Genomic DNA, 108,911 nt, shown 5'->3' with positions numbered 1-108,911 from the left:
GCCTTGATGCCGACCGTGCCCGCTTTGAGCGATATCTTGGACTGCGGCAGGTCGCGCAGCGCAGAAATCGCAAAATCCAGTGTGAGAGGCCAGCTGTCCGGTACCGGGTAATCCGCCGTCTCCAGAAGGTCGGCCACGGTATCGACGCCGGGCAGATCGTCCAGACGCTCCAGCAGGCGGGCGCGGTCGGTCGAGGCCGGGACCAGCCCGATCAGCGACAGGTCATCGTCGTTACGCAGAAGCTCGATCGAGAAAAGCGGCGGCGTCATCGCTTCGGAGGCGCGCACGCGCATCTTGTCGATGACCCGCGACGCGTCGACAATGGTCCCGGCGGCGGTGATTGCCTCAAAGCGTTTCGCCTCGCTCGGGGCGGTTCCGGTCAGGACCACCTGCAGGCCGTTTGCGGTCACATCGGCCCAGGCCATGTCCCGCTCCTCCAGCGTGATCTTGACGCCGTCGGCCGATATCCTTTCCACGGCTGTGGCTGCAAAGGTGGCGACGGTCAGGGCCAGCGCCGCGGCCACCACAAACGTGGCCGGAAGGATGAGGAAGGCAGGCAGTCGCATCAGGGTGACGGTCTTTCGTTGCGTGCGGGACGGTTTAGGCCCAGATGGGCGCCGGTGCAATCAAACCAAAAGTGATATGGCGAAAAACGGCAGAGGCAGAAGGCCCGCGTTGCGATTGGCGCGGAAGAGCGTGAGACTGAGGCTGTTGTCGTCGATGTCGAGGCGGCGCAGCTGCCAGGCGAGGTGCCAGCCAAAGGCCCAGGGCCCGGCCAGCGCCAGGATCAGGGCCAGCGGGTTCTGGCGGTCGATGGCGGCGCCGATCACGGCCAGGCCCATGAGCGAGACAGAGATCACGAGGAAGCGCAGCAGCCATTTCGGCGTTTCCTGCTGAAACAGGCGGGCGGTGGATTTGACGCCGATCAGCGCGTCGTCCTCCTTGTCCTGATGGGCATAGATCGTGTCGTAGAAAAGCGTCCAGGCGATGCCCGCCACGTAGAGGACCACGGGCGGCCAGGAGAGGCCGCCGGTATGGGCGGCCCATGTCAGCAGCGCGCCCCAGTTGAAGGCGAGGCCCAGGAAGACCTGCGGCCACCAGGTGAAGCGTTTTGCGAAAGGGTAGATCGCGACGGGCAGCAGCGACAGGATGCCAAGCATTATCGCGGGCAGGGGGAATGTCAGCAGGATGGCAAAGGCGGTCAGTGCCTGTGCCACCATCCAGATGACCGCGCCCTTCACCGTGACCTGACCGGAGGGGATGGGGCGGGAGCGTGTCCGCTCAACCGCGCCGTCGAATTTGCGGTCGGTGATATCGTTCCAGGTGCAGCCCGCGCCCCGCATCAGCCAGGCCCCCGCGCCGCAGCCCAGGGCCACCCAGGCATCCATCCAGGACGCCGTGCCGGTCGACAGCATGGCGAGCAGCAGGCTCCACCAGCAGGGCAGCAGCAGCAGCCATGTGCCGATGGGCCGGTCGGCGCGGGACAGGCGGAGGTAGGGACGGGTCGCAGCGGGCGCCCAGCGGTCGACCCAGTTGCCCTTGTAGGCGTCGAAGACCTGTCCCTCTGGCGTCGGTCGGGCGGTGGACATATGTAGGCCTCATGGAACGTGCAAAAGTCAGGCTCTATGTAGATCAGGCTCTGGGGGAGGGGCAAACCGTTCCTGTGGAGCGGGATCACGCCAATTACCTGTTCAACGTGATGCGCATGGGTGCGGGCGATGCCGTGGCCCTGTTCAACGGGCGGGATGGTGAGTGGCGGGCGGAGGTCGTGCAGGCCAATAAGCGCGGCGGCGTGCTGGTCTGCAAAGGGCAGAGCGCGCCGCAGATGGACCCGCCGGACCTCTGGCTGCTTTTCGCGCCGATCAAGAAGGCGCGCACGGATTTCATCGTGGAAAAGGCGGCAGAGATGGGCGCGGCGCGCATTCTGCCCGTACAGACCGAATTCACCAATTCCGAGCGCATCCGGCAGGACCGGCTGCAGGCCCATGCGGTCGAGGCGGCAGAGCAATGCGGTGGCACCTTCGTGCCGGAGGTCGGTGATCTGGAGAAGCTGGACGCGGTATTGTCCGGGTGGCCCTCCGGGCGGCAGCTGATGTTCTGTGACGAGGCGCTGGCGGGGGAGGTGGCCTCCCTCGACGGCGCGCAGGGCGGGGCCTGGGCGATTCTCATCGGACCCGAGGGCGGGTTTTCGGAGGCCGAACGCACCCGGCTGCGCGGGCTGCCCTTTGCGCGGGCGGTGTCGCTGGGGCCGCGGGTGCTGCGTGCCGATACGGCGGCGGTGGCTGCGCTGACGCTCTGGCAGGACCGGCTGGGGGACTGGCAATGAGTTTTATCCGGCCCGAGCTGCAGGCCGCGCTCTGGCGCTGGCGGGAGGTGCTGGTGGCGCTGGCGGTGGCGGCTCTCGGGCTCTACTGGGCGCTGTCGACTTTTGGTTTGCTCTCATGGATCGGCTGGGCGCTGGTGCTGACCGGCCTGGGCTTTGGCGCGGCGGGCGTGCAGCGCGCCCGGTTCCGGAGCGAGGGGCAGGGGCCCGGCGTGGTCACGGTGGACGAGGGGCAGATCGCCTATTTCGGGCCGCTGACCGGCGGGGCGGTTGCGGTGAGCGAGCTCAGCCGGCTGTCCCTTGACGGGCACCACATCCCGCCCTGCTGGGCGCTGGCGCAGCCCGGGCAGGAAGAGCTGCTGGTGCCGGTCAATGCGGCGGGGGCGGAGGACCTTTTCGATATCTTCGCCACCTTGCCGGGCATCCGGACTGACCGGATGCTGGAGGAGCTGCGCCGCGCCAAGGGCCCTCACCGTGTCGTGATCTGGGAGAAACCGCAGGCACGTCCGCGCTTGCATTGACAGCCCCCCGATTTCCGCCCATCCCTGTCCGGGCAGTGAGAAAAGGCGATATCCCATGTCCATTCCCCAGTCCGGCGGCGGCCCGATCGAGCGGCACGAACAACTTGCCGAATACCTCGCAAGTGGTTGTAAACCCAAGGAAGACTGGCGCATCGGGACGGAGCATGAGAAGTTCGGCTATTGCCGCGACAGCCTGCTGCCCATTCCCTATGAGGGCGAGCGGTCCATCCTGCACGTGCTGGAAGGGCTGCGCGACGGCAAGGGCTGGGCGCCACTGGAAGAGGGTGGCAAGCTGATTGGCCTGACCAAGGACGGCGCCAATATCTCGCTGGAGCCGGGCGGGCAGCTGGAACTGTCGGGCGCACCGCTGGAGACGATCCACCAGACCTGCGACGAGGTGAACGAACACCTCGCCGATGTGAAGGACATTGCCGACAAGGTCGGTGTGGGCTTCATCGGGCTGGGTGCCGCGCCCCAGTGGACGCATGAACAGATGCCGCTGATGCCCAAGGGCCGGTACAAGCTGATGGACAGCTATATGGGCCGCGTCGGCACGGCAGGCCGGATCATGATGCGGCGGACCTGCACGGTGCAGGTGAACCTCGATTTCTCGACCGAGGCGGACATGGTGCAGAAGATGCGCGTGGCCGTGGCGCTGCAGCCGGTCGCCACCGCGCTGTTTGCCAATTCGCCCTTCTTCGAGGGCCAGCCCATCGGAATGAAGAGCAAGCGCGCCTGGGTCTGGCGCAATCTCGACGATGCGCGCACCGGGATGGTGCCGTTTATCTTTGACGAAGGGTTCGGGTTCGAGGGCTGGGTGCAATATGCGCTCGATGTGCCGATGTATTTTGTCTACCGCGACGGCAAGTATATCGACGCGCTCGGTCAGTCGTTTCGGGATTTTCTGAAAGGTGAGCTGCCCGCTCTGCCCGGAGAGAAACCGACCCTGTCCGACTGGGCCGACCATCTGACGACCCTCTTCCCCGAGGCGCGGCTGAAGAAGTTCATCGAGATGCGCGGCGCGGATGGCGGCCCGTGGCGGCGGCTCTGCGCGCTGCCGGCGTTCTGGGTTGGCCTGATGTATGACCAGACCGCGCTGGATGCGGCCTGGGACCTGGTCAAGGGCTGGACATCGGCGCAACGCGATGCGCTGCGGATCGCGGCGGCGGATCAGGGGCTGCAGGCGAATGTCGACGGGATTTCCATGCATGAGCTGGCACGGGAAGTCGTGGCAATTGCGGAGGCCGGGCTGAAGGCACGCGCACGCCCGGGGGCGGGCGGTCTGGTGCCGGATGAGACGCATTTCCTGAACGCGGTGAAAGAGTCTATCGATACGGGCAAAGTCCCTGCGGATGAGCTGCTGGAGCGGTATCACGGGGACTGGAATGGCGATCTGAGCCGTATCTATCCAGAGTTCAGCTACTGACACCCGCCAAGGTCGCGGTCATTCCGAAACCGCGACCTTTTTCTTTTTCTTCTTGGCTTTCGGCAGGGCCGGTTCCTGTCCGTCGGAGCCTTTTGACGGTCCGGTGACGTCGGACAGAAACGCGCCGAGGCGGGTTCCCAGACGCAGCAACGTCATCTGCGTGCCGCGTGGCAGGGCCGAAATATCCGAATAGAAATCGTCCAGAAGCTGCATCGTTTCGTAGGTTTCGGCGATGCGGGCGCGGACCTCGGGCGGGGTCTCATCGGTTTCGGCCCGGCCCTGAATGTCGCGCAAGGCGACCAGCGTCGGGATGACCTCGCGTTCGCGGCGCGCGGCGGCAACGGCTTCGGCCTGTTCCATGATGTCCGGCGGGGTGGTGAAATAGTCTCGTCGGTCGCCCAGCTGCCGCGACGTGCGGATCAGGCGCCAGGCCGACAATTCTTTCAGTCCTGTCGATACATTCGAACGCGCGAGATTGAGTGTCTCCGAGATCTCTTCTGCTGTCAGCGGGTTCGGAGAAATATGAAGGAGACCAAGCATTTGCGCAACGGAACGGTTCAACCCCCATCGGGAGCCCATTTCCCCCCAATGCAGAACGAAGTCTTTCATTGCTGGCGTGAGCTGCATGGCCGCATCTCCTTTCAGACGGTCGAGAAATAGCAGATCGACCCGCGTCGAACAAACATAAAGATTAATTATGTGGGTATCTTTTGGAGTTGCTCAGATGTTTGCAAGTGCTGCTAAGGCTTGCGGGACGCGCCGATCCGCGGTTCCTCGTTCCGCAGCAGCCGGGCGATATTCGCGCGATGCCGGATCAATATGAGGGCTGCCAGCAGGATGGTGAGGGCCACCGCCTGGGGCAGGCCGAGGATCAGCGCCCAGACCGGCGACAGCACGGCCGCGACCAGTGCCGACAGCGAGGAGATGCGCAGGATCGCCGCCGTCGCCGCCCATGTGGCACAGGCGGCCAGGCCCAGAGGGAAGGCATAGGCCAGGAGCAGCCCGAGGAAGGTTGCCACGCCTTTGCCGCCCCGGAACCGGAGCCAGACGGGAAAGCAATGGCCAACAAAGGCAAAGAGGCCGGCGATCTGCACCGCATCCTCTGCGGCAAGACTGCGGGCGATCAGCACGGCGACAGCGCCCTTCGCCCCATCGAGGATCAGGGTCAGCAGGGCGGCGGTCTTGTTGCCGGTTCGCAGCACATTGGTGGCCCCGATATTGCCGGAGCCGATGTTGCGCAGGTTGCCGAGCCCGAAGGCATGGGCCAGCAGCACGCCAAAAGGAATGGAGCCCAGCAGGTAGCCGGCCAGCGCCCAGATCGCGAGCGCGGGGGCCGGGGTAATGAGATCGGGGATCACAGTGCCTCTCCGTAGACCTGGCGCCCGCCGACCCAGGTGGCGCGGACGCGGCCCTGCATGCGGGCTTCGTCAAAGGGGGTGTTCTTGGATTTCGACTTCAGTTTGAACCGGTCGAGGACAAAGGGCGCATCCGGGTCGAAGAGCACGAGGTCGGCAGGCGCGCCCACCTCCAGACGGCCCGAGGGCAGACCCAGACGTTTCGCCGGGTTCAGCGACAGGGCCCGCCAGAGCTGCGGCAGGCTCAGATCGCCGGAATGGTAAAGCCGCATGGCGGCAGGCAGCAGCGTCTCAAGCGCGACGGCACCGCTGGCGGCGGCCTCAAACGGAAGGCGTTTGGATTCCTCGTCCTGCGGCGTGTGCATCGAACAGATGATGTCGATCAGGCCGGAGGCGACGGCGTCGACAACGGCCTGCCGGTCATCCTCGCTGCGCAGGGGCGGCTTGACCTTGAAGAAGGTGCGGTAGTCCGACACGTCAAGCTCGTTCAGTGTCAGGTGGTGGATCGACACGCCGGCGGTCAGGTTCAGCCCGTTGGCCTTGGCGCGTTCCAGCGGGGGCAGGGCGCGGGCGGTGGTGATCTGGTCGATGTGGTAGGCGGCGCCCGTCATCTCGACCAGAGCGATCTCCCGGTCGATCCCCATCCGCTCGGCCATCGGGGAGACGGCGGGCAGACCCCGGAGGGAGGCGAACTTGCCAGAGGTCGCGGCGGCGCCCGAGGACAGCACCGGCTCCTGAATATGGCCGATGACCAGCGCGCCGCGGGCGGTGGCATAGGTCAGGGCGCGCAGGGCGACCTTGGTGTCGGTCAGCACATGGTCGCCATCGGTGAAGGCGACGGCGCCCGCATCCATCAGGAACCCGATCTCTGTCATCTCGCGACCGTCGCGGCCCTTGGTCAGGGTGGCCATGGGCAGGACGCGGACCGGCGCGGCCTCCCGCGCGCGGCGGGCGACGAATTCCAGAACCTCGGGCGTGTCGATTGCGGGGACGGTATCGGGGCGGGTGACAATGGTCGTGACCCCCCCGGCCGCCGCGGCCTGACCGGCGGAGCCGAAGCTTTCCTTGTGCCGCTCGCCCGGCTCGCAAACCTTCACGCCGATATCGACGATGCCCGGCGCCAGGCAGAGGCCGCCGCAGTCGATGCCCTTGCCGGTGCCCTCGTGCAGGGCGGCGATGATCCCGTCCTCCAGTGTCAGCCCGCCCGGGCGGTCTTCGCCAGAGACGGGGTCGATCAGGCGGGCATTGGTCAGGGTAAGGGTCGTCACAGCATCATTCCGACTATCACGCCCAGCAGGATCAGGGCGGCAAGGGCCAGCATCACCCAGGTCAGCGCGCGGCTGCGCGGGGCCGGGGCAATTTCGGGCGGGGCGGGGGGCAGGTTGCCATTGGCCGCCTGACTGCGCAGCGGCTCCATCGTGGTGGGCGCGGGTGTCAGGTGCCAGGTGCCGACATGGGCCAGCGGCGGCACCGGCCGGACAGCGACATCGGCCCCGTCAAAGGCGGCGCCCCGAACGATCACCACGGGACCGTCGAGACCGTCGAGAACGGTTCGGTCCGTGCTGCTCAGGCCCGATGCGTCCACGCCGACGCCCTCGGTCATGAACCCGGCCAGGCCAATCCCGTCGAGGTCGGCGGTCATGGCGCCTTCGATCATATGTTCGTCCAGAACCTCGACATTCAGCGCGTCCTTCAGGCCCCATTCCCCGGTTTCCGGATCAGGTGTCAGAAAGGCCCAGAACGCATCCTCGGGCATCTGTACGGAAAAGACATGGACCGCGTCCCGATCCAGCGACTTTAACGTGCCATCCGTCATGCCCGCGCTCCTCTCCTGCCGATCATATTGCGACTTCCCCGGTCAGGTGGTCTGAGCCGGAGCGGCAACGGTTGATCTGTATTGCGAGTTTCTTTGGCATCTCAAGGTGATGGATCTGGTGTTCCTCGCCCGTCACGCATCGCAGCCTGACGGAGGTCGGGCCGACCTCCACCCGTTCCACATCGTGCAGCGGGATCTCCACGCGGCGGCCGATCATCAGGCGCTGATCCGTCAGGCAAAAACGGCGGAGGTAGAGCAGGACACTCTGCAGCGCGGCGGCAAGGATCAGGAACAGAGCGAAGAAAAGGATCATTTCCCGCGCTGTCACCTCTCCGGTCAGAAGCTCCATGCCACCGATGTAGAAGAGCCCCCCGACGCCGAGGCCCAGCCCGAGGTTTCGCAGGGCTGCCATCGGACGGGTGCGGCGACGGGCGATCACGGTTTCATTAGGTCGCAGTCTGGTCATGCAGCGGCCCCGGCACGGCGCGCCTTGAGGTTGCGGGCGAGGAGGTCCATGGCCGCCATCCGCACGGCCACGCCCATTTCCACCTGATCCTGGATGACAGAGCGGTTGATGTCGTCTGCCAGCGTGCCGTCGATCTCCACCCCGCGGTTCATCGGGCCGGGATGCATGACGATGGCGTCGGGCTTGGCATGGGCGAGCTTTTCGGCGTCCAGACCGTAGAGATGGTAATATTCGCGTTCGGAGGGGATGAAACCGCCGTCCATCCGTTCCTTCTGAAGGCGCAGCATCATGACGACGTCGACGTCCTTGAGCCCTTCGGCCATGTCGTCGTAGACCTCGCAGCCGAGCTCCGCCATGCCCGAGGGCATGAGCGTGGGCGGGCCGACCAGACGCAGGCGGTTCTCCATCTTGCCCAGCAGGATCAGGTTCGACCGGGCGACGCGGGAATGGGCGATGTCGCCGCAGATGGCAATCGACAGGCGGTGCAGCCGGCCCTTCTTGCGGCGGATCGTCAGCGCGTCGAGCAGGGCTTGCGTGGGGTGCTCATGCCGCCCGTCCCCGGCGTTCAGAACGGCGCAGTTGACCTTCTGGGCCAGCAGGTCGACGGCGCCGGAATGGGGGTGGCGGACGACCAGCAGGTCGGGCTGCATGGCGTTCAGCGTCATGGCCGTGTCGATCAGCGTCTCGCCCTTCTTCACCGAAGAGGTGGAGACGCCCATGTTCATCACATCCGCGCCGAGCCTTTTGCCCGCCAGTTCGAAACTGGCCTGGGTGCGGGTGGAATTCTCGAAGAACATATTGATCTGGGTAAGACCCTTGAGCGCGTCCGAATGCTTGGTCTCGCTACGGGAAAGGTCGGCATATTGATCGGCGAGATCGAGAACGGCGGTGATTTCGTCCGGGGCGAGGGCTTCGATCCCCAGCAGGTGATCCTGACGAAAGCTCATGTGACGACTCCGCTTGCTCCGGGCGGTTATAGGAATGTGGGTCTGGGACAGCAAGGGCGGGGCGGGGGGAAATGGGGGTGGTTCGGCACAGTCCCGCGTGGTCGCCGGACCGGTTCCATGATCCGAGGGCTGCTGCCTTTGTTGCCTGCCCTTGGCCGCTTAAGCCCAGGGCGGCGGCACATCCTGACCGTCCGCCTGAACCCGGCCTGCCGCCGCGTGCAGCGTCACCGGATTGTCGAAGAAGCGCAGGGTCGGCCGGACCCCGAACCGTCCCTCCATCCAGTCGGCCCAGCCGTCGTGAAACCAGGCCTCGGCCAGCTCTCGGGTTTCGAACACGTAGATGCCGCCGCCGCCCGTCTCGGAATTGAGGAAATACTTGGTGATCAGCCCCGGCACCTCGTGGAAGATCTTCGTGGCCTCCAGCGACTGTGCCCGCACAACATCATGGTCGCGCTTGGGGCCGGGCAGGGGGATTTCCACGAGGGCGATGATCATCGGGGGCCTTTCAGGGGGCGCGGAAAACGCCTTCGTAGATCGGCTCCATCGTCGACGTCTCGAACAGCGAGGAGACGGAGGTGCCGTTCCAGATGTTCAGGATCGCCTGGGCAAAAAGCGGGGCGGTCGGCAGGATGCGGATATTGGGGCAGTTTTTGACCGGATCGGGCGCGGCAATCGTGTCGGTGATGACCATGGTCTTGAGGACGGAATTGGTGATCCGGTCGACGGCGGGGCCCGACAGCACGCCATGGGTCACATAGGCATGGACCTCCTTCGCGCCGTAGTCGAGCAGCAGCTCGGCAGCCTTGCAGAGCGTCCCTGCAGTGTCGCACATGTCGTCGATCATGATCGCGATCTTGTCTTTCACATCGCCGATGACCGTCATCTCCGCCACTTCGCCGGGCTTTTCACGACGTTTGTCGACGATGGAGAGCGGCGCATTGATCCGCTTGGCCAGTTCCCGGGCACGGGCCACACCGCCTACGTCGGGAGAGACGACCATGATCTCATCCATCCGATCCTTGAACTTCTCGCGGATATCCAGCGCGAAGATCGGGGAGGCATAGAGGTTGTCGACCGGAATGTCGAAGAAGCCCTGTATCTGCGCGGCATGCAGATCCATCGTCAGCACGCGGGAGATGCCCGACTCGACCAGCATGTTCGCCACCAGTTTCGCGGTGATCGGCGTGCGGGGCTTGGTGCGGCGGTCCTGGCGGGCATAGCCGAAATAGGGGATGACAGCCGTGACCCGCTGGGCGGAGGACCGGCGCAGCGCATCCGCCATGATCAGCAGCTCCATCAGGTTGTCGTTGGCCGGGTTCGAGGTCGACTGGATGATGAACATGTCCTCGCCGCGCACGTTTTCGAAGACCTCGACAAAGATCTCGCCGTCGTTGAAGCGTTCGGCCCTCGCATCGACCAGATCGAGGTGCACGCCCCGGTGGATCGACATGCGGCGGGCGACGGCATTGGCCAGCGGCAGGTTGGCATTACCGGCAATCAGCTTCGGCTCGACGATGTGCGGCATGTGGGGCTCCGGGGTCTGCGTCAGGGAAGAGGCGAGGTTACAGATTCGTGACGTTGAACCCCGATTAGCACCCCGATAAGGTCTTGCCAAATCAACGGAGAGGGCAGGATGCCGCATATCGACTATTACTTCGTGGCAATTTCCCCCTGGACCTATCTCGCGGGCGCGCGGCTGGAGGAGATCGCGGGCCGTCATGGCGCCACGATTACCTATAAGCCCTGCGACATGGCCCGGGTGTTTCGTGCGACCGGGGGGCAGTCGCTGGCCGAACGCCCGCAGGCCCGCAAGGATTACCGCATGCAGGAACTGAAGCGCGCCCGGATCAAGACCGGCCTGCCGCTGACCCTGCAGCCCGCGCATTTCCCGACCAACCCGGCGCCCGCAAGCTATGCGATCATTGCGGCGCAGCAGGCGGGGGGCGGCGATATCGGCAAGCTGGTGCAATCCGTTCTGTCGGCCTGCTGGGCGGAGGAAAAGGACATTGCGGAGGATGCGGTGATCAAGGGCTGTCTGGAGGCGGCGGGTTTCGATCCTTCGCTGGCCGACAGCGGGCTGCTGACCGGCGCCATGGCCTATGAGAAGAACGGCGACGAGGCGATTGCCGCGGGGGCCTTTGGCGCGCCCTTCTACATCGTCGATGGGGAAGAAAAATTCTGGGGGCAGGACCGGCTGGACGATCTGGACCTGTTCCTGCAGGGGAAACTGTCTTGACGGTCGTCCTTGGCGGTCATGAGACCGCGACGCGGCACTGGGATGGCGGGCCGGGACGGGCGCTGCTGGTACATTGTTCGCTTGGTCATTCCGGTGGCTGGAAAGGCGTGGCCTCCGTCCTGAGCGAGACGCATGAATGCCGGGCGTTTGACCTGCCCGGGCATGGCCGCAGCGCGGAGTGGGATGGCAAGGGCGTCTATCAGGACACGGTCTGTACCCAGATCCGGGAGATGATCGGCGACTGGACTGCGCCTGTCGATCTGGTCGGGCATAGTTTCGGCGCGACCGCCGCACTACGGGTCGCGGCCACCACGCCCGCGCTTGTCCGCCGGCTGGTGCTGATCGAGCCGGTGTTCTTTGGCGCCGCCTATGCGGTGGAGCCGGAATTTCGGGACCGCAATATGCGGTTGAATGGCTTCGTGGATGCCATGGAAGCGGGCGATCTGGGCGGTGCTGCGAAGATCTTCATGGAAAGCTGGGGCGATGGCCGTCCATGGGAGGACCTGCCCGAGGAGCAGCGCGCGACCTTCACCCGGCAGATGCGTCTGATCGAGGCTGTGCAGGAAACCAACAACGGCGATCCGGAGCGTATTCTGGCGGATGGAAAGGTCGCGGCCCTGCCCATGCCGGTACTGGTGATCACGGGCGGCGACAGCCCCGAAGGCAGCCACAAGATCGCCGCGGCGCTGGAGAGCATGATCCCGGATGTGCGGACCGTCATGATCGAAGGCGCGGGGCATATGGTGCCCATCACCCATGCCGCGATCGTCGGGCCGCTGGTGCTGGATTTTCTGGCAGAGGCGGCCGTGCGGGCCTGAGGCTTAACGGGCCTGAACCCTACCGGGCAAGGTCCGCGGTGATCTGCGCCGCCAGCTGGCGGAGCGCCCGGCCGGAGGCCTCTGCAATCGCGGGGGCCTTGGTGTCGGTCAGCGGGACAGAGATGGCGAAGCGCTGGATCCGTTCCCGTACGATCCTGTCGTAGGAGGAAATCGCATACTGGCCCTTGAGGTCGAAGGTACCGGTGGCGCGGGCGACCATCTCTGTCACACGCACCTCTACGGCGGCCTGGGCCGGCGTTTCCAGCGGCCAGGGTTCGGCAGCGGCGGTGGCGGTGCTGATCCGATCGATCTCGTCCGAGAGCAGCAATGTGGCGGCGCGGGTCGGCTCATCGGCCCACGTGGCGCCCTTGACCGGGTTCAGCGCGCCTTTGCCATCCTCCAGCATGATCGCCGAATCCTCCACATAGGCCGGCATCGAAACCTCTTTCACCTCCAGCGTGGCGACCCGGACGCGGGTCACCTTCGCCGTGGCGGCGGGCAGCTCCGGCTCCATCGCGTAGCGCGGATCGGTGCCGCAGGCGGCAAGAAGGAGGAAGGGCAGGGGCAGCAGCAGCTTCATGTCATCGTCCGAAGAGCAGGGAGTTTGGATTGCGCTCGATCGAGCGGGCGAGCTTGTTGATGGCTTCCGCCGCTTCGCGCACCTCGCGCAGGGCAGACACGGTTTCGCGATTGAAGGTAGACTGACTTCCGTAACCGGCCACCACGCTTTCCGCCTGCGCGATCAGACGTTGCAGGCGGGACGAGAGGTCGGGCAGGCTGTTGGCTGCCTCTTCGACAGCCGCCGCCGCATCGCGGGCGGAGGCGAGCGTGGCGTTGGCGTTTTCGACGATGCCGCCCTCGCGCAGCTGGGCGATGGCCTGACGCGCTTCGTCCAGTGCGCGGGTCAGGCTTTCGGGCAGGGCGCGGGTGGTGGGCTGGTCGATCAGCCGGTCGGCGGAATCGAGGAAATTGCCCGCGATCTCAAGGAATTGCTCCACTTCCAGCGAATTGGCCTTGGCGGTCAGGTTGCGCAGGTCCTGCACCAGCGCGGGCAGTTCGGAGGTGGCGCCGCTGACGTCGGAGGCGACGCCAGTCACCGTATCGGCGGCCTCAGACGCGCTGTCGAGCGCGGAGACGAGCTTGCCCACGGCATCGGCGGTGCGCAGGTCTTCAACCACGCCGCGCAGCTCGGCCAGGGTGTCCTGCAACTCGCCCGGGATCGCCTGTGTCTCCTCGCTGGTGATCAGGCCGCGGGCGTCGTTCATGAGCGAGGTGAAGGCCTCAGGTGCCGATCGCAGGCGCTCGTCGCCCGCAAAGCTTTCGACGGCGGCGAGGGTGGAGATCGCCTGATCCAGCAGCTCCTCCACCGGCAGGTTGTCGACGCGGGTCAGCAGGCCCTCGGCCGTGGCGGTCAGGTCGGGCAGGTCGGAGGGGACGGAGGGGATGAGTGGTGCAGTATCGGCAAAAACGCCGAGGGAGGCGGGGCTTGCGTCCTCGATCTCTGCCAACTCCACGACCAGCGACTGGCTGAAGAGGCTGGGCGCGGCGAGGCGGGCGCGCAGGCCCTTTTCCACGGCGCCAGCAAAGAAGGCGATGGTTTCGGCGGGCGGCGCATCGGGGTCGAGGCCCAGCCGGTTCGGATCGATGGAGATCGTGGCGCGCAGTTTCACCACCTGACCGGTCGGGCTGTCCTCCACAAAGGCGCCGAGGGTGGAGACGGTGCCGATCCGGACGCCGCGATACATGACCTGCGATCCGGCGGAGAGGCCGCTGACCGACTCGTCGAATTCCACCGACAGATCGACCGCATTGTCGACGGTTTCGTTGAAGACACTGCCGCGGGCGCTGTCCTCATCCTCGAAAAGGTCAAAGACCGCGTCGTCGCGCACCGGATCGCCACCGGAAAAGACCGTGTCGAAAGCGATGCCACCGCGGATGATGCTCGACAGCGACCCGATGTTCAGGTTCAGCCCGCTGGGCCCGAAGCTGACGGATATGCCGGAGGTCTGCCAGAACCGCGTGGCGGAGGTGATGCGCTGGTCATAGGGCGCGTTGATGAAGGCATCGACCAGCACGCCATTGCCGGTGTCGGGCAGGCGGGGCGTCTCGATCTTGCCGACCTCGATCCCCTTGTGGATGATCGGGGCGCCGGCGGTCAGCTGGTCGCCCGAGGACGAGCGCAGCGTGACGCGGGTGCCCTTGGTGCCGGGCATGACGAGCGGCGTTTCCTCCAGCCCGTCGAACCGGGTGGCGCCGCCGTCCTGGCGGGGCGTGAAGGCGGCTTGGATATAGACGCCGGACAGCACGGTCGAGAGGCCGGAGATGCCGGAGGTGGAGACCTCGGGCCGGACCACCCAGAACTGCGCATCTTCGGGCAGGTTTCCGGCCACGGTCTTGTCGAGGCGGGCGTGCACAACGACGGAGGACAGGTCAGGCTCGAACGCCACGCTTTCCACCGTGCCCACAACGACATCGCGGTACCGCAGCGTGGTCTCTCCGGCGGCCACCCCGGCGGCGTTTTCCCAATGGATCTCGATCAGGGCGCCGCGGTCGGCATAGCTCTGCCAGGCGATGGCCAGCGTCACGGCAAGTGCGATCACCGGCACCAGCCAGACGACGGAAAGGTTCCGCCAGAAGGATTTGCGAGGCGGTTTGACCACCATGTCAGAGGGCTGCCTGTCCGTCATTCTTCTTCCCTGAGCGGTACGTCCGCTTCTGCATCCCAGATCAATCTTTCATCAAAACTGAGGGCCGAGAGCATTGTGAAGGCCACAGATAGCGCGAAGCTGATCGCTGCGATACCGGGGTTGATCGTCGCCGCGAACTCCACCTGCACGAGTGCCGAGAGGATGGCCACCACAAAAACGTCGATCATGGACCAGCGGCCAATGAATTCAACGACTTCGAACAGCAGGTGGCGGCGGTGGATGGGCATGCGGAAATTCCGTTTCACCGACAGGGCGAGGTAGCCGATAGCGAGGAATTTCGCAAAAGGGATCACGATGGAGGCGAAGAAAACGATGAAGGCCACGCCATAATCGCCATGATGCGACAGCTCCACCACGCCGCCGATGATCGTGCTGTCGGAGGTCTTGCCAAAGGTCGTGGTCCGCAGCATCGGATAAACGTTGGCGGGGATGTAGACGACCATCCCGGCAAAGAGCCAGGCCCAGACCGGTTGCAGGCTCTGCGCCGTACGCGGCGAGAGATGCGCGCCGCAGCGGGTGCAGCGTTCCGTCCCCGCGGGATGGACGCGGGCGCAATGGGTGCATCCGATCAGACCGGCCTCGCGGGCGGTCAGGACGGGCGCCGCTGTTCCAGCGTTTTCCATACCGTCACCCGGCTCATGAGGTTGTCTTTCAGCACGGTCACGATGACCAGTGCCACGAAGGCCCAGAAGGCCGGGCCGAGGGAGATGCGCGCAAGCCCCGCGACCTTGACCAGCGCCACGGCGACGCCGACGATGAACACCTCTGCCATGGCCCAGGGGCGCAGGGTTTCGGCCAGGCGGAAGGCGCGGTTGGCATAGCGGGCGGGGTGCCAGCCGAGGGCCATCGGCCCCAGCACGTAGATCAGTGTCACGAAGCGCGTGACCGGCAGGATGACGATCAGCGCGGCCATGGCGATGGTCAGCGGCTCTGTCAGCCCGCCGGAAAAGGCCATGACCGTATCGAGGAGAGAGCTGCGGCGGGTGATCCCGGCGGCGCCCATTTCGAGGAAGGGAAAGAAGATCGCCCCGATCATCAGGATCAGCGCCGCGGCGGCCAGCATGATGATGCGCGTCATGGCCAGCGGCCGCGGCGCCTCGATCACGCGGTGGCAGCGCGGGCAGGAGGCGGTTTCACCGGGCGCAACATCGCTGTCGCGCATCAGCGCGTCACAGGCCGGGCAGGCCAGCAGCTCTTCTGGATTGGCCGGCAGGGCAGCTACCGGAGGTTGTGCAGTCATCGCGCTCAGTTTACTCAACCGGCCCCGGGATGGAAGCCGGTTGAGAAGGTAGGGCGGTCAAAGGCTTGTCCAGTGGCGCGGAAGTCGCGTCATCCCTTGGCGAGCGTGACGAACTGGTCGATCGCCTCGCCCGGCAGGGCCCAGTCGGCGACGAAACGCACGACGAGGCGGTCCTCGGGGGCGTTGGTGCCGGGATCGGTCCAGCTGCTGAATACCGCGCCTGCCGCCCTGAGCCGGTCCGCCGTGGCGCGGGAGAGTTCCACAAAGGCCATATTGGCCTGCGGGTCATGCTGGAAGCTCATGTCCGGCACACCCGCCAACCCGTCGGCCAGCCTGCGCATATTGGCATTGGCCTTGGCGGCGAGGTCGCGCCAGAGGTTGTCCTGCAGATAGGCGGCCATCTGGGCCGAGAGGTAGCGATGCTTGGAGAAGAGATGCGCGCCGCGCTTGCGCCGCAGCTCGAATTCCCGCGCCCTGGCCGGATCGAAGAGGATCACCGCCTCTACCCCCATGCAGCCGTTCTTGGTGCCGCCGAAGGAGAGCACGTCAACTCCCAGCCGCCAGGTCATCTCCGCAGGTGTGGCATTGGTGGCGGCCAGGGCATTGGCAAAACGCGCGCCGTCCATATGGACGGGCAGGTCGTAGTCCCGGGCCACCGCCGTCAGCTCTGCCAGTTCGGACAGGGAATAGACGCGGCCGCGTTCCGTGACCTGAGTAATGGAAACGGGGCCGCGCAGGGGGCCATGCGGAAAGCGGACCTCTTCACCGGCGATGGTCGCGCGCAGGCTGGCCGGGGTCATCTTGTCCTCGGTGCCGACCAGCGTGAGCTTGGCGCCGGAGGTGAAGAATTCCGGCGCGTTGCATTCATCCTGCTGGATATGGGCATCCGGCGAACAAAAGGCGGTGGCATAGGGCGGGGTAAGGCAGGCGAGGCCAAGGCAATTGGCCGCCGTGCCGGTGGCAACGAGGTAGACCGCCGCTTCCGGCGCCTCGAAGATGTCGCGGATTTGGGTGCGGACCTCCTCCATCAGCGTGTCATTGCCGTAGGGGGTGGCGTAGCCCTCGTTCGCGGCGGCGACGGCTGCCATGATCTGAGGGTGAACAGGGCCGGTATTGTCAGAGCCAAGGTACATCAGGTGGGTTCCTCGATTATGTAGTCCTCCCAGTCGTCATCCGCGATCTCGTATTCCGACTGGGTTCTGTTGCGCATGGAAACGCCCGCGCGGTGCACCGTCTCAAGATCGCCGCTGATCAGGGGATGCCAGTCGTAGAGAGGACGCCCTTCGTAGAGCAACCGATAGGCACAGGTCTGGGGCAGCCAGTACATGTGTTTCTCGATCGTGCGGGCGTCGAGCGTGATACATTCCGGCACGTATTGATGCCGGGTCGCGTATTTGGAACAGAGGCAGGTGCCGTTATCCAACAGGCGACACGCGACGGAGGTCAGCGCGACCTCGCCCGTCTCCTCATCCTCCAGCTTGTTCAGGCAGCATTTGCCGCAGCCGTCGCAGAGCGCCTCCCATTCCCGGCGGGTCATCTTTGACAGAGGCTTGGTTTCCCAGAACCGGGGGGGCAGGTCGGTGCGGTCGATCGGATCGTCCGTCATTCCGCCTCCAGTATCTCGCGGGCGCGGGTGCAGTCGGCATCCATCTGGGCGATCAGCGCGTCCAGACTGTCGAATTTCGCCTCCGGGCGGAGGTAGTCGACCAGCGCGACCGACAGGGTTTCGCCGTAGAGGTCGCCCTTGAAGTCGAAGATGAAGGTTTCGAGGTTCGGCACCTCGCCATCGAACTGCGGCCGCACGCCCATGGAGGCGGCGCCCTTGTACTTACCCTTGTGCGGGCCGGTCAGCACGTCGATCAGCACGGCATAGACGCCGAATTTCGGCTGGTGCAACCCCTGGATCGACATGTTCGCGGTCGGATAGCCAAGGTCCCGGCCACGCTGGTCACCGCGGACCACGGGACCTTCGATCCGGTGCCAGTGACCCAGCATGGCGGCGGCATCGCGCGGGCGGCCTTCGGTCAGGGCGTTGCGGATGGCGGTGGAAGAGATCTGCATGCCGTCCTCCGAGACGAGATCCGCAATCGTGACGCCGAAGTTGTATTCAGCGCCGAAGGCTTTCAGAGTCTCGACATTTCCGGCGCGCTTTGTTCCAAAATGGAAATCCGCGCCCACGACGATATGGCGCAGGCCCAGCCCGTCGCGGATCACGCGGGTCGCGAATTCCTCGGGTGTGAGAGCGGCCAGGGCGCGGTTGAAGTTCAGCTCGTAAAGTATGTCCACGCCGATTTTTTCCAGCCGATGCGCCCTTGCCTGCGGTCCGGTCAGACGGAAGGGGGCGGCGTCGGGCGCAAACAGCTGCCGGGGATGCGGCTCGAACGTCATGACGCCAAGCGGGGCGTTCAGGCGCGCGGCCTCTCGCCGGGCGATATCTATGACGGCCCGGTGGCCGATATGCACGCCGTCAAAATTGCCGATGGCGACGGCGGCGCCCCGGTCCTCTGCGTCGGTGAACTGATAGTCGCGCACGATCCTCATGGGCGAAGGGGTATCGCCGGGGCGGGGCAGGTGCAAGAGGCTCGGGCGGGCGGTGTTGCCCGGCCCGCGCGGTCAGTCGAACTTGCGCGACGGGGCGAGCACCGTCGCCTCCCCGATCATGACCTTCTTGCCGTCGACCATGCAGCGGCAGTCGAGCTGAACGCGGCGCTTGGCGTGGTCGATGCCGATGACCTCGACCTCGGCCATGACCATGTCGCCGGGGCGCACGGGGGCGAGGAATTTCAGCGTCTGGCCCATGTAGACCGTGCCGTGACCGGGGAGTTGTTCGCCAATCACGGCAGAGATCAGACCGGCCGTCAGCATGCCATGGGCGATGCGGCCCTCAAAGATCGTGTCCTGGGCATAGGCGTCGTCCAGATGCACCGGGTTCCGGTCGGTGGAGACCTGGGCGAACATCTCGATATCCTCGTCGGTCACGACTTTGCGCAGGTGGCGCGTCATGCCCATCTCGATATCCTCGATGCAGATCGTGCCGCGCGGGAAATTGTCCAACATACTCACTCCGCCCTTTGTGGCTCGGTAATAAAACGTAGGCCATGCGACCTTTCAGGGCAACTTTATTACTTTGCGAGCGCAGAAAAGCAAGCGTGAATTTGCTTAGCGGAGGAATCCGATCGCATAGGTCGGATTGGAATTTTCTACGGCCAGATAAGCGTTTAGCGCTGCTGCATCCGGGTCCTGACCGGTTTTCGTTTCAGAGGCGGCAAGGCCCCCGGTAATGAAAAGGCTGTCGATATCCTCTCCCATGGCGCCGCGCACGTCGGTGGCGATTCCATCGCCGATGGCCAGAATGCGGCCTGCCTCGACCTTGTGGTCGATAGCATGCAGGCGGCGGCGGGCGAGGTCGTAGATCGGCGGATGCGGCTTGCCGAAATAGAGGCTCTGGCCGCCCATCTCCGTATAGAGTTTCGCAACCGCGCCGGCGCACCATTCGCGGCTTTCGCCCCGGTCGACGACGATATCGGGATTGGCACAGAGCAGCTTCAGCCCCCGTGTCTTGGCCAGCAGCAGGTCGGGCCGCCAGGTGTCGGGATCAGCAAAGGGGTCAACGGGGCCGGTGCAGACGATGCCCTCTGCCTCATCCAGCGGGACGATCTCCAGCTCTGCCGGATTTTCGAGGATCTTCGGCGCGGTCAGGAAGCTGTCCTTTTCCTCTGGCGAGCCGATGAAATGGACCTTGGTGCCAACCGCGCCGGTGAAGGCGGCAGTGCGGGCGCTGTCGCCGGAGGTGGCGATGCTGTCCCAGGCCTCGCGCGGGACGTGGAAACCGTCCAGCTGCCGTTCGACAGAGGCGCGGGGGCGGGGCGAATTGGTGACGAGGATCACGATGCCGCCGCGCTGGCGATAGGCGATCAGCGCCTCGCAGGCGGCCGGATAGGCGGTGACGCCGTTGTGGACGCAGCCCCAGAGGTCGACAAAAAGCGCGTCATAAGCATCGGAGATCTCGGCCAGAGAGCGGACGATACGGGTCATTGGCCATCCTTTCGGCGCGGGGGGTTCCGGGGATCTATGCCCGAAACCGCGCCGGGGATGAAGGGAAAAGCCCTGCTTGTGGCCGGGATGTGTACGGCGTCGCAGGGCGCGGAGCGGCTGTCATAGGCCACCCCGGATGAACGGGGCCAGCCGGTTGGCATTTTGACGAGAGGAAGAGGCGCGCCGCAGTTTCACGCGAAGAAGTCAGGGGAGGGAGAAAACGCCAGCGGTGAGCGGCGCGGTGGCGGGCGAATCGCCAACGTCGCGGACAGGGTAATGTGCGATGCGGCGCAGCCCGTCCGGCAGGTGACGGCGGCCAATATCGCCGATCAGGACCTCGGCCCCGGTGTCGCGCAGGGATCGGAGAAGGGGCAACAGCAGGGCGGCCATGTCCGCATCGTAAAAGATGTCTCCGGCCAGCACGAGGTCGATCTGCGGTAAGTTGGTGGAGGAAGTCGCGCCGGTCGTTTTAAGGGTGACCTCGTTCGAGACGGCATTCATCGCCGCAACGCTCTGCGCCATGTCGGAGGGATCGCTGGCCAAGGCGGAGGTGGCCCCCTGTTTCAGCGCCATGATCCCGGCCAGACCGGAGCCCGCCCCGAGGTCGAGCACGCGCCTGCCCGCGACCGTGTTCGGGCAGGCCGTCAGGTGGTGCAGCAGGGCCGCGCCGCCGGGCCAGAGATAGGCCCAGTAGGGCGCCTCGTCATAATCGAGAAGGGAGAGGCCGCTGGCCGGGTGCGGCGCCCAGTGCCGCAGCTCGGGAAAGCCCGGCACCGGCACGAGGTGCAGCCGGTCGCGGATGAAGGTGATGCGCTGCTGGGCGTCCATATCCGCGACCCGAGAGGGGCAGGGGCGCCTGAGCGCGCCCCGCCCGGATCAGACTGCGAGGTTCGGGATGATCTGCTTTTTGCGGGACATGATGCCCGGCAGGACAACCGTGTCGCCGGAGACGGTGGCGCCAAAGCTCTTTTCCGCAACGGTCTTGACCAGATCGTTGGGGATGAACATCGTCGCTTCCTCGTTCAGGATGTCGACCACGAAGAGCAGGACCTCGTCCACGCCATCCTCGGCGGCGACGGTCTTGAAGCTCTCCATCAGGCTGTCCTTGCGGTCCAGCACGATCTTGGGCGCGGTGGTTTCCAGAACGGAGACACGGAACTTGGTGCCGCCGACTTCATATTCCTTGCTGTCCATGCGGATCAGTTCGGCGTCGGAGAAGGCGGAGACGTCCGATTTCGCTTCGAACATCTCGGAGGCATAGGCAGAGAGGTCCACGCCCAGGTCAGAGGCAAGCTCTTCGGCCAGTTTCTTGTCCTGCTCTGTCGTGGTGGGCGACCGGAATTCCAGCGTGTCGGACAGGATGCAGGACAGCATCGCACCCTTGATATTGTCGGGCATCTTGTCGGCGTTGGGGCCCATCAGGTTGTGCATGATGGTCGCGGTGCAGGCCAGCGGCTTGATCGTGATGTCGATCGGGCCTTTGGTTTCCAGACCGCCGGTCAGCTTGTGGTGGTCGATGATCTGGATGATATCGGCGTCGTTGATCGCCTCGGGCAGTTCGGCGGGGTTGTTGGTGTCGACGATGACAACCTTGTCGCCGGCAGAGACACTGGAGATGATCTCGGGCTTGTCGAAGCCCCATTTCTTCAGGACGAAGGCGGCTTCGGTATTGGGCTCGCCCAGCAGGGCGGGAGTGGCGGGGGTGCCGCGAACCTCGGACAGGTACCAGGCCCAGATGATCGGGGAGCCGGTCGAGTCGGTGTCGGGGGATTTATGGCCGAAGACTTTGATCGTCATTATGGATAGGTCCTGTCAGGAATGCATTTCGGCGCCCTTATAGGGACGGGCGCGGAGGTTGTCACCCGCGACGTGCCGCATTGCGGCGAAACGGAGCGGCCTGTGGCGGGGCACCCCCGGCGCGGATCAGTGCAGGCGATATTCGCGGAACAGGACGCCGCCCGGATGATGGTGCTCGGCGATCGGGTCGCCTTCGGGCAGATCGCTTCCGTCCGCCTCCCCCCAGAGCGGAACGCCACCGCCCAGCCAGACCGGGTCGACGGTGAGGCGCAGCCGGTCGATCAGGTGCCGCCGTCGCAGCCAGCCGGCCAGTGTGCCGCCGCCTGACAGGAAGATCGGGCCGCCGGTTCCGAGCTTGAGTTCAACGACCTGGGAGGCCGAAATCCGGTCGACTGCGGCATTGCGGGGCAGGGCAAGTGTGGTCGAAACGATGTGACAATCGGTGAAGGGGAACGGGTTTTCACCGATTGGCAGACCATCTCCGGCGACGTCCCGATAGGCGGACCGGCCCATGATCGTAGTCCGGTAGGCGGGAAGGCGGTCGAGAAATGCCGACACATGCGGGCCCCGGCAGGCGAAGGGTCCGGTGTCGGCTCCGGGCGGGGCGATAAACCCGTCTGAAGACATGGTCACGTCGTAGATGATCTCTCTCATCGCGGTTGTCCTCCTCCTCTGGTTCGCGCCCTGCTAGGACGGTCCGCGAGGGCATGCTGGCAAGGGGCCGTCACCGCAGGCAGGCCAGCCGCAGGTGGCAGAGTCTGACGCTAGAGCCGCTGAAACGACCGGTGCAAGCCGCGCCGCAGCAATGCAGACCGGGACGGCGGGGCCTTGCCGATGCAGAGCCGGCATGCCTGGCCTATAGAGCTGGCCTTGTGCCAGGTGCCGGGGTGGCGCAGAATTCGGTCATGAGCAGAAGTCTGGAAACCGATCTCTATGCGCCGGTGAAGCGCTTTCTTGAGGGGCAGGGATATGAGGTCAAGGCCGAGGTGGCCGGTGCCGATGTTGTCGGGCTGCGCCCGGACGACCCGGATCCGGTTATCGTCGAACTCAAGTTGGGCATGAACCTGACCCTTGTGCAGCAGGGTGTGCGCCGGCAGTCGATAACCGACTGGGTCTATCTCGCCGTGCCGACGCAGCGGGGGCGCAAGGCGCTGGCTGCCCATATCGGCCTGTGCCGGCGTCTGGGGCTGGGCCTGCTGACAGTGCGGCTGAGGGACGGCCATGTCGAGGCGCATTGCGATCCGGGGCCCTATGCGCCCCGTCCGTCGAAAGAGCGGCGCGGGCGACTGCTGAAAGAATTTGCGGCCCGGGAGGGGGATCCGAATATCGGCGGGACCAACCGAGTGAAGCTGGTGACCGCCTACCGGCAGGACGCGTTGCGCTGCGCGGCGCATCTGCGCGGCGCGGGCCCCAGTCGCGGGGCCGAGGTGGCACGCGCCACGGGCGTGCCGCGGGCGACGGCGATCATGCGGGACGATTATTACGGGTGGTTCGAAAAGGTGTCGCGCGGGGTCTACGGGCTGAGCCCGCGCGGGGAGAGCGAGGTGCCGCTGTCCGGGGCGGAGGGCCAGGTGGCGGTTTCCGAATAGCGCGGCTGCGCCGCATATGATGGTTTGCGCCTGCCTCCGGCAGACGCGGCGCCGGAGGGCGCTGCCCTCCGGACCTCCCGGGATATTTCGGGCAAGAAAAAGGGGGGGTGTTGAGCGTGCCGGGTCAGGCGTGGTCGGGCAGGGGGGATTGCTGGTGCTGGATGATACGCCAGCCCTCTGCGGTGCGTGTCCATGTGGAGCTGCAGAGCGCGTCATAGGGCGCGTCGCCGTCGCGCAGGGCATGGGCGCGGTAGGCCAGAACGCGGAGATCGTCGGTCTCGGCCATCTGGCGACCTGTCATATCGACCCGGGTCCAGCGCGGCGCGGCGGCCAGGGCATCGAGGATGTCGGTGCCACGCAGGATGCCGGGGCCCGGGAAGGCCATCATGCAGAGGGGCGCCATACGGGCGCGATAGGCATCGGTGCCGCCGGTCCAGAGCAGTTCTTCGACGGTCCAGACATCATCTGGTTCGGTCATGGCGCGGGCTCCTTGCATGGTGTTGCGCATCCTGTCAGGTAGACGCAGATCGGGCGGGTTCGGTTCCGTGGTGCCGGTCTGCGCGGGCGGAGAGGCGCCCACAGAGGGGGGAGCCCGGGACAGGCGATCCGCTAAATTTCCGAGGATTGCATTCTTGACAGGGCGGTCGGGCCTCCTTACCTGTGCCGCGTTAGCACTCGCCGGGTGTGAGTGATAACGCCTCTGCGGCGCTTCCAACAGGAGGGTCGGGGGGCAGGGAGAAACTTTGAGCCAAGGAGCCTCAGAGATGGCATTCAAACCGCTTCATGACCGTGTTCTGGTCAAGCGCGTCGAGAGCGAAGAAAAAACCGCAGGCGGGCTGATCATCCCCGACAGCGCCAAGGAAAAGCCGGCGGAAGGCGAAGTTGTTTCGGTGGGCGAAGGCGCCCGCAAGGACAGCGGCGAGCTGATCGAGATGTCCGTGAAAGCGGGCGACAAGATCCTGTTCGGCAAATGGTCCGGCACCGAGATCACGCTGGACGGCAAAGAACTGCTGATCATGAAAGAGAGCGATATCCTCGGCATTATCGCCTGAGGACGATGGGTGCCAGGCACCCATCCTACGCATTTCTAAACTTACCGACTTAGTCAGGAGAGACAATCATGGCTGCAAAGGACGTCAAGTTCGACACCGATGCCCGCAACAAGATGCTCAAGGGCGTCAATATCCTCGCCGATGCGGTGAAGGTGACCCTGGGCCCCAAAGGCCGCAACGTGGTGCTGGAGAAATCCTTCGGCGCGCCGCGCATCACCAAGGACGGCGTGTCCGTCGCCAAAGAGATCGAGCTGGAAGACAAGTTCGAGAACATGGGCGCGCAGATGGTGAAGGAAGTTGCTTCCCGCACCAATGACGAAGCCGGCGACGGCACCACCACCGCGACCGTTCTGGCCCAGGCCATCGTGCGCGAAGGCATGAAATCGGTTGCCGCCGGCATGAACCCGATGGATCTGAAGCGCGGCATCGACCTGGCAACTGCCAAGGTCGTCGAAGCGATCAAATCCGCTGCCCGCGACGTGACCGACAGCGATGAAGTTGCCCAGGTTGGCACCATCTCTGCCAACGGCGAGGCCAATATCGGCCGCATGATCGCCGACGCGATGCAGAAGGTCGGCAACGAGGGTGTCATTACCGTCGAAGAAAACAAGGGCATGGAAACCGAAGTGGATGTCGTCGAAGGCATGCAGTTCGACCGTGGCTACCTGTCCCCCTACTTCGTCACCAACCCCGACAAAATGGTCGCGGAGCTGGAAGACTGCATGATCCTGCTGCACGAGAAGAAACTCTCCTCGCTGCAGCCGATGGTTCCGCTGCTCGAGTCGGTGATCCAGTCCCAGAAGCCGCTGCTGATCATCGCCGAAGACGTGGAGGGCGAAGCCCTGGCGACGCTCGTCGTGAACAAGCTGCGTGGCGGTCTGAAAATCGCGGCCGTCAAGGCTCCGGGTTTTGGCGATCGCCGCAAGGCCATGCTGCAGGACATCGCCATCCTGACCGGCGGTCAGGTGATCTCCGAAGACCTGGGCATGAAGCTCGAGTCGGTGACGATGGACATGCTCGGCACCGCCAAGAAAGTCACCCTGACCAAGGACGAGACCACCATCGTCGACGGCGCAGGCGACAAGGCGGAAATCGAGGCCCGCGTTTCCCAGATCAACACCCAGATCAAGGAAACCACCTCTGATTACGACCGTGAGAAGCTGCAGGAACGTGTGGCCAAGCTGGCGGGCGGCGTTGCCGTCATCCGCGTCGGCGGCATGACCGAAGTTGAAGTGAAAGAGCGTAAGGACCGTGTGGACGATGCGCTGAACGCGACCCGCGCAGCTGTGCAGGAAGGCGTGATCGTTGGCGGCGGCGTTGCTCTGGTTCAGGCCGGCAAGGCGCTGGAAGGCGTGACCGGCGAAAACTCTGACCAGGATGCCGGCATCAAGATCGTGCGCCACGCGCTGGAAGCGCCGCTGCGTCAGATCGCCGAAAACGCCGGTGTCGACGGTGCCGTGGTTGCGGGCAAGGTTCGCGAGTCGACCGACCTGACCTTTGGCTTCAACGCGCAGACCGAAGAATATGGTGACATGTTCAAATTCGGCGTGATCGACCCGGCCAAAGTGACCCGCACCGCGCTGGAAGACGCTGCTTCCATCGCCGGCCTGCTGATCACCACCGAAGCTATGGTTGCCGACAAGCCCGCCAAGGAAGGCGCAGCTGCCGGCGGCGGCATGCCCGACATGGGCGGCATGGGCGGCATGATGTAATCATCCGCCGGTGCGCGGCCCCTCGGGCCGCAATCGGAACAGAGAGAGGCTCCCTTTGGGGGGCCTCTTTTCGTCTGGCCCCTCTTTTTGCCCATCTGACAGGCAGTTAGCGGTCACAGTTGACGGGGCGCCGGTTTTTGGGCGGGCATTCCGTCAAATTGCCTCTAGGCTGATGGCCAGACTGACAATTCGGACGGCACGACATGGAACTGCGCGAAATCGGACCAGAGGATATGCTGCGTGTTTCCGTTTTGCTGCACACGGCCTTTGGCGGTGCCTATGAGGCCAGGCTGGTCGAGGCGCTGCGCGAGTCGAATGATATGGCGCTGGAACTGGTGGCCGAGGACGGCGAGCGCCTGCTGGGGTATATCGCGTTCTCCAGCCTTGTTCTGCCGGAAAACTGGTGGGCTATGGCGCCGGTTGCGGTGTCGCCTGCGCGCCAGCGCAAGGGCGTCGGGTCGGAGCTGATCCGTTACGGTCTGGATCATGCGCGCCGGGCCGGGGCGAAGGCTGTCGTCGTGCTGGGGGATACGTCTTATTACCGGCGTTTCGGGTTTACTCTGAAGGCGGCAGAAAATCTGACGACCAAAATTTCGGATAACAATACGATGGTCTATCCGATTGCCGCGAATACGGCAGGGACGCGGTCGCCGCTGACCTATCCGAAACCTTTCTTTGCCTGATCTGCGGCTTTCTTCGGGGCCGGACCGGGCGTAGACCTCGGTCATGAAACAGATTCGGATCGTTTGGCGGGCTATGCCGTGCCGGGGGCAGAGATGACGGCGTTGCGCATCAGTGGCGCGACGGTCCTGATGGATGACGCCGTGGTGCAGGCCGGAATTGGCATTGAAAACGGGGTGTTTGTCGACCCGTCGCGCGGCGGGACGGAGATCCAGCTGCCGGGCTGGCAGGTGTTTCCGGGCATCGTGGATGCCCATGGCGACGGGTTTGAACGGCACGTCGCGCCCAGGCGCGGGGTGCTGCGCGACATGGCCTCCGGGATCATGACTGTTGAGACGGAACTGGCGGCCAATGGCATCACGACCGCATTTCTGGCTCAGTTCTGGTCCTGGGAAGGCGGGATGCGGGGGGCGGAATTTGCCAATGGCGTGCTGGCCGCCGTTGACAGTGTACAGGGTCGCGTGGCGACGGACCTGCGGGTCCAGCTGCGCGTCGAGACGCATCTGATCGATGATTTCCCGGAGATCGCGCAGGTCATCCGGCGGCATCGGATCGGCTATGTGGTGTTCAACGATCACCTGCCGCATGCGGCGCTGGAGAAGGGCAAGAGGCCGCCGCGGCTGACGGGACAGGCGCTTAAATCGGCCCGCAACCCGGAAACACATCTTGCCATCATGCAGGCGCTGCACAACCGGAGCGCGGAGGTCCCGGCGGCAGTCGCTGCGCTGGCCGGGCAGCTGACGGGGCAGGGGGTGCTGACCGGCAGCCATGACGACGGGACACAGCAGGCGCGGCAAGAGGCGCGGCGTCTGGGGCTTCGGGTGGCGGAGTTTCCCGAAACCGAAGCGGCGGCGGCCGAGGCCCTGCGCGCGGGAGAGCCCGTTGTTCTGGGCGCCCCCAATGTGGTCCGCGGCGCGTCGCATGCCGGCAATGTTTCGGCCGAGGCGCTGGTGCGGGCCGGGCTCTGCACTGCGCTGGCCTCCGACTATCATTACCCGGCGCCCTGGCAGGCGGCGCTGAAGCTGGCGGATAGTATCGGCATCGTGGCGGCCTGGCGGCTTTTGTCGGAGGGGCCGGCGCAGATGCTGGGGCTTACGGACCGGGGCCGGATCGCGCCGGGGCTGCGGGCCGATCTGGTGGCATTCAATCCGGCAACGGGCCGGCCCGGTCTGACCATTGCCGGCGGGCGGATCACCTATGCTGACATGCAGGGGGCGGCGGCGCTGCTGGCCGCCCGGTGAGGAAAACGCCATGCCGGGCTGCGCGGGGCGGTGCCCCGGCTTGACTTCCGGGCGCTGACCATGTGTATCGCCTCTGCCGGATAAGGAAGGAAACGCCCCATGCACGCCTATCGCAGCCATACCTGCGCCGCGCTGACCGCCGCCCAAGTCGGAGAGACCGTCCGCCTGTCGGGCTGGGTTCATCGGGTCCGCGATCATGGCGGGGTTCTTTTCATCGATCTGCGCGATCATTACGGCATCACCCAGGTGCTGTGTGACAGCGACAGCCCGGTCTTTGCCGAGGTTGAGAAGGTGCGCTCCGAATGGTGCATCCGGATCGACGGGACGGTGAAGGCACGCGATGCCAGCCTCGTGAACCCCAAGCTGCCGACCGGGGAGATTGAGGTCTATATCCGGGACATGGAGGTTCTGGGCGCGGCCAAGGAGCTGCCGCTGATGGTCTTCGGCGATCAGGAATATCCGGAGGAGACGCGGCTGCGGTACCGCTACCTCGACCTGCGCCGCGAGGTGATGCAGAAGAATATGACGCTGCGGTCCGACGTCGTGGCCTCGATGCGCCGCCGCATGTGGGATCAGAAGTTCCGCGAATACCAGACGCCGATCATCACGGCGTCGTCGCCCGAAGGCGCGCGCGATTTCCTCGTGCCGTCGCGGCTGCATCCGGGCAAATTTTACGCGCTGCCGCAGGCGCCGCAGCAGTTCAAGCAGCTGTTGATGGTGTCGGGCTTTGACAAGTACTTCCAGATCGCGCCCTGTTTCCGCGACGAAGACCCGCGCGCCGACCGCTCGCCCACGGATTTCTACCAGCTCGACCTGGAGATGTCCTTTGTGCAGCAGGAAGACGTCTTTGCCACGATCCAGCCGGTGATCCAGGGGATTTTTGAGGAATTCGGCGGCGGTAAGCCTGTCGATGCCGACTGGCCGCTGATCTCCTATGCCGACTCGGCGCTCTGGTACGGCACCGACAAGCCGGACCTTCGTAACCCGATCAAGATGCAGGTCGTGTCGGAGCATTTCGCGGGCTCCGGCTTTGCGATCTTCGCCAAACTGCTGGAGCAGGAGGGGACGGAGATCCGCGCCATCCCCGCCCCCAAGGGCGGGTCGCGCAAGTTCTGCGACCGGATGAACAGCTTTGCCCAGCAGCAGGGCCTGCCGGGGATGGGGTATATCTTCTGGCGTGACGGAGCGGACGGCATGGAAGCCGCCGGCCCGCTGGCCAAGAACATCGGCCCCGAACGGACGGAGGCGATCCGCCAGCAGCTGGGCCTCGGCGTCGGCGACGCGGCCTTCTTCCTGGGCGGCAAGCCGTCGGCCTTTGAGGCCGTCGCGGGCCGGGCCCGGACCGTCATCGGCGAAGAGCTGGGCCTGACCGACACGAACCGCTTCGCCTTTGCCTGGATCGTCGATTTCCCGATGTATGAGGCGGATGAGGAGACGGGCGATATCGACTTCTCCCACAACCCCTTCTCCATGCCGCAGGGCGGGCTGGAGGCTCTGCAGGGTGATCCGCTGAAGGTGCTGGGCTATCAGTATGACCTGGCCTGTAATGGCTATGAGCTGATCTCCGGCGCGATCCGGAACCATAAGCTCGACATCATGATCAAGGCGTTTGAGCTCGCGGGTTATGGCGAGGACGAGGTGCGCAAGCGCTTTGGCGGCATGGTCAACGCCTTCCAGTATGGCGCGCCTCCGCACGGCGGCTGCGCCGTGGGCATCGACCGGGTCGTCATGCTGCTGGCGGAAGAGCAGAACATCCGCGAGGTGATCCTCTTCCCGATGAACCAGCGGGCGGAGGATCTGATGATGGGTGCGCCGTCCGAGCCGACCTCGGACCAGCTGATGGAGCTGTCGCTGCGGGTCATTCCGCAGGAGTAGGATGGGTTATCAACCCATCCCTGACCCGCCCGCCGGACGCTACGCAGGGGGCAGACATAAAAACGGCGCCTCTCGGGGCGCCGTTCGCGTGTCTATGGATGGGAATGTCAGGTGGTTCCGGGCAGGATGAACCCGTTGATCGGGTAGACGCTGCCGTACTGGCCCGGATTGCTCTCGACCTTCACGCGGCTCCAGTCGTTTTTATCCGACACGTCGATGACGCTCATGCCAAGGGAGATCTGGTTGCGGTGCCAGTTGGCATGGTCGATCAGGATTTCGCGATCCGATCTGACCTCTGACACCACGGCCACATGGCCCATGGGCATGCCGCGGGTGGCCGCAAAGGCCATCACGGCGCCGACCTCAGGCTTTTTCGACCGGTCAAAGGCACCGGCGGCCTGACCCCACCAGGTATTGGCATTGCCCCGGATTTCCACGCCGCTGACGTTGCGGGCAAAGGGCACGCACCAGACGCGGGCGCCACGGGCGCGCAGGCTTCTTGCCTCCGAGATCGCGAACGACATGCGGTCCGGATCGATGGTGGTCAGCCCCTCGGGGGTGGATGAAGAGATGTTGCTGCAGGCTGCAGCAAGACAGAGTAGGGCGGTTGCAAGTCCAGCCTTGCCGATCCGCTGGGAAGCGCGTTTTACGCTCATTGTTGCCTCAGGCCATTGTTGTCCCATGCTGCCGGCGTGAATTGTTCACATTCTCGGCAAGCGCCGTGACCATTGCCCGATCACGCATTTGAAACAAGTCTGTCACAAATCGATTGGCGGATTTTCGCCAATGCCCGGGATTCATGGAACAAAACCCGCCGGACCGAAATCCGGCGGGTCGAGATGTCGCAGATCTGGCCGGGCTTAGCCGACCGGCTGGCCGTCCTGGCGCCAGACCTGGATGATGGAGGAGCGCGGCAGCCCCTCGCCATCGGGCCAGCTGCCACCCGGGTGCTGAATGCCGACAAAGGCCACTTTGCCGTCCGGCGACCAGCACAGGCCCGTGACCTCGGCGCCATTGGGGGCGGTCAGAAAGCGGGCGATCGCGCCGGTATCGGGATTGCCGACCAGCATCTGGTTGTTGCCCTGACCAGCAAATTCGCCCTCGTTGCTGTCATCGCCATCGGTCTGGATCCAGAGCATGCCCTGGGTGTCAAAGGCCATCCCGTCGGGCGAATTGAACATGTTCCCTTCGGTGACATTTTCCGACCCGGCATAGGTATTGTCGTAAACGGTCGGGTTGCCCGCCATCACATACAGGTCCCAGACGAAGGTATCTGCCCCGTGGTCGCCGCCCTCGGGTTTCCAGCGGACGATCTGGCCGAAGTTGTTGGTCTCGCGCGGGTTGGGGCCGCCAACCGGGGTCTCGTCGCCGCCGGCATTCGGTTTCACGCCGCGGTTCTTGTTGTTGGTCAGGGCGCAGTAGACCTCGGCCCGGCCGGGGTGGGCTGCGACCCATTCCGGGCGGTCCATCGTCGTCGCGCCAACCTTGGAGCCCGCCATGCGGGAGAAGACAAGCACCTCTTCCAGGCTCATACCGGTCGAGTCAGCCGTCAGCGGCAGCCATTCGCCGGACATGTCGTCGTTGAACTTCGCGACGTAGAGCGTGCCGTCCGACAGCAGGCCTGCGGTGGAGCCGCCCTCGGCCCATGTGCCGTTGGAGACATAGCGGTAGATGAACTCGCCCCGCTCGTCATCGCCCATGTAGACAACGATGCGGCCGTCTTCGGCCTGCACCATTTCGGCATTCTCGTGCTTGAAGCGGCCAAGGGCGGTGTGTTTGACCGGGGTGCTCTCGGGATCGGTGGGGTCGATTTCCGTGACCCAGCCGTGGCGGTGCGGCTCGTTCGGTTCCTTGGTGATGTCAAAGCGATCATGGTGCTTTTCATAGGCATAGCGGCTCTCGCCGCCGATACCGTAGCGGATCTCGCCTGCGCTCGGTTCCTTCTCGGCGGTGGCGCCGAAATAGCCGTTGAAGTTCTCTTCACAGGTCAGATAGGTGCCCCAGAGCGTCTTGCCGGAGCCGCAGTTGTTCATCGTGCCCTTGGGCGACATGCCTTCGGGGTCGGCATTGGTCTTGACCAGATCGGCGCCGGCGGCAGGGCCGTCCATGGTCATCTGGGTTTCATGGGTGATGCGGCGATTGTAGGGGCTGTCCTTGACCAGCGTATAGCTGTCGCCATCCATGGCGACCTCCATAACGGTCACGCCCTGGATATTCATCAGCAGCTGCACCTCATCGGCGTCGCGCGGGGTGCCTTCGGCCTCTTTCGGCAGGTTGATCTTGGGGTTGGCGTATTCAGAGTTGACGGTGATCAGCGTATGTCCGTCGACCTCAAAGGTTTCCATCCCATCGGTATTTTCGCCAAACACCTTGTCGGACATGGCAAGCGGCACTGCCGTTTCGGCGGAATAGGCGCCGTCGGCCTCGGAGAAAAGCGCATCACCGAAACGGACCAGCGGTTTCCAGTCATAGCCTGCGGGAACCTGGATCGCATGATCCGTGCCGATGCCCACCGGGGTGAAGGCGAATTCAGCCGCGCGGACGGGGGCGGCCGAGCTCAGCAGCCCGGTGCCGAAAACAGCGGCGCCGGAGCCGAAGGCGAGCGTGCCGCCCAGAAAACCACGGCGGGAAATCGCGCGATCGACAACGGCATCAAAGGCGTTGGCGTCGGCGCGCGGGTCGCGCATTTCGTCAAATTCGTCCCAGGAGAGGTCGGCTGTTTTCTTGTCAGACATGGCTAAGCCTTTCAGGTTGGATTCGGCCAAGTCTTAGGCCGGGCTTGTAACAGTCCGGGGACACCTGCCGGGGCTCTGCGCCATTGTGGAGCTGTCCGTTAACCTTTCTTGACGTTATCCGCGGATCGCCGCATTTCCGCCATATTTCGCGCCGAGCCTTGGCGCATGAGCCGTATCTATCACCTCGACGACCATTTTGCCCGCGCGCACCGGCGCAGCCGCGCGCTGCGTCCGCCGCGTCTGTCGCGCCGGCTGTTGGTTTTGCCGGTTGTTGTGGCGCTGGCGCTTGTCGTCACGGCTGTCACAGAGCCCGAGCAATTTCCGCCCCGCGGTGCCCGGGCCCCGTCCGATATCCTGTCGGGCCGGGTCAGCCACGTCCGGGACGGCGACACGATCGAGGTGGTCGGGCAGCCGGTGCGCATCGCCAATCTGGATTGCGCAGAGATGGAGACCGCCGCCGGTCGCCGCGCCCGCGCGCGCATGGTGGAACTGACCGCCCGCGGCCATATGCTCTGCGCGCTGGAGGGACGCCGCTCCTGGGACAGAGAGATCGCCACCTGTGCGCTGCCGGACGGGCGCGACCTGGGCGACATCATGATCGGCGAAGGTCTCTGTTCGCGCTGGAAATAGCCCGGCTTGTCATTGTCTTCGGGACCTGCCAGTGTCTGTCGCCGGCAGAGGAGGGACCATGTTCGAACGGCTCAGGGACCGCGGATTCGACATTATGGTCCGCAACCACGCAGAGGCCATCCTCTCGGTGGATTTTCCGGCCCAGACGGCAGAGCTGGTCGATGCGCTGCTGCGGGTCTCCATCCCGGCGGAAGAGCTGATCGCCTCCGGCGGGGGCGAGGCCAAGTCGACGCAGCGTCTGCGGCGGGAGCTCGATCAGGCCGGGTGGCGCAAACACAATTTCCGGATCGAGACGACCGTGGACGGCATTCCGCTGGGCGACGGCACCAGTCATGAGATCGACCATATCCGCCGCGCGCCCGCCGGCACGCTGGCGCTAGAGATCGAATGGAACAACAAGGACCCGTTCTTTGACCGCGATCTGGAAAACTTCCAGCGTCTGCACGGGCAACGCATCATTTCTGCCGGGATTATCGTGACCCGTGGCGCGGCGCTGCAGTCGACCATGACGCTGCGGATCGAACAGGTGCTGCGCGGCGCCGGTATTGCGGACGAGGCTCCGCTGCGCGCGATGGGGATGAAGGACCGCACCACCCGCCAGCGCGACTATGTGCGCCGCGCGATGGAGGCGGGGGCAGATTTCCCCACGGCCTTTGCCCGCATGTTCACCGCCGATAAATTCGGGCCAGCCACAACCCACTGGATCAAGCTGGAGGATCGGATCAAGCGCGGTGTGGGGTCGCCCTGTCCACTTCTGCTGATCGGCCTGCCGCCTTCGGCGATAGCGGGGCCGGAGGTTGCGCCGCCAGACACGGACCCCTCGCTCTTCTCGTGACCCCGCGGTTTTTCTTGCCAAAAATATCCATTCAGGACGGCCGAGACATGCTGTCGCATGTCACCCTGGCCCGCGCGAAGGGCAGCGCCCCTTGTTGCCGATAGGCTTATTCCGCCGCGACGGAGGAATTGTAGGAATAGGTCTTCCAGCTGGGCTTGTAATCGGCATCCGCCTGATTGCCCCAGACCGTCCAGCCTTCGCGTACGCCACGGCCGAACATTTCCAGATAAGGCCCCCAGGAGCAGCTTTCGATCAGGTCGTATTGCTCGTCCGGCTTGCGGGAATGTTCCCGCTTGCGGGTCTGGACCATGTTCACCTGGCGGCGGCCAGCGTCCAGCGTGCGCGCATTCTTGCCGCGCGTGCCGAACAGAAGCAGTTCGGTGACATTGCGGAAGTAAAATCCCACGCCGCGCCCGTCCGATCCGCCATCTTTGCGAATCTTGTGCCAGACGATGTTGGACTTGTACTCGAACCCCCAGGCGCGCAGCACTTCAAGCCCGTCGGGGAGCAGGGCGTTGGGCACCCAGAGGTAGCAATGCGCGCGGTCTTCCAGATGGTCGGCCACAGGCAGGGCGCAGATATCCTCAAGCGTCATCGTGGGATAGCGCGACAGGCGCTTGTGTTCGGGCGCCACCTTGCCCGTGCGGTTGGTAAACCGCCAGGGCGGGTCGGCCATCACGGTGCCAAAGCGGTCACCGTTCAGGAAACGGACCAAATCTTGGGAAGGAGAGCTGCTCATGTCCAACATCTTGCATCATTCCGGCGTATGGGTCATCGGGAACATTAGTAGAACATGATTGTTGAAGCAATGGTGAAGAGGCAAAAGGCGTTGCGCTCTCGACCGTCCGGCGCCGGCCCGGTACATCTGTCCCGGACACAGGAGGTTCGCTTGCCCCAAATCCGCTCTTTTTGCCTCATGATTGTATCGCTCGGGATGCTGGCACTCGCCGCCTGTGCTCCGGCACCTCAGGATGGCGTGGCCTCTTCGCAATCCCGGGTCACGGCGCTTGCGCAGGCGATCGCGGAGCTTGGTCCCGATGTGGACCCAGACGAGGCCGCGCGGGCGGCGGAAATTGCGATCACCTATCCGTTGCAGCTGCGTCAGGACTATGGCGTGACGGACCCGCCGCTGGTGCATAATACCAAGGTCAATATGGGGCTGCGACCGCGCGGCCTGTGCTGGCACTGGGCCGAGGATATGGAAAACCGGCTTGCGGCCGAGGGGTTCCGCACGCTCGACCTGCACCGCGCCATTGCCAATGCCACGACCTTTCTGATCGACCATTCCACCGTCGTGATTTCCGCGCGGGGAGATACGATGGAGCAGGGGATCGTGCTGGACCCCTGGCGCAACAGTGGCACTCTGTTCTGGTCGCGCGTGCCGGAGGACCCGCGCTATGTCTGGGAGCGCCGTGAAGCGGTATTTGCCCGAAAATTGAGCGAGCAATCCAGCTGATCCGGTACCGGGCGGGCGCCCGGTCCGGGGTCTTTTCATAACTTTGCCGGCAGCAGGGCCTGCGCTGACGCGGGCTGTGGCCTCAATCCTCCAGCGCATCCTCGCGTTTTTCTTCGATCAGCCCCTGCTCCTGTTTTTTCCGCTTCAGGAATGCCGCGCCGTAGCTGTCGTTTTCTTCGGCTCCGATCACCTTTTTGGCGCGGGTAAAGACCTCTTGCTCCTCTTCTTCCATGTGATGTTCGTAGTCGTGCTTGAGCGTCTTGAACCGGGTCAGCCAGCCCGGGGAGGACATGTCCATCTCGCGCAGTTCCTCCAGGATCTCGTCCATCTCGGCATGTTCATGGACCGAATGGCGGGCGGCGTCCTGGCCCCAGGTTTCCTTCATCATTTTGGAATAAAAGGTTTCCTCTTCAGCGGCGGAGTGGCTTTTGATGTCGCGGTAGAATTCGTCCCAGGCTTTGCGCCGCTCCGGGCTGTCGCCTTCGGTTCCTGCAATCGTGTCCAGCAGTTCGCGGTGGCGGGCGTGGTCTTTCTCAATAGCGTCATAGATCGAGGTCATCGCGGGGCTCCCTTCAGGTCAGATATGCACGGCCAACGCCCGGACGGATGCGGCGGTTCCTCGCCAATGTGTGACCGGTGGGCCGCTTACCGGACTTTGTGCCGCTCCGTGCCGGTGCTACATTTGCCCTGCGCCAAACCATGGGAGTGCGCCATGCCATTCGATCCGATCATCGCGGAAGTACGGTTTGGATGCGGGTTGTCACCGGGGCAGGCGCCGGCCGGGTCCGTCTCTGACATGCTGGCGCGGCTTGAGGGGCCCGATGCGGCGGCGGAGGCCTGGCCGGTGGAGGCGTTTGCCCAGTTTCAGGAGCGGACCGCGCAGGCGTTTGAGCTGAGGCGGATGCGGGCAAAGAACCGCGGAACGGCGATCGCCAAAGACGCAGTGAAACAGTGGCGGCAGGTGAAAAAGGCGGCCCGGCTGGGGCAGGACCGCTGGATGGCCCAGAGCCTGATGCGGCGGGCCAGCACTGCCGACGGATTTCGCGAGAGGCTTGCCGGTTTCTGGGCGGATCATTTTACCGCGATCGGCAAGGCCGGAGTGCTCAAATTCGGCGCGGCCCCTTATGTCGAGACATCCGTCAGGCCGTATATGACCGGACATTTCGCCGCGATGCTGCGGGCCTGTGTCACGGCGCCGCTGATGATCCATTACCTCGATCAGGAGCGGAGCATGGGGCCGGGCTCTATCCGCGCGATCAAACGCGGCGGAAAGGCGGGGCTGAACGAAAACCTCGCACGGGAGGTGCTGGAGCTTCACACGCTTGGGGTCGGGGCGGCCTATTCCCAGGCCGATGTGCGCGAATTTGCGGAACTTCTGGCCGGGGTCAGCTATCGGCCAGATCAGGGGTTCCGGTTCCGCGCAGACTATGCCGAACCGGGGGCGGAGACGGTGCTGGGCGTGTCATATGGCGGTCCCGGAAAGGCGCGGCTGGAGGATGTCTTTGCGGCACTGGATGACCTGTCCGTCCATCCGGCCACCGCGCGGCATATTTCCTCCAAGCTGGCGGTGCATTTTGTTGGTGACAGGCCGTCAGAGGCGCTGATCGCACAGATGACGGCCACCTATCAGGCGACCGATGGCCTGCTGTCGGAGGTCTATCGCACGATGCTGGAGCATCCGGATGCCTGGGCGATGCCTGGTAATGTCAAACCGCCGATCGATTTTGTCGGATCGGCCCTGCGGGCGCTGGCGGTTCCTGCGCTGCCTGTGCGGCAGGTCCGTGAACTGCGACTTATGCTGCGTCAGCCGATGGCGCTGATGGGACAGGACTGGGAAAGGCCGGACGGGCCGGACGGATGGCCGGAAGAGGATGGCGACTGGATCACGCCGCAGCGTCTTGCCGCCCGTCTGCAATGGGCGCTGAACGTCCCGCCAGTGCTGGCCGATCCGCTGCCCGATCCCCGGGACTTTGTGACGGCAGCCCTGGGGCGGGAGCCGCCGGAGGCGCTGCGCTTTGCCGCGCGTGCCGCCGAAACGCGGGCCGAGGGGATCGCGCTGATCCTGGCCTCGCCCAGTTTTCAGAGGACATGAGCCGATGAGTGACCAAAGCCTCTCGCGCCGGAGCTTTCTGACCCGCAGCCTGGCCCTGGGCTGTTCCGCCGCGGCCTCGCCCTGGCTTGCGCCCGTCACCATGGCCTCTGCGCCTTGGGACACCCGTCTTGTGGTGATCATCCTGCGGGGGGCGATGGACGGGCTGGGTGTGCTGCAGCCCTGGGGCGACCGGAATTTCGCCGCCCTGCGCCCGGATGTTCCGACAATCGGTGCCCCCAATGGCGGCGTTGATCTGGATGGGTATCACGGGCTGCATCCGGCGATGGCGCCGCTGCTGCCGATGTGGCGGGCCGGAGAGCTGGGTTTCGTGAATGCGGTCTCGACGCCCTATCGCGACAAGCGCAGTCATTTCGACGGGCAGGACATTCTCGAAGCTGGTATCGCCGACATGAACCAGCCCATCCGGGACGGATGGCTGAACCGTCTGCTGCAGGCCGTGCCCGGGGTCGAGGCAGACACCGCCTATACGATCGGCTCGTCCGGTATGCTGCTGACGAAGGGGCGCGCGCCGGTTGCGGAATGGTCGCCCCAGTCGGTTCTGGCCATGTCGCCGCAGGCGCAACGGCTGATGGAACATGTGATGCATGACGATCCGCTGTTCCGCGGGGCGCTGGCAGAGGCGCTTGATCTGTCCGAGGGGCAGGAGGCATCGGCGATGATGTCGGGCGATGATGGGTCAATGATGTCCGGCATGGCTGCCGTCCGTCAGGGGGCGCAGGTGGCGCGCGACAATGCCGGTCCGATCCATGTCGCAAAATTTGCCGCCGAACGGCTGAGAGAGGACGCGAGGATCGCGGCTTTTTCGATCAACGGCTGGGATACGCATAACAATCAGCAGGCGGCGATTGCCCGGCCTCTGGGAGCGCTGGTGGAAACGCTGACGACGCTTCGGCAGGATCTCGGCCCGGTCTGGCAGCGCACCGGCGTGATCGCCATGACGGAATTCGGGCGGACGGCGCGGCTGAACGGCACCCGCGGGACGGATCACGGCACCGGCGGCACGTTGATCTTCGCGGGTGGGGCGCTGCGCGGCGGGCAGGTGCACGGGCGTTGGCCGGGGCTGACAGAGGCCGACCTCTACGAGCGGCGCGACCTTATGCCGACCTCGGATGTGCGGGCGCAGGCGGGGCTGGTGATGCAGGGGCTCTTCGGCCTCGACCGGTCGGTCATTGAACAGGTGGTTTTTCCGGGTGTGCAGATGGAGGGGGCGGCGCGGCTGGTGCTCTGAGCCCGGCTGATCCTCTCTTGGCTCTTGCCCGGCGCCTTTCTATGGTCGCCGGAGATCTGACCGGAAGGACCAAGAGCATGCCCGATCCCCGCCCGCGCGGCCCTCTTGTCGAGGGCTGGACGCCGCCGCCCGTGCCGCCCGTGGATCTGGTGCTCAAGGGCCGTCATGTCGTGCTGGAGCCGCTGCGCGCCGACACCCATGCCGCGCTCCTTTTCCGGGAGCTGGAGGGCGAGGACTGGCTCTGGGATTATATGCCCGAAGGCCCCTTCGCCAGCGCCTCCCAGTTCCACCGATTCTGCCGGGAAAAGGAGGTCAGCCGCGATCCGCATTTCCTCGCCATCCGTCTGACGGAGGACAACCGCATCGTCGGTTTCGCCTCCTTCCTGCGGATCACCCCCGTCGCCGGGTCGATCGAAGTGGGCTTTATCATGATGTCGCCAACCCTGCAGAAGACCCCCGCTGCGACGGAGGCGATGTTCCTTATGATGCAATGGGCCTTCGACGCGGGCTACCGGCGGTACGAATGGAAATGCGACGCGCTGAACAAGCCGTCGCGCAGCGCCGCGCAGCGCTACGGCTTCAGCTACGAAGGCATCTTCCGGCAGGCCGTGGTGGTGAAGGGGCGCAACCGCGACACGGCATGGTTCGCCGTGATCGACAAGGACTGGCCGGCGCTGAAGGAGGCCTTCGCGGTCTGGCTCTCGCCCGCCAACTTCTCCGAAAGCGGGCGCCAGAAGGAAAGCCTGTCTGACCTGACGCGGCTGGTGCGCGTCGCCTCCGACCCCTCGCTCTAAAGACGCGCGGCGGTCGCGGCCCAGTCCCAGTACATCTCCCGCGCGCGGCGGGTGAGGGGGCCGATCTGGTACTGCCGGTCCTCGAACCCTTTCACCGGGGTGACCTTGCTCATATTGCCCGACAGGAACACCTCGTCGGCTTCCGCAAAATCGTCGAAGCTCAGCACGGTCTCATGCACGGTCACGCCATCGGCGCGGAAATTGGCGATATGGCGCGACCGGGTGATCCCGGCCAGAAATGTGCCGTTGGCCACGGGGGTAAACAGTTCCCCGTCCCTGGCCATGAAGACATTGGCGGTCGCGGTCTCGGCCACATTGCCAAGCGCATCGGCGACCAAGGCATTGCCAAAACCGCGGGTTTGCACCTCCATCAGCATGCGGGCGTTGTTTGGGTAGAGACACCCGGCCTTGGCATTCACGACCGCATCCTCCATCACCGGACGGCGGAACCGGGTCCGGCCCAGCGTCGTGGCGGCATCGGGGGCGGCCATGGGAATCTCCTCAAGGCTCACGCAGAAGCCTGTCGCGCCGGGGCGGGGCGCCACGCCCAGATCGCCGCCCTCCAGCGCCCAGTACATGGGCCGGATATAAACGGCGGCACCCGGCGCATAGGCCGACAGCCCCTCGCGCACGATCTCCTCGATCCGTTCGGGTGTGACGGTGGGCGTGATCATCAGCGCCTCGGCCGAGCGGTTCACGCGGGCGCAATGCGCCTCGATATCCGGGATCAGCCCGTCGACCATGCGGGCGCCGTCAAAGACGGTCGTGCCCAGCCAGGAGCCATGGTCCGCCGCCTTCATCACAGGCAGATCGCCGTCGTGCCAGGTGCCGTCGAAATAGGTGCGGATATTGGTACCGGTGGGCATCGGTCTCTCCTTTTCTTTGCGCTCTTATGACAGGCGGCGGTTTGAAAATGAATACCCCCGGCACAAGGCCGGGGGTCCGTCATGAAAACAATGCTTGGGGGCAATTGGGCAGAGCGTCACACACACTCGGGGACTGGGTAGCCGCAGATTGCAACAGTCCCGCAACGAATTGCGCACAGTCCCATGACAGGAGGCAGGAAAACCGCCCCGGTCAGCGCGGCGCGGCCTCTGCCAGCAAACGATCCAAATCGAGTGCCGAGTTGACCATGTCGAGGCTCCCGTCCGGCTTGCGGGGCCAGTCCTCGGGAGCACGGTCGCGATAAAGCTCAACACCATTGCCATCCGGATCGCTCAGGTAGATCGCCTCCGACACGCCATGATCCGCCGCGCCGTCGATGGGAATGCCCGCCTCCAACACCCGACGCAGCGCATCGCCCAGGCTTGCCCGGTCGGGGTAGAGAAAGGCCGTATGATAAAGCCCGGTATGTCCCGGCGGCGGCGGGGTGCCGCCCCGGCTCTCCCAGGTGTTAAGCCCGATGTGATGATGATAGCCGCCCGCCGACAGAAAGGCCGCCTGGCGACCGTATCTCTGGGTGATCTCAAAGCCCAGCACACCGGAATAGAATCCGATGGCCCGGTCAAGATCCGCGACCTTGAGGTGGACGTGGCCGATACGGGTTTCAGGATGAACAGGTCTGGACATGGCAATCTCCTAACACGGCAGAATGTATCCGTTCCGCCCGGTCGGACAATCTCCATGACCGCAGAGCCGCTGCGCATTTCCGCGCAGCCCGGGGCTCTTCATCTTTCCAGAAATACTTCGGGGGTGAATTGCGCCGGAAGGCGCAAGAGGGGGCAGCGCCCCCTCCCGTCGCGACGGCAAAGCCGGCGCAACTTACCGGATCATGCCAACGATCTCATAGGTCTTTTTGAGGATCGGCGCGGCGATCTCGCGCGCGCGGTCCGCGCCCCCCCGCAGGATCGCGTCGATTTCGTCGGGCGTCTGCATCAGCCGGGCCATTTCCGTCGAGATGGGGGACAGTTTTTCCACGGCCAGATCGGCCAGCATCGGCTTGAATTCCGAAAACTGTTTGCCGCCCACATCGGACAGCACCTGGTCGACGGTCTGGTCGTTCAGCGCGGCATAGATATTCACGAGGTTGCGCGCCTCGGGACGCTCGGCCAGGCCGCCTGCCTCCGACGGCAGAGCGTCCGGGTCGGTCCGGGCCTTGCGGATTTTCTGGGCGATGGCATCGGCATCGTCGGTCATATTGATGCGCGATGCGTCCGAGGGGTCGGATTTCGACATCTTCTTCGACCCGTCGCGCAGGGACATGACGCGGGTGGCCGCGCCCTCGATCACCGGCTCCGTCATCGGGAAAAACTCGACACCGAAGTCATGGTTGAACTTGGCCGCGATGTCGCGGGTCAGCTCCACATGCTGTTTCTGGTCCTCGCCCACGGGCACATGCGTGGCGTGATAGATGAGGATATCGGCCGCCATCAGCGCCGGATAGGCAAATAGGCCAAGCGAGGCGTTCTGGCTATTCTTGCCCGCCTTGTCCTTCCACTGCGTCATCCGCTGCATCCAGCCCATCCGGGCGACGCAGTTGAAGATCCAGGCCAGCTGGGCGTGTTCTGCCACCTGGCTCTGGTTGAAGAGGATGGATTGCGCCGGGTCGAGGCCCGCGGCGATATAGCCTGCGGCCAGTTCGCGCGTATTGCGGGTCAGTTTGGCGGGGTCCTGCCAGACCGTGATCGCATGCATGTCGACCATGCAGTAAATCTTTTCTATGCCGCTGTTTTCAGGGGCATTCTGCATGTCGACGAAACGGCGGATCGCGCCCAGATAATTGCCCAGCGTCAGCCCGCCGGAGGGCTGGATCCCGGAAAAGACGCGGGGGGTGAAGCCGGACGGGGCGGCAGGGCTCTGGTCGGTCATCATGTCCTCGCGTGAACTTGGTCTGGATCTGGCTGCGGCGCTGGCTTACCCATGGCCCCGGTCCGCGTCAAGGCGAGGCGGGCCGGTCGCCCCGGAAAGGACCCCCATGGACCCGCGCCCCGAAAGCCCGCTGAACCCTATCCCGCCGCTGATCCTGGCGCTTTTCGTCGTGATGATGGGGATAGAGCTGGTGTTTCAACTTGGCGCACGCGGCATCATCGGCGGGCCGCAGGCCATCGGCTGGCGCCAGGTGGCGGTGATGGACTACGGATTCCAGGGGGTATTCCCGTCGCATATGATCGAGACGCGGCAGATCCGGCCCGAATTTCTGATGCGGTTCATCTCTTATCCCTTCATCAACGGGTCGTTTTCCGGCGCCCTGATCGCGGGGGTCATGCTGCTTGCCCTGGGCAAATTCGTCGGCGATGTAATGGCGCCGGTGGCCGTGTTTTTCGTCTGGCTTGTCGCGACCATCGGAGGGGCGCTGGCAATGTGGGGTCTGGCAGACGAAGGGGCGTGGCTCTATGGCGGCTTTCCCCCGGTCTACGGGCTGATCGGGGCGTTTACCTATCTTCTCTGGGTGCGGCTCGGATCGGTCGGGGCGTCTCAGCTTCAGGCGTTCAGGCTGATCGCCGTGCTGGTTGGAATTCAGGTCGTCTTTGGCGTGGTATTTGGATTTGCGCCGGACTGGCCTGCCGATCTGGGCGGCTTCGTCGCGGGGCTGATCGCCGCCCCGGTCGCGGCCCCCGGCGGGGTCGCTGCCCTGATCGCGAAACTGCGGCAGCGGGGCTGACGCGTCAGAACATGGCCGCCGGCATGATCGGAAGATATCGCGCGAAGCGGCGGTTGCGGCCTTCGGGGTAGGGCAGAAGGGTCGTGTACCGGGCCTCTGGCGGTTGCGATGCCGCTTGGTGCGCGGCCTCTGCCCAGGTCCGGGCATATGCCGGGTCCCCGGGCGCCCCGCCCAGCCATTTCTGAGCCAGACGAAGCCGCAGGTCGCGCACCGCGTCGGGCCGCTCGAAGCGCAGCGATGCCTCCGTATCCCAGAGCAGTGAGCGCCCGTTGAGATTGGCGGAGCCCACGATGCCGATCCGGTCGTCCACAAGCGTGACCTTGGAGTGCAGGTAGATGATGCCGGACCCGGCCACTGGCATCGGCGTGCCATCGGGGGCCGGGGCTGCCTGTGCCGGCGATACGACCGCCATCCTGTCGCCAAAAGCGCTGCGCAGGATATCAAGGCACCGGATTTGCAGCGCCTGGGCGTGGCGGGCATCCATCCCGTTGTCGCGGCCGAAAATGATACGCTCGGGTTCGGTCGGGACAACGAGGATCAATTGCAGCTCCGGCACCTGTGTCGCGCGTTTTGCCAGAGCGCGGGCAAGCGGCAGGTGGCGCAGAAACTGTGTTTCAATGTAGACGACCTTCTGGGCCTGCGCGAAGAGATCGAGATGCGCGGTCTCATGATCCCGGCGCTCGATCGCCGGACCGAAGCTGACGGGATGGTGCCGATGTGCCGACACCGTGCGGATCAGGGACATGTCCGGCCGTGTGTCGGCGCCGGTCGGGGGAGAAGATACCTGACTGTCGCGCGACAGCGGCGTGGCGCCAGCGCTGAACACCGTTCCGCAGCCCGACCGGGCGCGGTCCCAACATTCGGCAAAATGATCGCGAATGTCGCGGACAACCGGGCCGGAGACCTCGACCGAGACATCGTGCCAGGTTTCTTCGGGACGCCGGTCATGGTCCGGTGTGTCCCAGCGGCGGTCGTCGACATCGATGCCGCCGATAATGGCGTGGTCTGCGTCGATCACCGCGAATTTCTGATGCAGCGTGACCGGGCGCAGCCGGTAGTCCCCGTTGAGCGCCCGCAGCTGAAGCGGTGTCAGCCGGTCGCCGGGCCAGGTCCTCAGCTGCGCTTTGCGGGCCCGGATCTGGCCCGCAAGTGCCAGATGCCACACCGGGGCAGGGGCACAGTCATGCAGGGCGCAGATCAGTTCCGCATTGTCATATTCGCGCAGCCGGCTGGCAAAACGCGCGGCGCTGTCCCAGGCCGAGCGGTGCAGATCGGCGGTAAAGACGGGGTCGAAATCTGACATCAGCAGGCGGATGGTCAAGCCACGCTCGGCCACATGGTGCAGAAGATCGGCAAAGGTTTCGAGGCCGGCCTGGTGCGATTCCGGCGCATGCAGGCGGGTGCGGGGGTCGAAAATGCGAAATGCCAGAAGAACTTCGGTCCGGGCAGACAGGATCATCCGTTCCAGGGCGGGGAACATCTCGGATGCCGTGATCAGGGGTTTCGGGTCTGGAACATGAGCGACGTCTGCCTCTGCCACGATGGTCGTCTGGTCAGAGATGTTGTTCATCTGGTTCATTCCGTCCCGTCCGCGCCTGATCGGTTTCGCGGGTCTCACGGCCCACGGCTACCTTGAGGCAACACCTGGCCACGGGCGAGGGTTCCCGGTCGGGATCAGAGTTTTCCGCGATTTGTGGCGCTGCGCAGGTCGCTGAGGCGGAAAGCGCCAAGCAGGTGGCTGATCACGAAATAGACACCCGTCCCCCAGAGGATCAGAAGCGCCAGCGACCCCGGTCGCGACCAGCCTGTGAACAGTGGGTCCAGCGCCGCGCGTCCCGCCAGAAGTGCAACCGCAAGCCCGGCACTGGAGATCACAATCCGGGGGATGCGGCGCCGCAGCCGATCATCCAGCCTTGCTGCGTCGCCCATGTCGCGCGACCCCCGCCAGAGCTGCCACATCATGACCCAACCGGCCAGAGTCGTCGCAAGCGCGGCGGCGAGATAGCCGATAACAAAGGCAAGGCCGATGGCCAGCACGACATTCACCACCATGGCGACGACGGCGTAATTGAACGGGCGCCGGGTATCCTCGCGCGCGTAATACAGTGGTTGCAGCACTTTCTGCATCACAAAGGCGGGCAGGCCCAGCCCGTAGAGGGCAACGGCCATCGCGGTGGCCTCTGCATCTGCGGCGGTGAACCGTCCGCGCTGAAAAAGGGTGGCGATCAGCGTTTCAGGGATCACCAGAAGGGCCACCGCCGAGGGGACGGTCAGAAACAGCGCGAATTCCGTTGCCCTGTTGAAGGCGTAGCGTCCGCCGGTGTCATCGGCATTCCGCAGGCGGCGCGACAGTTCGGGAAGAAGAACAACGCCAATTGCAATCGCGACTACCCCGAGTGGCAGCTGATACAGACGGTCGGCGAGGTTGAGATACTGGATCGACCCTTCGAAAAAGCTGGCAACCTGACGCCCGACCAGCAGATTGACCTGAACCACGCCGCCGGCAAGGGCGGCAGGCGCCGCGATCCGCATGAGGCGTTTCATTTCGGGCGAGACGCGGGGCAGGCGCGGGCGCAGGGCAAAACCGGCGCGGGCCGCAGCGACCCAGAGCATCCCCGCCTGCAGAGCGCCGGCAACCGGCACGCCCCAGACCAGCGCATCGCCGACGTCGTAGCCCGCCCGCCAGGCGCCATACATGGCCGCCGACAGAACGACGTTCAGCAGCACCGGCGCGGCGGCGGCGGCGGCGAATTTTCCGGTCGAATTCAGGACGCCGGACAGAAGGGCCGCGATGGAGATGAAGAAGATATAGGGAAAGGCCACGCGTCCGTAATCAACGGCCAGGTCGAACCGTTCGTCCCCCGCAAAACCCGAGGCCATCGCATAGACCAGAAGCGGCATGCAGGCCATGCTGACCAGAGTGAACACCGCAAGAACGGCCATGAGAAGCGATAGCGCCTGTTCGGCAAATTCCTTCGGGTTCTCGCCGCCTTCGAGCTTTTTGGAAAACAGCGGGATAAACGCCATGTTGAAGGCGCCTTCGGCAAAGAACCGGCGGAACATATTGGGCAGGGAAAAGGCCACGACAAAGGCCTCTGCCACCGGGCCGGCGCCCAGAAAGGCGGCCAGAAGGATGTCGCGCACAAAGCCCAGGACGCGGCTGGCCAATGTCCAGCCGCCCACCGTCATGAAGCTGCGGATCATCCGCACGGGTTTCACGACCGGGCCCTTTCCTGGCCTTCCGAAATGGCGGTGCGCAGCCGCGCTTCAAGCGATTTCTGCTTGGCCTCGCTGAACAGCTTCAGTCCGAACATGTCCTTGACATAGAAGGTGTCGACCACCTGCTCGCCGTATGTGGCGATGACGGCCGAGAAGATCTGGATATTGGCCGCCGCCAGCGTGCGGGTCAGGTCGAACAGAAGCGCGGGGCGATCGCGTGTATCGACCTCGATGATCGTGAAAATTTCGGACCCGTCATTGTCGAAGCTGATCGCGGTATTCACGTTGAAGGCACGCTCGCGCTTCTTGATCTTGTCCTTGTCCTTGATCGCCTCGCGCGCGATGACCTCGCCCTTCAGCGTCTTGGTGATCATCTGGCGCAGCCGGGTCAGGCGGGACTGTTCGTAGGGATGGCCGTCGGCATCCTGGACCCAGAAGGCTGCCGTCGCATAGCCATCCTTGGTGGTGTAGGTGCGGGCATCCACGACGTTTGCGCCAACCAGCGCCAGCGCGCCGGCGAGGCGGGAAAAGATGCCGGGGTGATCCTCCATCGCGAAGAGGGCGCGGGTGGCATCGCGATCCTCGTCCAGGTGCAGGTCGATGCGGATCTCGTCCGGGCGGCAATCGCGCAGCATCTCGGCCAGCTTGGCATGGGCTGTGACGTGCAGACCCTGCCAGTAGGTTTCGTAATGGCGGCGGATTTCACGGTCGAGATCGCCCTTCGACCAGTCCGGCAGCGCCTCCCGCAGGTTGCGCTTGGCTTCCTGACCGCGGAATTCACGATTGAGGTCTTCCAGCCCCGTCTCAAGGGCGCGGCGGGTCTGACGGTAGAGCGCGCGCAGCAGCGCGGCTTTCCAGTTGTTCCAGACGCCGGGCCCGACGCCGCGAATATCGCAGACCGTCAGGACGCAAAGCAGATCGAGCCGTTCCTTCGTCCGCACCGCCTTGGCAAAGTCGCGCACGGTGCGGGGGTCCGCGATATCGCGCTTCTGGGCCATGTCGGACATCAGCAGGTGGTAGCGGACCAGCCATTCGACAGTTTCCACCTCTTTCGGCTTCAGGCCGAGGCGCGGCCCGACCGTGCGGGCAATACGGGCGCCGACAATCGAATGATCCTCGTCCCGCCCCTTGCCGATGTCATGTAGCATGAGTGCGAGGTAGAGCACCTTGCGGTTGACGCCGTCGTTCAGAATGGTCGAGGCAACCGGCAATTCTTCTGTCAGCTCGCCCGCCTCGATCAGGGCAAGGTGCTTGAGGCATTGGATCGTATGTTCGTCCACGGTGTAGTGGTGATACATATTGAATTGCATCATCGCGACGATCGGTTCGAATTCCGGGATGAAGGCGGCCAGCATCCCCAGCTCGTTCATGCGACGGAGCGCGCGTTCGGGATTGCCGTGATTGAGCAGGGTGGCCATGAAAATGCGTGCGGCTTCGGGATCGTTGCGCATGTCGTCGTCGATCCGGTCCAGGTTCGCCGTGACCATGCGCATCGCATCGGGATGGATCAGCATGCCGGTGCGCAAGCCCTCGTCGAACAGGCGCAGCAGGTTGAGCCTGTCCTTGAGAAACTCTTCCTCGTTTTCGACGGCCAGCCGGTTGTTGATCACCATATAGCCCTTGCCGACGCGGGGGCGCCTGCGGAACACACGGTCGAGAAGCGGCTCATTCTTGACATGGGCCGCTTCCATCTTGGTGAGGAAGATGCGGGTCAGTTCGCCGACCTCGGTCGCCTCGCGGAAGTAGTCCTGCATAAAGACCTCTACGGCGCGGCGGCCGGCGCGGTCCTTGTAGTTCATACGCTCCGCCACCGCGACCTGCATATCGAAGGTGAGCTGATCCATGGCGCGACCGGCGATCAGATGCAGATGGCAGCGGACCGCCCAGAGGAAATTGTCAGCCTGCCGGAAGCGGTTGTATTCCTCCCGCGTGAACACGCCAAGTGCCACCAGCTGCGATGTGTCACTGACGCCATGGACATATTTCGCGATCCAGTAGAGCCCCTGCAGGTCTCTCAGGCCGCCTTTGCCTTCCTTGACGTTGGGCTCCACCATGTAGCGCTGCCCGCCCTGTTTGCGGTGGCGCGTCTGACGTTCGGCCAGTTTCGCCTCAACAAAATCGGTTTCCGATCCGCGGAAGAGATCGGACCAGAGCGTGTCGGCCAGCTTTCGGGCCAGCGACCGGTCGCCGGCGACATAGCGGTTTTCCAGCAATCCGGTGCGGATCGTATAATCTTCGCCTCCCAGCCGGATGCATTCGCGGATCGTGCGCGTCGCATGCCCAACTTTCATATGCTGATCCCAGAGCAGGTAGAGGATCGTCTCGAACAGAGCCGACAGCGGCTCCGTCACCCGCTTGGGGGCGAGAAACAGCAGATCGACATCCGAATAGGGCGCCATTTCGCCACGGCCATAACCGCCAACGGCGCAGATCGCGAAATTGTCGCTGCGGCTGGCTTGCGGGTTCAGATGATGCTGCGCGACATGCAGGGTCGCGATGATAAGCTGATCCGTCAGCCAGCAATAGGCGCGTGTGGTGGGGCGGGCCGCGGCCGGGCTTTTGGCGAAAGCGGCGGCAATGGCGGCGCGTCCGGCTTCCTGTGCGTCCTGAAGGATGCGCACGGCAGTTTCGCGATAAGCCTTGTCCGAAGCCTCCTCCGCCCGGGCGCTGTCCAGAGTGGCGATCAGGGTGTCGGGGGACAGAATCTGATCGGCGGGGCAAATCAGATCATCGGGCAGGGCGGTGTCATATTTCATGGCGCTCAGATGGATGTAGCGCCCCCGGTTTGCCAAGAGGTAAATATGGTCCGGGGCCGCTTTTGGGCCCCGAAATGTGGTTTCTCAGCCGCGTGTCGTTCCGGGGCGGACGGCAGTTTCAGAAACCGAAACCGCCGAAGCTGCGCGGCGCCGGGTCCAGAACAACAACCTGACGGTTGCGGATCGTCGCGATCGCGAGGCCCCGTTCAACCACGCCGTTTCGCTGGAACCGGAAAACCCCGTTCACGCCGTTGAAACCGGCGCTCTGGGTCAGGGCGGCGGCGCTCAGCGCGTCGGACCGGCCCTGTTTCACCAGCGCACCGATCGCGGCGATCCCGTCATAGGCCAGTCCGGCCAGCGGGTGGGGGGGCTGACCATAGGCCGCGGAGTAGCGGCTGTCGAACTGAGCCGTCAGGTTGGGGTCCGGCATGGTGAACCAGCCCCCTTGCAGGCCGGGCAGATCCGCCGTCTGTGGCGGGATGTCCCAGCGGGTCAGGCCGAGGTACTGGGTGACCGTCGGGTCAACGCCTCGTTCCGGCAGGAGCTGCGCAAAGAATGGCAGGGCTGCATTGGCATTCGAGGCCAGGAACACCGCGTCGGCCGACGTGGACTGAACGGCGTTTGCGACTTCATTGGCGGCGGTGGACACGCCCTGCTGGGAATAGCCGTAGGTGACCTCTGCGACGACGGTTGCACCGGAGGCCGCGGCCGCCGAGGCAATCGCCGCGCGCCCGACCTGACCGGCCGAATTGTCAGCTGCGACCGAGACGATGCGGCGTTTGCCGCGGCTCACCGCGTAGCGGGTCAGCCGGTTTGCCGAATTTTCAAAGGTCTGGCCCAGAACAAAGACGTTGCCGCCCGCCAGCCCGGCGTTATTGGTAAAGGCGAGGACGTTGACGCCGGACGATGCCGCTTGCAGGCCCGCTGCATTGGCATTGCCGCCATAGAGGGGGCCAAGGATGATCTTGGCACCGTCCGACAGGGCCTGTCGGGTCACGGCGGCCGCCTGCGCCTCATTCCCGGCGGTGTCATAGACGGCAAGATTGATCTTGGCGCCATCGAGATCGGCAATCGCAAGCCGGGCCGCGTTTTCGAGATTCGCCGCCACAAGCGCGTCGCCGCTCGATCCGGTTTTCGGCACGAGCAGGGCGACGGTCACCGGCTGGCCGGCGACAACCGATCCGCCGGAGCCGCCGACAATATTGCCCAGGCTAACGGGCTGGCAGGCGGTCAGGGCGAAGGCAGCGGCGCAAAGCGCGATTCGGGCACTGGCCTTGCGAGTCCGGCGCAAAAGGGCAAACATAAGAAACTCCTTGGTGGCAGGCCGGGCGCCGTTGGGCCACAGGTTGATCGGACGACCCCCGGGATGTCAGTACCAGAGGATCATAGCCGCCAATGTCCGAGGATCCAGATATGAATGCGTCAAATTCCAAAGGCGGGGTGCCGGAGCTCGGATCCCGGCCTGCGCAGGGTCGCGGGGCGGCCGGCCCGGCAGGAGCGACGGCAGGAGCCGAGCCTGCGGCGGCGCCAGTGACGGGCCTCCCGGCGGGCGCGCGTCCGGCAGATCCCGGGCTGACGCTCATCGCGGTGCCGATTGGGGCTGCGCGCGACATCACGCTGCATGCGCTGGATGTCCTGATCTCGGCTGATGTGCTGGCGGCAGAGGACACACGGTCGCTGCGGAAACTTATGGAAATTCACGGGATCGCTCTGCGCGGACGGCACATTGTGGCCTATCACGACCACAATGGCGACCGCGCCCGGCCCGGGCTGCTGGCCGCCATGGCGGAAGGCAAATCGGTGGCCTATGCGTCCGAGGCCGGCACCCCGCTGATTGCCGACCCCGGCTTTGATCTGGCAAGGGCTGCGCGTGCCGCCGGATATCACGTGACCACCGCGCCGGGCGTCTCCGCCGTGGTAACGGCGCTGAGCCTGGCCGGGCTTCCGACGGATCGCTTCTATTTCGGCGGATTTCTTCCTAGCCAGGCCAAGGCCCGGCAAACCGCGCTGAAATCGCTTGTCGGGATCGAGGCGACCCTGGTTTTTTACGAGTCGCCAAACCGGCTGGTTCAGATGCTGGACGCCGCAGCAGAGGCGCTGGGGGCCGAGCGGACTGCGGCTGTCTGCCGGGAGCTGACAAAGAAATTCGAAGAAGTTCGGACCGGAACCTTGTCTGAGTTGTCCCGGAGTTTTCAACAGAGCGGCGCGAAAGGCGAGATCGTCGTCGTGATCGATCGTGGAGAGCCGCTTGTCCTTGGTCAGGAAGAGGTTTCCGGCATGCTTCGCGATCGTTTGCAGCATGGCGACAGCGTGAAAGATGCCGTGCGGCTGGTGATGAAAGATACAGGATGGGCGCGAAGGGATGTCTATCAGCTGGCGCTGGAGGTCACGAAAACGGAAAGCTGAACGTTATTTGGCCGGACGGGTGTTAGGGAAAAATTTGGTTTTTTGTGGGATGGTTCGGACACCGGTTTGAACCGTGTGACTGATTTTGCCTTCGGTCACCTCGCTTTGTCGGGGTGTCTCTCGATTTCAACTGGGGATGTCGAAACGCAGTTAAAATAAATCTGGCGGGAAAATCGGTGCGAGCAAGATGTTGGAGTAGACCATCGGTGAGATGTTTTGCCGAGGCAGGGCCAGTTGTCGCGAAAGAGCCGCGGCTTGCTACTGGTTTTGGCAATAATTTGGAAGTGCGGCCGCTGCGCAGCTCTTCCTCGATTTTGGCCGCGCGATCGGGGATTTCTTTGTAACGCGTCACCGGCCGGTCTGCGGCGGTTCAGTGTCAGGAGGAAGAAGGATGTTAGAAATGACAGGATTGCGGGCTGATCCGGGTGACGCCAATTGCAAGTCGATGGCGCGATGCGACCTCGAACCCATCCGTCCTTCCGAAGGACGCAGGCACAGGGGGCGGGTCAACGATTTGGCTGGCAGGGCCGGGGAAGACGCCGCGCTGAGGGCTTACGCGGATCTCGGCTACAGACCGGTGACCCGCAGGTGGCGCGGGCCGGCCGGCGAGATTGATCTGATCTTTAAGACAGAGAGCGGCGCTGTGCTGTTTGTGGAGGTGAAATCAGGCGCAACACATGATCGGGCTGCGGAACGGATTTCGACCCGGCAGGTGCGGCGCATATTCCGATCGGCAGAAGCCTATGTCGCAAAAGAGCCGAAAGGCAGCCTTACGCCGTTCCGGATCGACGCCTGCCTTGTGGATGCGACGGGCGTCGTCAAGATCATGGAGAATGCATTTGCGGGATTTTTCTGAACGGCCAGGTCCAGCCATTGCGCCCCGCGCAGGATTGCGCCATCAATCGCGTCGCGAAGTGACGGAGAACCGTGGTGAAAATCGCCTTTCAGATGGACCCGATCGAAACGGTCAATATTGATGCTGACAGTACATTCCGGCTGGCGGAAGAGGCGCAGGCGCGCGGTCATGAGCTGTTTTACTACCTTCCTGAAAGATTGAGCTACCAGGAGGGGCGTGTGATGGCGCGCGGACAGGATCTGCGCGTGCAGCGAGAGCAAGGACATCATGCCCAGCTTGGCGATCTGAGAGAGGTCGATCTGGCCGATTTCGATGTTGTCTGGTTGCGACAGGACCCGCCATTCGACATGTTCTACATCACGACCACGCATTTGCTGGACCGTCTTGCGGGCACGACACTGGTTGTCAACAACCCGTTCTGGGTCCGGAATTATCCCGAGAAGCTGCTTGTCCTCGATTTTCCCGACCTGACGCCACCAACGGCCATCGCCCGTGATCTTGAGACGATACGCAGTTTTCGGGCCACCCATGGCGACGTCATCGTCAAACCTCTGTACGGCAATGGCGGTGCGGGCGTGTTCCGGATCACGCCCGAAGACCGGAACCTTGCCTCGCTGCATGAAATGTTCACCGGGTTTTCCAGAGAGCCGCTGATCGTGCAGAAATTTCTTCCTGCCGTCTCGAAGGGCGACAAACGCATCATTCTCGTTAATGGAGAGCCGGTTGGTGCGATCAATCGCGTTCCGGCGGAGGGTGAAACGCGATCCAATATGCATGTGGGGGGGCGGCCGGAGAAAGTGGGGCTGACCCCGCGCGATCTGGAGATCTGTGCCACGATCGGGCCGAGGCTGCGTGAAAAGGGACAGATTTTTGTGGGGATCGATGTGATCGGTGACTGGCTCACCGAGATCAACGTGACCTCGCCCACGGGCATCCAGGAACTGGAGCGGTTCGATGGCGTGAATATCGCCGAGAAAATCTGGCTCGCGATTGAGGCGCGGCGCGGATAGAGCTGTCGCGTCTCAGGCGCTGCCAATCGCCAGCCTGTATCCCAGTGCCTCGGCAATGTGGTGGGCCCTGACCTGCGGGTCGGCTTCGAGATCGGCGATGGTGCGGGCCACGCGCAGGATGCGGTGATAGCCGCGGGCGGTGAAGTTGAACTTTTCCGCCCCTTTGCGAAGCAGATCGCGACCCTCGGCATCGGGCGTTGCAATCTCTTCCAGCAGTCGCCCTTCGGCATCTGCGTTCAGCCTCGCATTTGGGTGGTCACGGAACCTTTGCCGTTGCAGGTCACGTGCTTGGGCGACCCGTTTCGCGACGGTGGCGGAGGTGTCGCCCGTGGCAGGCAGGTCGAGATCGGTAAAGTGGATCGGCGGCGTTTCCAGCCGAAGATCGATCCGGTCCATCAGCGGCCCCGAAATTTTGTTGAGGTAGTCCTGCCCGCAGGCCGGGACCCGGGCGCAGGCGCGGGACGGATCGGGCAGGTAGCCGCATTTGCAGGGGTTGGCGGCGGCGATCAAAAGAAACTTGCTGGGGTAGCGGATATGGGCATTCGCGCGGGACACCAGAATCTCTCCGGTTTCGATGGGCTGGCGCAGGGTTTCGAGCAGGCTGCGCGGAAATTCCGGCATTTCATCAAGGAAGAGCACGCCGTTATGGGCAAGGCTTATTTCACCCGGGCGGGAGCCGCGTCCGCCGCCTGTCACGGCGGCCATGGAGGCCGTGTGATGGGGTGTGCGGAACGGGCTGCGGCGTGATATGCCGCCATCGCGCAGCAGTCCGGCCAGGGAATGCACCATGGATGTCTCAAGCGCTTCTTCGGCTGTGAGGTCAGGCAGGATTGTCGGCAGGCGCGCGGCCAGCATGGATTTTCCCGAGCCGGGCGTGCCGCAGAGCAGCATGTGGTGGCGCCCGGCAGCGGCGATTTCAAGCGCACGTTTGGCACGTTCCTGACCTTTGACATCGCGCAGGTCGCGGGTCTGGTCCGGGGTGAAGGCCTCGCCCGGGCGGGCGGCGGCGATGGGGGCCTGTCCGGTCAGATGCTGAACCAGCGCCGTCAGGCTTGGGGCGGCAATGACCTCCGTCCTGTCAATCCAGGCAGCTTCCGCGCCGCAGGCTTCGGGGCAGAACAGGCTGCGGTTGTCCTGAGCTGCGGTCACCGCGGCAGGCAGGCATCCCAGGACGGGAATCAACGTGCCGTCGAGAGACAGCTCGCCCAGGGCGACGGCGCCGGCCACGGTATCATGGGGCAGGACGTCGATCGCGGCGAGCAGGGCCAGCGCGATGGGCAGGTCGAAATGGCTGCCTTCCTTGGGCAGATCGGCCGGGGACAGGTTGATTGTGACGCGGGAGGAGGGCAGGGCAACCTGCATGCTGTTCAATGCCGTGCGGACCCGATCACGGGCTTCGGACACGGCCTTGTCGGGCAGGCCCACGATGGAAAACGCGGGCAGGCCGGGCGTCACGGCGCATTGGACCTCGACCACGGTCGCGTCAATTCCCTCGAATGCGACGGTATAGGACTTGGTGATCATCAGGTCTCCGGCCAGGTGCAGTGACAGCTAGCCGGAGAACAGGTTGACAGATGGTTAACGGCTTAGCCCAGCAGAGCCATGAATTTGGGAAATGCCTCGGGATCGCGGACTGTCTTGTCGCGGCAGACAGGGTTGCAGAACCCGAAGACGCGGCCGTCAATTTCCAGAAGATCGGTTACGGGACGTCCCGAATAGGGGCAGGCGGTGTTTTCCGGTTCGCCGGACTGAACCGCTTTGGCCGGCCGTGGCGCGGGCCCGGGCCAGGGCTGCGTCGGAAGGTCACGCGCATAGGGGACCGGATCGTAGTCGACCGTCAGTCCTTCGGCCCGCCAGCGACGGAAGGCCGGATCGGCCAGTGTGGTGTCTACATAGGCTTGCGCGACGGGGCCGACGGGCAGGCCATAGCCGGCGATCCTGGCGCAGACCGGCGCGTAGAAGGCGTCGGCAAGGCTGTAGTCGCCAAAAAGCCAGGGGCCCTGCGCTCCCAATGTTTCGCGCGCCCGGGACCAGAGCGTTTCGATCCGGGCGAGATCGGCCAGCACTGCGGGCGCGGGCTGGTAGCCTTCGTAGCGATGCAGCAGTTGCATGGGGCAGTCCGATCTGAGCGCGGTAAATCCGGCATGCATTTCCGCGCTGATCCAGCGGGCAAAGGCGCGGGCGGCCGGGTCGGACGGCCAGAGACCCGCCTGGGGGTTCTCTTCGGCCAGCGTCTCTGCCATGGCGAGCGTTTCGCCTATGACGGTGCCGGCGGGCGTCTTCAGAACCGGGACGAGGCGGGCGGGAAAAAGCGGTTCAAGATCGGCGGCCATTGTTCCGGAGTACAGCCCGACGAGCCGGGTCCGGAACGGGAGCCCGAATTTTTCCAGCATCAGCCAGCCTCTGAGCGACCAGCTGGAGAATGCCCTGTCTCCGATAAACAGCTCGTATTGCATGTCTTTTCTGTCCCCTGTCGGTGTCATTTCAAGTTTCGCCAAGTCTGGCGCGCCGTCCGCGCCTGGCAAAATGAAACTTTGTTCCGTTCGGGATCAGAAACGGTGATTGACCCGTTCCACCGACCAGCCCCTGTCATCCAGCGCGAGGCTGGTCACCGAAAGGTTGTCGATCTTCTGCCCCAGGGCCGTTTCGGGGGGCACGTCCAATGCGCGGCGGAGCTGAGTCAGGATCATGCCGAAATGGCCGACCACGACGATGTCGGCACCGCGATACTGGGCATGAAGTCCGTCAATGGCCGATGTGACGCGTGCCTCGGCCGCGTGCCAGCTTTCGCCGCCGGGGGCTGCAACGGAGCCGGGGCTTTCCCAGTACCGCCGGCTGAGCTCCGGATGCGTTTCGGCGGCCTGTGAGAAATGCAGCCCGTCCCAGTCGCCGAAATCGAATTCGCGAAGGGCCGGATCATGGGGCAGGCGCCGGCGGCCGTCCGCAATGGCGTCGGCTGTTTTGACAGCGCGGGTCAGGTCGGAGGAGATCACAATCGCGTGGCCAGGCAAACCCGCGCTCAGCCTGCCAAGCGCCGGGGTGTCGGAGAGATCGGCCGGAACGTCGCGCCAGCCCACCAGTGTTTTCTGGTGCGTCGGGCCGTGGCGAACAAGGTGAAAGCGGGTCAGGGCATCTTTCCTTTCAGCAGGTTCGGCAGGCCGGCGACGACATGAACAACCGTCTCTGCCCGGGCGGCGAGCCGGATGTTCAACCGGCCCTGCGCTTCGCGGAAACGGCGGGCCAGGGCATTGTCGGGAACGATGCCCTGACCGACCTCGTTCGACACGATCACCACCGGGGCAGGGCAGGATGCCAGGGCGCCGAACAGCGCTTCCTCTTCGGCGGCCAGGTCTCGGTCCTCCAGCATCAGGTTCGTCAGCCAGAGGGTCGCGCAGTCGATCAAAACGGTGTGATCGGGGCTGGCGTGATCCAGCGCGCGGGCCAGATCGAAAGGTTCTTCGATTGTTGTCCAGCGGTTGCCGCGTGCCGCCACATGGGCCGCAATTTTCTGAGCCATTTCAGTATCAAAGCGCTGAGCCGTGGCAATGTACAAAGGGTCGCCGCCACATGCCAGGGCGAGCGTTTCGGCGATTGTGGATTTGCCGCTGGCGGCACCGCCCAGCACAAGTGTGACGCCTTGTGTCAATTAAATGCTCCTGTGCCGTGAACCAATTCCGGTTTCATGCGTATACTCCATGTAAGCACGAACAAGCCAGTGATGGCGCCGGGTTCTTGCGGCTGCCGGAACCGGGGTCACCACACAGGGGGCACTATGGCACTGGATCAATCCAACGACTTTTCACTTTCCCGACGCGCGATGAAAGCCGAGCTGCTGGACGCGGAGACAGAGTTTTCTCTGGCCTATGCCTGGCGCGACCATCGGGACGAAGCCGCGCTGCACCGGCTTGTGACCGCCTATATGCGGCTGGCGATCTCGATGGCGTCGAAATACCGGCGCTACGGTGCGCCGATGAACGATCTCATTCAGGAGGCCGGTCTGGGGCTGATGAAGGCTGCGGACAAGTTCGATCCCGACCGTGGGGTTCGGTTTTCGACCTATGCGGTCTGGTGGATCAAAGCATCGATTCAGGATTACGTCATGCGGAACTGGTCGATGGTGCGGACCGGGTCGACCTCTTCGCAGAAGTCGCTGTTTTTCAATATGCGCAGGGTGCAGGCCCAGATTGAACGGGAAGCGATGGCGCGGGGGGAAAATCTGGACCGGCATCAGCTGATGCAGATGATCGCGACGGAGGTCGGCGTGCCGCTGCGCGATGTTGAGATGATGGACGGGCGGCTTTCCGGGTCCGATTTCTCGCTGAATGCGACGCAATCGGCAGAGGATGAGGGCCGCGAGTGGATCGATACGATCGAGGATGAGAGCGATCAGGCCGCGCATAAGGTGGAGGCGGACCACGACCGGACCCGGCTTCGTGGCTGGCTATCGGGCGCGATGGGGGCACTCAATGATCGCGAAACACTGATCGTGACGGAACGCAAACTGCGCGATGCGCCGCGGACGCTGGAAAGCCTGGGCGAGGAGCTAGGGCTGTCCAAGGAACGGGTGCGACAGCTGGAAGCCGCGGCCTTCAAGAAAATGCGCAAGCATCTGGAAACGCAGGGGGCGGAGGCGGCAGGCCTGCTGAACTGACGTCCCTTCGATGGTAATCTTATGCGTGCGGGCCGGATCTTCCGGCCCGTTTTGCGTTGCGGCCCTGTCGGCTTGTGTCCGCCCGGGGCGCGGCCTACTGTCGCCTCGGGCCGTGGAAACAGGGTCGAGGACGCAGACGGGGACGGGGATGCTGTCGGGCAAGACCATATTGCTGATCATCGGGGGCGGGATCGCTGCCTATAAGAGCCTCGATCTGATCCGGCGATTGCGGGATCAGGGGGCGGTGGTGACGCCGGTTCTGACCCGCGCGGCGCAGGAATTCGTGACACCGCTGAGCGTTGCCGCGCTGGCGGGGCGCAAGGTCTATACCGACCTCTTCGATCTGACCGACGAGGCGGAGATGGGGCATATTGAACTGTCCCGTTCCGCCGATCTGATCGTGGTGGCCCCGGCCACGGCCGATCTGATGGGCAAGGTTGCGGGCGGGCTGGCGGATGATCTGGCCTCGACCCTTTTGATGGCAACGGATACGCGGGTGCTGATGGCGCCCGCGATGAATGTGCGGATGTGGGAGCATCCGGCCGTGCAGCGGAATGTGGCGCTGCTGAAAGGCGACGGGGTGCTCTTTACCGGGCCCAATGACGGGATCATGGCCTGTGGTGAATTTGGCCCCGGCCGGATGTCCGAAGTGCCGGAGATCGTGGCCGCCGTGCAGGCCGCGCTGGTGAGCGGGCCGCTGCAGGGCAAGCGAATCCTCGTGACCTCGGGCCCCACGCATGAGCCGATCGATCCGGTGCGGTATATCGCCAACCGGTCGTCGGGGGCGCAGGGGACGGCGATTGCAAAGGCGCTGTCGGGTCTGGGGGCTGATGTGGTTTTTGTAACCGGGCCCGCTGACGTGCCGCCGCCCGAGGGTGTTTCGGTTGTGAAAGTGCAATCGGCGCGGGAGATGCTGGAGGCCGTTGAGGCCGCGCTGCCGGTCGATGCGGCGGTGATGGCGGCGGCCGTGGCGGACTGGCGGGTGAAATCGGCGTCGGGCTCGAAGATCAAGAAGGTGTCGGGTGCGCTGCCGGTGCTGGAGTTCGAGGAGAACCCGGATATTCTGGCGACCGTGTCGCAGATGGCCGAGGGCCGTCCAGGGCTGGTCGTGGGCTTTGCGGCGGAGACGGATGATGTGGTGGCCCATGCGACGGCCAAGCGGGCGCGCAAGGGCTGCGACTGGATCGTCGCCAATGACGTGAGCCCCGAGACGGGGATCATGGGCGGGGCGGAGAATGCCGTCGTGCTGATCACGGCAGAGGGGGCCGAGGACTGGCCCCGGATGAAGAAGCAGGATGTGGCAGACCGGCTGGCGGAACGGATCGCGGCGGCCTTGAGCTGATCCGGGCGTTGCGCGGGCGGCGGGGTTTGCCTCCGGCGGGAGTATTTGGGCCAAGATGAAGATCGAAATTGAGTGGACCGACGGGGCGGACCGGGAGATCGGCCTGCCTTTTTATGCAACGGCAGGGGCGGCTGGGGCCGATCTGCGGGCGAATTTTCCGGATGGGTCGCGCGGCGGGCTTGTGCTGGCGGCGGGGTCGCGGGCGCTGGTGCCGACAGGTCTGCGGATGGCGATCCCGGAGGGGTATGAGGTGCAGGTGCGGCCACGATCGGGTCTGGCGCTCAAGCATGGTGTGACGGTGGCGAATGCGCCGGGGACCATCGACAGCGATTATCGCGGAGAGTTGGGCGTGATCCTCGTGAATCTGGGGGATGCGCCCTTTGTCGTGACCCATGGCGAGCGGATTGCGCAGATGGTGGTGGCGCCGGTGGTTCAGGCGGAGCTGGTGGTTGTCGAGACGCTGGACGAGACCGCGCGCGGCGCGGGCGGGTTCGGGTCAACGGGGCGCGGGTAGATGCTGCTGGTTCTGGCGCTGGTCGCCGTGATCTGGGGCATGGGCGCGCTGGCGGGCATGCCGGTGCGGCTGCGCTGGATCCTCGTCGTGTGTCTGTGGCTGGCCGTGGTGCTGGCGCAGCTGGTGCTGCCAGAGGGGAATGGGCTGCGGCTGGCCACGGGCGGGTCCGCGGCGCTCTGGCTGATGGTCGGAGCGGCGGTGGTCTTGGTTCTGGCCTATCGGGCGGGGCTGCGCTGGCTGAAGGCGCGGGCGCATGTGGCGGAGGAGGTGGCGCCGGAGGGCCCGTTTCGGGATGCGGAGCTGACCCGGTACGCCCGGCACATCATCCTGCGGGAGGTTGGCGGGCCGGGGCAGGTGAAGCTGAAGCGGGCCAAGGTGCTGGTGATCGGGGCCGGGGGGCTGGGATCGCCCGCCATTATGTATCTGGGGGCGGCGGGTGTCGGCGTGATCGGGGTGGTCGATGACGATACGGTCGATGCGTCGAACCTGCAGCGGCAGATCATCCATCACGATGGCGATATCGGGCGGGCCAAGGTGCAGTCCGCCGCAGACCGGGTGCGGGCGCTGAACCCTTTTGTGGAGTTTCGCCCCTATCAGCGGCGGCTGGCGGAGGCCGAGGCGGAGGCGCTGTTTGCCGAGTATGACCTGATCCTCGACGGGACGGACAATTTCGAGACGCGCTATCTGGCGAACCGCGTGGCGGTTGCCCTGGGCAAGCCGCTGATCTCTGGGGCGCTGACACAGTGGGAAGGGCAGCTCTCCGTCTTCGATCCGGCGCGCGGGGGGCCCTGCTATCGCTGTATTTTCCCGGAGGCGCCGGCGCCGGGCCTCGCGCCCTCCTGCGCGGAGGCGGGGGTGATCGGGCCTTTGCCCGGCGTTCTGGGGTCAATGATGGCCGTGGAGGCGGTGAAGGCGATCACCGGGGCGGGCGCGGTCCTGCGGGGCGAGATGCTGATCTACGATGCGCTCTGGGGGGAAACCCGCAAGATCGGGCTGAAGCCGCGCGCGGACTGTCCGGATTGTCAGGGCAGGGGGCTGGCGGCGAGCGCGGGGGGCGCTTAGGTTCTGGGGCAAAGGAGTTCTGCCATGACCAATCCGTTGCTTGCGCCCTGGGACACGCCATTTGCCCTGCCGCCCTTTTCCGAGATTTCCGACGAGGACTACGCCCCCGCGCTGGAGACCGCGCTGATCGAGCATAATGCGGAGATCGCGGCGATCATCGCCAATCCGGATGCGCCCGATTTCGAGAATACGATCGCGGCGCTGGAAGGCTCAGGAGAAGCGCTGGACAAGGTGCTGTCGGCGTTCTTTGCGGTGAGCGGGGCGGATGCGACCGACCGGCGGCAGGAGCTGCAGCGGACGTTTTCGCCGAAACTGGCCAAGCATTTCGCCGATATCTCCGGCAATCCGGCGCTTTATGCGCGGATCAAGGCGGTCTGGGACCGGCGGGATGAGCTGGGGCTGGATGCGCAGGATGCGCGGCAGCTTTTCCTCGTGCATCGCGGCTATGTCCGGTCCGGCGCGGCGCTGACCGGGGCTGAGGCCGACCGGATGAAGGAGATCAAGGAACGGCTGGCCGTTCTGGGCACGGAATTCACGCAGAACCTGCTGGCGGATGAGCGCGACTGGGCGATGGATCTGGCAGAGGCCGATCTGGAAGGCCTGCCGGAGTTCCTGATCGATGCGGCGCGGGCCGCGGGCGAAGAAAAGGGGCGGGAGGGGCCGGTGATTACCCTGTCGCGGTCGCTTGTGGTGCCGTTTCTGCAGTTTTCGCCCCGGCGGGAGCTGCGGCAGAAGGCCTATGAGGCCTGGACCGCGCGCGGCGCCTTTGGCGGCAAGACCGACAACCGGGCCATTGCGGCGGAGATCCTGGCGCTGCGGGAGGAGCGCGCCAAGCTGCTCGGCTATGAGAATTTCGCGCGCTACAAGCTGGATACGGAGATGGCGGGCACGCCCGACAATGTCCGCAAGCTTCTGATGGATGTCTGGGCCCCGGCCAAGGCGCAGGCGCTGGCCGATCAGGATGTGCTGGCGGGCATGGCGGCGGAAGATGGCGTCAACGGGCCGTTTGGCGGCTGGGACTGGCGTTATTACGCAGAGAAGCGGCGCAAAGCGGAGCATGACCTCGATGAGGCGGCGATCAAATCCTACTTCCAGCTGGAGAAGATGATCGAGGCCGCCTTTGCCTGCGCGACGCGGCTTTTCGGACTGGAATTCAAAGAGTTGGAGATCGAGAGCTATCACCCGGACGTGCGCTCCTTTGAGGTGACGCGGGGCGGGGAACATGTGGCGATCTTCCTGGGCGATTATTTCGCGCGGGGGACGAAACGGTCGGGCGCCTGGTGTTCGGCGATCCGCTCGCAGGCCGTGCGGCCCCGCGAACAGGCGCCCGTGGTGGTCAATGTCTGCAACTTTGCCAAGCCGCCGAAGGGCAAGCCTGCGCTCTTGTCCTATGACGATGCGCGGACGCTGTTCCACGAATTTGGCCATGCGCTGCACCAGATGCTGTCGGATGTGCGGTGGGAGGGCGTCTCGGGCACCTCGGTCGCGCGGGACTTTGTCGAGCTGCCCTCGCAGCTTTACGAGCACTGGCTGGAAGTGCCCGAGGTGCTGAAGGAATTCGCCCTGCATGCGGAGACGGGAGAGCCGATGCCGCAGGCCATGCTCGACAAGGTGCTGGGGGCGGCGAATTTCGACATGGGCTTCCAGACGGTGGAATATGTGGCCTCTGCCCTGGTCGACTTGGAATTCCACGATGGCGCGGCGCCGGAAGAGCCGATGGCGATGCAGGCGGAGGTGCTGAAGAAGCTCGGCATGCCCTCGGCCATCGCGATGCGCCATGCGACGCCGCAATTCGCGCATGTCTTCTCCGGTGACGGCTATTCCTCGGGTTATTACAGCTACATGTGGTCCGAGGTGATGGATGCCGATGCCTTTGCCGCCTTTGAGGAGGCGGGCAATGCCTTCGATCCTGCGGTGGCCAAATCGCTGGAGGAAAACATCCTGTCGAAAGGCGGATCGGAAGAGGCGGCGGAGCTTTACGAACGCTTCCGGGGTCGCCTGCCGGGGGTCGAGGCGCTGCTGAAGGGGCGGGGTCTGGCGGCCTAGGCCGCGTCCGCGCCCGCCAGAGCGGCGTCGAGCCCGTCGCCCAGCAGGTCCACGATCCGGTCGATCTGGTCTTCGGTGACGGTATAGGGCGGGGCGACCAGAACGTGGTCGCCCGCTATCCCATCTGCCGTGCCGGAGCCGGGATAGACCAGCAGGCCAATGTCGCGGCAGGCGTCGAACACCATCGTGGCCATCATCCGTTCGACGGGAAACGGGGTCTTGTCGTCGCGGTCCGTGACGATCTCGATCGCCTGAAAAAGGCCGCGTCCCCGGATGTTCCCGACATGGGGGTGATTGCCGAAACGGGCGTTGAGCCGTTGTGCCAGATAGCTTCCCATCGGGGCCACGCGATCCGCCAGCCCGTCCTTTGCGATGACCTGCTGCACGGCCAGCGCGGCGGCGCAGGCAACGGGATGGGCCATATAGGTATGGCCGTGGATAAAGCTCTGACCGGCCTCGATAAAGGCATCATAGACGGCGGCGGTGCACATGGCCGCCGCAATGGGCTGATAGCCGCCGCCCAGCCCCTTGCCGAGCGTGACGATATCCGGCGCGATCCCCTCCGCTTCAATGGCGAAGAAGGGGCCGCAGCGGTACACGCCGCACATGATCTCGTCGATGATCAGCAGCACGCCGTAGCGGTCGCAGATCTCGCGGATACGTTTGAAATAGCCGGGGGCCGGGGGGACGCAGCCGGTGGTGGCGCCAACCACGGTTTCGGCGATGAAGGCGGCGACCGTGTCGGGGCCGAGGCGCAGGATCTCCGCCTCAAGGCTGTCGGCGGCGCGGCGGCCGTAGTCCTCCGGCGTCTCGCCGGGCAGGGCGTGGCGATATTCGAAACAGGGATCGACAAGGTGCGCTTCGGTCATCAGCGGCAGATAGGGCAGGCGGCGGCCCATATTGCCCCCCCGGGCCAGCGCGCCCAGCGTATTGCCGTGATAGCTCTGACGGCGGCCGATGATGTGGATGCGGCTCTCCTCGCCTCGGGCTAGGTGGTAGCCGCGCGCCATTTTTATCGCGGTCTCAACCGCTTCGGAGCCACTGCTGACGATGTAGGCCTTGTCGAGCGGCAGGGGCGTGGCGGCACAGAGCAGGTCCGCCAGCGCCTCTGCCGGGGGGGAGGTGAAGGCGACGGTATGGGCATATTCCAGCGTCGACGCCTGTTTGGTCATCGCCGCCACCACGCGCGGATCGGCATGGCCGATGCAGCTGACCGCCGCCCCACCGGTGCTGTCGATGTAAACACGCCCGTCTTCATCCGTGATCTCGATGCCGCTGGCGGCGGTGGCCAGCGTCGGGCGTGTGCGCGTACGGTGGAAGACGTGGGTCATGCGGGTGTCCTCGGGGCCGGTGGGGCCACGGGGATATGGTCGGGGGCCATCGGGGGAAGGTCAAGCGGGCGAGGCCGGATTGAAGCGATCCGGCCCGCCATCCGGCACGATGTCAGCCTTTATGGATCGGCTCTTCGGTGAACTTGCCGCCGTGGTAGACGCTTTCGGGCGCATCCGCTGCGGGGCGGGGGGCGGCGGCTTCGACCTCGGCCCGGTAGGCTTCGGAATTGTCCTTGGGGCGCCAGCCGATCAGCTTGGCCGTCTCGGTGTTCCACCAGCCCTCGTCATTGTCCGATACGCCCCAGATCACCGGGCAGCCCAGCATCGGCACGCGAAAGACGCATTCGACCAGCGAGATGAAATCGTCCGGCGACATCCAGGTGCCCAGCATCCGCCGGTCGCGCGGTTTTTCAAAGCAGGAGCCGATGCGGATCAGCGCAGTCTCCTGCCCGAATTTGGAATGGTAGAGGGAGGCCAGCGACTCCCCGAAGCATTTCGAGACACCGTAGAGCCCGTCGGGCTTCATCGGCATCCTGGTGTCGATAACCTCGTCCTGCTTGTAATAGCCGATGGTGTGGTTCGACGAGGCAAAGAAGATGCGCGGCATGCCATGGGCGCGGGCGGCCTCATAGAGGTTGTAGACGCCGGTGATATTGCCGCGCTGGATCATGTCCCACGGCCGTTCCACCGAGACACCGCCAAGGTGCAGGATACCGTCGCAGCCCGCGACAAGGTCCATAACCGCCTGTTCGTCGCCCAGATCGCAGGTCACGACCTCTTCGTTCGGGCCCGCGGGCTCCATCTCCGAGATATCGGAGAGGCGGATCGTCTCGGCCAGATGACCCAGACGAGCGCGGGCGAGTTTGCCGAGATTGCCGGCAGCGCCGGTGATGAGCAGTCGTTTCAAAGCGTCGGCTCCTATTTCAAGAGGTTGGGCAAGGTCATGGAGAAGGCGGGTACATAGGTGACCAGCATCAGCGCCACGAGGATGGCCGCGTAGAAGGGCCAGATGGTTTTCACGGCCTGTTCGATCCGGATACCGCCCACGACACAGCCCACGAAGAGACAGGCGCCCACCGGCGGGGTGCAGAGGCCGAGGCCGAGGTTCATCATCATGATGACGCCGAACTGGATCGGGTCCATGCCAAGGCCCACGACCACGGGCAGGAAGATCGGCGTACAGATCAGGATGAGCGCGGCCATATCCATGATCATGCCCAGAACCAGCAGGGTCAGGTTCAGCAGCAGCAGGATCACAATCGGGTTGGAGGAGATCGAGGTGACGAAGGTCGCGAGGTTATCGGGCACCCGGTAGAGCGCGAGCAAATAGGCAAAGGAGGAGGCCGTGGCGACCAGCAGCATGACAAGCGCCGTGGTGCGCACCGCTGCGGTGACGGCCAGTTTGAAGCCCGGCCAGCTGAGTTCGCGGTAGACGAAGATGGTGACCAGCAGGGCCCAGATCGCTCCGAAGGCGCCGGATTCCGTGACGGTCATCACGCCCGAGAGCACGCCGCCGACGATGATCACGGCGGTCAGCAGACCCGGGATCGCCACAGCGAAGTTGAGGAGCAGGGCGCGCCAGCCGGGGAATTCCTCCGACGGGTAGCCACGCTTGACGGCGATATACCAGGCCACAACGCCAAGGCAGAGGCACATGAGGACGCCCGGGATGATCCCGGCAATGAAGAGCTGGCTGACCGAAATGCCGCCCGCCGCCACCGCGTAGAGGATCATATTATGCGAGGGCGGGATGACGACGCCTGCGACTGACGAGGTCACGGTCACGTTCACCGCGTAATCGGCATCGTAACCTTTTTCCTTCATCACCGGCATGAGGATCGCACCCAGGGCCGAGGTATCGGCCACGGCGGAGCCCGAGATGCCGCCGAAGAGCATGGAGGAGGCCACATTGACCACGCCCAGCCCGCCGCGCGACTTGCCCACGGCAGAGGCCGCGAGGCGGACGAGGCGGCCGGCGATCCCGCCCTGCATCATCAGCTCTCCGGCGAAGATGAAGAAGGGGATGGCCAGCAGGGAGAAGACGGAGATGCCAGACAGGATCCGCTGGAAGCCGATGAAGAGCGGCAGGCCTTCGTAGAGAAAGCCGCCGACGGTGGCGATGCCAAGCGCAAAGGCCACGGGCATGCCGGATATGAGGCCGAGGAAGAAAAGTCCAAAAAGGATTGCGAGGCCCATCAGAGGTCCGCCGGGTCTTGGCCGCGCGCAAGCGTGGCGAGGTGATAGAGGGAGTAAAAGATACTGAGGATACCACAGATCATCATCGGCACGGCGCGCCAGCCTTCGGCGATGGCGAGCATCGGGATGCGGCGCTTCCATGTCTTGCCCGCCAGCTCATAGCCGTACCAGGCGAGGTAGGCGGCGAAGATCAGCACGCCGATCACAGCGATCCAGCGCAGCGGGATGCGGATCGGCATGGGGAGCATCTCGCGCACGAAGTCGATCGACAGATGCGCCTTGTTCCAGACGCCCGCCGCACCGCCGAGGAAGGTGATCCAGACCACCAGCAGGAGCGCAGCCTGTTCCACCCAGGTGGGCGTGTCGTTCAGGATGTAGCGGCCGAAAACGAGCCAGCCGAAGATGGCAATCAGCGTGACCAGCTGCACGCCTGCAACGAGGATGCAGAGCCGTGCGGAAAGGTCCAGCGCCCGGTAGACCGGGTCACGGGCAGGGGGGGTGATGTCGGGATGCGTCATCCGGGTCTCCGGCGTGAAAAAGCCCCGGCCAGACTGCGGCCGGGGCCATCCGTGTCAAGCCATTCAGCTGGTGGCCTGAATGTCTTTGATCAGCTGTTCCAGATCAGGATTGGCTTCGATGAAACCTTCGTAGACCGGGCCCATCTTGTTCTGGAAGGCAGCGGGGTCCTTGACCTCGTTGATCTGGGCGCCGGCGGCTTCGACTTTCTCGCGGCTTTTCATTTCGCGGTCGGCCCAGAGGCTGCGCTGCTCTTCCGCGGCATTGACCGCGGCCTCTTTGACGATGGCCTTGTCCTCATCCGAAAGCCCATCCCAGGTCGCGGTGGAGACGCAGAGGCATTCCGGGATGATCAGGTGGTTGGTGATGGAGTAGTATTTCGCCACTTCGAAATGGTTGGAGCTGTCATAGGAGGGATAGTTGTTCTCCGCCCCGTCGATCACGCCGGTCTTGAGCGACTGGTAGACCTCGCCATAGGCCATGGGCGTGGCGTTGCCGCCCAGCTGGTCGACCATATTGACGTAGAGGTCGTTGTTCATAACCCGGAATTTCATGCCTGCGACGTCTTCGGGCGTCTCGATCGGGTGCTTGGTGTTGTAGAAGGAGCGGGAGCCGCTGTCGAACCAGCTGAGCGCGACAAGGCCTTCCTCTGCCAGAGCGTCAGAGAAACGCTGACCGATCTCTCCGTCCATGACCTTGTGCATCTGGTCGACGTCTTTGAAGATGAAGGGCAGCGACAGAACGTTGGTGGCGGGCACGATCTGACCCATCGGGCCCATGTTGAAATTTGCGAAATCGAGGCCGCCGTTGCGGACCTGTTCGATCGCATCGGGCTGATCGCCGAGGACAGCGTTGTGATAGACCTGCGGTTCAATCCGGCCTTCTGTCTTTTCCGCCACTTCCTTGGCGAAGCCCTCCAGTGCGATGGAGTTGGGATATCCTTCCGGATGAATATTCCAGCCGCGCCACTGATCGGCAAGGGCGGGTGCGGCGGCCAGCGCGGCGATTGCGCAGGACAGCGCGATACGAGTGAATGACATTTGGTTTCCTCCCAGGTGTCAGACGATGTGAACGTCGGTTTGCAGGGTATGCGGAATCATCATACAACTTGTCAATACATCTGATGCATTCGGGATCGTTTGACAAAACCCCTGTCATTCCGCTTATGTTCCGGCCAGAGGAATTTCGTCATGACGCAGAACCCGACCGAAAACACCGCGCCCCGCATCCGGCGGAACCTAGTTGCCGAGGTTGTGCAGGAATTGCGCGACAAGATCGAAGGCGGGGTGTTCGTCGTGGGCGACAGGCTGCCCACCGAGGCGCAGCTGACGGAACGGTTTTCCGTGTCGCGGACTGTGGTGCGTGAGGCGATAGCGACGCTGCGCGCGGATGGTCTGGTGGAGCCGCGGCAAGGCTCCGGCGTCTTTGTGCTGGAGCCGGCAGAGCAGGTTCAGCGGCCGTTCCAGATTGTCGATTTTGACAAGATTTCCTCTATTATCGAAATGCTTGAGCTGCGTGCAGCTGTAGAGATGGAGGCGGCGGCTCTGGCGGCCGCGCGCCGGTCTCCGGCGCAGGAAGAAGAGATTTACGAGGCGGAAAAGACGATCCGCGCACTCGCCAACAGGGGCGAGACCACATCTGAGGCCGACCTGCAATTCCACCGCGCAATTGCCCGCGCCACGAATAACCCCCGGTTTACTGAATTTCTGGACCTGATGGGGCAGTCGGTGATCCCGCGTTCGGCCTTGCAGGCTTCGGGCGCGGGGCGCAGTTCCGATGCCTATATCGCGCTGATCTCTGCCGAACACCGGGCGATTGCCGATGCAATTGCGGCGGGCGATGCCCAGGCCGCACGGGATGCGATGCGGAAACATCTGCGGGGCAGCCAGCAGAGATATCGCGGGCTTCTGCGCGGACCTGCAGAATAGATCATACAAATTATTGACACTTGTCCGGTGTCTCGGCTAGCCCTGAGCCCGGCGGGTCCGGGGCATGGGCCCGTAGCCATGGCCTATTCTGGGAGGAAGAGGTGCCCGGATTCAGCGGGCCCGATAACATCATGAAGATCGACGCAATCCGCACCCACCTTTTGGAACACCGGCTGCAAACGGCTTTTGAAAGCGCGTCGATGCGGTTTGATCGCCGGCAGCATCTGCTGGTCGAGATCATCTGCGATGACGGCACGGTGGGCTGGGGCGAATGCCTGGGGCCGGCACGGGCCAATCGTGCGGTCGTGGAAACCTATGCGGACTGGCTGGTTGGCATGGATCCGCTGGAGACGGAGAAAATCTGGGCCACGCTTTATAACGCGCTGCGCGATCAGGGGCAGCGCGGGCTGACGGTCACGGCCCTGTCCGGGATCGACGTGGCGCTCTGGGATATCAAGGGCAAAAGGTTCGGCGTGCCGGTCTCAACCCTGCTGGGAGGGCGGTTCCGCGACAGCGTGCGGGCCTATGCGACGGGCGCCTTCAAGCGCGATGGCGTGGACCGGGTGACAGATAACGCGGAGGAGGCGGCCCGGCACCGGGTGGCCGGCTTCCACGCGATGAAGATCAAGATCGGCTTCGGCTTTGACGAGGACATGGCGGTCATCGCCGCCGTGCGGGAGGCCCTGGGCCCGGACATGCGGCTGATGATCGACGGCAACCATGGCTATGACACGGTGGAGGCCATCCGCATTGGCCGGGCCGCGGCGGAGTATGGCATCGACTGGTTCGAGGAGCCGGTGACGCCTGAACATCTGTCGGCCTATCGGGAAGTCCGGGAGAAACAGCCGATCCCCGTTGCGGGCGGTGAGACATGGCACACCCGCTGGGGCATGCGCGAACCGGTGGAGAGCCGGGCGGTGGATATCCTGCAGCCCGACCTCTGCGGTTGCGGCGGCTTTACGGAGATCAAGCGGATCGCCGATCTGGCCTCTGTCCACAATATACGCGTGGTGCCGCATGTCTGGGGGACGGCGGTGCAGATCGCCGCGTCGCTGCAGTTTATGGCGGCGATGGTTCCGAACCCGGTCCGGCTGAAGCCGGTGGAACCCATTCTGGAATTCGACCGAACCGACAATCCGTTCCGGCAGGCCGTTGTGACGCAGCCCATCGACCATCTGAATGGTGTGGTGACGATCCCCGACGGGCCCGGCCTCGGGATTGAGATCAACCGTGACACACTCTGGGATTTTGCCCCGAAGGAGGATAGATGATTGACCGCAAACTGACCGGCGCCGCGCCGGCGATCAAGTTGCCCAAGGGCGCCATCGACAGCCAGAGCCATATATTCCTGCCCGGCTATCCCGCATTGCCCGGTGGTCCGGGCAATCCGCCCGATCCGCTGCCGACGCCTGAGATGTATCTGGAGATGGCAAAATGGCTGGGGATCGACCGCGTCGTCATCACGCAGGGCAATGCGCAACAGGGCGACAATTCCTGTCTGCTGGCGGTGCTGGAGAAGATGGGCGCCATGGCCAAGGGCGTGGGCGTCATCGATGGCGATACCTCCGAGGCAGAGCTAGACCGGCTGAGCGATGGCGGCATCGTGGGCGCACGGATCATGGATCTGAACGGCGGTGCCGTGGGGCTTGAGGCGCTTGAGGCCGTGGACGAGAAGGCCGCCGCGCGGGGCTGGATCATGGCGGTTCAGTTCAACGGCTCGGACATTCTGGACCATGAGGCGCGGCTGGCCGGGCTGAAATCGCGCTGGATTCTCGATCATCACGGCAAATTTTTCCGGGGCGCCGCCCCCGACGGGCCCGAGGTTGCGGCCGTGAAACGTCTGATCGACGGTGGCAATTGCTGGTTCAAGCTGGCGGGCTGTTATGAAAGCTCGCAGACCGGCGCGCCTTATGAAGATATTGCCGCGGTGGCGCGGGTGATCGCCGCACATGCGTCGGACCGGCTGCTCTGGGGGACAAACTGGCCGCATAACCTGGCCAAGACGACGGAGGAATATCCTGACGACGGGCTGCTTCTGGATACGGTGCTGGGCTGGCTCGATGCGGAGACGCAGAAAAAGGCCGTGCTGGACAATCCGGAAGAATTTTTCGGGTTTTCCTGAGGGCCGCTTCTGACGCCGGAAAGACAAAGGGCAGCATCTGCATGCTGCCCTTTTTCGTGGTCCATGATGGGCCGGATCAGAGGTCGATCGTGCCCAGAACCTCCGGCTCCACCACATCGACGCCGGGAAGGGCATCCTTGAGGGGCTGCGCGCTCTGCTCCAGCACCGGGAAGGTCTTGTAGTGGCAGGGGATCAGCGTCTTGAAGTCAAAGAAGGTCTTGGCCGCATAGGCCGCCCGCTTCATGTCCATCGTGTAGAAGCCGCCGCAGCAGAGGATGCCGATATCCGGATTGTGCAGGTCGTTGAACACCTTCATGTCGGCCATGACGTCGGTATCGCCGGAGAAGTAGATCGTGTGGCCTTCGCCCTCGATCATGAAGCCGGCCTCGCTTCCGGCATAGACGCCGTCTGGGGTGGCCGAGGAATGGGTGGCATTGACCATCGTCACCTTGACCTCTCCGATGGAGATCGTGCCGCCCTTGTTGAAGCCGGTTGTGGTCTCAACGCCCTGTCCGGCGACATAGGCCATCAGTTCTACCATGCCGGAGACGGGCAGGCCCTTGTCCTTGGCAATCGTGCAGGCGTCGCCCACGTGGTCGCCATGGCCGTGGGACAACAGGATATGGGTGACGCCATCGGTTGCCTCGGCCATGCGGTCTGACGGGAAGACGGGGCTTCCGGTCAGGAAGGGGTCGATCAGGAGCGTTTCGCCCGCGATCTCGATCTTAAAGCCGGAATGGCCAAGCCAGGTGATTTTCATGAGGTCCTCTCCTATCTCTTGGGGCATAGCCTAGCGCGGGAATGTGACAAGGGAAGGCCGGGAAAAGCATGGACTGGACTGCATCCGTAGACGGCTATTGCGAAAGGCTGGGGCCGGAGGTCTGGGCAGAGCCGCTGAATGCGGTGACAAATCTGGCCTTTGTTATCGCCGGGCTCTGGGTCTGGCGGCGCGGGACGCCGGGGCCGGTGCGGGTGCTGGCGGCGTTGTTGATCGCCATCGGGGTCGGGTCGGGGTTGTTTCACACGCTGGCTGTCCGCTGGGCGGGCGTGGCGGATGTGCTGCCGATCCTCTTCTACGTGCTGGCCTATATCTTCTTTGCCAACCGGTATTACTGGCGGCTGCGGCCGGTCTGGGCCGGGGCTGTGACGCTTGGGTTCTTTCCCTATGCCGCCGCCACCGTGCCGCTCTTCGGGCTGGTGCCGGGGCTCGGGTCCTCCGCAGGCTATGCGCCGATCCCGCTGCTGATATTTGGCTATGCTCTGGCGCTTTGGCGGCGGCTGCCAGAGGTCGCGCGGGGGCTTGCCATCGGGGCGGCGATCCTGTGCCTCTCGATCCTCTTCCGGGCGCTCGACATGCCGCTCTGTTCCGGCTGGCCGCGGGGCACGCATTTCCTGTGGCACCTGCTGAATGCCGTCATGCTGGCATGGATGGCCGAGGTGTTGCGGCGCCACCTTGCGGGGGCGGGCGGAGGGCGGTAAACCACCCCGGATTGAGACCCGCCCGAAGAACCAGCCCGAAGAAGGGGAGACCCCCATGTCCATCGATGAAGGCACCGCCGCGCGCGTGGCCAAGCTTGCCCGGATCAAGGTCGAGGAGGCCGATCTGCCGGCGCTCGCACAGGAATTCAACACCATCCTCGGCTTCATCGAACAGCTGAACGAGGTCGATGTCGAAGGCGTGGAGCCGATGACCTCTGTCACGCCGATGCGGCTGAAGCGGCGCGAGGACGTGGTCACGGATGGAGAACAGCAGGACAAGGTCCTGTCGAATGCGCCGGATGCGCGGGAAGGGTTCTTTGCAGTGCCGAAGGTGGTCGAATGAGCGAGCTGACGAAACTGACGATCGCGGCGGCGCGGGATGCGCTGCGCAAGGGCGAGGTGACCTCGGTCGAGCTGACGGAGGCCTGCCTGACGGCCATCGACGGCGCCGATGCGCTGAACGCCTTCGTGCACAAGACGCCGGAGATCGCGCGGGAGCGTGCGGCGGCGGCGGATACCCGGATCAAGGCGGGCGAGGCGCCCGCGATGTGCGGCATCCCGGTGGGGATCAAGGACCTCTTCTGCACCAAGGGCGCGCCCAGCCAAGCAGCCTCCCGCATTCTTGAAGGCTTCCTGCCGGAATACGAGTCGACGGTCAGCCAGAACCTGATCGACGCGGGCGCGGTCATGCTGGGCAAGCTCAACATGGACGAATTCGCCATGGGCTCGTCGAACGAGACCTCGGTCTATGGCAATGCGGTGAACCCCTGGCGGCGTGGCAATGACGACACGGCGCTGACGCCCGGCGGGTCGTCGGGCGGCTCGGCTGCGGCCGTGGCGGCGGACCTTTGCCTTGCGGCGACGGGCACGGATACCGGCGGGTCGATCCGCCAGCCTGCGGCCTTCACCGGCATTACGGGGATCAAGCCGACCTACGGGCGCTGTTCCCGCTGGGGCGTGGTGGCCTTTGCCTCTTCGCTGGATCAGGCGGGGCCCATGACCAAGGATGTGCGCGATGCGGCGATCATGCTGCAGGCCATGTGTTCGCATGACCCGAAGGATTCGACCTCCGTCGATTTCCCGGTCCCGGATTTCGAGGCCGCGCTGACCGGCGATATCCGTGGCAAGACGATCGGTATCCCCAAGGAATACCGGATGGAGGGCATGCCGGAGGAGATCGACCAGCTCTGGACCCGCGGCAAGGAGATGCTGGCGGATGCGGGGGCGAAGGTTGTCGATATCTCTCTGCCCCATACCAAATACGCGCTGCCGGCCTATTACGTGATCGCCCCGGCGGAGGCGTCCTCGAACCTCGCACGTTATGACGGGGTGCGCTACGGCCACCGCGCGAAGCTGGCGCAGGGTGATGGCATCACGGAGATGTACGAAAAGACCCGGGCCGAGGGCTTTGGCCATGAGGTGCAGCGCCGCGTGATGGTCGGGACCTATGTGCTGTCGGCCGGGTTCTACGACGCCTATTACAACCGGGCGCGCCGGGTGCGGACGCTGATCAAGCAGGATTTCGAGCAGGCCTTTGCCGCCGGTGTCGATGCGATCCTGACGCCCGCGACGCCGTCCTCGGCCTTTGGACTGGGCGAGATGACGGATGCCGATCCGGTGCAGATGTATCTCAACGACGTGTTCACGGTGACGGTGAACCTGGCGGGCCTGCCGGGGATCAGCGTGCCTGCGGGCGTGGACCGTCAGGGCCTGCCCATGGGGCTGCAGCTGATCGGGCGGCCCTGGGAAGAGGCGGATCTGCTGAATACGGCCTATGCGCTGGAAAATGCAGCCGGTTTTGTGGCGAAGCCTGCCAAGTGGTGGTAGGCTTTTGGCCAATCAAGGCCCGGATCGCCGGGCGAGCAGCGGATAATCGGATCATGGATATGTCGATGAAACAGATGCGCCTTGGCCTTTCGGCACTGGCCCTTGCGGGGCTGGCGGCCTGTCAGCCCGCGGTTCCGGACAGCGGGGCGGGCGTGGGATTTGGCGACTATGCCGAATACCAGCGTCAACGTGAGGCGCAGCTTGCGGGGCAGAACAACGGCATGGCCATTCCGGCCGCGCCGGTGGTCAGCGCGCAGCCGCTTGATGCAACAGGATCGACCTTCCCGGGCACCACGTCTTCGGACGATACGGGCGACTCGGCCGAGGATATCGCAGCGGAAACCCGGGCTGCGCTGGGTCAGGCAGAGGTCAATTCCGGCGTGACGCCGCTGAATGCCAGCCCGTCGAACCCGGAGCCGGCCCCGGTGGTGGTCAATAATATCGGTATCTCGAATGAAAACGACTTTGATGCGGTTGGAGAGCAGCGGTCCATCGCGGATGACAAGGCGCTGATCGCGCAGAACCGGGCGAATTACACGCAGGTTCAGCCCTCGGCCCTGCCGACGCGGACGGATACGGGGCCAAACATCGTGGCCTATGCTTTGCAGACCTCGCATAATCCGGGCCAGGCGCAGTACCGGCGGACCAGCCTGCTGGGCAACCGCTCTGGCGCCAATTGCGCCAAGTTCCCCTCGCCGGATCTGGCACAGACCGAGTTCCTGAAATCCGGCGGGCCTGAGAGGGACCGCAAGGGGCTGGACCCGGATGGCGACGGCTTTGCCTGCACCTGGGATCCGCGCCCCTTCCGCAAGGCCGCGGGCGGCTGAGCTTGGCTGACGGCGGCACCCGGCATCCCGGGGCCCGCTGGGTGGCGTCGGGCAATTTCGGTGCGCGCCGTCATGGTGGCGCGCCGGACATGGTGGTGATCCATTTCACGGCGATGGCGACGGCGGAGGCCGCTCTTGAGCGGCTCTGCGATCCGGAGCCGCCGGAGGGGCTCTCGCCCGTCAGCTGCCATTACCTGATTTCCGAGACAGGGGACCTCTGGCAGATGGTGGCCGAGGAGGACCGTGCCTGGCATGCCGGGGCGGGGGCCTGGGGGCCGGTAACGGATGTGAACTCCCATTCCATCGGGATCGAGCTGGCCAATACCGGCGCACACCCGTTCCCTGAGCCGCAGATGGCGGTGCTGGAGGGGCTGCTGGGCGGCATTCTGGGGCGCTGGTCAATCCCTGTGGAGAATGTGATCGGCCATTCGGACATGGCGCCGGACCGGAAATGTGATCCGGGCCCAAGGTTCGACTGGCGTCGACTGGCATGGCAGGGGCTGGCGATCTGGCCGGGTGCGGATGCCTGTGCCGCTGACGATGCCGGGCGTGAGGTGGATGACGCGGGTTTTGCCGCCGATCTGGCGCGGATCGGGTATCACCGGCCCGAGGTCGAGACTGCGGAGGCGCTTCTACTCTGGGCCTTTCGTGCGCGGTTCCGGCCCTGGGCGGCCGAGGGTCGCGCGCCGCTGGAGCCTGAGGATTGCCGGATCGCGCGGGACCTCGCGGTCAGGAGCGCTCTGCGCGGGGTGTAGGATGGGTGCTGGCACCCATCCCTGAGCAGGCAGATGGGTGCCAGCACCCATCCTACGGTCAATAGCCGCGGGTCCGGTCGACCATGTGCAGCAGAGGCTCTCCGGCCGCGCCGCGCCGGACATTTTCCGCAATCACCTGCGCTGCCGTCGAGGCACGCGTCTCCGAGGCGATATGCGGGGTGACGGTCACCTTGTCATGCGACCAGAAGGGATGATCGGCGGGCAGTGGCTCCACCCGGAAGACATCCAGCGTGGCATGGCCGATCTGTCCGCTGTCGAGCGCCGCCAGCAGGGCCTCGTCATCGATCAGCGGCCCGCGTCCGGGGTTCACGATGCGCGCGCCCCTGGGCATGAGCGCGAGGCGGTCGGCGTTCAGGATGTTCTCGGTCTCTGCCGTGCGCGGCAGCAGCAGGACAAGGATTTCGGCAGTGGACAGCGCCTCCGTCAGGCCGTCATCGCCGTGCAGGGTGGTGATGCCCGGCACCTCCTTCGGGCTGCGGCTCCAGCCGGTGACGGGGAAGCCGAGCCCCGCCAGCGTCTCCGCACAGGCGCGGCCCAGCTCACCCATACCCAGCACCGTCACGGGGCGTTCCTGGGCCACGGGCGGCACGTGACGTTCCCACTTGCCGTTCTGCCGGGCGAGGAACCAGTCGATATCCAGATGGTAGCGCAGGACATGGCCCGTGACCCATTCCACCATCCCCTGCGTCAGGCTGGGATCGACCATGCGGGCCAGCGGCATGGTCAGGGTTTTGTTGGTCACGATATTCTCCACCCCGGCCCAGAGGTTCAGCACCGCCTTGCAGCGGGTGTAGGGCGTGAAATCCTGAACGGCGCTGTTCGGAGCGTAGATGATAAAATCGGTCTCGGCGGGGGATAAGTCGGTGGACAGGCGGTAATCGAGCCCTGTTCTGTCCAGCGCCTGGATCAGCGGGCGTTCGTAATCGGGCCACATATCGGATGCGGCGGCGAAGAGGATGTTTACGGTCATTACCTTGGCCTGTGGATATGCGCGCTCTGCACCAGTCCGAAGGCGGCCATGAGCACGAGCATGGCCGACCCGCCGTAGGAGACGAGCGGCAGAGGCACGCCCACGACAGGCGCAAGCCCCATCACCATCGACATGTTCACGGCGAAGAAGAGGAAGAAGGTGCAGCAAATCCCCAGCGTCAGCAGCGACGAATAGCGGTCGCGGTTGGCCAGCGCGGAAGAGATGCAGAAGACGATGATCAGCGCGTAGAGGCAGAGGAGGGAGAAGGCCCCGACAAAGCCGAACTCCTCTGCCAGGGTGGTGAAGATGAAGTCGGTGTGCTTTTCGGGCAGGAAGTTCAACCGCGACTGCGTGCCTTGCATGAAGCCGCGCCCGGTCCAGCCGCCGGAGCCCAGGGCGATCTTGGCCTGTGTGATGTGATAGCCTGCGCCAAGCGGATCGTTGGACGGGTCGAGGAAGGTGTCGATCCGGCGGAACTGGTAGTCCTTGATCAGCTGCCAGTCGGTGCCGCGGGATTCAAAGACGGCCGTCACTCCGGCAATGCCTGCGGTGATCACGGCCACGAAATAGGCCCAGTGGACACCTGCAAGAAACATGACCGCCGCGCCGCCGATCATAAGAAGAAGCGCCGTCCCGAGATCGGGCTGACGCAGAACGAGGAAGGTGGGCAGCAGGATCAGGATGACGGGAATGATGACCCATATGGGACGGGATGTCCGTCTCAAAGGCAGGGCGTCGTAATAGGCCGCCAGGATCATCACCAGTGTGATCTTCATCAGCTCCGAGGGCTGAAGGCGCATGAAACCGATATCGATCCAGCGCTGCGCGCCCATGCCAACCGCGCCGAAGAATTCGACCGCGACCAGCAGAAGGACGGAGCCCAGATAGGCCACGACGGACAGGTTGCGCCACAGCCAGACCGGCACCATGGCAACGAAAAACATCACGCCCAGCCCCATCACAAACCGTTTCGCCTGCGGATCGGCCCAGGGCCGGGCGGAGCCGCCGGCAACGGAATAGAGCATCAGCACGCCAAAGGCCGCGACCGCCGTCAACAGCAGCAGCAGCGGCCAGTTCAGATACAGCACCTTGCGGAAGCCGCTGGGCGTCGTCTTGACGTTATTCTCAAGATAACTCATGCGCGGCTCTTGGTATCGCCGGGGTCGCGGGGGCGATATTCACGCATTTTTTCCTGCAGCGTCTTGATCTTGGCGCGGTCCTTGGTCGGGTAGGCATCCAGCGGCGGTTCGCTGCCGTAAAGCGCCTGCAGGGTGATGTCGCGCGCCACGGGTGCCGCCACGGCAGAGCCGCCGCCGCCATGTTCAATGACAACAGCCACGGCGACCTGCGGGTTTTCATAGGGCGCGAAATCGACAAAGAGCGCGTGGTCGCGGCGTTCCCAGGGGAGGTCGGCATTGGAGGTCACGCCGGCGGCGCGTTCCTTGGCGGTAATGTTGCGGACCTGGCTGGTGCCGGTCTTGCCGGCCATGCGCATATTCTCGGCTATGATACGGCTGCCATAGGCGGTGCCTTTGCGATTATTGCTGACCGAGAACATCGCCTTGCGAACCTGCCGCAGGTGATTTTCGTTCAGTCCCAGCGTCTCGCCGGCGCCGGATGGCTGTTCGACGCCGTTGATCGTTTTGATCAGCCGCGGCGACACCGCGCGCCCCGTGGCAATGCGGGCCGTCATGATCGCCAGCTGCAGCGGGGAGGCCAGCACGAAGCCCTGTCCGATTGACGAGTTGACCGTGTCCCCGATCACCCAATCGGCTTCGCGGGCGGTTCGTTTCCATTCCTTGGTCGGTGCCAGGCCCTGCGCGATGGCGGACATGGGAATATCGTGGCGTTCACCTATGCCCAGCCGGCGGGCCATGTCGGAGATCTTTTCGATCCCGATTTCCAGCGCCAGCTCATAATAGTAGACGTCGCAGCTTTCGCGGAGCGACCCCTCAAGGTTCATATGTCCATGGCCGGCCCGCTTCCAGCAGTGGAACCGGCGGCCCGCGACTTCGAGATGCCCGCGGCAGTAGTAGGTGTCCTCGGGGCCGATGACACCGGCCTCAAGTCCGGCAAGGGCGACCACCATTTTGAAGGTCGATCCGGGAGGGTAAATCCCCTGTACGGATTTGGCCGCCAGCGGGCGGTACTTGTTTTCCGTCAGGGCGCGGTAATCGCTTACGGAAATGCCGCGGACAAACAGGTTGGGGTCAAAGCTGGGCGCGGATGCGATGGCCAGAATGTCGCCGTTGCGGGTGTCCATGACCACGGCGGCGGCGCTTTCGCCGTCCAGACGCGCCTGCGTGTAATTCTGCAGGTCGGCGTCGATGGTCAGCTGGAGATCCTCGCCCTGTTTGCCCTCGCGCCGGTCAAGTTCGCGCATTTCCCGGCCAACATGGTTCACCTCGACCCGGCGGGCGCCCGCCTTGCCGCGCAGCTCTTCCTCCAGTTTCGATTCAAGCCCGACCTTGCCGATCTGAAACCGGGGAATAAGCAGCAGCTGATCGGGCGCCTCGATCTTTTCCAGGTCGTAATCAGAGACCGGTCCGACATAGCCAACCACATGGGCAAAGTCCGATCCGCGCGGATAATTGCGGGTCAGGCCGACTTCGGGTGTAACGCCGGGCAGGGCCGGGGCGTTGACCGCAATCTCGGTCACGGTGGACCAGTCGACCGGGTCGACCAGGGTGACGGGAAAGAAGGGCGAGGTGCGTTTCAATTCGGCCCGGGCGCGGTCCAGATCCTCCGGGTCGATACTGATAAGCGACTGCAACCGCCCGATAACGGCATCGATATCGCCGGCATCTTCGCGGGTCAGCGTAATCCGGTAGGAGGGGTCATTGGTGGCAATGGGCTTGCCGTTGCGGTCAAAGATTTCACCGCGCGCGGGCGGGATCAGACGGATGTTGATCCGGTTTTCTTCGGCCAGCAGGCGGAATTTGTCCGCCTCGTCCACCTGCATGTAACGCATGCGCAGCGCCAGAAGCCCCATGAACCCCAGCTGCGCCCCGCCCAGAATGAGCGCGCGGCGGGTGATCTTTCGGGCGCCATGTGCCGTATCGCGGGCCGGGCGTTTCACAGGCGGTGCCCCATGGTGTCCATCTCTCCCGGTGCGACCCGCCGCATTCCGAAGAGGGCAACCACCCCAATCACCATGACCGGGTAGAACAGGGCGGAACTGGCAATCTGGGTGAAGGTCAGCAGAATTGGCGGCTGCGAAATCATAAAGATCGCAAGCGCGATCCGAAATCCGAGAAGGACGGCCGTCAGCGCCAGAGCCGCCGTCAGCCATTCCACGCTGAAGGGCAGGGTGCGCAGCCCTTCGGAGCGGTTGCGCAGGGCCTGGGTCGCCACAACCGTCAGCCCGGCCATCAGGCCCGGCGGACGCTGCAACAGCAGGTCGGCCAGCAGGGCCACCGAGCCGACCAGTGCGGGCGGCACAAGTTCGGGGCGCCGCAGCGCGAAGGCGAAGGTCATGATCAGCATGATCTCGGGGCCGGCAATATCCCGCGGCATCGTCTGAAGCGGCAGAAGCTGCAACAGGATAATGCCAAGGCAGATCAGCCCATAGGCAATGCGCAGCGACCAGGTGCGGGTGGGGGCGGCGGTCAGCAATTCGGACATCAGTTGCCTCCGCTCGTCAGATCGACGCTGTTTTCATCGACCTCTGGCGCCTGCGGGATCGACACGCCGACCGTCGCATCGATCAGGCTGCCGGGGTCGCGGATTTCCTCCACCCCGTGGTGACGCAGCACGCGCAGATATTCGAGCCGTTCGAAATCGGCCGCCAGCCGGACCCGCAGCCGCCCGCCCGGATCCTGCGCGACACGCCCCACCAGCAGACCGGGGGGAAAGACCCCGCCATCACCGGAGGAAATGATCCGGTCGCCCGGCCGAACCAGATCCGGCGCTTCGAGGAATTCAATCGGCGGGGCGGCGGAGTTGTCGCCTTCGATCAGGGCGCGCTGGCCGGAGGGCTGGATGACAACGGGCAGCCGCGACGAGGTGTCGGTCAGAAGCAGCACGCGCGAGGTCTTTTGCCCGACGCCCGAAATCCGTCCGACCAGCCCGATCCCGTCCATCGTGGCCCAGCCGTCGATGATGCCATCGCGTTCGCCCACGTTCAGCAGGACGGATTGCCGGAACGGAGAGCCGCTGTCGGCCATCACAACGCCGGTGATATGGGTCAGGCGCGGGTCGAGGCGGACCTTGTTGAGGTCCAGCAGCCGGGCGTTTTCCTGTTCCAGCTGAAGTGCTGCCTCTTTCCAGGCTTTCATCTGCTGCAGCTCCCGCCGCAATTCCTGGTTCTGCTGCTGGATCCGGGCGTAGGACTGAAAGTCGCGCAGCACATTCATCGTGCCGTTGACCGGCGCCATGGCCCAGTCGAAATTCGGGATGACGCGGTCGATCACCTGGGCCCGGAACCGTTCGATGCGCGGGCTGTCGATCCGCCAGAGCAGGAAGAGGCCGAAGAGCGCAAGGATGAGGACGCTGGTCAGCAGGCGCCGCAGCGGTGTGAAATAGTCCTCTTCCCTGTTACGGTCCTGTGCCAAGGTCGGCCCTCTTCATCCGAAGGGTGGGCGCGTTAACTGTCGTAGTCAATCGCGTGGCGGAGGAGTTTTTCGTATTCCAGCGCTTTGCCCGTTCCAAGGGCCACGCAGTTCAAACTCTCGTCAGCGATGGACACGGCCAGCCCGGTCTGTTCGCGCAGCGCGAGGTCCAGATCGCCCAGCAGCGCGCCGCCGCCGGTCAGCATGACGCCCCGGTCGACGATATCGGCGGCCAGATCCGGCGGGGTGGCTTCCAGCGCGGTCATCACCGCCTCGCAGATTTGCTGGACGGGTTCGGACAGCGCCTCTGCCACCTGGGCCTGGGTGATCTCCGTCTCTTTCGGGACGCCGTTCAGCAGGTCGCGGCCGCGGATCATCAGCGAGGTGCCGCGCCCGTCGTCGGGCATGCGGGCGGTGCCGATGGTGGTCTTGATGCGCTCGGCGGTCGACTCGCCCACCAAAAGGTTCTGCTGGCGACGCAGGTAGGAGATGATCGCCTCGTCCATGCGGTCGCCGCCGACGCGGACGGAACGGGCGTAGACGATATCACCCAGCGACAGGACGGCCACTTCGGTCGTGCCGCCGCCGATGTCCACGACCATGTTGCCGGTCGGGTCGGTGATGGGCATGCCGGCGCCGATGGCGGCGGCGATGGGTTCGGCGATCAGTCCGGCGCGGCGGGCGCCGGCGGAGAGAACCGACTGGCGGATCGCGCGTTTCTCAACCGGGGTGGCGCCATGGGGCACGCAGACGATGATCTTGGGCTTGGAGAAGGTGGAGCGTTTGTGAACCTTGCGGATGAAATGCTTGATCATCTCTTCGGCCACGTCGAAATCTGCGATCACACCTTCGCGCATCGGGCGGATCGCCTCGATCGTGCCGGGGGTCCGGCCCAGCATGAGCTTGGCATCCTCGCCGACGGCCAGCACCTTTTTCACGCCATCCTTGACGTGATAGGCCACAACGGAGGGTTCGGAGAGGATGACACCTTTGCCCTTGACGTAGACCAGAGTGTTCGCTGTGCCGAGGTCGATCGCCATGTCCGAGGACACAAGGCCCGGTATCTTATCCCAAAAGCTCATTTTTTCCCGTTATCCTGCCAATAACCCCCAAGAACCCGCGACTCGGGTAAGGGCGGGCTGAGCGCCCTTTTAACCGGGCGGATGCCTCGGCGAAAGGTCTGGGGGGCGCAAATCAGCATCAAACCGCCCGCGCCAGCCACGCTGCCGATTGCCGCAGCGCCCGGCGCGGGCTAGGGGAGGGCATGCTGTCCTATCAACACCTCTATCATGCCGGGAATCCCGCCGACGTGCACAAGCATGCGCTTCTGGCGTGGATGCTGGCGCGGCTGACCGAGAAGCCGAAGCCGCTGAGCTATATCGAGACGCATGCCGGGCGGGGCCTTTATGACCTGACGGCGGCGGAGGCGGTGAAGACCGGGGAGGCGGCGGCGGGCGTGGGGCGGATGCTGGGCAGTTTTGCCGCGGATCATCCTTATGTTGCGGTGCTGGACAGGGTGCGGGCGGCGCATGGGGCGGCGGCCTATCCCGGCTCTCCGCTGATCGCATCCGACATGCTGCGCGTTGAGGACAGCCTGCATCTGGCAGAGCTGCATCCACAGGAACATGCGGCGCTGGAGCGGGCCGTGGGCCGCCGCGCCAAGGTGCACCGGCAGGACGGGTTCGAGCTCGCGATGTCGCTGGCCCCGCCCGAGCCGCGCCGGGGCCTGATGCTGATCGACCCGAGTTTCGAGGTGAAGGCGGATTACGACACGATCCCCAAGTTCATCGGCCGGGTGCACCGGGCGTGGAATGTGGGGATCATCGCGCTCTGGTATCCGATCCTGAAGGACGCGCGCCATCGCGGCATGGTGCGGGGGATCGAGGCACAGGGCCTGCCGAAGCTCGTGAAAAGCGAGGTTTCCTTTCCGCCGGTGCGGGAGGGCCACGGGATGGTCGGGTCAGGCCTGACCGTGGTCAATGCGCCTTTCGGGCTGGAGGAAGAGGCCGGTTCGCTGGCGGCTCTTTTCGCGCGCACGTCTTGATGACGGGCCGGTAAGAACCAGGCTGGCTTGATCCGGACCGGCGCCAGGGCGGTCGGGCTGGCTTATCAGTCACGCCAGATCGGCGCGTCCTTGATGCCGGAGATATCGGCCATGACCAGCCCGCTGCCGTCGAAAGAAAAGGCCGTCAGGGGAAACAGGCGTTCGTGGTCGTCGGCTCCGGCCATGTCATCATCGAAATCGACTACGATGGCCTGGGCGGTGCGGCGATCAGGGCCGACGATTTCCTCGATCTCGCCGATTTTGCGGCCGTTGGCGTCGTAGACATCAAGATCGTCGGCAAGATCCGAATTGATCCCGAATTCGGAAATTTGGGTGCGATCGCGCACCTCGACCATGCCGGATGCCATATTCGTGTTCGCCAAAGCGGGAAAAGCGGCGAACGAGATCACGGCTGCGATGAGAAGTTTCATCTGGGTCTCCTGTCCTGTTGCAGTGACAGGGACATAGTTACCCGGACGGCGCGCATCTGCGACGCTGACAGAAACGTGATGGGACGCCGGCCAAACGCGCCGAAGGTTGCCCATGTTGCCCGAAGCAAAAAAGGCCCGGCGCGGGGCCGGGCCTTTTGCTTCGTTGGTCGGCGATGGATCAGCTGACGTCCTTGTAGCTGATCTCGCGCTGGTCGGCGCCCGTTCCGACCTTGTCGCGCCGCACCAGCAGGCGGTTGAGCGCGTGGATATAGGCGCGGACGGAGGCCACGACCGTATCCGTATCGGCCGACGAGCCGGTGACGATACGCCCGTCCTCGTTCAGCCGGACCGACACCGTCGCCTGCGCGTCGGTGCCCTGGGTCACGGCGTTCACCTGATAGAGCTCCAGCTTGGCGGCATGCGGGAAGATCTCCTTTACCGCGTTAAACGACGCATCCACAGGGCCATCGCCGGTGGTTTCGGCACGGATTTCCGCGCCGTCGACGGTCATGACCATCTCGGCCGACTGGCCGCCGGTGCCGCAGATGACCTTGAGCGATTTGAGCTCCAGCCGGTCGGGCGTGGCATCTTCGGTCACCCGGATGAGGGCGAGGAGGTCGTCGTCATAGACCTCCTTCTTGCGGTCGGCGAGGTCCTTGAAGCGCACGAAGACATCGTTGAGCTGGTTCTGCCCCAGCTCGATGCCAAGCGCGGTGAGCTTGGATTTCAGCGCCGCCCGGCCGGAATGCTTGCCGAGGACGATATTGTCTTCGTTCAGCCCGATATCGGCGGGCTTCATGATCTCGAAGGTTTCGACGTTCTTGAGCACGCCGTCCTGATGGATGCCCGACTCGTGCAGGAAGGCGTTCTTGCCGACGATGGCCTTGTTGAACTGCACCGGGAAGCCCGACACGGTCGCGACGCGGCGCGAGAGGCCCATGATCTTGGTGGTGTCGATGCCGGTCTGATAGGGCATGATATCGTTGCGGACGCGCAGCGCCATGACCACCTCTTCCAGCGCGGTATTGCCCGCCCGTTCGCCCAGCCCGTTGATCGTACATTCGATCTGGCGGGCGCCGGCCTCTACGGCGGCGAGGGAGTTGGCCGTCGCCATGCCGAGGTCGTTGTGGCAATGGGTGGCAAAGACGATCTCGTCGGCGCCGGGGACTTTTTCGATCAGCATGCGGATCAGGTCGGCGGATTCGCGGGGCGCGGTATAGCCGACGGTATCGGGGATATTGATCGTTGTGGCGCCGGCCTTGATGGCGATCTCCACCACGCGGCAGAGATAGTCATGTTCGGTCCGCGTCGCATCCATCGGCGACCACTGGACATCGTCGCTGAGGTTGCGGGCATGGGTGACCGTTTCGTGGATGCGGTCGGCCATTTCGTCCATGGTAAGGTTCGGAATGGCGCGGTGCAGCGGCGAGGTGCCGATGAAGGTGTGGATACGGGGGCGGGCGGCGTGTTTCACGGCCTCCCAATTGCGGTCGATATCCTTGAAGTTGGCGCGACTGAGGCCGCAGATCACCGAATTCTTTGAGTTCTTCGCGATCTCGGTCACGGCGTTGAAATCACCTTCGGAGGCGATGGGGAAACCGGCCTCGATAATGTCCACGCCCATCTCGTCGAGCATGGCGGCGATTTCCAGCTTCTCCTCATGCGTCATGGTGGCGCCGGGCGATTGCTCCCCGTCGCGAAGGGTCGTGTCGAATATCAGGACGTGGTCCTGTTTTGCGGATGTGTTCATGGGGTTCTCTCTTTCTCCTAAAGCCATGGCGCGGGACGGCATACCTCTGAGCGGTCGCGCCGAACCGGCACGCTCAGAGGCGGATTAGGAGTAGGCACAGGGCAACGCGGCGCGTGGCGCCAGCGGTTGTGATGATATGCCCTTTGGTTTCCATGAGGGCGATATAGCGCGGCTGGCGCGGCTTGGGAACCCGTGTCTTTCGCTGCTGCGCAGCGATGCCTTCGGCGAGAGGTTTTTGGGAAAGATGAAGAGACCGGTTTGATCCGGTTGGCTGGCGCGCCACGTAGACCGGACATGGAACGGGCATTGATCATCGGAGAGAGCGGGGCGGTCGGCGGCGCGGTTGCGTCGGCGTTGCGGGCGCGGGGCGTGGAAGTTGTCGGACTGTCGCGGTCGCGGGACGGGCTGGATGTGACGGATGAGGTCGCCGTCGCGCGGGTGCTGGGGGCGGTCCAGGGGCCGTTTGACCTGGTGCTGGTGGCAACCGGGGCGCTGGAGATCGGCGGGGCGGGGCCGGAGAAGGCCCTGCGGGAGATATCAGCGGAGGCGATGCTGGCGCAGTTCGCGCTGAATGCGGTGGGGCCGGCGCTGCTGCTGGGCCATGCGGCGCGGCTCTTGCCGCGGGACGGCAGGTCGGTCTTTGCGGTGCTGACGGCGCGGGTCGGGTCGATCGGCGATAACCGGCTGGGCGGCTGGTATTCCTACCGCGCGGCCAAGGCTGCGGCGAACCAGATCGTGCATACGGCAGCGGTGGAGCTGGCGCGGACGCACAGGCAGGCCGCGGTGGTGGCGCTGCATCCCGGCACGGTGCAGTCCGATCTGACGGCGCGCTATCTGCGGCGGCATCCGGCTGTCGCGCCCGCAGAGGCGGCGGGGAACATCCTGTCGGTGCTGGACGGCCTCGGACCGGCAGATACGGGCGGCTTTTTCGACTGGCGCGGGGATCGGGTGGAATGGTGAGGCGCGTGATCCTTGTGCTGGGCGACCAGCTGTCACCGGAGCTGGCGGTGCTGCGCGACGGCGATCCGGCTCAGGACGTGGTGGTGATGGCCGAAGTGCCGGACGAGACCGGCTATGTGCCGCATCACCCCAAGAAGATCGCGCTGGTCCTCTCGGCCATGCGGCATTTCGCGGAGGAGCTGCGGGAGGCCGGCTGGGACGTCCGCTACTTCCGGCTGGACGGTGACGGCCCGCGGTCGATCTGCGGCGCGCTGATGGCGGTGCATCAGGACTGTCACCCGGAGGAGGTCGTCGCGGTCCGTCCCGGCGAATGGCGGCTGATAGAAGCGCTGGAGGCCTGTCCGGTCGGGGTCACGCTGGTCGAAGACGACCGGTTCCTCTGTTCGCTCGACCGCTTCCGCGACTGGGCGGAGGGCCGCAAAGAGCTGCGGATGGAGTGGTTCTACCGGGAGATGCGGCGGGAGAGCGGGTTCCTGATGGACGGCAAGGACCCGGCCGGGGGCGACTGGAACTACGACAAGGAAAACCGCAAGCCCGCGCAACGCTCCCTTCTGCAGGCGCGGCCGATGGAATTCACCCCCGACGCGATGACGGAGGAGGTGCTGGCGATGGTCCGCGACCGGTTCTCCGACAATTTCGGCACGCTCGATCCCTTTGTCTTTGGCGTCACCCGGACGCAGGCGCGCCGGGCCCTGACCCATTTCATTAAGACCCAGCTGTCCGATTTCGGGGCGACGCAGGATGCGATGCTGCTGGACGAGCCCTACCTCAACCACGGCGTGCTCTCGGTCTACATGAACCTCGGGCTGCTGCTCCCGCGGGAGGTCTGCGCGGCGGCGGAGGCGGCCTATCGTGACGGTCAGGTGCCGATCAATTCTGCCGAGGGGTTCATCCGCCAGATCCTTGGCTGGCGGGAATATGTGCGGGGGATCTATTTCCTGAAGGGGCCGGACTATACGGCGTCAAACGAGCTGGGCCACAGCCGCGACCTGCCCGCCGCCTATTGGGGCGGAGAGACGGAGATGCGCTGCATCCGGGAGGTCGTCGCCCAGACCCGCGATCTGGCCTATGCGCATCACATCCAGCGGCTGATGATCACGGGGAATTATGCTCTGTTGCTGGGGGTTGATCCGGCTCAGGTCCATGAATGGTACTTGTCGGTCTATGCGGATGCGTTTGAATGGGTGGAGGCGCCGAACACCATCGGCATGTCGCAATGGGCGGATGGCGGCGTGGTGGCGTCGAAGCCCTATGTGTCCTCGGCCAATTACATCTCGAAGATGTCGGATTATTGCGAGGGGTGTTCCTACGATCCGGAGGTGAAGGTGGGGGAGGGGGCCTGCCCGTTTAATTTATTGTATTGGGATTTTCTGGTGCGCCACCGGGAGCGGTTCGAGGGGAACCGGCGGATGGGGGTTGTGTATCGGGCGTGGGATCGGATGGGGGAGGAGAAGAGGGCGGAGGTGTTGAGGGGGGCTGAGGGGTAAGAGGCTGAATTCAGAGATCTTGGAATATGTGTATCGGGTTCTTATTGTATTTGTTCGTTTCTTTGTGTTTCATAATATCGTTGAAATTCCAGGGGCCAATTTCTGGCATTGTCACTTCAAAAAAGTTTAGCAGCCTTTCCTTGTACTCCGCGCTAACATCAATCGTCAGGAACTGAAAGTGAAAATCATATCGCCTGTTGTCGTGGGCGATATTTACCTTGTCCTCATCAATAAAGGTTCTACTTATTCTTGAAATCGAAATGCTTTCGGCGGTTTCAGAGTCAACATTGAATTGATCTCTTATGGCATTTCTGAAGGATGCTTGCGTGAATTCAGTGGGTCCATTTCCTTCAGCCTGATGATGCCACTCTATTGATGGCCACAAGAAAACATCTTTTTCGCCATTTCGGGCCTTGTAAAGATAAGTCGTGTTTGTCTCTCCAGTGAATCTGAGGTGCATCAGTACTCGTACAGACGGAGGCCGGGTCATCCGCACGGCTTTCTCTAGCTGTTTTAGCCATACGGAGAAATTTCGGTGTTTTTGATTTTGTTTTTTTTCGTCCTCAGATTCAGCGCTCGGGTATCTAATGGTGTGGACGTTAAAGTGTTTCTGGAGAAAGCGGGATTTTATTGATGCAAGTGTTTGGTTGTCCGAAAATGCATAGTGCCGACGGTAATTTTTACCAAGTTTCAGGAACGAAGATCGCAGCGCGCTCATGATTGGTGGGTCTCGAAATCCAAATCCAATAAAGAGGATTGTGTACCTACTGAGAATTGTTGTAAACAGTGTTTCAATTCTGCCCGATGCGTAAGCCTCCTCGTAATCCCTATATGATAAAACAAAGTTTTCTGATGTTCCAATTTGCCCGTGCATTTTTATAAGCCACGGTGAATGCGTTTCCATCGTCGCAATTGCAAGCGCATCAAGTGAATTGGCTGAATACACTTGCAGCGGTTTCATGTGCTCGGATGCAAAAACGGTCTCCAAGTAGGTGTCGTAATTGGTTGATATGTAACCTGCTACCGGAAGCCTCCCAACAATCTGGTGGGCTAATCCAGGCGAAAATTTCGACAATAGTTGGGAGACTGATAGCTTTAAGTCTTCATTTCCGTTATCAAACTTGTCCTTAAGGTACTCGGCCGCGATTTGGTAGTCGTCGGGGCTACCATTCTTAATGATCCGCTCCAGTTCCCTCTTCCGATCTTCTTTGTGGAGGAGCCCTTTCTCTTCGGCTTGCTTTTTTAGGTGTTCCAGCAACCCTTGCCAGCTTGGCGCACTTCTTCCAAAGCCTGACTTGGCTTGCGAAGAAAGTCCTGAGCCTATGAACAATACGACTTGTCTGTTGTGGAAAGCCCTTATCAAATCCGGAGGCCAAAAAGAGTATCGGTCTTGGTCTTCTGAATCCATAGGATTAGAACTCGCTAAAAGTTATTAAGCAACTTTTTTTTAAGAACCTTGCTTTGTCAAGCTGCGATTGGGCTGCCACCAGTGAATTCCTCACCCAACCCTATTCACATGCCCCATCTTCCGCCCCGCCTTCACCTCGGCTTTCCCATACAAATGCACCGCCACCTCAGGCTCCCCGACAAGCGCAGGCACCCGGTCCATATCCGCGCCGATCAGGTTCTCCATCACCACGTCGGCATAGCGTGAGCCATCGCCAAGCGGCCAGCCGACCACAGCTCTGATATGCTGTTCGAACTGGTCGACGACGCAGCCGTTCTGGGTCCAGTGGCCGGAATTATGCACGCGCGGGGCGATTTCATTGACGATCAGTCCGGCGGGCGTCACGAAAAGCTCCACCCCCATGACGCCCACATAATCCAGCGCGGTCAGGATCTTGGCGGCCAGAAGCACGGCGTCGGTGCGGGCGGAGGCGGGCAGGGCGGCGGGGACGGTTGTGGTGCGCAGGATGCCCTCGCGGTGCACGTTCTCTCCGGGATCGTAGCAGGCAACAGACCCGTCGAGCCCGCGGGCGGCGATGATGGAGACCTCGGAGGTGAAGGTGACGAACCCCTCCAGCACGGCGGGGGCGCCGTTCATCTCCGTAAGCGCGGTTTCGGCATCGCCGGGCGATTTGAGCCGCGCCTGGCCCTTGCCGTCATAGCCGAAGCGGCGGGTTTTCAGGATCGACGGGGTGCCGATCGTGTCCAGCGCGGCCTGAAGGGCGGCGGCATCGGGGATATCGGCGTAGGGGGCGACGGTCAGGCCGAGCCCGGTGAGGAACTCCTTCTCCGTCAGGCGGTCCTGCGAGATACGCAGCGCCTCGCGGCCGGGGCGGATCGGTTTGAGCGTTTCGAGACTATCCAGCGCGGAGGTGGGAATGTTTTCGAATTCGTAAGTAATCACGTCCACACTGTCGGCGAAGCGGCGGAGGGCGGCTTCGTCGGTGTACTCAGCCTGGAGGTGATAATTGGCGGTATGAGAGGCGGGGCAATCCCCGCCCGGTTCGAAAATGACGGTCTTGAAGCCAAGCCGCGCGGCGGCAACCGACAGCATGCGGCCCAGCTGGCCACCGCCGAGGATGCCGATGGTGGAGCCGGTGGGCAGGATCTGGGGCGTGTCAATCATCTGAGGGCTCATCGGGGATGGAGGCAGAGAGGGCCTCGCGCCAGGCGTCGAGGCGGGTGGCAAGCTCGGCGTCGCTGATCGCCAGGATCCCGGCGGCCATGAGGCCGGCATTGGCGCCACCGGCCGCACCGATGGCCATGGTGGCAACGGGGAAGCCCTTGGGCATCTGGACGATGGAATAGAGGCTGTCGACGCCGGAGAGCGCCCGGGTCTGTACCGGCACGCCGATCACGGGGACGCGGGTCTTGGAGGCCATCATTCCGGGCAGATGCGCCGCGCCACCCGCGCCTGCGATGATGACATGCAGGCCGCGTTCGGCCGCCGTCTTGCCATAGGACCAGAGCCGGTCCGGCGTCCGGTGGGCAGAGACGATCTTGGTCTCATAAGCCACGCCCAGCTCGTCGAGAATGGTTGCCGCTTCCTTCATCGTGGGCCAGTCGGACTGGCTGCCCATGATGATGCCTACCTTGATATCGCCCATATGCGTCCCCCGCAGTTGAGACTACGCGTTATAAGGGCTGGGGCGGCGGGCGCAATCAGCCGCATGGCCGCGTCAGGCGATGATATCGGGGGTTAGCCGGTCCTCGATCCGGGCGATCTTGTCCTTGAGCATCAGTTTCTGCTTCTTCAGCCGCTGCAGGGTCAGCTGATCGGCCGTGCCGCGGTCCTGCAGGGCCGAGATGGCGGCATCCAGATCGGCATGCTCGCGGCGGAACACTTCAAGTTCCACGCGCAGCACATCCTCGTTCTGCATCGACATGTCGCTACGCGCATTCATGATCCGCGATTCTCCTGCATTCTCAAGGGCTCCAGAATACCCCCTAACCGGCGGCGAGGCAAAGCCCGAGCCTTAGGGAGGCTTGAACGCTGCGCGGAGGGCGACCATATTGATAGCAGGACGGGTCGCCAGACGGGGCCCGCCGCACTGTCGCTTACGGATCAAGGACGTGTTATGACGAAGATGACGCTGGGGGCGCACCCCTATATGCTGGGTTTCGAGCAGTTGGAGCGGTTGCTCGAACGGTCGGCCAAGACCGGCAATGACGGATATCCGCCCTTCAATATCGAACAGACGTCTGAAGGATCCTACAGGATTACCCTGGCGGTTGCCGGGTTCTCGGAAAGTGACCTGGCCATTACGCTGGAAGACAGCCAGCTGGTGATCCGCGGCCGCCAGAGCGACGACGCCGAGGGCCGGGTGTTCTTGCACCGTGGCATCGCGGCCCGACAGTTCCAGCGCAGCTTCGTGCTGGCCGAGGGAGTCGAAGTCGGCGAGGCTGTCATGGAAAACGGCCTGTTGCACATCGATTTGACGCGGGTTGAACCCGCCAAAATCGTTCAGACCATCCAGATCAAGAGGGGGTAATTCCATGAACGAACGGTATGAAATTACAAAGGATGCGGCGCGGATCGTCTATGTCCGGCCGGTGGCTGTGACCGACCTCCCGGAAGAGGTGCAGGAGCAGGCCGAAGGGCTTGATACGCTCTATGCCGTGCACGATGCGTCGGGGGAACGTCTGGCGCTGGTGCGCGACCGGTCTTCGGCATTTATCCTTGCACGTCAGAACGATATGGCGCCGGTGGCGGTGCACTGACAGCGCAGGCGCCACCATTCTGGCGACCATTTAACGGGCGGGCTTGTCTTCCCGTCCGGACCCCGGCTAGCTGAGGACCAATCGGTTCCACCGTGGCAGGGGCATGACATGACTGCGCGACGCTTTTTCGAGATCGGAAACGCCCGGATCGCTCCGGGGCAGCGTCAGACAGTTGATCTTCCCGTCTCCGTTCTGCCCGATCATACGCCGGTCTCGCTGCGGGTGCATGTCATACACGGGCGGCGCGACGGCCCGGTCAGTTTCGTGAGCGCTGCGGTGCATGGGGACGAGGTGATCGGGGTGGAAATCACCCGCCGTCTGCTCAGCCAGAAATCACTCTCGGGGCTGCGCGGGACCCTGCTGGTTGTCCCGATCGTGAATACATTCGGGTTTCTCAACCGGTCCAGATATCTGCCAGATCGGCGGGATCTGAACCGGTCGTTTCCAGGCAATGACGGGGGGTCTCTGGCCTCCCGGCTTGCGCATCTTTTCCTCAACGAAGTCGTGCTGCGCTGTCAGTTCGGCATTGATCTTCATTCCGCCGCCGTTAACCGGACGAACCTGCCCCAGTTGCGGGTCACGCCGGAGGATGTGGGGCTGATGGAGCTGGCGCGGGTCTTTGGCGCGCCGGTCATTATCCCTTCTGCGGAACGGAGCGGGTCGCTTCGGGCCGAATCGCGGGATCGCGGAGTCAGCACCATTCTTTACGAGGCCGGTGAGGGGTTGCGGGTGGATGAAACGGCGGTCCGGATCGGCGTGGCCGGAATTCTGCGGGTGCTGCATCACCAGGGCATGATGAGCGGGCGCGGCCCGGCTCAGCCCAGGGTCGGGTCCATGCTGGCCCGGCGCAGCCAATGGGTCCGGACGCCGGGCGGGGGGCTGCTCACGACCTATCGCCGGGATGGTGAAATGGTTGAGAAGGGCGATCTGCTTGCGCGGGTGGCCAACCCATTTGGCGGCGCGGAAGAAGAGGTGAGGGCGCCGCTTCGGGGGCTGATCGTCGGGCAGGCTGTCATGCCGGTGGTCAATGAGGGCGACGCGATCTTTCATCTCGCAGAAATCGAGAGCCCGGTGCCGGAGGGTGTCGCGCTGGAGGAAATCGCGCGCCACCTGTCTCGTGACCCGCTGTTCGACGAAGACGAGATCATCTGAGCTGTTGCCGTTCGCCCCTGCGGGGCGATCCAGGGGCGCTGCCCCTACGCCTCGACCTGCGGTCGCGGCTACCCCGGGATATTTCAGGACCAGAGAAGGAGGCGCGTGCCTTGTTTCTCTGGTCTTGAAATATCCCGGGAGGTCCGGAGGGCAGCGCCCTCCGGGGTCGTCATATGTGTCGCGGCCGGATCAGTGGGCGGCGATCAGCCCCATGCTTTCCAGTTTCAGGATCACCTGGTGGGCGCAGTTGTCGACATCCGTGCCCTCTGTTTCCACGCGCAGTTCGGGCTTTTCGGGAACATCATAGGGATCGGAGATACCCGTGAATTCCTTGATTTTGCCTTCCCGGGCGAGCTTGTAGAGGCCTTTGCGGTCGCGCTTTTCGCATTCTTCGATCGACGTCGCGACATGGACCTCGATGAAGGCACCAAAGGCTTCGATATCCTCGCGCACGGCCCGGCGGGTCGTCGCATAGGGCGCGATGGGCGCGCAGATGGCGATGCCGCCGTTCTTGGTGATCTCGGAGGCCACGTAGCCGATGCGGCGGATGTTGAGGTCCCGGTGCTCTTTCGAGAAGCCGAGCTCGGAGGAGAGGTTTTTCCGCACGATGTCGCCATCGAGCAGGGTCACCGGGCGGCCGCCCATTTCCATCAGCTTGACCATGACGGCATTGGCGATGGTGGATTTGCCGGAGCCGGAGAAGCCGGTGAAGAAGACCGTGAAGCCCTGTTTGGAGCGCGGCGGCTTGGTCTTGCGCAGTTCGGCCACGACTTCCGGGAAGGAGAACCATTCCGGGATTTCCAGGCCTTCGGCAAGGCGGCGGCGCAGTTCCGTGCCCGAGATGTTCAGGATAGTGACGTCATCCTTGTCTTTGATTTCGTCATTGGGTTCGTACTGGGCGCGTTCCTGCACATAAACCATGTGTTTGAACGGGACCATTTCGATGCCCATTTCCTCTTCATGTTTTTTGAAGAGCTCCTGCGCGTCATAGGGGCCGTAGAAATCCTCGCCCTGGGAGTTGGAGCCCGGGCCGGCATGGTCGCGGCCGACGATGAAATGCGTCACGCCGAAGTTCTTGCGGATCAGGCCGTGCCAGACCGCCTCGCGGGGGCCGGCCATACGCATGGCGAGCGGCAGCAGGGACATGGAGGTCGTCGAAGCCGGGTATTTGTCCAGAACCGCCTCATAGCAGCGGACGCGGGTGAAGTGGTCGACGTCGCCGGGTTTGGTCATGCCGACAACCGGGTGGATCAGCAGGTTGGCCTGGGCCTCTTTCGCGGCGCGGAAGGTCAGTTCCTGGTGGGCGCGGTGCAGCGGGTTGCGGGTCTGGAAGGCCACGACCTTGCGCCAGCCCAGCTTGCGGAAATAGGAGCGCAGTTCGTTGGGCGTGTCGCGGCGGGCGCGGAAATCGTAATGCACGGGCTGCTGGATGCCGGTGACGGGGCCGCCGAGATAGATCTTGCCGGCGGTGTTATGCAGATAGTTGACGGCCGGGTGCGCCTGATCGTCGGCGCCGAAGACCATCTCGGCTTCTTTCGACTTATTGGGCTCCCAGCGGTCGGTCACGGTCATGGTGCCGAGGATCACGCCTTCCTGGTCGCGCAGGGCGATATCCTGGCCGATCTCAATGCTTTCGGCGAATTTTTCGTTCACATCGAGGGTGATCGGCATCGGCCAAAGCGCGCCGTCCGCCAGGCGCATGTTGTCGACGACGCCATTGTAATCCTCTTCCGTCAGGAAGCCCTTGAGCGGGTAGAAGCCGCCATTCATCAGCAGCTCGAGGTCGCAGATCTGGCGTGGGGACAGGTCCCAGCTTGTCAGTTCCGCCGCTTCGAGCTTCATTTTCTGGGCGCTCTCGTAGGAAACGTAGAGCTCGGGGATCGGAGCAAGGTTATTCTGCATAAGGGTGGTCCTATCAATTAAGGTAACTTGGCCAGAGCCGGAGCCGGACAACTCGGCGTGGAGTGCCTGGAATTCCTGGAATTTGCGAGCGAGAAAACGGTCCGTCAGCCGGACTTTTTCGGCCGCTCCGCGTGCAGTCAGGGCATAGGCAAAGCGATGGCGCCGATCGGGACCGTCGCGTTCGCTGATTTTGATGAACCCGGCTTCTGCCGCCGCCCTGAGCTTTGCGTTCAGCCCGCCCAGCGACACTCCGATGGCCGAGGCGATGGTGCGCTGCGAAGCGTGGGGCGCCATGTCCAGATGACGCAGGAGGCGGAACAGCTCTCCTTCTTCATCGGTAATGGGCTGGGCTCTCAAAGCGGACAATGCAACGGTCTCAAAAGTGTGTTCACGGATGAACGCATCGCATAGTTTGCAGTTGCAGAAAAGCCTTTTGTGCCGCGGGTGGCGATTTGTGGCCAATGCGCTGACAGTTCAGGTGACTGAACGTCAACTGTTGTCCGCTTGGCGGCAAAGGCGTTGCGGATGGGTCACGGTCGACGTGGGGCGGAGGGCGAATCCGGAGCGTTTTGCCCTGTGCCGGGGCCGGCACAGGGCAGGGGGCGCGGCAGGCGACCGGTCGGACGGCTTATTGCGCGCCTTCGGTTTCGGGTGCGCCGTGGCCAAGCGGAAGATCGGTGTCGCCTTCGGCCTGTCCATGTTCGGCAAGAAACCGTTCCGCATCGAGGGCGGCCATGCAGCCCATCCCGGCAGAGGTCACGGCCTGACGATATTTGTGGTCGGTCAGGTCGCCGGCCGCAAAGACGCCGGGGACGGAAGTTTCGGTGGAGCCCGGGTTCACCTTGACGTAGCCGCCGTGGTGCAGCTCCAGCTGGTCCTTCACCAGTTCGGAGGCAGGGGCGTGGCCGATGGCGACAAAGACCCCCTTGGCCGAAATCTCGCTGATCTCCCCCGTGTCGACGTGTTTTACCTTCACTCCGGTCACGCCTTTGGGGCTGTCTTCGCCGACAACCTCTTCCAGCACATGGTGCCAGAGCGGTTCGATCTTGGGGTTCTTCATCAGCCGGTCGACAAGGATGCGTTCTGCACGCAGCTCGTCGCGGCGGTGGATCAGCGTGACCTTGGAGGCGAAGTTCGTCAGGAACAAAGCCTCTTCCACAGCGGTGTTGCCGCCGCCGATCACCACGATCTCCTGTCCGCGATAGAAAAAACCGTCGCAGGTTGCGCAGGCCGAGACACCAAAGCCCTTGTAGGCTTCCTCGCTGTCGAGACCGAGCCATTTGGCACGCGCGCCCGTCGCCAGGATCACGGCATCGGCGGTGTAGGTCACGCCGCTGTCACCCTTGGCGGTGAAGGGGCGTTTGGAGAGGTCGAGGTCGGTGATGATATCGCTGATGATCTCACAGCCCATTGCCTTGGCATGGGCTTCCATGCGGACCATCAGGTCGGGGCCCTGCACCTCGGTATCGCCGGGCCAGTTCTCGACCTCGGTCGTGGTGGTCAGCTGGCCGCCGGGTTCGATCCCCTGCACGAGGATCGGGTTCAGCATGGCGCGGCTGGCATAGACACCGGCGGTATAGCCGGCAGGGCCGGAGCCGATGATGAGGACGCGGGTGTGGCGGGTGTCAGTCATGAGGCAGCTCCGGGACGGAAGGATCTTTGGGCGAACACTGGCAGATCGTATCGGTGACGGTTATCTAATGTGCCCGGCCGGTGCCTGCAACCGATGCGCGACGCGCGCATGGCAGGCCTGTCGCTGGCGCAAAATCGCGAAACAATATTGCGTGCGCTATAGCTACTGCTATAACAAACGCAAATTTTTGGAGGCGAGTATGGCGGGAACCCGTCTGGACCAGATCGACCGGAAAATCCTGGCAGAGCTTCAGGCCGACGGTCGTATGACCAATGTCGAGCTGGCCAAGCGCGTGGGGATTTCAGCCCCGCCCTGTCTGCGCCGGGTCCGGACGCTTGAGGATTCGGGCTATATCAAGGGCTATCATGCGCGGGTCGACAGCCGCGAGCTTGGGTTCGAGGTTCAGGTGTTTGCCATGGTCGGGCTGGTCAGCCAGGCCGAGGCCGATCTGGCCGCCTTTGAAGAGAAGTGCCGCCACTGGCCTCTGGTCCGGGAGTGTCACATGCTCAACGGTGAGGTGGATTTCATCCTGAAATGCGTCGCGCCGGATCTGTCGACCTTTCAGAGCTTTCTGACCGGTCAGCTGACGGCGGCCGATAATGTCGCCAGCGTTAAGACCTCTCTGGTCATCCGCGGGGCCAAGAACGAACCCGGGGTGCCCTTCGATATCCTTGAGGAACGCCTGGGCCGGACGGCCTGACCCGTGCCGGCGGCGCGGCGCGCGATGGCGCCGCGGCCGGATGCCTGATCAGACGTATTCGCGTGTGCCGACGTTGCGTGCCGACATGCGGGGATGGGCCAGCTGGCCGAAATCCGTCAATCGCCGGACATGCGGGAAAATCGTCAGGTAGAGGTCCAGCGTATGGGGCCCCATTCGATTGCAAAGATCGGTGCCCGGGTGGAATGATTCGAGGTCCAGCCCGGCCGCAATGATCGTGGCATGGTGGTGCAGCGCCAGGTGGTAGGTTTCAACCGCCATCCGGGGGCGGATGCCAATGACGCTGTCGCCGTCGATGAAATCTCTCAGCGGGCTGTAGATGAGACGGCCTTGCGGGTCGGAATGAGATGCCGCGGGGCGATGCAGCATCCGGGCGCCGGGGCCTGCCAGCAGGTCGGGATGGGGCTGCCCCTGTCCGAAGCGGTCGCTGGTGACCCGTGTCAGCAACGCATCCGGGCCGGACACGGTCCTGTGCGTCATGATCCCGATCCAGAGCACTTTCTGAGCGCCACGTTCGCGCGTCAGCACTTCCATCCCGGGACGCAGATCCTCGATCGCGACCGGCCCGTCGGCGGTGGCCAGCAGGGTGCCATGTGCAAAGGCATTAAATGCGGCTTCGAAATCAGGTGTGGCGGGCGCCAGCACTTCGCGTTCGACGGCCCTGTCGGCCGGCGAATAGGACATGGTGTAGTAGGGGCGCATCGCCGGCGGGCTGGTCAGACGGGATGCTTCGGCAATCGTCGTGCGAAACGACGGTATTGGGGCGGACATAGCAACACCTTTTGCTGGCGTCACGTCTGCGTCGGCCCCCACCGACAACACAGAGGACTCTGTGGATCAGATGGAGAGAATTTGCCTGAACTTTTGGGAAAAGACAAAAATCAGGGAGGATTGGAGGGAGGGGGCGAGGCAATCCGTGTCAGCAGCGCGGGATTGTTGCCGGCCAGGTGCCGAATGGCGACATATTCGGCGGTGGGTCTTGGGAGAGCGATTCGGGAAAGGCTCATGCGGGGCGGGCATTGGCCGTCAGCTGCCCCGGCAGTCCCGGAGACAACCGGGTGGCACCCGGAATGCACCCCGCCTGTGCGTCTGGCAAACGGGGTATGCGCCGGGCCGGATCACCGCCGAAGCGGGCAGCGCGGCGCGGCGCGGTATCTGGTCGTGGCCGTAGGCGCCGGCAGGCGCCTCAGGCGGCTTTCTGTGCGGCCTTGGCCTTCAGGCGGGCAGCGACCTTGGCGCGGTGGCCGCGCGCATAGGGCATTTTGAGTTCCGTTTTCTCTGCCGTTTCCAGCAGTGACTTGATCCAGCGTTTCTGTTTCGCGTGCATCTGTTCGTCCTTTTGGTCTGCCTGCTCTGCCGGTTGGTCCCGGTCTTGACCCGACTATGCGCGGGCTTTGCGGCAGCTGTTGGACGAAAAAGGGCTTTTTGAAGATATCTCGTGGCGTCGCCGGGCGCCGCCACCGGGCCGGCTCAGAGCCGGATGACAGAGATGAGGCGGCCGTAATCCGCCTCACCGGCATGAGTGGTCCGCCGGTAGGAGAAAAAGCGCTGCGGGTCGCTGTAGGTGCAGTGACCGGTCCATTCCACCGCTGCGATACCGGCGGCGCGCAGCCTTTGCAGCCCGAAGGACGGCAGGTCGAAATGGACGCGGTCCGCTTCGCCACCGGCAAAGAAGCGGGCGTTTTCCGGATCGTCCGACAGAAAGGTGTCCAGAAATTCGGGGCCGACCTCATAGGCGCGCTGGCTGATCGTGGGGCCGATGGCGGCCACGATGCGGTCCCTCTGCGCGCCAAGGTCGATCATGGCGTCGACCGTGGCCTCCAGTATCCCGTCCAATGCGCCCCGCCAGCCGGCATGCGCCGCACCGATCACCCCCGCGTCCGGGTCAGAGAAGAGCACGGGCTGGCAATCTGCGGTCAGGATGGCGAGGCCCAGCCCGGGCGTGGCCGTCACGACCGCGTCCGCCTCGGGTACAGAGGCCGGCACGGCATCAACCGCCACGGCGGAGGCTGAATGGACCTGACGCAGTGTCACAAGGTCATGGTCGCCCACGCCCATGGCGAGCGCGACGCGATTGCGGTTGATCTCGACGATCTCGCTCTGGTCCGAGGAGCCGGTGCCGCAGTTCAGCCCGGCGAAGATGCCCGAAGAGGCGCCGCCGCGGCGGGTGAAAAAGCCGTGGCGTGTCGCGCTGAGCAGGGGGGATGTTATGATTTCGAGCGTCATTGGGGAAACTGCGGGCTTCCGGTGCCGGGAAAGGAAGGGGCGTCTGGCGGCGTCATTGCGATGACTTTGAAGAGCGTCCCCATTTCGTCGGGATGGGTCAAGCGGCGATATGCGGCGATGTGGTCGTTCAGTGCCTGACCGCTCAGGCGGGTTGCCAGAGTTTCCGCGCGGATCGCGATGCCCAGCCGCTCCAGAAACTGACCCTGCGGGAGCGGTGGCGCAGCAGCAAGCGGCGCGGCGGCACGCGCCAGGGCCTCGAAATCGACATGGGCTGTTAAATCCGTGTCGCCGGGTGCGGTCAGCGGATCGACATATTCTTGGGCGCGTATGGCCTGGAAGGTATCGCCCAGCGACCGCCAGTCGCCGTAGTCGACGATCAGGGCCGCACCGCCGCTGCGGCTGATTCGGTCCGCCAGCTGGTGCATGATCGCGGGCAGGGCGGGGCAGATCTCCACGATGTCGTCTTCTGCCGTATCGGCAAGCCGGTGCGCCAGTTCGGGGATGTCCGCGGGGGGCGCCAGTGCCAGCTTCAGCCCGGTGTCCGACAGGGCAACCATGACCTCCGCCCAGCCGCTGCCACGCCGTCGCAGTTGCCGGATGGGCAAAGCATCGAAAAACTCGTTGGCGACGAACCAGAGCGGTGCCTGCGGAAGGTCGGCCACGTCATCCAGAAAGGTGATCCGATATCCGTCCAGGGCCTGCCGCTGGCGATCACGCAGGGTCGGAGAGGTTTCCACCAGATGCAGCCTGAGGGCGTCGTGAAAGCCCGGAACGCGCGCCGTCGCCCGCAGGATATCCGCCATCAGCGTTCCGCGCCCCGGCCCGGCCTCTGCCAGGGTAAAGGGGGCGGGGCTGCCCTGATCCGTCCAGGACTGGGCCAGCGCAAGGCCAAGGAGTTCGCCAAACATCTGGCTGATCTCCGGCGCGGTGGTGAAGTCTCCGGCGCTGCCGAACGGGTCTCTGGTGGCGTAATAGCCGTGGGCGGGGTCGGTCAGGCAGACGGACATATACTCGGACAGGGGCATCGGCCCCTCCGCGGCGATGCGGGTCCGCAGTTTCTGCATCAGGCCCGTCACCGCGCCCGCCGGATCGCGACCAGGATGAACAGCAGCCCCAGCACGACCATCGGCAGCGACAGCATCTGTCCCATGGTAAAGCCGATCGTGTCGGTCAGGCGCAGGACATGGCCAAATGGATTTTCAGGCGTGATGTATTGGGCATCGGCCAGCCGGAAGAATTCGACGATGAACCGCGCGATACCATAGCCCGCAACAAAGACGCCCGACAGCAGCAGCGGCCGTTTCAGGGCAGAGGTTGCGAAGGCCAGCCAGAGCAGGACCGCGCCTAGCAGCAGCCCCTCCAGCCCAGCCTCGTAGAGCTGCGAGGGGTGGCGGGCACAGGGCAGGCCATCACAGAGCGCGCCCTGACCGGGAAAGACCACGCCCCAGGGCACATCGGTCGGGCGCCCCCAAAGTTCGGCATTGATGAAATTCGCGATCCGCCCGAACAGCAGGCCGGGCGGGGTGGCCAGCGCCATCATGTCGAAGGCCTGCAGTTTCGGGATGCCCTGACGATGCAGGTAAATGGCGGCGGCGATGACCACGCCAAGGAACCCGCCGTGGAAGGCCATGCCGCCCTGCCAGATTTTCAGGATGTCGCCGGGGTGGGTCAGGTAATACCCGGGCTGGTAGAACAGGACAAAGCCAAGCCGGCCGCCCAGAATGACGCCAAGGATAATCCAGGTCATCATGTCTTCAAGCTGCTGGCGCGTCATCGGGGCCGTGTCGCCGGGCCAGAGCGCGGGGCGGGAGATAACGGTGCGCGCCAGCCACCAGCCCAGGATGAGGCCCGCAATATAGGCCAGCGCGTACCAGCGCAGGGCGAATTCCATGCCGCCCAGGGCGATGGTGAAAATCTCGGGCGAGATGTCGGGGAAGGGGATGGCGGCGATCATGGGCGTGACATGGCAATGGGCTGCGGGGGAAGTCAACCTTGTGGGATGCGGCAGTGCGGCCCATATAGGGGGTAAAGGTGACAACCCCTTAGGTGGAGACTGCCATGCAGACCCGTTCGAAATTTTTTGACGATATGTCGCAGCTGATGACCAATGCCATGGGCGTGGCTCAGGGTGCCAAGGATGAGGCGCAGACGGCCGTGAATTCCATGGTCGACCGCTGGCTGGCGGAGCGCAATCTGGTCACGCGCGAGGAATTCGACGCCGTGCGCGCCATGGCCCAGAAAGCGCGCGAGGAGAATGAAGCGCTGAAAGCGCGGATCGATGCGCTGGAGGCGAAGATAAGCCAGTAAGGCTGTCTCCTCTCATCGTGTTTGGTGTGAACGAGAGGCCGGGGTCACCCCGGCCTTTTGCATGCCCTGTGTCCGGTCAGGTCGGGCGTCGACCGATCGCGACGTGGACGGCATCGTCGTAGATCAGGCCGTTTTCATCGTGATGGTCCGCCAGCGCGGCCTCGACATTGCGGATCAGCGCGGATTGCACGCTGTCGGGCAGGGACAGGAATGCGCCCGCGATGGGCATCGAGCGCAGGTGCAGGGACACAAATTCAGCGGCGGGTGGTGTCGTGATGCGCAGGCTCTGACGCAGAACCTGCACGTCGGTATAACCGGCTGCCTCCAGTTGGTCCTGCAGGGCTTCCGCCGAAGGTGTCGCCCGCTGCGCGCGCTGTTTGGCGGCCACATCCGGGGAGATATGGGTCGCGACTGCGGCGCATAGCGCCTGTGTATAGGCGCTGTGCCCGTCCCAGATGGAAAAGGCGAGCCGTCCGCCCGGTCTGAGAAGACGCAGGAATTCGGCCAGCGCGCCGGGCTTGTCCGGGAAATAGTGGTAGCCGTGCTGAGACAGGATCAGATCGAACGCAGCATCCGGCAGGGCCGTATCGGTCACATCGCTCTCCAGCCAGTCGATGGGGCGGTCCCCGGCAAGCTGCTTTGCCGTTGCCAGCATTCCGGCGTTGATATCGAGGCCGGTAACCTTGCCTGCCGCACCAACGGCATCAGCGGCGAGGCGGGTGGTCACGCCTGTGCCGCAGGCCACGTCGAGGACCCGGTCGCCGGATGCCGGTGCCAGGAGGCCGATCAGCGCCTCTGCCCAGGGCTGCATCCAGAGCGGGACAAGAACCTTTTCGTAGATCGCGGGGCCGTCATCGGCCAGCTGAAAGGTCATGGCGGGCGCTCCTGTCGAATCGCGGGGCTGTAGACCTGAGCCTATGAGAGCCTCTGGCATTCGCCAAATCGGCGCACCGCGTCCCGGGCCGGAGGCATGAGCCCTTGCGGAATGACGTGTTCCCGTCATGTCAGTTTAACAATCCGGGCAATTCGGGAACTAATCTTGTGTTGTTCTTGGGCTAATCCACAACTAACTGCGTTTATCCCCAAGTTTTAGCTTGCCTGACGGGCCAGCCCCCCTCACCATATCTCGTAGGGACATCGGGAAGTCGCCCAGTCCCTAGAGCAGGCACCTAGCGCTTGGGGCGCTTTCGCAGCCCCTTCGCTACAACCAAAACGAGGTGGCGCAAATGGCAATGACCGAGCAGTTCCTGACCGAAGAACTTCACCCCATCGACATCGTCGAGCATCTGGCCGAACACCATGAGTGGGAATTCGACCGGATCGGAGACAACCAGATCGCGATGGCCGTGGAAGGTCAGTGGCGCACCTATTCCCTGACGCTGGCCTGGTCCGACTATGACCAGACCCTGCGGCTGGTCTGCACCTTCGAAATGGAGCCGCCCGAGGAGGCGCTGGCAGAGCTTTACGAGCTGCTGAACCTCGTGAACGACCAGTGCTGGTCCGGCTCCTTCACCTACTGGCCGGAGCAGAAGCTGATGGTCTTCCGCTACGGTCTGATCCTGGGCCATGACCAGATGGCCACGCCCGAGCAGATCGATACGATGATCGGCGCCGCCGTGATGTCGGCGGAACGCTACTACCCGGCGATGCAGTTGAATGTCTGGGGTGGGCAGAGCCCCGCGCAGGCGGTGCAGGTCGCCATTGCAGAGGCCTACGGGCGCGCCTAAGGTCCGGCTCCGAAACGGGGGGCGGTGAACGCCCCCCTGCTGAGGGAGCAAGACATGGCGAATGACGTTGCCCGCAAGGGCATGGTTCTGTTGGGATGCGGGAAGATGGGGGGGGCGATGCTCTCCGGCTGGCTGAAGGGCGGGCTGCCTGCCTCTTCGGTCTGGGTATCCGACCCTTATCCATCTGATTTCGTAAAATCTTCTGGCGTGCATGTGAATGCCGACCTGCCAGAATCGCCCGCTGTGGCGCTGATCGCCGTGAAGCCGCAGATGATGGGCGACGCGCTGCCGTCGATGGCGGCTTTGGGTGGCGGGAATACGCTGGTGATCTCTGTTGCGGCCGGCACGCCGATTTCCAAGTTCGAAGAGGTGTTTGGATCTGGCACGCCGGTTATCCGGGCGATGCCGAATACACCGGCCGCCGTTGGTCGGGGGATCACGGCAATCATCGGCAACGATCTTGTGACCGAGGCGCATCTTGCGCTGGCCGAAGAGCTGCTGTCCGCTGTGGGGCAGGTGGTGCGGCTGGAGAGCGAGTCCCAGATGGATGCAGTGACGGCCGTGTCGGGCTCCGGCCCGGCCTACGTCTTCCACCTGATCGAGACACTGGCCGCCGCCGGAGAGGCGGAAGGGCTGTCGCCTGAGCTGGCCCTCCAACTGGCACGGGCAACTGTGGCCGGGGCTGGTGCGCTGGCCGAAGAGGCCGAGGAAGGCCCGGGCCAGTTGCGGGTCAATGTGACCTCGCCCAATGGCACGACGCAAGCGGCGCTTGAGGTGCTGATGAATGAAACGGATGGCTTCCCGGCGCTGCTGAAACGCGCGGTGAAGGCCGCTGCCGACCGATCAAAGGAGCTGAGCCGTGGCTGACGAGATCACGTTTGACGATTTCCTGAAGGTGGATATCCGGGCCGGAACCGTGATCCGGGCGGAGCCCTATCCGGAGGCGCGCGTGCCCGCGATCAAGCTCTGGATCGATTTCGGGCCTGAAATCGGGGAGAAGAAGACCTCTGCCCAGATCACCGCGCATTACACGCCCGAGGATCTGGTGGGCAAGACGGTCATGGCCGTGGTGAATTTCCCGCCGCGCCAGATCGGCAAGTTTATGTCCGAGGTGCTGACGCTGGGTGTGTCGGACCCCGACGGCGGGGTGATCCTCGTCACGCCCGACAAGGAGATCGCGCCGGGGGCGCGCCTGCATTGAGCCGTATCCTGATCTCCCGCCCGATGCCGCCGCAGACGCTTGCCAAGGCGGAGGAGCTGTTTGACGTCGAGGTGCGGTCCTCCAACAAGCCGATGAGCCCCGGAGAGCTGCGGGCGGGCTTTGCGCTGTACGATGGGATGATGGTGACGCTGGGCGACCAGATCAATCTGGAAACGCTGCAGGATTTCGGGCGTCCGCGCTGCCGGATGGTGGCGAATTTCGGGGTTGGGTATAACCATATCGACGTGGCGGCCTGCACCAAGCACGGGGTGACCGTGTCCAATACGCCGGGTGCCGTGACCGATGCGACGGCTGATATCGCCATGACGCTGATGCTGATGACCGCGCGTCGCGCAGGCGAGGGCGAGCGGATGGTGCGTGCGGGGCAATGGGAGGGGTGGCATCCGACCCAGCTTCTCGGCCTGCATCTGACGGGCAAGACGGTCGGCATTGTCGGCATGGGGCGGATCGGGCAGGCCATTGCCCGGCGCTGTCACTTCGGATTCGGGATGCGGGTGGTCTATGCCAACCGGTCCGAGAAAGAGATGGATTTCCCGGCAGAACAGATGTCGTTGGAGGCGCTGGCCGGTGTTGCGGATGTGGTTGTGGTGGCCGCGCCGGGCGGGGCGGAGACCGAACATCTGATCGATGCCTCGGTGTTGTCCGCCATGCAGGGGCATGCGATCCTGGTCAATATCTCGCGCGGGTCGCTGGTGGATGAGGCGGCGCTGGTGACGGCGCTGCAGACGGGCCAGATCGCCGGGGCGGGGCTTGATGTCTATGAGAAGGAGCCGGTGGTGAGCCCGGGGCTCTTGAAGTTGGAGCAGGTCGTGCTGCTGCCGCATCTGGGCACCGCGTCCATGGGGGTGCGGGAAGAGATGGGGCTGATGGCGGTGGAGAACCTGCGCGCCTATTTCGCCGGCGACGAGGTGCCCAACCGGGTCGCCTGACGGTGCGGGCGGGGGGCTGTCTGCCCCCCGAAGCGGCAAAGCAGGCTTTGCCGCACCCCCCGAGGATATTTGACGACCAGAGAAGGGGGCGGCCCGGCGTCGGGTGGTCAGCCGGGCAGGTCGCCCATTTCCTGGCGCCAGTGGCGGCGGCAGAGGCTGACATAGGTTTCATTGCCGCCGACCTGCACCTGATTGCCTTCGCGCAGGGCCAGGCCGTCGGCGCCGCGCCTGACAACCATGGTGGCTTTGCGGCCGCAATGGCAGATGGTGCGGACCTCCCGCATTTCATCGGCGAGGGCGAGCAGGGCGGCGGAGCCTTCGAAGAGGTCACCGAGGAAATCGACGCGCAGGCCATAGCACATGATCGGCACCTGAAGGTCATCCACGGCGCGGGCCAGCTGCCAGACCTGATCGCGGGTCAGGAACTGGGCCTCATCGACAAAGACACAGGCGCAGGGGCCGGCGTTGCGGCGCGCGGCTATGCGGGCGAAGAGGTCATCTGACGGCGTGAATGTCTCTGCCTGCTGACCGATGCCGATGCGGCTGGCGATGCGGCCTTCGCCCGCGCGGGTGTCGATGGCGGCCGTCAGCAGGTAAGTCTGCATGCCGCGTTCGATATAGTTATGGGACGCCTGCAACAGGATCGTCGACTTGCCGGCATTCATCGTGGAGTAGTGAAAGTAGAGCTTGGCCATGGCGGCAGATAGGCGCGCTTTGCCGGGCCTGTCCAGAGGGGCGGGTATTTCGGGGTGCATTCGCGCCCGGGTGGCGTTAAGCAGCGGGCAATCTGTCAGGAGATGTCCGGATGAGTGATCTGCCCGCCCTCGACCCCACCCAGTTGCCCGCAGTGGATGTGGAGATGCTGGCCGCGCCCGGCGATCCGCGCCATCCGCCGCGTATTCTGCTGCTTTACGGGGCGCTGCGACCGCAGAGCTATTCGCGCAAGACGGTGCTGGAGGCGGAGCGGATCCTGCAGCATCTGGGCTGCGAGACGCGGGTGTTCGATCCTGCGGGCCTGCCGGTTTATGACCCGGGCGACGCGGATCATCCCAAGGTGCGGGAGCTGCGCGATCTGGCGGTCTGGGCGGAGGGGATGGTCTGGTCGTCTCCGGAGCAGCACGGCACGATGACCGGGCTGATGAAGACGCAAATCGACTGGCTGCCGCTGAACATGGGCGGGGTGCGGCCGACGCAGGGCAAGACGCTGGCGCTGATGCAGGTCTCGGGCGGGTCACAGTCGTTCAATGCCGTAAACCAGATGCGTATTCTGGGCCGCTGGATGCGGATGGTGACGATCCCGAACCAGTCCTCCATCCCGCGGGCGTTTCTTGAGTATGAGGAGGGGGAGCGGCTGCCGGAGGGGCCGTTCTACCGCCGTGTCGTCGATGTGATGGAAGAGCTGGTGAAGTTCACCTGGCTGGTGCGGGGGCGGGCCGATTACCTTGTCGACCGCTATTCCGAACGGGTGGAATCGGCGGAGAAACTGTCGGAACGGGTGAACAAGAAATAAGGCCTGCTCGCGGGCGCTTGACTTGCTTCGGGAAGGGCGTAAATGGCGCGGGCCGGGCGCGTGGTCCGGATTTCTGGCGTCGCGTCTTCCATGATCCCTGTCATGCTGTCTTCGGGCAATCTCCTCGCCGACCGGCGGGCGGATCATGCCGAATCCTACCTGCCCGATTGTGCCGATGTGGCGCTCGACCTTTATGCCCAGGCGCTGGAGCTGGCGCCGGACTGGGCGGCGGGCTGGTACCGGCTGGGGGAGATCGCCTTGGAAGTCGACCGCGACAGGGCGCGGGAGGGGTTCGAGACGGCCTTGCGGCTCGATCCCTCGGACCGGCTGGGGGCGGGGCTGCAGCTTGACCTGCTGCGGGACCGGTCTCTGTCGGACGGGATGGCGCCGGCCTTTGTCGAGGCGCTCTTCGACCAATATGCCGCCGGGTTCGATGCGGCTCTGGTGGACCGGCTGGACTATCGCGCGCCGGAGCTGCTGGCAGAAGGGCTTCGCGGGCCCTACCTGCGGGCGCTGGATCTGGGCTGCGGGACCGGGCTGATGGGCGCGCTGCTGCGGCCCCGCTGCGACGTGCTGGAGGGCTGGGACATCTCGGCTGAGATGCTGCGGGAGGCGGAGGGCAAGGCGCTTTATGACCGGCTGGAGAAGCGCGATCTGGGGGCGCTGGAGCTTTGCGCGCCGGAATGGGACCTGATCACGGCTGCGGATGTCTTTGCCTATCTGGGGGCGCTGGAACGGATCGTGGGCTGGGTTGCGTCTGCGCTGAAGCCGGGCGGCACCTTTGCCTTTACCGTGGAGGCGCATGCGGGGCGGCAAGCCTATGTGCTGCGCGAAAGCCGCCGCTACGCTCATGCACGCGGCCCGCTCGAGGCGCTTCTGGACGGGGCGGGGTTTGACGCGCGGATAGAATGCCGGGTGCTGCGCAAGGACCGCGGGGCAGAGATCGCGGGCTATTGCGTGACGGCGGTCCGGCGGCGCGATGCGCTGGCGGAGACGCGCCCAATGGCGGTTCCGGTCACGGCCTGAGGGGCCAAGCCCGGATCAGAAGACCAGCGAGCTGGAGGTTCCGGCGGGCCCGCAGGCCGCCAGCAACAGAAGCGCGAGGCAGAAGAGACGTGCGGTCATAGTGCGA

At 64.4% G+C, this 108,911-nt stretch carries 114 protein-coding genes (2 of these 114 running past the window's edge); 48 read left to right on the top strand and 66 right to left on the bottom strand.

From position 1 onward, the window contains the following. Positions 1 to 566 carry the beginning of an OmpA family protein gene (locus ACRARG_RS06920; protein WP_432689259.1) on the bottom strand. It extends 1,354 nt beyond the left edge of the window, so 566 of the gene's 1,920 nt are visible here — the first part of the coding sequence; its start codon is at positions 564 to 566; the stop codon falls past the left edge of the window. A 60-nt stretch (positions 567 to 626) separates the two neighbouring features. Then, the gene (ubiA, locus tag ACRARG_RS06915; RefSeq protein WP_432689258.1) at positions 627 to 1,589 is read right to left on the bottom strand and encodes a 4-hydroxybenzoate octaprenyltransferase; all 963 of its coding nucleotides are present in this window, start codon (positions 1,587 to 1,589) and stop codon (positions 627 to 629) included. A gap of 11 nt (positions 1,590 to 1,600) precedes the next feature. Here ubiA and ACRARG_RS06910 point away from each other — a divergent pair, with 11 nt between their 5' ends. The 3 genes from ACRARG_RS06910 to ACRARG_RS06900 are packed head-to-tail and all read left to right on the top strand — an operon-like array spanning position 1,601 to position 4,270. After that, the gene (locus tag ACRARG_RS06910) at positions 1,601 to 2,326 is read left to right on the top strand and encodes a 16S rRNA (uracil(1498)-N(3))-methyltransferase (RefSeq protein WP_432689257.1); all 726 of its coding nucleotides are present in this window, start codon (positions 1,601 to 1,603) and stop codon (positions 2,324 to 2,326) included. After that, positions 2,323 to 2,844, top strand: coding sequence for a hypothetical protein (locus ACRARG_RS06905; RefSeq protein WP_432689256.1), 522 nt, complete (start codon positions 2,323 to 2,325; stop codon positions 2,842 to 2,844). Before ACRARG_RS06910 ends, ACRARG_RS06905 begins: the two co-directional genes overlap by 4 nt. Before the next feature lie 55 nt (positions 2,845 to 2,899). Then, the gene (locus tag ACRARG_RS06900; RefSeq protein WP_432689255.1) at positions 2,900 to 4,270 is read left to right on the top strand and encodes a glutamate--cysteine ligase; all 1,371 of its coding nucleotides are present in this window, start codon (positions 2,900 to 2,902) and stop codon (positions 4,268 to 4,270) included. 18 nt (positions 4,271 to 4,288) lie between these two features. Here ACRARG_RS06900 and ACRARG_RS06895 read toward each other — a convergent pair whose 3' ends face one another. From ACRARG_RS06895 to ACRARG_RS06860, 8 genes are all read right to left on the bottom strand, one after another. Then, positions 4,289 to 4,849: a GbsR/MarR family transcriptional regulator gene (locus ACRARG_RS06895; RefSeq protein WP_432691329.1), complete on the bottom strand. Its 561-nt coding sequence runs from the start codon at positions 4,847 to 4,849 to the stop codon at positions 4,289 to 4,291. A 161-nt stretch (positions 4,850 to 5,010) separates the two neighbouring features. Then, positions 5,011 to 5,628 carry a glycerol-3-phosphate 1-O-acyltransferase PlsY gene (gene plsY, locus ACRARG_RS06890; RefSeq protein WP_432689254.1) on the bottom strand — a complete coding sequence of 206 codons (618 nt, stop codon included), beginning with the start codon at positions 5,626 to 5,628 and terminating at the stop codon, positions 5,011 to 5,013. Continuing rightward, positions 5,625 to 6,893, bottom strand: coding sequence for a dihydroorotase (gene pyrC / locus ACRARG_RS06885; RefSeq protein WP_432689253.1), 1,269 nt, complete (start codon positions 6,891 to 6,893; stop codon positions 5,625 to 5,627). Before pyrC ends, plsY begins: the two co-directional genes overlap by 4 nt. After that, complete coding sequence (locus ACRARG_RS06880) at positions 6,890 to 7,441, bottom strand: hypothetical protein (protein WP_432689252.1); 552 nt, start codon at positions 7,439 to 7,441, stop codon at positions 6,890 to 6,892. Before ACRARG_RS06880 ends, pyrC begins: the two co-directional genes overlap by 4 nt. 22 nt (positions 7,442 to 7,463) lie before the next feature. Beyond that, complete coding sequence (locus ACRARG_RS06875) at positions 7,464 to 7,907, bottom strand: hypothetical protein (RefSeq protein ID WP_432689251.1); 444 nt, start codon at positions 7,905 to 7,907, stop codon at positions 7,464 to 7,466. After that, the gene (locus tag ACRARG_RS06870; protein WP_432689250.1) at positions 7,904 to 8,854 is read right to left on the bottom strand and encodes an aspartate carbamoyltransferase catalytic subunit; all 951 of its coding nucleotides are present in this window, start codon (positions 8,852 to 8,854) and stop codon (positions 7,904 to 7,906) included. Before ACRARG_RS06870 ends, ACRARG_RS06875 begins: the two co-directional genes overlap by 4 nt. A 159-nt stretch (positions 8,855 to 9,013) precedes the next feature. After that, positions 9,014 to 9,349 carry a hypothetical protein gene (locus ACRARG_RS06865; protein WP_432689249.1) on the bottom strand — a complete coding sequence of 112 codons (336 nt, stop codon included), beginning with the start codon at positions 9,347 to 9,349 and terminating at the stop codon, positions 9,014 to 9,016. A 10-nt stretch (positions 9,350 to 9,359) separates the two neighbouring features. Then, positions 9,360 to 10,379, bottom strand: coding sequence for a ribose-phosphate pyrophosphokinase (locus tag ACRARG_RS06860; protein ID WP_432689248.1), 1,020 nt, complete (start codon positions 10,377 to 10,379; stop codon positions 9,360 to 9,362). 108 nt (positions 10,380 to 10,487) lie between these two features. On the opposite strand from ACRARG_RS06860, the gene ACRARG_RS06855 reads away from it, so the two are divergent. Beyond that, positions 10,488 to 11,090, top strand: a complete 603-nt coding sequence (locus ACRARG_RS06855) for a 2-hydroxychromene-2-carboxylate isomerase (protein ID WP_432689247.1) — start codon at positions 10,488 to 10,490, stop codon at positions 11,088 to 11,090. Then, positions 11,087 to 11,908, top strand: coding sequence for an alpha/beta fold hydrolase (locus ACRARG_RS06850; RefSeq protein ID WP_432689246.1), 822 nt, complete (start codon positions 11,087 to 11,089; stop codon positions 11,906 to 11,908). The genes ACRARG_RS06855 and ACRARG_RS06850 overlap by 4 nt, the downstream gene beginning before the upstream one ends. 19 nt (positions 11,909 to 11,927) lie before the next feature. Here ACRARG_RS06850 and ACRARG_RS06845 read toward each other — a convergent pair whose 3' ends face one another. From ACRARG_RS06845 to ACRARG_RS06790, 12 genes are all read right to left on the bottom strand, one after another. After that, positions 11,928 to 12,488, bottom strand: a complete 561-nt coding sequence (locus tag ACRARG_RS06845; protein WP_432689245.1) for a PqiC family protein — start codon at positions 12,486 to 12,488, stop codon at positions 11,928 to 11,930. Position 12,489: 1 nt separating this feature from the next. Then, positions 12,490 to 14,595, bottom strand: coding sequence for an MlaD family protein (locus tag ACRARG_RS06840; RefSeq protein WP_432689244.1), 2,106 nt, complete (start codon positions 14,593 to 14,595; stop codon positions 12,490 to 12,492). Next, positions 14,592 to 15,239, bottom strand: a complete 648-nt coding sequence (locus tag ACRARG_RS06835) for a paraquat-inducible protein A (protein ID WP_432689243.1) — start codon at positions 15,237 to 15,239, stop codon at positions 14,592 to 14,594. Before ACRARG_RS06835 ends, ACRARG_RS06840 begins: the two co-directional genes overlap by 4 nt. After that, on the bottom strand, positions 15,206 to 15,856 hold the full coding sequence (locus ACRARG_RS06830) for a paraquat-inducible protein A (protein ID WP_432689242.1): 651 nt from the start codon (positions 15,854 to 15,856) through the stop codon (positions 15,206 to 15,208). The genes ACRARG_RS06835 and ACRARG_RS06830 overlap by 34 nt, the downstream gene beginning before the upstream one ends. A gap of 89 nt (positions 15,857 to 15,945) precedes the next feature. Beyond that, on the bottom strand, positions 15,946 to 16,989 hold the full coding sequence (locus tag ACRARG_RS06825) for a threonine aldolase family protein (RefSeq protein ID WP_432689241.1): 1,044 nt from the start codon (positions 16,987 to 16,989) through the stop codon (positions 15,946 to 15,948). Then, positions 16,989 to 17,462, bottom strand: coding sequence for a YcgN family cysteine cluster protein (locus tag ACRARG_RS06820; protein WP_432689240.1), 474 nt, complete (start codon positions 17,460 to 17,462; stop codon positions 16,989 to 16,991). Before ACRARG_RS06820 ends, ACRARG_RS06825 begins: the two co-directional genes overlap by 1 nt. After that, positions 17,459 to 18,397, bottom strand: a complete 939-nt coding sequence (locus tag ACRARG_RS06815) for a bifunctional riboflavin kinase/FAD synthetase (protein WP_432689239.1) — start codon at positions 18,395 to 18,397, stop codon at positions 17,459 to 17,461. The genes ACRARG_RS06820 and ACRARG_RS06815 overlap by 4 nt, the downstream gene beginning before the upstream one ends. Positions 18,398 to 18,469: 72 nt before the next feature. Next, positions 18,470 to 18,913: a MaoC family dehydratase gene (locus ACRARG_RS06810; protein ID WP_432689238.1), complete on the bottom strand. Its 444-nt coding sequence runs from the start codon at positions 18,911 to 18,913 to the stop codon at positions 18,470 to 18,472. A gap of 102 nt (positions 18,914 to 19,015) precedes the next feature. After that, the gene (locus tag ACRARG_RS06805; RefSeq protein WP_432689237.1) at positions 19,016 to 19,891 is read right to left on the bottom strand and encodes a TIGR01459 family HAD-type hydrolase; all 876 of its coding nucleotides are present in this window, start codon (positions 19,889 to 19,891) and stop codon (positions 19,016 to 19,018) included. A gap of 204 nt (positions 19,892 to 20,095) precedes the next feature. After that, the gene (locus ACRARG_RS06800; protein ID WP_432689236.1) at positions 20,096 to 20,719 is read right to left on the bottom strand and encodes a class I SAM-dependent methyltransferase; all 624 of its coding nucleotides are present in this window, start codon (positions 20,717 to 20,719) and stop codon (positions 20,096 to 20,098) included. 48 nt (positions 20,720 to 20,767) lie between these two features. Then, on the bottom strand, positions 20,768 to 21,688 hold the full coding sequence (locus ACRARG_RS06795; protein WP_432689235.1) for a manganese-dependent inorganic pyrophosphatase: 921 nt from the start codon (positions 21,686 to 21,688) through the stop codon (positions 20,768 to 20,770). A gap of 126 nt (positions 21,689 to 21,814) precedes the next feature. After that, positions 21,815 to 22,342 (bottom strand): dihydrofolate reductase family protein, encoded by a 528-nt coding sequence (locus ACRARG_RS06790; protein ID WP_432689234.1) that lies wholly within the window; start codon positions 22,340 to 22,342, stop codon positions 21,815 to 21,817. Positions 22,343 to 22,593: 251 nt separating this feature from the next. On the opposite strand from ACRARG_RS06790, the gene ACRARG_RS06785 reads away from it, so the two are divergent. Then, a complete protein-coding gene (locus ACRARG_RS06785) occupies positions 22,594 to 23,277 on the top strand; it encodes a DUF2161 domain-containing phosphodiesterase (protein ID WP_432689233.1) in 684 nt (227 codons plus the stop codon). Between the two features lie 124 nt (positions 23,278 to 23,401). Here the strand turns inward: ACRARG_RS06785 and ACRARG_RS06780 are convergent, their stop codons facing one another. Continuing rightward, the gene (locus ACRARG_RS06780) at positions 23,402 to 23,755 is read right to left on the bottom strand and encodes a DUF4440 domain-containing protein (protein ID WP_432689232.1); all 354 of its coding nucleotides are present in this window, start codon (positions 23,753 to 23,755) and stop codon (positions 23,402 to 23,404) included. A 286-nt stretch (positions 23,756 to 24,041) separates the two neighbouring features. On the opposite strand from ACRARG_RS06780, the gene groES reads away from it, so the two are divergent. From groES to aspS, 5 genes are all read left to right on the top strand, one after another. Next, the gene (groES, locus tag ACRARG_RS06775) at positions 24,042 to 24,329 is read left to right on the top strand and encodes a co-chaperone GroES (RefSeq protein ID WP_432689231.1); all 288 of its coding nucleotides are present in this window, start codon (positions 24,042 to 24,044) and stop codon (positions 24,327 to 24,329) included. Positions 24,330 to 24,397: 68 nt separating this feature from the next. Beyond that, positions 24,398 to 26,041 carry a chaperonin GroEL gene (gene groL, locus ACRARG_RS06770; RefSeq protein ID WP_432689230.1) on the top strand — a complete coding sequence of 548 codons (1,644 nt, stop codon included), beginning with the start codon at positions 24,398 to 24,400 and terminating at the stop codon, positions 26,039 to 26,041. Positions 26,042 to 26,244: 203 nt separating this feature from the next. Continuing rightward, complete coding sequence (locus ACRARG_RS06765; protein ID WP_432689229.1) at positions 26,245 to 26,724, top strand: GNAT family N-acetyltransferase; 480 nt, start codon at positions 26,245 to 26,247, stop codon at positions 26,722 to 26,724. A gap of 63 nt (positions 26,725 to 26,787) precedes the next feature. Further along, entirely contained in the window at positions 26,788 to 27,963 is a 1,176-nt protein-coding gene (locus ACRARG_RS06760) for an alpha-D-ribose 1-methylphosphonate 5-triphosphate diphosphatase (protein WP_432689228.1), read from the top strand. Positions 27,964 to 28,062: 99 nt separating this feature from the next. Beyond that, positions 28,063 to 29,838 carry an aspartate--tRNA ligase gene (gene aspS / locus ACRARG_RS06755; protein WP_432689227.1) on the top strand — a complete coding sequence of 592 codons (1,776 nt, stop codon included), beginning with the start codon at positions 28,063 to 28,065 and terminating at the stop codon, positions 29,836 to 29,838. A gap of 107 nt (positions 29,839 to 29,945) precedes the next feature. Here the strand turns inward: aspS and ACRARG_RS06750 are convergent, their stop codons facing one another. After that, positions 29,946 to 30,494, bottom strand: coding sequence for a CHAP domain-containing protein (locus ACRARG_RS06750; RefSeq protein ID WP_432689226.1), 549 nt, complete (start codon positions 30,492 to 30,494; stop codon positions 29,946 to 29,948). A gap of 204 nt (positions 30,495 to 30,698) precedes the next feature. After that, entirely contained in the window at positions 30,699 to 32,573 is a 1,875-nt protein-coding gene (locus ACRARG_RS06745) for a PhoX family protein (protein ID WP_432689225.1), read from the bottom strand. A gap of 165 nt (positions 32,574 to 32,738) precedes the next feature. Here ACRARG_RS06745 and ACRARG_RS06740 point away from each other — a divergent pair, with 165 nt between their 5' ends. Both ACRARG_RS06740 and ACRARG_RS06735 read left to right on the top strand, forming a co-directional pair. Beyond that, on the top strand, positions 32,739 to 33,203 hold the full coding sequence (locus ACRARG_RS06740; RefSeq protein WP_432689224.1) for a thermonuclease family protein: 465 nt from the start codon (positions 32,739 to 32,741) through the stop codon (positions 33,201 to 33,203). Between the two features lie 58 nt (positions 33,204 to 33,261). Continuing rightward, positions 33,262 to 34,038 carry a BglII/BstYI family type II restriction endonuclease gene (locus ACRARG_RS06735; RefSeq protein WP_432689223.1) on the top strand — a complete coding sequence of 259 codons (777 nt, stop codon included), beginning with the start codon at positions 33,262 to 33,264 and terminating at the stop codon, positions 34,036 to 34,038. 106 nt (positions 34,039 to 34,144) lie between these two features. Here ACRARG_RS06735 and ACRARG_RS06730 read toward each other — a convergent pair whose 3' ends face one another. Further along, a complete protein-coding gene (locus ACRARG_RS06730) occupies positions 34,145 to 34,777 on the bottom strand; it encodes an MT-A70 family methyltransferase (protein ID WP_432689222.1) in 633 nt (210 codons plus the stop codon). A gap of 177 nt (positions 34,778 to 34,954) precedes the next feature. Here ACRARG_RS06730 and ACRARG_RS06725 point away from each other — a divergent pair, with 177 nt between their 5' ends. Then, a complete protein-coding gene (locus tag ACRARG_RS06725; RefSeq protein WP_432689221.1) occupies positions 34,955 to 35,494 on the top strand; it encodes a hypothetical protein in 540 nt (179 codons plus the stop codon). An 82-nt stretch (positions 35,495 to 35,576) separates the two neighbouring features. Here ACRARG_RS06725 and ACRARG_RS06720 read toward each other — a convergent pair whose 3' ends face one another. Then, positions 35,577 to 36,053: a hemerythrin domain-containing protein gene (locus tag ACRARG_RS06720; RefSeq protein WP_432689220.1), complete on the bottom strand. Its 477-nt coding sequence runs from the start codon at positions 36,051 to 36,053 to the stop codon at positions 35,577 to 35,579. 153 nt (positions 36,054 to 36,206) lie between these two features. On the opposite strand from ACRARG_RS06720, the gene ACRARG_RS06715 reads away from it, so the two are divergent. The 3 genes from ACRARG_RS06715 (at position 36,207) to ACRARG_RS06705 (ending at position 39,629) form a co-directional block, all read left to right on the top strand. Next, positions 36,207 to 37,586: a DUF1800 domain-containing protein gene (locus tag ACRARG_RS06715; protein ID WP_432689219.1), complete on the top strand. Its 1,380-nt coding sequence runs from the start codon at positions 36,207 to 36,209 to the stop codon at positions 37,584 to 37,586. 4 nt (positions 37,587 to 37,590) lie between these two features. Continuing rightward, positions 37,591 to 38,835 (top strand): DUF1501 domain-containing protein, encoded by a 1,245-nt coding sequence (locus ACRARG_RS06710; RefSeq protein WP_432689218.1) that lies wholly within the window; start codon positions 37,591 to 37,593, stop codon positions 38,833 to 38,835. Positions 38,836 to 38,912: 77 nt separating this feature from the next. Further along, positions 38,913 to 39,629 (top strand): GNAT family N-acetyltransferase, encoded by a 717-nt coding sequence (locus tag ACRARG_RS06705; protein WP_432689217.1) that lies wholly within the window; start codon positions 38,913 to 38,915, stop codon positions 39,627 to 39,629. Here the strand turns inward: ACRARG_RS06705 and ACRARG_RS06700 are convergent. The 3 genes from ACRARG_RS06700 to trpS all read right to left on the bottom strand — a co-directional run bounded on the left by ACRARG_RS06700 (position 39,626) and on the right by trpS (position 42,437). After that, positions 39,626 to 40,495 (bottom strand): branched-chain amino acid aminotransferase, encoded by an 870-nt coding sequence (locus ACRARG_RS06700; RefSeq protein ID WP_432689216.1) that lies wholly within the window; start codon positions 40,493 to 40,495, stop codon positions 39,626 to 39,628. The genes ACRARG_RS06705 and ACRARG_RS06700 overlap by 4 nt on opposite strands. 211 nt (positions 40,496 to 40,706) lie before the next feature. Further along, complete coding sequence (locus ACRARG_RS06695) at positions 40,707 to 41,198, bottom strand: VOC family protein (protein ID WP_432689215.1); 492 nt, start codon at positions 41,196 to 41,198, stop codon at positions 40,707 to 40,709. A 192-nt stretch (positions 41,199 to 41,390) separates the two neighbouring features. After that, complete coding sequence (gene trpS, locus ACRARG_RS06690; RefSeq protein WP_432689214.1) at positions 41,391 to 42,437, bottom strand: tryptophan--tRNA ligase; 1,047 nt, start codon at positions 42,435 to 42,437, stop codon at positions 41,391 to 41,393. Between the two features lie 106 nt (positions 42,438 to 42,543). On the opposite strand from trpS, the gene ACRARG_RS06685 reads away from it, so the two are divergent. After that, positions 42,544 to 43,230, top strand: coding sequence for a rhomboid family intramembrane serine protease (locus tag ACRARG_RS06685; protein ID WP_432689213.1), 687 nt, complete (start codon positions 42,544 to 42,546; stop codon positions 43,228 to 43,230). Positions 43,231 to 43,234: 4 nt separating this feature from the next. Here ACRARG_RS06685 and ACRARG_RS06680 read toward each other — a convergent pair whose 3' ends face one another. From ACRARG_RS06680 to ACRARG_RS06665, 4 genes are all read right to left on the bottom strand, one after another. After that, positions 43,235 to 44,809, bottom strand: a complete 1,575-nt coding sequence (locus ACRARG_RS06680) for a phospholipase D family protein (protein WP_432689212.1) — start codon at positions 44,807 to 44,809, stop codon at positions 43,235 to 43,237. Positions 44,810 to 44,904: 95 nt separating this feature from the next. After that, complete coding sequence (gene murJ, locus ACRARG_RS06675) at positions 44,905 to 46,449, bottom strand: murein biosynthesis integral membrane protein MurJ (RefSeq protein WP_432689211.1); 1,545 nt, start codon at positions 46,447 to 46,449, stop codon at positions 44,905 to 44,907. Beyond that, entirely contained in the window at positions 46,446 to 49,205 is a 2,760-nt protein-coding gene (locus ACRARG_RS06670) for a [protein-PII] uridylyltransferase (RefSeq protein WP_432689210.1), read from the bottom strand. Before ACRARG_RS06670 ends, murJ begins: the two co-directional genes overlap by 4 nt. A gap of 118 nt (positions 49,206 to 49,323) precedes the next feature. Beyond that, on the bottom strand, positions 49,324 to 50,508 hold the full coding sequence (locus ACRARG_RS06665; RefSeq protein ID WP_432689209.1) for a penicillin-binding protein activator: 1,185 nt from the start codon (positions 50,506 to 50,508) through the stop codon (positions 49,324 to 49,326). A gap of 110 nt (positions 50,509 to 50,618) precedes the next feature. On the opposite strand from ACRARG_RS06665, the gene rsmI reads away from it, so the two are divergent. The 3 genes from rsmI to gshB all read left to right on the top strand — a co-directional run bounded on the left by rsmI (position 50,619) and on the right by gshB (position 53,477). Next, the gene (gene rsmI / locus ACRARG_RS06660; RefSeq protein ID WP_432689208.1) at positions 50,619 to 51,611 is read left to right on the top strand and encodes a 16S rRNA (cytidine(1402)-2'-O)-methyltransferase; all 993 of its coding nucleotides are present in this window, start codon (positions 50,619 to 50,621) and stop codon (positions 51,609 to 51,611) included. A gap of 400 nt (positions 51,612 to 52,011) precedes the next feature. After that, positions 52,012 to 52,467, top strand: a complete 456-nt coding sequence (locus tag ACRARG_RS06655; RefSeq protein ID WP_432689207.1) for a YraN family protein — start codon at positions 52,012 to 52,014, stop codon at positions 52,465 to 52,467. A gap of 74 nt (positions 52,468 to 52,541) precedes the next feature. Continuing rightward, on the top strand, positions 52,542 to 53,477 hold the full coding sequence (gene gshB, locus ACRARG_RS06650) for a glutathione synthase (protein ID WP_432689206.1): 936 nt from the start codon (positions 52,542 to 52,544) through the stop codon (positions 53,475 to 53,477). A gap of 12 nt (positions 53,478 to 53,489) precedes the next feature. Here gshB and ACRARG_RS06645 read toward each other — a convergent pair whose 3' ends face one another. From ACRARG_RS06645 to cobU, 4 genes are all read right to left on the bottom strand, one after another. Continuing rightward, entirely contained in the window at positions 53,490 to 55,001 is a 1,512-nt protein-coding gene (locus ACRARG_RS06645; RefSeq protein WP_432689205.1) for a YifB family Mg chelatase-like AAA ATPase, read from the bottom strand. A 62-nt stretch (positions 55,002 to 55,063) separates the two neighbouring features. Then, positions 55,064 to 55,933 carry a glutathione S-transferase N-terminal domain-containing protein gene (locus tag ACRARG_RS06640; protein ID WP_432691328.1) on the bottom strand — a complete coding sequence of 290 codons (870 nt, stop codon included), beginning with the start codon at positions 55,931 to 55,933 and terminating at the stop codon, positions 55,064 to 55,066. Positions 55,934 to 56,026: 93 nt separating this feature from the next. Next, positions 56,027 to 56,605: a histidine phosphatase family protein gene (locus ACRARG_RS06635; RefSeq protein ID WP_432691327.1), complete on the bottom strand. Its 579-nt coding sequence runs from the start codon at positions 56,603 to 56,605 to the stop codon at positions 56,027 to 56,029. Continuing rightward, on the bottom strand, positions 56,602 to 57,123 hold the full coding sequence (cobU, locus tag ACRARG_RS06630) for a bifunctional adenosylcobinamide kinase/adenosylcobinamide-phosphate guanylyltransferase (protein ID WP_432689204.1): 522 nt from the start codon (positions 57,121 to 57,123) through the stop codon (positions 56,602 to 56,604). Before cobU ends, ACRARG_RS06635 begins: the two co-directional genes overlap by 4 nt. 126 nt (positions 57,124 to 57,249) lie before the next feature. Between cobU and ACRARG_RS06625 the strand changes: the two genes are divergently transcribed. The 5 genes from ACRARG_RS06625 (at position 57,250) to ACRARG_RS06605 (ending at position 63,092) form a co-directional block, all read left to right on the top strand. After that, complete coding sequence (locus ACRARG_RS06625) at positions 57,250 to 58,128, top strand: RNA polymerase factor sigma-32 (protein ID WP_432689203.1); 879 nt, start codon at positions 57,250 to 57,252, stop codon at positions 58,126 to 58,128. A gap of 148 nt (positions 58,129 to 58,276) precedes the next feature. Further along, positions 58,277 to 59,470: a bifunctional phosphopantothenoylcysteine decarboxylase/phosphopantothenate--cysteine ligase CoaBC gene (coaBC, locus tag ACRARG_RS06620; protein ID WP_432689202.1), complete on the top strand. Its 1,194-nt coding sequence runs from the start codon at positions 58,277 to 58,279 to the stop codon at positions 59,468 to 59,470. Positions 59,471 to 59,525: 55 nt separating this feature from the next. Next, positions 59,526 to 59,984: a dUTP diphosphatase gene (gene dut, locus ACRARG_RS06615; RefSeq protein WP_432689201.1), complete on the top strand. Its 459-nt coding sequence runs from the start codon at positions 59,526 to 59,528 to the stop codon at positions 59,982 to 59,984. Then, on the top strand, positions 59,985 to 61,046 hold the full coding sequence (locus tag ACRARG_RS06610) for a HesA/MoeB/ThiF family protein (protein ID WP_432689200.1): 1,062 nt from the start codon (positions 59,985 to 59,987) through the stop codon (positions 61,044 to 61,046). A 24-nt stretch (positions 61,047 to 61,070) separates the two neighbouring features. Further along, the gene (locus ACRARG_RS06605; protein WP_432689199.1) at positions 61,071 to 63,092 is read left to right on the top strand and encodes a M3 family metallopeptidase; all 2,022 of its coding nucleotides are present in this window, start codon (positions 61,071 to 61,073) and stop codon (positions 63,090 to 63,092) included. Here ACRARG_RS06605 and ACRARG_RS06600 read toward each other — a convergent pair. From ACRARG_RS06600 to ACRARG_RS06580, 5 genes are all read right to left on the bottom strand, one after another. Further along, the gene (locus ACRARG_RS06600; RefSeq protein WP_432689198.1) at positions 63,089 to 64,423 is read right to left on the bottom strand and encodes an aspartate aminotransferase family protein; all 1,335 of its coding nucleotides are present in this window, start codon (positions 64,421 to 64,423) and stop codon (positions 63,089 to 63,091) included. The two genes, ACRARG_RS06605 and ACRARG_RS06600, sit on opposite strands and share 4 nt — an antisense overlap. Before the next feature lie 112 nt (positions 64,424 to 64,535). Continuing rightward, a complete protein-coding gene (locus ACRARG_RS06595; protein WP_432689197.1) occupies positions 64,536 to 65,330 on the bottom strand; it encodes an NAD-dependent epimerase/dehydratase family protein in 795 nt (264 codons plus the stop codon). Positions 65,331 to 65,341: 11 nt separating this feature from the next. Beyond that, positions 65,342 to 66,619 carry a TRAP transporter large permease gene (locus ACRARG_RS06590; protein ID WP_432689196.1) on the bottom strand — a complete coding sequence of 426 codons (1,278 nt, stop codon included), beginning with the start codon at positions 66,617 to 66,619 and terminating at the stop codon, positions 65,342 to 65,344. Then, positions 66,619 to 67,137 (bottom strand): TRAP transporter small permease, encoded by a 519-nt coding sequence (locus tag ACRARG_RS06585; RefSeq protein ID WP_432689195.1) that lies wholly within the window; start codon positions 67,135 to 67,137, stop codon positions 66,619 to 66,621. Before ACRARG_RS06585 ends, ACRARG_RS06590 begins: the two co-directional genes overlap by 1 nt. Before the next feature lie 63 nt (positions 67,138 to 67,200). Further along, a complete protein-coding gene (locus ACRARG_RS06580) occupies positions 67,201 to 68,175 on the bottom strand; it encodes a TRAP transporter substrate-binding protein (RefSeq protein ID WP_432689194.1) in 975 nt (324 codons plus the stop codon). 150 nt (positions 68,176 to 68,325) lie between these two features. Here ACRARG_RS06580 and ACRARG_RS06575 point away from each other — a divergent pair, with 150 nt between their 5' ends. The 3 genes from ACRARG_RS06575 (at position 68,326) to ACRARG_RS06565 (ending at position 71,185) form a co-directional block, all read left to right on the top strand. After that, positions 68,326 to 69,063: a FadR/GntR family transcriptional regulator gene (locus tag ACRARG_RS06575; protein ID WP_432689193.1), complete on the top strand. Its 738-nt coding sequence runs from the start codon at positions 68,326 to 68,328 to the stop codon at positions 69,061 to 69,063. 131 nt (positions 69,064 to 69,194) lie between these two features. Beyond that, positions 69,195 to 70,334: a mandelate racemase/muconate lactonizing enzyme family protein gene (locus tag ACRARG_RS06570; RefSeq protein ID WP_432689192.1), complete on the top strand. Its 1,140-nt coding sequence runs from the start codon at positions 69,195 to 69,197 to the stop codon at positions 70,332 to 70,334. Beyond that, positions 70,331 to 71,185, top strand: coding sequence for an amidohydrolase family protein (locus tag ACRARG_RS06565; RefSeq protein WP_432689191.1), 855 nt, complete (start codon positions 70,331 to 70,333; stop codon positions 71,183 to 71,185). The genes ACRARG_RS06570 and ACRARG_RS06565 overlap by 4 nt, the downstream gene beginning before the upstream one ends. Before the next feature lie 76 nt (positions 71,186 to 71,261). On the opposite strand, the gene ACRARG_RS06560 is transcribed toward ACRARG_RS06565, so the two are convergent. Next, complete coding sequence (locus ACRARG_RS06560) at positions 71,262 to 71,945, bottom strand: metal-dependent hydrolase (RefSeq protein WP_432689190.1); 684 nt, start codon at positions 71,943 to 71,945, stop codon at positions 71,262 to 71,264. A 68-nt stretch (positions 71,946 to 72,013) separates the two neighbouring features. Between ACRARG_RS06560 and ACRARG_RS06555 the strand changes: the two genes are divergently transcribed. The 5 genes from ACRARG_RS06555 to ACRARG_RS06535 all read left to right on the top strand — a co-directional run bounded on the left by ACRARG_RS06555 (position 72,014) and on the right by ACRARG_RS06535 (position 76,073). Next, entirely contained in the window at positions 72,014 to 72,664 is a 651-nt protein-coding gene (locus ACRARG_RS06555; RefSeq protein ID WP_432689189.1) for a ceramidase domain-containing protein, read from the top strand. 55 nt (positions 72,665 to 72,719) lie between these two features. After that, entirely contained in the window at positions 72,720 to 73,007 is a 288-nt protein-coding gene (gene gatC / locus ACRARG_RS06550) for an Asp-tRNA(Asn)/Glu-tRNA(Gln) amidotransferase subunit GatC (RefSeq protein ID WP_432689188.1), read from the top strand. Beyond that, complete coding sequence (gatA, locus tag ACRARG_RS06545; protein ID WP_432689187.1) at positions 73,004 to 74,491, top strand: Asp-tRNA(Asn)/Glu-tRNA(Gln) amidotransferase subunit GatA; 1,488 nt, start codon at positions 73,004 to 73,006, stop codon at positions 74,489 to 74,491. The genes gatC and gatA overlap by 4 nt, the downstream gene beginning before the upstream one ends. Before the next feature lie 65 nt (positions 74,492 to 74,556). Beyond that, positions 74,557 to 75,318 carry a hypothetical protein gene (locus ACRARG_RS06540; RefSeq protein ID WP_432689186.1) on the top strand — a complete coding sequence of 254 codons (762 nt, stop codon included), beginning with the start codon at positions 74,557 to 74,559 and terminating at the stop codon, positions 75,316 to 75,318. 89 nt (positions 75,319 to 75,407) lie between these two features. Continuing rightward, on the top strand, positions 75,408 to 76,073 hold the full coding sequence (locus tag ACRARG_RS06535) for an N-acetylmuramoyl-L-alanine amidase (RefSeq protein WP_432691326.1): 666 nt from the start codon (positions 75,408 to 75,410) through the stop codon (positions 76,071 to 76,073). Between the two features lie 58 nt (positions 76,074 to 76,131). Here the strand turns inward: ACRARG_RS06535 and ACRARG_RS06530 are convergent, their stop codons facing one another. From ACRARG_RS06530 to ACRARG_RS06505, 6 genes are read right to left on the bottom strand one after another with little or no spacing between them, the layout of a single operon-like run. After that, on the bottom strand, positions 76,132 to 77,064 hold the full coding sequence (locus ACRARG_RS06530; RefSeq protein WP_432689185.1) for a 2-hydroxyacid dehydrogenase: 933 nt from the start codon (positions 77,062 to 77,064) through the stop codon (positions 76,132 to 76,134). Continuing rightward, positions 77,064 to 78,203 (bottom strand): rod shape-determining protein RodA, encoded by a 1,140-nt coding sequence (gene rodA, locus ACRARG_RS06525; RefSeq protein WP_432689184.1) that lies wholly within the window; start codon positions 78,201 to 78,203, stop codon positions 77,064 to 77,066. Before rodA ends, ACRARG_RS06530 begins: the two co-directional genes overlap by 1 nt. Further along, on the bottom strand, positions 78,200 to 80,143 hold the full coding sequence (gene mrdA / locus ACRARG_RS06520) for a penicillin-binding protein 2 (RefSeq protein WP_432689183.1): 1,944 nt from the start codon (positions 80,141 to 80,143) through the stop codon (positions 78,200 to 78,202). The genes rodA and mrdA overlap by 4 nt, the downstream gene beginning before the upstream one ends. Then, entirely contained in the window at positions 80,140 to 80,688 is a 549-nt protein-coding gene (locus tag ACRARG_RS06515) for a rod shape-determining protein MreD (RefSeq protein WP_432689182.1), read from the bottom strand. The genes mrdA and ACRARG_RS06515 overlap by 4 nt, the downstream gene beginning before the upstream one ends. Then, entirely contained in the window at positions 80,688 to 81,617 is a 930-nt protein-coding gene (gene mreC / locus ACRARG_RS06510) for a rod shape-determining protein MreC (protein WP_432689181.1), read from the bottom strand. Before mreC ends, ACRARG_RS06515 begins: the two co-directional genes overlap by 1 nt. A 32-nt stretch (positions 81,618 to 81,649) precedes the next feature. After that, positions 81,650 to 82,696 (bottom strand): rod shape-determining protein, encoded by a 1,047-nt coding sequence (locus ACRARG_RS06505; protein WP_432689180.1) that lies wholly within the window; start codon positions 82,694 to 82,696, stop codon positions 81,650 to 81,652. Positions 82,697 to 82,878: 182 nt separating this feature from the next. Here ACRARG_RS06505 and ACRARG_RS06500 point away from each other — a divergent pair, with 182 nt between their 5' ends. Further along, on the top strand, positions 82,879 to 83,658 hold the full coding sequence (locus ACRARG_RS06500) for a 23S rRNA (adenine(2030)-N(6))-methyltransferase RlmJ (RefSeq protein WP_432689179.1): 780 nt from the start codon (positions 82,879 to 82,881) through the stop codon (positions 83,656 to 83,658). A gap of 65 nt (positions 83,659 to 83,723) precedes the next feature. On the opposite strand, the gene ACRARG_RS06495 is transcribed toward ACRARG_RS06500, so the two are convergent. Further along, positions 83,724 to 84,089, bottom strand: a complete 366-nt coding sequence (locus ACRARG_RS06495; RefSeq protein ID WP_432689178.1) for a hypothetical protein — start codon at positions 84,087 to 84,089, stop codon at positions 83,724 to 83,726. Between the two features lie 178 nt (positions 84,090 to 84,267). Continuing rightward, positions 84,268 to 85,839 carry a 2-isopropylmalate synthase gene (locus ACRARG_RS06490; protein ID WP_432689177.1) on the bottom strand — a complete coding sequence of 524 codons (1,572 nt, stop codon included), beginning with the start codon at positions 85,837 to 85,839 and terminating at the stop codon, positions 84,268 to 84,270. A 294-nt stretch (positions 85,840 to 86,133) separates the two neighbouring features. Here ACRARG_RS06490 and ACRARG_RS06485 point away from each other — a divergent pair, with 294 nt between their 5' ends. Together ACRARG_RS06485 and ACRARG_RS06480 are read left to right on the top strand one after the other, a co-directional pair. Continuing rightward, positions 86,134 to 86,799 (top strand): SDR family NAD(P)-dependent oxidoreductase, encoded by a 666-nt coding sequence (locus ACRARG_RS06485; RefSeq protein ID WP_432689176.1) that lies wholly within the window; start codon positions 86,134 to 86,136, stop codon positions 86,797 to 86,799. Then, the gene (locus ACRARG_RS06480; protein WP_432689175.1) at positions 86,793 to 88,286 is read left to right on the top strand and encodes a cryptochrome/photolyase family protein; all 1,494 of its coding nucleotides are present in this window, start codon (positions 86,793 to 86,795) and stop codon (positions 88,284 to 88,286) included. Before ACRARG_RS06485 ends, ACRARG_RS06480 begins: the two co-directional genes overlap by 7 nt. 10 nt (positions 88,287 to 88,296) lie before the next feature. On the opposite strand, the gene ACRARG_RS06475 is transcribed toward ACRARG_RS06480, so the two are convergent. The 4 genes from ACRARG_RS06475 to ACRARG_RS06460 form a co-directional block, all read right to left on the bottom strand. Then, positions 88,297 to 89,694: an SIR2 family protein gene (locus ACRARG_RS06475; RefSeq protein ID WP_432689174.1), complete on the bottom strand. Its 1,398-nt coding sequence runs from the start codon at positions 89,692 to 89,694 to the stop codon at positions 88,297 to 88,299. Between the two features lie 90 nt (positions 89,695 to 89,784). Continuing rightward, positions 89,785 to 90,858 carry a 5-(carboxyamino)imidazole ribonucleotide synthase gene (locus tag ACRARG_RS06470; RefSeq protein ID WP_432689173.1) on the bottom strand — a complete coding sequence of 358 codons (1,074 nt, stop codon included), beginning with the start codon at positions 90,856 to 90,858 and terminating at the stop codon, positions 89,785 to 89,787. Beyond that, the gene (gene purE / locus ACRARG_RS06465; protein ID WP_432689172.1) at positions 90,851 to 91,339 is read right to left on the bottom strand and encodes a 5-(carboxyamino)imidazole ribonucleotide mutase; all 489 of its coding nucleotides are present in this window, start codon (positions 91,337 to 91,339) and stop codon (positions 90,851 to 90,853) included. Before purE ends, ACRARG_RS06470 begins: the two co-directional genes overlap by 8 nt. Positions 91,340 to 91,411: 72 nt before the next feature. Then, a complete protein-coding gene (locus ACRARG_RS06460; RefSeq protein WP_432689171.1) occupies positions 91,412 to 91,636 on the bottom strand; it encodes a YdcH family protein in 225 nt (74 codons plus the stop codon). A gap of 174 nt (positions 91,637 to 91,810) precedes the next feature. On the opposite strand from ACRARG_RS06460, the gene ACRARG_RS06455 reads away from it, so the two are divergent. The 3 genes from ACRARG_RS06455 to ACRARG_RS06445 all read left to right on the top strand — a co-directional run bounded on the left by ACRARG_RS06455 (position 91,811) and on the right by ACRARG_RS06445 (position 93,605). Further along, the gene (locus ACRARG_RS06455) at positions 91,811 to 92,224 is read left to right on the top strand and encodes an Hsp20 family protein (protein WP_432689170.1); all 414 of its coding nucleotides are present in this window, start codon (positions 91,811 to 91,813) and stop codon (positions 92,222 to 92,224) included. A gap of 4 nt (positions 92,225 to 92,228) precedes the next feature. After that, entirely contained in the window at positions 92,229 to 92,453 is a 225-nt protein-coding gene (locus tag ACRARG_RS06450; RefSeq protein ID WP_432689169.1) for a DUF1150 family protein, read from the top strand. 108 nt (positions 92,454 to 92,561) lie between these two features. Continuing rightward, positions 92,562 to 93,605: a succinylglutamate desuccinylase/aspartoacylase family protein gene (locus ACRARG_RS06445; RefSeq protein WP_432689168.1), complete on the top strand. Its 1,044-nt coding sequence runs from the start codon at positions 92,562 to 92,564 to the stop codon at positions 93,603 to 93,605. Between the two features lie 189 nt (positions 93,606 to 93,794). Here the strand turns inward: ACRARG_RS06445 and ACRARG_RS06440 are convergent, their stop codons facing one another. Together ACRARG_RS06440 and trxB are read right to left on the bottom strand one after the other, a co-directional pair. Then, positions 93,795 to 95,864, bottom strand: a complete 2,070-nt coding sequence (locus tag ACRARG_RS06440; RefSeq protein ID WP_432689167.1) for a bifunctional sulfate adenylyltransferase/adenylylsulfate kinase — start codon at positions 95,862 to 95,864, stop codon at positions 93,795 to 93,797. A gap of 271 nt (positions 95,865 to 96,135) precedes the next feature. Beyond that, on the bottom strand, positions 96,136 to 97,140 hold the full coding sequence (trxB, locus tag ACRARG_RS06435) for a thioredoxin-disulfide reductase (protein WP_432689166.1): 1,005 nt from the start codon (positions 97,138 to 97,140) through the stop codon (positions 96,136 to 96,138). A gap of 199 nt (positions 97,141 to 97,339) precedes the next feature. Here trxB and ACRARG_RS06430 point away from each other — a divergent pair, with 199 nt between their 5' ends. Then, complete coding sequence (locus ACRARG_RS06430) at positions 97,340 to 97,840, top strand: Lrp/AsnC family transcriptional regulator (RefSeq protein ID WP_432689165.1); 501 nt, start codon at positions 97,340 to 97,342, stop codon at positions 97,838 to 97,840. Between the two features lie 48 nt (positions 97,841 to 97,888). On the opposite strand, the gene ACRARG_RS06425 is transcribed toward ACRARG_RS06430, so the two are convergent. The 5 genes from ACRARG_RS06425 to lgt all read right to left on the bottom strand — a co-directional run bounded on the left by ACRARG_RS06425 (position 97,889) and on the right by lgt (position 102,038). After that, positions 97,889 to 98,629, bottom strand: coding sequence for a Hint domain-containing protein (locus ACRARG_RS06425; RefSeq protein ID WP_432689164.1), 741 nt, complete (start codon positions 98,627 to 98,629; stop codon positions 97,889 to 97,891). A gap of 415 nt (positions 98,630 to 99,044) precedes the next feature. Beyond that, positions 99,045 to 99,185 (bottom strand): hypothetical protein, encoded by a 141-nt coding sequence (locus tag ACRARG_RS06420; protein ID WP_432689163.1) that lies wholly within the window; start codon positions 99,183 to 99,185, stop codon positions 99,045 to 99,047. A gap of 143 nt (positions 99,186 to 99,328) precedes the next feature. Continuing rightward, on the bottom strand, positions 99,329 to 100,084 hold the full coding sequence (gene pgeF / locus ACRARG_RS06415; RefSeq protein ID WP_432689162.1) for a peptidoglycan editing factor PgeF: 756 nt from the start codon (positions 100,082 to 100,084) through the stop codon (positions 99,329 to 99,331). Continuing rightward, on the bottom strand, positions 100,081 to 101,109 hold the full coding sequence (locus ACRARG_RS06410) for a class I SAM-dependent methyltransferase (protein WP_432689161.1): 1,029 nt from the start codon (positions 101,107 to 101,109) through the stop codon (positions 100,081 to 100,083). The genes pgeF and ACRARG_RS06410 overlap by 4 nt, the downstream gene beginning before the upstream one ends. A gap of 47 nt (positions 101,110 to 101,156) precedes the next feature. Beyond that, complete coding sequence (gene lgt / locus ACRARG_RS06405; RefSeq protein ID WP_432689160.1) at positions 101,157 to 102,038, bottom strand: prolipoprotein diacylglyceryl transferase; 882 nt, start codon at positions 102,036 to 102,038, stop codon at positions 101,157 to 101,159. Between the two features lie 104 nt (positions 102,039 to 102,142). On the opposite strand from lgt, the gene ACRARG_RS06400 reads away from it, so the two are divergent. Continuing rightward, positions 102,143 to 102,391 carry an accessory factor UbiK family protein gene (locus tag ACRARG_RS06400; RefSeq protein ID WP_432689159.1) on the top strand — a complete coding sequence of 83 codons (249 nt, stop codon included), beginning with the start codon at positions 102,143 to 102,145 and terminating at the stop codon, positions 102,389 to 102,391. Positions 102,392 to 102,467: 76 nt separating this feature from the next. Here ACRARG_RS06400 and ACRARG_RS06395 read toward each other — a convergent pair whose 3' ends face one another. Continuing rightward, a complete protein-coding gene (locus ACRARG_RS06395; RefSeq protein WP_432689158.1) occupies positions 102,468 to 103,265 on the bottom strand; it encodes a class I SAM-dependent methyltransferase in 798 nt (265 codons plus the stop codon). 352 nt (positions 103,266 to 103,617) lie between these two features. On the opposite strand from ACRARG_RS06395, the gene ACRARG_RS06390 reads away from it, so the two are divergent. Genes ACRARG_RS06390 through ACRARG_RS06375 form a run of 4 tightly spaced genes read left to right on the top strand, consistent with a single transcriptional unit; the run spans position 103,618 to position 106,269 of the window. Continuing rightward, positions 103,618 to 104,118: a type III secretion system chaperone family protein gene (locus tag ACRARG_RS06390; protein WP_432689157.1), complete on the top strand. Its 501-nt coding sequence runs from the start codon at positions 103,618 to 103,620 to the stop codon at positions 104,116 to 104,118. Positions 104,119 to 104,172: 54 nt separating this feature from the next. Further along, the gene (gene proC / locus ACRARG_RS06385; protein ID WP_432689156.1) at positions 104,173 to 104,985 is read left to right on the top strand and encodes a pyrroline-5-carboxylate reductase; all 813 of its coding nucleotides are present in this window, start codon (positions 104,173 to 104,175) and stop codon (positions 104,983 to 104,985) included. Continuing rightward, positions 104,978 to 105,319 carry a tRNA-binding protein gene (locus tag ACRARG_RS06380; RefSeq protein ID WP_432689155.1) on the top strand — a complete coding sequence of 114 codons (342 nt, stop codon included), beginning with the start codon at positions 104,978 to 104,980 and terminating at the stop codon, positions 105,317 to 105,319. The genes proC and ACRARG_RS06380 overlap by 8 nt, the downstream gene beginning before the upstream one ends. Further along, positions 105,316 to 106,269, top strand: a complete 954-nt coding sequence (locus ACRARG_RS06375) for a 2-hydroxyacid dehydrogenase (protein ID WP_432689154.1) — start codon at positions 105,316 to 105,318, stop codon at positions 106,267 to 106,269. Before ACRARG_RS06380 ends, ACRARG_RS06375 begins: the two co-directional genes overlap by 4 nt. Before the next feature lie 107 nt (positions 106,270 to 106,376). Here the strand turns inward: ACRARG_RS06375 and ACRARG_RS06370 are convergent, their stop codons facing one another. Next, the gene (locus tag ACRARG_RS06370; protein WP_432689153.1) at positions 106,377 to 106,964 is read right to left on the bottom strand and encodes a thymidine kinase; all 588 of its coding nucleotides are present in this window, start codon (positions 106,962 to 106,964) and stop codon (positions 106,377 to 106,379) included. A 110-nt stretch (positions 106,965 to 107,074) separates the two neighbouring features. Here ACRARG_RS06370 and arsH point away from each other — a divergent pair, with 110 nt between their 5' ends. Both arsH and ACRARG_RS06360 read left to right on the top strand, forming a co-directional pair. Next, positions 107,075 to 107,779 carry an arsenical resistance protein ArsH gene (gene arsH, locus ACRARG_RS06365; RefSeq protein ID WP_432689152.1) on the top strand — a complete coding sequence of 235 codons (705 nt, stop codon included), beginning with the start codon at positions 107,075 to 107,077 and terminating at the stop codon, positions 107,777 to 107,779. Positions 107,780 to 107,821: 42 nt separating this feature from the next. Beyond that, positions 107,822 to 108,805, top strand: coding sequence for a class I SAM-dependent DNA methyltransferase (locus ACRARG_RS06360; protein WP_432689151.1), 984 nt, complete (start codon positions 107,822 to 107,824; stop codon positions 108,803 to 108,805). 95 nt (positions 108,806 to 108,900) lie between these two features. On the opposite strand, the gene carB is transcribed toward ACRARG_RS06360, so the two are convergent. Then, on the bottom strand, positions 108,901 to 108,911 hold the end of the coding sequence (carB, locus tag ACRARG_RS06355; RefSeq protein WP_432689150.1) for a carbamoyl-phosphate synthase large subunit. The gene runs 3,265 nt beyond the window's last position; 11 of the gene's 3,276 nt are visible here — the last part of the coding sequence; its start codon lies beyond the right edge, outside the window — the gene reads right to left on this strand; it ends in the stop codon at positions 108,901 to 108,903.

The sequence above is a fragment of the Pseudooceanicola profundi genome (assembly GCF_050897955.1).
Classification (GTDB): Bacteria; Pseudomonadota; Alphaproteobacteria; order Rhodobacterales; family Rhodobacteraceae; genus Pseudooceanicola.
This window is presented reverse-complemented; position numbering and strand designations above follow the sequence as displayed.

Excerpts from the sequence above, each read along its gene's own strand:
- ACRARG_RS06425 (WP_432689164.1), bottom strand. The coding sequence starts at position 98,629 with ATGTCCGCCCCAATACCGTCGTTTCGCACGACGATTGCCGAAGCATCC.
- trxB (WP_432689166.1), bottom strand. The coding sequence starts at position 97,140 with ATGACTGACACCCGCCACACCCGCGTCCTCATCATCGGCTCCGGCCCT.
- ACRARG_RS06530 (WP_432689185.1), bottom strand. The coding sequence starts at position 77,064 with ATGACCGTAAACATCCTCTTCGCCGCCGCATCCGATATGTGGCCCGAT.
- ACRARG_RS06480 (WP_432689175.1), top strand. The coding sequence starts at position 86,793 with ATGGTGAGGCGCGTGATCCTTGTGCTGGGCGACCAGCTGTCACCGGAG.
- rodA (WP_432689184.1), bottom strand. The coding sequence starts at position 78,203 with ATGAGTTATCTTGAGAATAACGTCAAGACGACGCCCAGCGGCTTCCGC.
- ACRARG_RS06725 (WP_432689221.1), top strand. The coding sequence starts at position 34,955 with ATGATTGTATCGCTCGGGATGCTGGCACTCGCCGCCTGTGCTCCGGCA.
- lgt (WP_432689160.1), bottom strand. The coding sequence starts at position 102,038 with ATGATCGCCGCCATCCCCTTCCCCGACATCTCGCCCGAGATTTTCACC.
- dut (WP_432689201.1), top strand. The coding sequence starts at position 59,526 with ATGAAGATCGAAATTGAGTGGACCGACGGGGCGGACCGGGAGATCGGC.
- ACRARG_RS06705 (WP_432689217.1), top strand. The coding sequence starts at position 38,913 with ATGCCCGATCCCCGCCCGCGCGGCCCTCTTGTCGAGGGCTGGACGCCG.
- ACRARG_RS06860 (WP_432689248.1), bottom strand. The coding sequence starts at position 10,379 with ATGCCGCACATCGTCGAGCCGAAGCTGATTGCCGGTAATGCCAACCTG.
- ACRARG_RS06505 (WP_432689180.1), bottom strand. The coding sequence starts at position 82,696 with ATGAGCTTTTGGGATAAGATACCGGGCCTTGTGTCCTCGGACATGGCG.
- ACRARG_RS06370 (WP_432689153.1), bottom strand. The coding sequence starts at position 106,964 with ATGGCCAAGCTCTACTTTCACTACTCCACGATGAATGCCGGCAAGTCG.
- aspS (WP_432689227.1), top strand. The coding sequence starts at position 28,063 with ATGCACGCCTATCGCAGCCATACCTGCGCCGCGCTGACCGCCGCCCAA.
- ACRARG_RS06815 (WP_432689239.1), bottom strand. The coding sequence starts at position 18,397 with ATGAGGATCGTGCGCGACTATCAGTTCACCGACGCAGAGGACCGGGGC.
- ACRARG_RS06900 (WP_432689255.1), top strand. The coding sequence starts at position 2,900 with ATGTCCATTCCCCAGTCCGGCGGCGGCCCGATCGAGCGGCACGAACAA.
- rsmI (WP_432689208.1), top strand. The coding sequence starts at position 50,619 with ATGAATGCGTCAAATTCCAAAGGCGGGGTGCCGGAGCTCGGATCCCGG.
- ACRARG_RS06535 (WP_432691326.1), top strand. The coding sequence starts at position 75,408 with ATGGTGGTGATCCATTTCACGGCGATGGCGACGGCGGAGGCCGCTCTT.
- ACRARG_RS06730 (WP_432689222.1), bottom strand. The coding sequence starts at position 34,777 with ATGAGCAGCTCTCCTTCCCAAGATTTGGTCCGTTTCCTGAACGGTGAC.
- trpS (WP_432689214.1), bottom strand. The coding sequence starts at position 42,437 with ATGACCGACCAGAGCCCTGCCGCCCCGTCCGGCTTCACCCCCCGCGTC.
- ACRARG_RS06665 (WP_432689209.1), bottom strand. The coding sequence starts at position 50,508 with ATGTTTGCCCTTTTGCGCCGGACTCGCAAGGCCAGTGCCCGAATCGCG.
- gatA (WP_432689187.1), top strand. The coding sequence starts at position 73,004 with ATGAGCGAGCTGACGAAACTGACGATCGCGGCGGCGCGGGATGCGCTG.
- ACRARG_RS06745 (WP_432689225.1), bottom strand. The coding sequence starts at position 32,573 with ATGTCTGACAAGAAAACAGCCGACCTCTCCTGGGACGAATTTGACGAA.
- ACRARG_RS06490 (WP_432689177.1), bottom strand. The coding sequence starts at position 85,839 with ATGAACACATCCGCAAAACAGGACCACGTCCTGATATTCGACACGACC.
- ACRARG_RS06685 (WP_432689213.1), top strand. The coding sequence starts at position 42,544 with ATGGACCCGCGCCCCGAAAGCCCGCTGAACCCTATCCCGCCGCTGATC.
- ACRARG_RS06475 (WP_432689174.1), bottom strand. The coding sequence starts at position 89,694 with ATGGATTCAGAAGACCAAGACCGATACTCTTTTTGGCCTCCGGATTTG.
- ACRARG_RS06610 (WP_432689200.1), top strand. The coding sequence starts at position 59,985 with ATGCTGCTGGTTCTGGCGCTGGTCGCCGTGATCTGGGGCATGGGCGCG.
- ACRARG_RS06605 (WP_432689199.1), top strand. The coding sequence starts at position 61,071 with ATGACCAATCCGTTGCTTGCGCCCTGGGACACGCCATTTGCCCTGCCG.
- gatC (WP_432689188.1), top strand. The coding sequence starts at position 72,720 with ATGTCCATCGATGAAGGCACCGCCGCGCGCGTGGCCAAGCTTGCCCGG.
- ACRARG_RS06880 (WP_432689252.1), bottom strand. The coding sequence starts at position 7,441 with ATGACGGATGGCACGTTAAAGTCGCTGGATCGGGACGCGGTCCATGTC.
- ACRARG_RS06655 (WP_432689207.1), top strand. The coding sequence starts at position 52,012 with ATGACAGGATTGCGGGCTGATCCGGGTGACGCCAATTGCAAGTCGATG.
- ACRARG_RS06785 (WP_432689233.1), top strand. The coding sequence starts at position 22,594 with ATGAGCAGAAGTCTGGAAACCGATCTCTATGCGCCGGTGAAGCGCTTT.
- ACRARG_RS06560 (WP_432689190.1), bottom strand. The coding sequence starts at position 71,945 with ATGAAAATCACCTGGCTTGGCCATTCCGGCTTTAAGATCGAGATCGCG.
- pgeF (WP_432689162.1), bottom strand. The coding sequence starts at position 100,084 with ATGACGCTCGAAATCATAACATCCCCCCTGCTCAGCGCGACACGCCAC.
- ACRARG_RS06360 (WP_432689151.1), top strand. The coding sequence starts at position 107,822 with ATGGCGCGGGCCGGGCGCGTGGTCCGGATTTCTGGCGTCGCGTCTTCC.
- ACRARG_RS06575 (WP_432689193.1), top strand. The coding sequence starts at position 68,326 with ATGACGCAGAACCCGACCGAAAACACCGCGCCCCGCATCCGGCGGAAC.
- ACRARG_RS06830 (WP_432689242.1), bottom strand. The coding sequence starts at position 15,856 with ATGACTGCACAACCTCCGGTAGCTGCCCTGCCGGCCAATCCAGAAGAG.
- ACRARG_RS06680 (WP_432689212.1), bottom strand. The coding sequence starts at position 44,809 with ATGAACCAGATGAACAACATCTCTGACCAGACGACCATCGTGGCAGAG.
- ACRARG_RS06645 (WP_432689205.1), bottom strand. The coding sequence starts at position 55,001 with ATGATCACCAAGTCCTATACCGTCGCATTCGAGGGAATTGACGCGACC.
- ACRARG_RS06855 (WP_432689247.1), top strand. The coding sequence starts at position 10,488 with ATGCCGCATATCGACTATTACTTCGTGGCAATTTCCCCCTGGACCTAT.
- ACRARG_RS06420 (WP_432689163.1), bottom strand. The coding sequence starts at position 99,185 with ATGCACGCGAAACAGAAACGCTGGATCAAGTCACTGCTGGAAACGGCA.
- ACRARG_RS06485 (WP_432689176.1), top strand. The coding sequence starts at position 86,134 with ATGGAACGGGCATTGATCATCGGAGAGAGCGGGGCGGTCGGCGGCGCG.
- ACRARG_RS06600 (WP_432689198.1), bottom strand. The coding sequence starts at position 64,423 with ATGACCCACGTCTTCCACCGTACGCGCACACGCCCGACGCTGGCCACC.
- ACRARG_RS06715 (WP_432689219.1), top strand. The coding sequence starts at position 36,207 with ATGCCATTCGATCCGATCATCGCGGAAGTACGGTTTGGATGCGGGTTG.
- ACRARG_RS06565 (WP_432689191.1), top strand. The coding sequence starts at position 70,331 with ATGATTGACCGCAAACTGACCGGCGCCGCGCCGGCGATCAAGTTGCCC.
- ACRARG_RS06445 (WP_432689168.1), top strand. The coding sequence starts at position 92,562 with ATGACTGCGCGACGCTTTTTCGAGATCGGAAACGCCCGGATCGCTCCG.
- ACRARG_RS06695 (WP_432689215.1), bottom strand. The coding sequence starts at position 41,198 with ATGTCCAGACCTGTTCATCCTGAAACCCGTATCGGCCACGTCCACCTC.
- ACRARG_RS06805 (WP_432689237.1), bottom strand. The coding sequence starts at position 19,891 with ATGACCCGTATCGTCCGCTCTCTGGCCGAGATCTCCGATGCTTATGAC.
- ACRARG_RS06430 (WP_432689165.1), top strand. The coding sequence starts at position 97,340 with ATGGCGGGAACCCGTCTGGACCAGATCGACCGGAAAATCCTGGCAGAG.
- ACRARG_RS06865 (WP_432689249.1), bottom strand. The coding sequence starts at position 9,349 with ATGATCATCGCCCTCGTGGAAATCCCCCTGCCCGGCCCCAAGCGCGAC.
- coaBC (WP_432689202.1), top strand. The coding sequence starts at position 58,277 with ATGCTGTCGGGCAAGACCATATTGCTGATCATCGGGGGCGGGATCGCT.
- ACRARG_RS06585 (WP_432689195.1), bottom strand. The coding sequence starts at position 67,137 with ATGACGCATCCCGACATCACCCCCCCTGCCCGTGACCCGGTCTACCGG.
- ACRARG_RS06845 (WP_432689245.1), bottom strand. The coding sequence starts at position 12,488 with ATGAAGCTGCTGCTGCCCCTGCCCTTCCTCCTTCTTGCCGCCTGCGGC.
- ACRARG_RS06735 (WP_432689223.1), top strand. The coding sequence starts at position 33,262 with ATGTTCGAACGGCTCAGGGACCGCGGATTCGACATTATGGTCCGCAAC.
- ACRARG_RS06410 (WP_432689161.1), bottom strand. The coding sequence starts at position 101,109 with ATGCCCCTGTCCGAGTATATGTCCGTCTGCCTGACCGACCCCGCCCAC.
- ACRARG_RS06820 (WP_432689240.1), bottom strand. The coding sequence starts at position 17,462 with ATGACGGACGATCCGATCGACCGCACCGACCTGCCCCCCCGGTTCTGG.
- ACRARG_RS06540 (WP_432689186.1), top strand. The coding sequence starts at position 74,557 with ATGAAACAGATGCGCCTTGGCCTTTCGGCACTGGCCCTTGCGGGGCTG.
- ACRARG_RS06515 (WP_432689182.1), bottom strand. The coding sequence starts at position 80,688 with ATGTCCGAATTGCTGACCGCCGCCCCCACCCGCACCTGGTCGCTGCGC.
- ACRARG_RS06450 (WP_432689169.1), top strand. The coding sequence starts at position 92,229 with ATGAACGAACGGTATGAAATTACAAAGGATGCGGCGCGGATCGTCTAT.
- ACRARG_RS06580 (WP_432689194.1), bottom strand. The coding sequence starts at position 68,175 with ATGTCATTCACTCGTATCGCGCTGTCCTGCGCAATCGCCGCGCTGGCC.
- ACRARG_RS06455 (WP_432689170.1), top strand. The coding sequence starts at position 91,811 with ATGACGAAGATGACGCTGGGGGCGCACCCCTATATGCTGGGTTTCGAG.
- ACRARG_RS06765 (WP_432689229.1), top strand. The coding sequence starts at position 26,245 with ATGGAACTGCGCGAAATCGGACCAGAGGATATGCTGCGTGTTTCCGTT.
- ACRARG_RS06500 (WP_432689179.1), top strand. The coding sequence starts at position 82,879 with ATGCTGTCCTATCAACACCTCTATCATGCCGGGAATCCCGCCGACGTG.
- ACRARG_RS06590 (WP_432689196.1), bottom strand. The coding sequence starts at position 66,619 with ATGGGCCTCGCAATCCTTTTTGGACTTTTCTTCCTCGGCCTCATATCC.
- ACRARG_RS06795 (WP_432689235.1), bottom strand. The coding sequence starts at position 21,688 with ATGACGATCAAAGTCTTCGGCCATAAATCCCCCGACACCGACTCGACC.
- ACRARG_RS06780 (WP_432689232.1), bottom strand. The coding sequence starts at position 23,755 with ATGACCGAACCAGATGATGTCTGGACCGTCGAAGAACTGCTCTGGACC.
- ACRARG_RS06720 (WP_432689220.1), bottom strand. The coding sequence starts at position 36,053 with ATGACCTCGATCTATGACGCTATTGAGAAAGACCACGCCCGCCACCGC.
- ACRARG_RS06910 (WP_432689257.1), top strand. The coding sequence starts at position 1,601 with ATGGAACGTGCAAAAGTCAGGCTCTATGTAGATCAGGCTCTGGGGGAG.
- ACRARG_RS06390 (WP_432689157.1), top strand. The coding sequence starts at position 103,618 with ATGGCAATGACCGAGCAGTTCCTGACCGAAGAACTTCACCCCATCGAC.
- ACRARG_RS06495 (WP_432689178.1), bottom strand. The coding sequence starts at position 84,089 with ATGAAACTTCTCATCGCAGCCGTGATCTCGTTCGCCGCTTTTCCCGCT.
- ACRARG_RS06825 (WP_432689241.1), bottom strand. The coding sequence starts at position 16,989 with ATGTACCTTGGCTCTGACAATACCGGCCCTGTTCACCCTCAGATCATG.
- ACRARG_RS06835 (WP_432689243.1), bottom strand. The coding sequence starts at position 15,239 with ATGGAAAACGCTGGAACAGCGGCGCCCGTCCTGACCGCCCGCGAGGCC.
- ACRARG_RS06640 (WP_432691328.1), bottom strand. The coding sequence starts at position 55,933 with ATGCAATACGAGCTGTTTATCGGAGACAGGGCATTCTCCAGCTGGTCG.
- ACRARG_RS06740 (WP_432689224.1), top strand. The coding sequence starts at position 32,739 with ATGAGCCGTATCTATCACCTCGACGACCATTTTGCCCGCGCGCACCGG.
- ACRARG_RS06800 (WP_432689236.1), bottom strand. The coding sequence starts at position 20,719 with ATGGACGCCCAGCAGCGCATCACCTTCATCCGCGACCGGCTGCACCTC.
- ACRARG_RS06625 (WP_432689203.1), top strand. The coding sequence starts at position 57,250 with ATGGCACTGGATCAATCCAACGACTTTTCACTTTCCCGACGCGCGATG.
- proC (WP_432689156.1), top strand. The coding sequence starts at position 104,173 with ATGGCGAATGACGTTGCCCGCAAGGGCATGGTTCTGTTGGGATGCGGG.
- ACRARG_RS06875 (WP_432689251.1), bottom strand. The coding sequence starts at position 7,907 with ATGACCAGACTGCGACCTAATGAAACCGTGATCGCCCGTCGCCGCACC.
- purE (WP_432689172.1), bottom strand. The coding sequence starts at position 91,339 with ATGGGCGATATCAAGGTAGGCATCATCATGGGCAGCCAGTCCGACTGG.
- ACRARG_RS06470 (WP_432689173.1), bottom strand. The coding sequence starts at position 90,858 with ATGATTGACACGCCCCAGATCCTGCCCACCGGCTCCACCATCGGCATC.
- ACRARG_RS06895 (WP_432691329.1), bottom strand. The coding sequence starts at position 4,849 with ATGGGCTCCCGATGGGGGTTGAACCGTTCCGTTGCGCAAATGCTTGGT.
- ACRARG_RS06905 (WP_432689256.1), top strand. The coding sequence starts at position 2,323 with ATGAGTTTTATCCGGCCCGAGCTGCAGGCCGCGCTCTGGCGCTGGCGG.
- ubiA (WP_432689258.1), bottom strand. The coding sequence starts at position 1,589 with ATGTCCACCGCCCGACCGACGCCAGAGGGACAGGTCTTCGACGCCTAC.
- ACRARG_RS06710 (WP_432689218.1), top strand. The coding sequence starts at position 37,591 with ATGAGTGACCAAAGCCTCTCGCGCCGGAGCTTTCTGACCCGCAGCCTG.
- ACRARG_RS06555 (WP_432689189.1), top strand. The coding sequence starts at position 72,014 with ATGGACTGGACTGCATCCGTAGACGGCTATTGCGAAAGGCTGGGGCCG.
- ACRARG_RS06790 (WP_432689234.1), bottom strand. The coding sequence starts at position 22,342 with ATGAGAGAGATCATCTACGACGTGACCATGTCTTCAGACGGGTTTATC.
- arsH (WP_432689152.1), top strand. The coding sequence starts at position 107,075 with ATGAGTGATCTGCCCGCCCTCGACCCCACCCAGTTGCCCGCAGTGGAT.
- ACRARG_RS06460 (WP_432689171.1), bottom strand. The coding sequence starts at position 91,636 with ATGAATGCGCGTAGCGACATGTCGATGCAGAACGAGGATGTGCTGCGC.
- ACRARG_RS06700 (WP_432689216.1), bottom strand. The coding sequence starts at position 40,495 with ATGCCCACCGGTACCAATATCCGCACCTATTTCGACGGCACCTGGCAC.
- ACRARG_RS06670 (WP_432689210.1), bottom strand. The coding sequence starts at position 49,205 with ATGAAATATGACACCGCCCTGCCCGATGATCTGATTTGCCCCGCCGAT.
- groES (WP_432689231.1), top strand. The coding sequence starts at position 24,042 with ATGGCATTCAAACCGCTTCATGACCGTGTTCTGGTCAAGCGCGTCGAG.
- ACRARG_RS06870 (WP_432689250.1), bottom strand. The coding sequence starts at position 8,854 with ATGAGCTTTCGTCAGGATCACCTGCTGGGGATCGAAGCCCTCGCCCCG.
- ACRARG_RS06840 (WP_432689244.1), bottom strand. The coding sequence starts at position 14,595 with ATGACGGACAGGCAGCCCTCTGACATGGTGGTCAAACCGCCTCGCAAA.
- groL (WP_432689230.1), top strand. The coding sequence starts at position 24,398 with ATGGCTGCAAAGGACGTCAAGTTCGACACCGATGCCCGCAACAAGATG.
- ACRARG_RS06810 (WP_432689238.1), bottom strand. The coding sequence starts at position 18,913 with ATGTTGGACAATTTCCCGCGCGGCACGATCTGCATCGAGGATATCGAG.
- ACRARG_RS06750 (WP_432689226.1), bottom strand. The coding sequence starts at position 30,494 with ATGAGCGTAAAACGCGCTTCCCAGCGGATCGGCAAGGCTGGACTTGCA.
- ACRARG_RS06400 (WP_432689159.1), top strand. The coding sequence starts at position 102,143 with ATGCAGACCCGTTCGAAATTTTTTGACGATATGTCGCAGCTGATGACC.
- ACRARG_RS06570 (WP_432689192.1), top strand. The coding sequence starts at position 69,195 with ATGAAGATCGACGCAATCCGCACCCACCTTTTGGAACACCGGCTGCAA.
- ACRARG_RS06395 (WP_432689158.1), bottom strand. The coding sequence starts at position 103,265 with ATGACCTTTCAGCTGGCCGATGACGGCCCCGCGATCTACGAAAAGGTT.